Here is a 111,994-nt window from a genome sequence, read left to right on the forward strand (position 1 = left end):
ACTTCGACCGGTATCAGCACCAACGCCAGCAACATCGGTTCGCTGTCGACAGGGCTGAGCACGACCAACAGCAATGTGACCTCGCTGTCAACGTCGACCTCGACGGGCCTGAGCACGACCAATAGCAGCGTTTCATCGCTGTCAACGTCGACTTCGACCGGCATCAGCACCAACGCCAGCAATATTGGTTCGTTGTCGACAGGCTTGAGCACGACCAATAGCAACGTGACATCGTTGTCGACTTCGACCTCAACGGGTCTGAGCACAACCAACAGTAATATGACCTCGCTGTCGACTTCGACATCGGCCGGTCTGAGCACGACCAATAGCAGCGTGTCATCGTTGTCAACGTCGACTTCGACTGGCATCAGCACTAACGCCAGTAACATCGGCTCGTTGTCGACAGGGCTGAGCACGACCAACAGCAATGTGACATCGTTGTCGACCTCAACTTCGACCGGTATCAGCACCAACGCCAGCAACATCGGTTCGCTGTCGACAGGGCTGAGCACGACCAACAGCAATGTGACGTCGCTGTCGACCTCGACTTCGACCGGCATCAGCACCAACGCCAGCAATATTGGTTCGCTGTCGACAGGCCTGAGCACTACCAACAGCAACGTGACGTCGTTGTCGACCTCGACTTCGACCGGCATCAGCACCAACGCCAGCAATATTGGTTCGCTGTCGACCGGCCTGAGCACTACCAACAGCAACGTGACGTCGTTGTCAACCTCGACTTCGGCCGGCATCAGCACCAACGCCAGCAACATCGGCTCGTTGTCGACAGGGCTGAGCACAACCAATAACAATGTGACGTCGTTGTCAACGTCGACCTCGACCGGCATCAGCACCAACGCCAGCAACATCGGCTCGCTGTCGACAGGCCTGAGCACCACCAACAGCAATGTGACGTCGCTGTCGACCTCGACTTCGACCGGCATCAGCACGGTGCAAAGCGGCGTGAATTCGCTGTCCACCGGCCTGAGCACAACAAATAGCAATGTGGGCTCATTGTCGACTGGCTTGAGCACGACCAACAGCAACGTGGCGTCGCTGTCGACCTCCACTTCGACTGGCTTTGCTACGCTGTCGACGGGAGTTGCCAACTCTGTCCAGTATGACAACCCCGGTCATACCAGCGTTACCCTGGGAGGAGTTGGCGCGACAACGCCAGTGACCCTTACCAATGTGGCTGCCGGCGTGAGGCCAACCGATGCGGTGAATTACAGTCAGCTGTCGTCTTTGTCTACATCAGTGTCGACGGACATCAATTTACTGGCAGCCGGCTTGAGCACGGCGACGAGCGGCATCAGTTCGTTGTCAACCGGTGTCGCATCCGTATCGGCAAACCAGGCGGGAGCCGGTACAATGCCGGCCTCGTTGAGGTCGCTCGCAGCTACGTCAAATGCCGCTGCAGCCAACGGCGCGGTGGTTGGCGGCACGACGATGGGCGGCGCCAACAGCGACGGTACGGTGCAGACGCGCGGTACTAACGGCACGGTGATCAACAATGTGGACCCGGCAACCTGCGGCACAGTGAAGGGAGTCGATGCGACCGGTTCCGGCTTGTGCGCGCAGGCGACCAAAGACGGCGCGACGGCATTCGGTTCCAACGCACAGGCAACCGATGCCAATACCACGGCCGTGGGCTTCCGTGCCTTGGCCTCGCAGGCCGGATCGGTGGCGATCGGCAATAACGCCCAGGCGACCGGCGATCCTACCGTCGCGATTGGGCAGAATGCGCTGGCCTCGGGCAATAACTCCGTCGCGACCGGCGCAGGGGCGCAAGCCACCGGGAATAATGCGGTGGCCCTGGGCGCCGGTTCCATCGCGGACCAGGCCAATACGGTATCTGTCGGGGCTCCTGGCAGTGAACGCCGCATCACCAACGTGGCGGCCGGCGTCGATCCAACGGATGCAGTGAATGTTTCGCAATTGTCAGCGGTGAAAAACCAGATTGGAGATGTCCAGCGCATTGCCTTTAGCGGTGTGGCAATGGCAGGGGCTCTGGCCGGTCTTCCGCAAGTCGATAATGGCAAGAACTTCGCATTAAGCGCCGGAATCGGCAGTTATGCCGGCTACACGGCCCTGGCTATCGGCGCCAGCGCTCGTGTCAGCCAGAGCACTGTCATCAAATTCGGTGTCAGTACAACTTCCGGTACGCGTACATTGCTCAATGCTGGAGTTGGCTATTCATGGTAGCGATGAACTAGTTGTTCAATGTGCTTCGAATGAGCGTCCTTGGACGCTCATTTTTTTTACAGGCACGATTTTCATCAATCCGGGCCTCGGAAAAGCAAGCAAGCGCCAGGCTCTTGCCGCACCTGATGCGGAAATCCGCCGCCATTGCTGCGTCGCCCGCCATGGCAGGTGCTGGTTCAATACGAGTCATCAGGCGCCCAGGCCAGCACGTCCAGATGCGGCCCGGGTCTCCCTTGGCCGACGGCGCATGCCAGCGATGCCGGTCGTCCCTGCAGGCTGCCGCCGGACTCCCTAAAAAAATCACGATGCTTGCCGTTAACTACGTTGTGGACGGTGTTGTTAAGCGAATGTCATGAAATTTCGCGGATCCCGGTCGATATCGGCCGGCTGGCGTCCTGCACGGAAACGGGATCGATGGAAAAATTCGCGGCTGAGAAAAGCGATTTTCTTCGGCGTTGATCAATCGCACTCTTGACAGAAGAAATAGAAATGAAAATTGTAAATCTTAAAGTCGGTACGCGGATGGGAATCGGGTTCGCGATTGTTCTTTCACTTTCAGTCGTTTCGATCACCACCGGCATATGGAACCTGCGCCAGGTTGCCATGGAGACGCAGCGCATGATGGAAAGTCCCCTGGCAAAGGAACGGATCGTGTCCGACTGGACCGTCCTCACCAACGCCGCCATCGCCCGCACTTCGTTCATTGTCAAAAGCACGGACGATACTTTAGCCACCACGTTTGCGGAGGACATCGACGCCAGCGCCAAGAAAGGCACCGAAATCCAGAATTCGCTCGAACCGCTGCTGACCTCTGCCTCGGAAAAAGAGAAATATGCACTGATCAAGACTTTACGCGAAAAATATCAGCAGTCCAAAGTCGCGGCAATGAAAGCCAAGCAGGGCGGAAAGGCTGAGGAAGCATCGCGGATATACAACAGCGAATTCATGCCGACGGCGAAAAGTTACCAAGGCGAGCTTTTTGCGTTCCTGGCCTTGCAAAGAAATAATATCGACCAGACCGGGCTCCAGATTGCCCAGCTATATAACCGCAGCCTCAACCTGCTGCTGCTGCTGGGCGTGCTGGTGATCGCATTGGGCGCGGTGTGCGCCTTCCTGATTTCTCGCTCCATCACGCGTCCGCTGGGCGAAGCAATCAAGGTAGCGCAAACCGTCGCTTCCGGTGACCTGGGCAGCCGCATAGAAGTGAAAACCACCGATGAAACCGGCCAGCTGATGCAAGCGTTGAAAGACATGAACGACAGCCTGCTGAAGGTCGTCGGCGAAGTGCGCGTCGGCACTGATACTATCGCCACGGCGTCAAACCAGATCGCCTCAGGCAACCTGGATTTGTCTTCGCGCACGGAACAGCAGGCCAGTTCCCTGGAAGAAACCGCGGCTTCGATGGAACAGCTGACCAGCACCGTGAAACAGAATGCCGACAATGCGCGGCAAGCCAATCAACTGGCGGTGTCCGCATCCGGCGTCGCGGTGAAAGGCGGCGGCGTCGTGTCGCAGGTGGTTGAAACCATGGACCTGATCAACGCGTCGGCCAAGAAGATTGTGGATATCATCGGCGTGATCGACAACATCGCGTTCCAGACCAATATCCTGGCGCTGAACGCGGCAGTGGAGGCGGCCCGGGCCGGCGAGCAGGGGCGCGGCTTCGCGGTGGTGGCCAGCGAGGTGCGCAATTTGGCGCAACGCTCGGCTGTCGCCGCCAAAGAGATCAAGCACCTGATCGACGATTCGGTGGAAAAAGTCGGTGTCGGCGTCAAGCTGGTCGGCCAGGCCGGCGCCACCATGGGCGAGATCGTCGACAGCGTCAAGCGCGTAACCGACATCATGAGCGAAATCACGGCGGCCAGCGAGGAACAGACCGCGGGCATCGAACAGGTTAACCAGGCAATCATGCAGATGGACCAGGTTACGCAGCAGAATGCGGCCCTGGTAGAGGAAGCAGCGGCGGCGGCTGCATCGCTGCAGGACCAGGCCGGCAACCTGGTGCAGGTGGTCAGCGTATTCAGCACCGGCGCGACGCCAGCGTCCGGCGGCGCGTCTTTGAAGACGGCAGGCCGTCAGGCTGCGGTTGCCGCAGCACCGGTACGCATAACGGCCCGTAACGCCAGCCTGCCGTCGGCGAATGTGAAAACCTTCAAGCGCGTGGCGAATGCGCCCGCTGCCGCCGACAGCGACTGGGACCAGTTTTAATTTCGTCCCTGAAAATGCTTCCGCCTTGGACGTATTGCTGCCAGCCGTCAGGGCGCATCCTGCCTGGGGAAAAATAGCGTAAAGCGGGTTGTGCCATCGCTGCTGACCGCATCCCAGCTTCCCTGGTGCAGCAGCATGATGCTGCGCACGATGGACAAGCCCAGGCCGCTGGCGTCGGACGAACCGCGGCGCGACGCGTCGGCGCGGTAGAAGCGGTCAAACAGGCGGGCCAGGTGCTGTTCTCCTATGACCGGGCCCTTGTTCTCCACGCTGATGGAGGTGCCGGCAGCGTCCTGCTGCGACAGTAGGGTGATTTCCGTGCCCGCGTCCGCATAGCGCACTGCATTCGACAGCAAGTTCGCCAGCGCCCGGCGCAGCAGGTTGGGATCGGCCCAGACCGCACCTTCGCCGCGCCACGCCAGCGTGATGTCACGTTCTTCGGCGAGCCCTTCAAAATAATCGGCAATGCGCTCCAGTTCCGCGGGCACCTCAAGCGGCTTGCGTTCTATGGCGTGATCAGCATGTTCCGCACGGGCCAGGAACAGCATGTTGTCGGTCATCTTGGACAGGCGCTGCAATTCCTCGAAGTTCGAGCCCAGCAGTTTTTCGTAATATTCGGTGCTGCGCTTCTGGCCCAGCGCTACCTCGGTCTGGCCCAGCATGTTGCCGATCGGAGTACGCAGGTCGTGCGCCATGTCCGCGGATACCTGGCTCAGCTGCGCGAAGCTGGTTTCCAGGCGGTCCAGCATGGCGTTGAAGCCGTCGATCAGCGGCAGCAGTTCGCGCGGGGCATTCCTGCTGTCGATGCGGGTGGACAGGTTGCGGATGCCGATGGAACCGGTTTGCGCTGCCAGCTGCCGTAGCGGCAACAGGCTGCGGCGCGCAATCCAGTAAGCCAGCATGGCCGCCAGCAGCGCTGCCGCCAGCGCCACGCCGAATATCTGCAGGCGGTATGCCGCCAGCATGCTGGTGCGCTCGGTGAGCAGGCGGCCGGTGGTGATCTGCAATTCGTGTTCTACATGCTGCGGATCGGTGACGCGCGCCGTCGCAGAGACAACAATGAAAGGCGTGCCGTTCTCTATCGAATGATGCACCGCGGACAAGTCCAGCGCGGCGCCGGCAGCCATCGGTTTCATCTCGGGCACGGCAATCCCGCCGGGATTGACTTCGATCAGCGGCGCCTGGCCTGGAAATTTCAGCACCAGCAAGGCTTCGCGGTTGCCCAGCATGTTGGCGAACAGTTCGGGCTTCTGGTGGATCAGGTCAAGCAGGTCGACATCGCGCAGCAGGGTGCGTATCTGCTCCACGCGGGTTACCAGCGCGGCGTCGTCGCGTTTCACCAGTTGCGCCGCCAGCGCGCTGTATAGCGCATAGCCCACTGTCGCCAGCACGGCGAACGAGAGCAGGGCAAACAGCAAGGCCAGGCGTGAAACGAGGGAGTGGCGCGACCGGTTCATGGTTCCACTTCGCAGCGGTAGCCGACGCCATGTACGGTATGGATCAGGCGGATGGCGAACGGATCGTCTATTTTCTTGCGCAGGCGCCGCACCGCGACGTCTACGACATTGGTGTCGCTATCGAAATTCATGTCCCACACGCGGGATGCGATCAGGGAACGGGACAGCACCTGTCCCTGGTTCAGCATGAAGAACTGCAGCAGTGCGAATTCCTTGTTGGTCAGCGTGATGCGGGCGCCGGCGCGGACCACCCGGCGCTTGGGTACGTCGATCTGCAGGTCGGCGATTTCCAGCAGGTCTTCCTGCCGCGCCTGGCTGCCGCGGCGCAGTACGATCTTCACGCGCGCCAGCAGCTCGGCAAAGGAAAACGGCTTCACCAGGTAATCGTCGGCCCCCAGCTCAAGTCCCTTGAGGCGGTCTTCCAGCGTGCCGCGCGCCGTCAGGAACAGCACCGGCGTATCCGTCTGCTTCTTGTCCAGCTGCAGCCGCCGCATCACTTCCCAGCCATCCATGCCGGGCATCATCACGTCCAGCACGATCAGGTCGTAGCGCAGCTCCTGCGCCATGTGCAGGCCGTCGCTGCCGTTGACGGCGACATCCACCACATAGCCGGATTCCGTCAGGCCGTTGCGCAGGTATTCGCCTGCCTTGAGTTCGTCTTCGACGACAAGAATTCTCACGCTGTGTCCCTGTATCCTGAACCCGGCACGCTGCCGAAGCCTGATTTTACCCCGGCAGGTCCGATGCGCCGGTGCCGCGGCAATCAGTTGCCTGCAGATTGTGCGGCTTCTTCTATCATGGCCGCCACTTCCTTGGCCCGCGAGATATAGATGGTATGGGCGCCATCCACTTCCACCGTGTGGCTGTGGGCGCGCGCCGCGTACATGCGTTCCAGGTCCGGGTTGATGGCGCGGTCCTGTTTCGCCACCATATACCAGCTCGGCTTGACGCGCCAGGCAGGATTGGTGATCAGCGTGGTGTTGACGCGCGCTGCCGCCGGTATTTGCGAGCGGGCCATGAACTCGGCCTGGTCGGCCGGCAGGTCGCCGGCAAAATCTTCATGGAAATGGGCCGGGTCGACAAAAACGAAACCGTCCGGCGTGGTCACGGTGCGGATCTGCCCGGGAATCTTGTTTTTGTTGGAGGCAGTCGATTCGCCGGCATCCGGCGCGTGTGCGGCAATGTACACCAGGGCGGCGACATGCGGATCGGTGCCGGCCTGGGTGATGACGGCGCCGCCGTAGCTATGCCCGACCAGGATGCTCGGTCCCTGCTGGCGGGCCAGCACGCGCACCGTGGCGGCGACGTCTTCGTCCAGCGAGGTCAGCGGTTCCTGCACCATGTTGACGTTGTAGCCGTCCTTGGCCAGGATGTTGTACACGGGTTTCCAGCCGGAGGCGTCGGCAAACTGGCCATGCACCAGCACGATATTCTTGACCGGAGCGGCGGATGCCGGCGCCGCAGCGGAAGCCAGCAGCAAAGCGGAAGCAATTGCGCAAGCAACGCGGGTTGGGGTGAGGGAGATGTTCATCATTATTCCTTGGTGGCGGGGGCACGGGGTTGGACTACTGGTACAACGTTCCCGTAGTATGGTTTCCGCGCTCCGTCAGCCTGATGACCAAGTCATGACAAAAAAATGACAATGCCGGACGTTGCGTCGTCCTGTTGTCCTCCAATTGACGCAGCGTAAGGAATTCCCGACAGCGGTTTCTCTCGTGCCCACCCGGAAATCATGATTTCCTGATGCTCCCTGTCCTTCGGATTGATTAACATTTCTGCTGAGAGAGTAGCAAAACAGGATTGCATTTTTGGAAATGCATCTGATTTCATGTCAACAACCGAAGGCAAGCAATGAAGAATGCAGACGACGCGGATAAGTACATCAAGAATGCCAACAAGATGCTGGATGCCGTCATAGCCAAGCTGGAACTGAAAAACGACGCTGCGCTTTCGCGCCGCCTTGAAGTGGCCCCACCTATAATCAGTAAAATCCGCCATGGCCGGCTGCGGGTCGGCGCATCCATCCTGATCAGCCTCCATGAAACCAGCGACCTTTCGATTGCCGAATTGAAGAGTTTTTTTTGATGTGCAGCGGTATGTTCCAGGGCGGTTCTGCATTCCAGTCCTGATTGCCATGGGGATCCTTTGAGCGGCAGGCATCAGCTGGATGCTTGTATAAGGATTTTCACCATATCCTGTCGCATGGGGTATCCTCGGAAAAACCTCGTTTGTGTCCTCAAATGGCGGCAGGAACCTGAATGATGAGCTTGCGCTGGCGTCGTCGACTGATCGTAATGCTGTGGCTGATCTGCCTGCCGACGGCGGCAATCTGCCAGCAGCTGCCATTGCGTTATTACAGCCAGTCCGATGGTTTGGCAAACATGGCCCTTACCACCTTGGCGCAAGAGCCTGGCGGCTACCTATGGATCGGGACTCAAAACGGTTTGTTCCGCTACGACGGCGCGCGCTTCCAGCGCTTTGAGCTGGAGGGCTTGTCCGCTCAGTTTGTAACCGCATTGCATGTCGACGGCAGCGGCCGGCTGTGGGTCGGCACCAGCGAAGGCTTGTACCTGTGGCAGGGACAGCGTTTTGTGCCGATGCAATTTAAAAATGTCCAATTCAGCTTCCATGAAGGGCAGACCTTTGCAACCCTTGGGCCGGATCGCCTGCTGGTGACAAGCCGGGACCGGTTGTGGCTGGTGCAGTCGGCGGACCACGGCCATTCCTGGCAGGCGCAGGAATTTTTCGAGGCAGGGCAGCTGTCGCGCTATCCCGAGATGCGGACCTTGTTCAGCATCCATGTCGGCTCGCACGGGGACCTGTGGATGGGATGCGAGCGCGCGTTGTGCCATTACGACCAGGGCAAGCTGCAGGTTCTGGGCAAGGAAAGCGGTTTGCCAGCCGGGGAAAATTGGCGCGCCATTCTGCATGACCGGCAAGGGCAGCTCTGGGTGCGCGGCGATCACAAGATCTTTATGCTGCCGGCCGACGGAGATCTCTTTCAGGACCGCTCGCCAGACCAGAACGATCAGAAAAAGGCGCACGGAATTCAGTTCCTCGCGGCGGACGCCGCCGGCCGGATTTTCAGCCGGTACGACGAAGGCATCATCCGCTGGAACGGCAAGCGCTGGGAATCCTTTGGCGAATCCAGCGGACTGACCGTCGGCGGCGGGATCAACGCCATCCTGTTTGATCGCGACGGCGGTGTCTGGCTAGGATCGCTGGGACATGGACTGGTGCATTGGATAGGTTATCCGAATTGGGAGAACTGGACCTCCAGGCAAGGCCTGCCCAACAACGTCGTGCTGTCGTTCTTGCGCGACCGGCAAGATTTGCTGCATGTAGGCACCCGTTCCGGCTCCGCCATATTGCAGAAGAACGGGTATTTTTCCGTCACGCCGACAACCTATGGCGGCACATCCCACCAGTGGGGAAACATGGTTGAAGACGCCCAAGGAAATATCTGGACCGGCTCGCTCTCAGGACTCCTGGTGCGCCGCGGGCGCGGCGCCGGAGCGGAGGTCAAGGTGGCTCAGCTGCCAACGATCAACAGCTTGTTTTTCGATCAGTCGGGACAACTGTGGATTGCCACTGAGCAGGGCATTTACAACATCAGGCAGCCGCAATCCATTCCGGTTCCGGTAAAAGTAACGGAGTTTCCGTCCATTGAGGATATCAACGCATACCAGGGGTGCCAGGGCCAGGCCGGGGTGCTGTGGTTTGTCACAGACAAGGGGCTGCTGCGTTTTGACGGCGTGCATTGGCGTAAGCCGCGGACCAAGCCGGCGGCGCAGGTTTTCCAGCCTAGCGCTATCGCTTGCACCCGTAGCGAAATATTGTGGCTGGGCAGTGAAGCAGGGAATGTCTGGCGTGGCGTCGACCAGGGCGAGACGGTGGAGATCAGCGATGTTACGCCGTCGCTGCTGCTGGATCAGTCGGTGACGGCGCTGCTCGAAGACAGGCGCGGCTGGTTGTGGGCATCTACGGATGCCGGAATTGGCGTATGGAATCACAGGCAATGGCGGTTTTTCAACCAGGAAAGCGGGCTGGTGTGGAACGACACTGACCTGAACTCCTTTTATGAAGACGGCGACGGCTCGATGTGGGTGGCAACCAGCGGCGGCGCGTCCCATATCCTGCGGCCGGAATCGCTGTTCGCGCCATTGCAGCTGGATGTGCTGGTGGAAAGCATCGCGCGCGACGGCGAAACCCTTGTCCGCGGCCAGCCTGTCCGCTTGCCGTGGAGCTCCGGCCCGCTCAACTTCAAGCTGGCGGCATTGTCTTACCAGAACCGCGAGACCCTGAATTTTCGTTACCGGATGCAAGGCCTGGAAACTGGCTGGTCCAAGACCAGCATCCCCGAGGTGCGCTATGCGGCTTTGCCTCCCGGCCGCTATCGTTTCCAGGTGGCGGCTGACAATCCTGCCATGCAGGCTTATTCGCCGATGGCGGAAGTCGAGGTCGTGATCCTGCCGCCGTGGTGGGGGACCAAGGTTTTCTACGCCTCCTGCGGGTTGCTGTCGCTGATGCTGCTGTACCTGATGCATCGCTACCGCGTCCGCTGGCTGGTCGGGCGCCAGCGGCTCAAGGAGCGGCAGGCGCGCGAGCGCGCCTATGAGCTGGAAGCGTCGCGCGAAGAAGAACGCAAGCACCTGACACGCGAAATCCACGATGAACTGGGACAGCACCTGTCGGCGTTGCGCATGGGGGTATCGGTGGTGGGGTTGGAGTTCGGAGAGAAAAACCCGTCGCTGCAAGGAAAAATCGAACGCATGGTGACGCTGGTGGACGCTACCATCAAGGTGGTGCGCAATGTGGTCTCGTCGTTGCGGCCATCGGCGCTGGACATGGGGATCGTGTCGGCGCTGGAGTGGCTGGCCGAAGAATTCAGGGACAATAACGGCATCCCATGCAGCCTGGACGTGCATGAAGAAAACATCATCCTGGATGACCAGCGGGCGACCACCATTTTCCGCATCGCGCAGGAATCATTGACCAATATCAGCCGCCACGCGCAAGCGAGCCAGGTGAAAATCAGCCTGGAGAGAAAGGAACAGCATTATCTGCTGGAGGTGCGCGACAACGGCAGGGGATTTGACGCCGGCGTGCAAAAGAAGAAATCGTTCGGCCTGATCGGCATCCGGGAACGGACACTCATGCTCGGCGGCGAGGTTGCCATTGTCAGCGTGCCTGGCGTCGGCACCACGATCAGGGTGTCGATTCCTATCGCCGACGAGGCGCCGAATCAATGAGGGCGGGGATCGATATTATTCAATCAGATTGTAGGTAATCGCGTAGCGCACCAGCTCGGCGTTATTCTGGAAGTTCATTTTTTGCATCAGCCGCGCCTTGTGGGTGCTGACCGTCTTGTTGCTGATCGACAGTTCTTCCGCAACCTGGTTGACGCTTTTGCCGCGCACCAGCAGCCGCAGGATGTGGAATTCCCTATCGGACAAGAGTTCATGGGGCGGCCGCTGGTCGGAGCTGCTGGACTCGAACACCATCTGTTCCGCCAGTTCAGGATCGATGAAACGTCCTCCCGCGACCACTTTGCGGATCGCGTTCATCAATGTTTCCGGTTTGTTATCCTTGGTCAGGTAACCGGCGGCGCCCGCCGCCAGCGCCCGGCGTGCAATCGGCAGTTCATTGTGCATGCTGAGGACCAGGACCGGCGGATAGGATTCATGGGCGCGGATGCGCTGGATGAGGTTGACGCCGCTGACGCCCGGCATGGTCATGTCGAGCAGCACCAGGTCGATCCCGCCCGCATGCAAGGCGTCGAGCACTTGTCCGCCGTTGATGGCTTCTCCGGCCACCGTCACCTCCTTGCCCAAAGCGAACAATTGTTTCAGCCCTTCACGCATGATCGCGTGATCGTCGGCAATCAGTACTCGTATCATGAATCCCTCAATTCACTTCACTTCACCATGGATGGAAATGCCAGCCCTGATCTTTGCGTCTTGATCTGGCATCCGTGGAACAGCCGGTTTTTCCCGCCATTATCGCGCACCTCCCGCCGCCGATGGTTTTCTTTTCTGCAAGGCATTCGTGCCGCCGATTTCGTCCTCGCGCCTTTCCTGTTTGCTGCTTGTACTGCTTGATGTGACGGCAACGCGCAGCTTACCGCAAGCAAGGAAATCCCTACACCAAGTTCAGGATATGACGATATTTCCCTTGTGAAAGAATGGTTATTCTCACCTCTGTCCGGTTTGTTTGTAAAAATCACATCTGAAGAGAAGGTCGGCATGGCCATGGCAAGCAAAGGTTTTACCTTGATCGAATTGATGATCACAGTCGCCATCATTGCGATTTTGTCGGCGATCGCTTATCCAAGCTATGCCGATTACGTGCTGCGCGGTTACCTGGTGGATGCTACCAACGGCATGGCTGCGGGACAGGCGCAGCTGGAACAGTTTTACCAGGACAACCGGAAATACACCGGCGGACCGTGCGCCGGCAACACCAATAATTTCACGTTTACCTGCACCTTGAGCGACCAGGAGTATGCGATTACGGCGACCGGCAGCGGTCCTGTCAGCACCTTTTCTTACACCTATACCTACACAGTCGCCGCGGGCCTGGTCAAGGCCACCACCGCGCTGAAAACCGGCTGGGGCAGCGCCTGCGCCGTTGCCTGGATCGTTAAAAAAGGGCAGCCATGCGCTTGACGCTGTCCTGGTTCCGGTCCCGGTCCGGAGGCCAGGGGTTCAGCCTGATCGAACTGATGGTCACCGTTGCCGTAGTGGCCATCCTGGCGACAGTAGCCGTGCCGGCGTTCTCTACCTGGATCCAGAATACCAAGACCCGCTCCACCGCCGAAGCACTGCAAAACGGCATGCGGCTGGCAAAAACCGAGGCGGTGCGGCGCAGCCGCCTGGTCGATTTCCGGCTGACGGCAGGCACGCCGGCCAAGGACGCCGCCACGTCGAAGACCGGCAGCAACTGGTACGTGCAGCAAAACGGCGCGCTGCTGGCAGCCGACGCCACCGATGCCGCCTACAACCTCTACGTGCAGGGTTCTTCATTGGCCGGCGCGAACGCCAATGTGACTGTGGCCGGCGACGTCGATACGCTGACTTTCACCAGCCTCGGGCGCCTCGGCAACACCGGCGCGGCATCCTATAAATTCGATGTCGCCAATCCAGGCGGCGACCGTGCGCTCAGGATCGTCGTTACGCAAAGCGGGCAGATCCGCATGTGCGATCCGAAAATCGTTTTATCCAATACCACGCCGACGGGATGCTGAATGATGAACCACTCCCTGAAACGGCAAGGCGGCTTCATGCTGATCGAAGTCCTGGCGGCGATCCTGATTTTTTCGTTCGGCATCCTGGGCCTGGTCGGATTGCAAGCGGCAACCATCAATAATTCCATCAGCGCCGAAGACCGCAGCCAGGCGGCGCTGCTGGCCGACAACCTGGTGGCCGCGCTGTGGAGCAAAAGCAAGCTGGTCAGCGGCAGCTGCGACTTGCTGTGCGCCGCCGACGGCGGCAACGCCAAGGACTACACCAACTGGCAAGCCAAGGTAAAGACTGCATTCCACGGCGGCAGCGGTGTCGCCAAGCTTGATGCGAGCAATGCCAGCCTGGTCGTCATCACCATCAGCTGGACCGCGGCCACGAAGAACAATACGGCGGCCGCCAGCCATACTTATACGACAGAGGTAGTGGTGCAATGACACAGCAATCGAAAAGCACGGCGCCGCGGATGCGCCGGCCATTCCAGCACGGCCTGAGCCTGATCGAGCTGATGGTGGCGCTGGCTATCGGCCTGGTGGTGTCGCTGGCGATTTTCAGCGTGATGTCGGTCAGCGAGGCGCGCAAAAGAAACACTACCGGCGCCAACGACATGAACCAGAACGGCGCTTTCGCGCTGTACCAGCTGGACCAGGCCATCAGGAGCGCCGGCACCGGGTTTTCCCAGCAATACACCTTGACCTTCGGCTGCGCGATCAATGCCATGCGCAACGGCAAGGCGGTGATCCCGCCCGCCGCGCTGCCGAGTCCGTTCGACGGGCTGGCGGCAAACATCGGCGGCGTATTCCGCATGGCGCCGGTGATCATCGGACAAGATCCTAAAGGTGTGCTGTCCGATACCTTGATCGTGATGGCGGGTTCCGCCGGCTACGGCGAAATGCCGGTCGAATCGACCAGCATCCCCACTACCAGCCCCAGTCCGCAGCTGCATTTGCTGAATACGCTGTCATTCTCGGCCGGGCAGCAATTGCTGGTGGCTGAACGTCCCGGCGCCGCTGCGCTGTCTCCTTGCCTGATCGAAACCGTGGACGGCTCTTACGCCGGCCCGGCCAGCAGCGGAGTGCTGCCGCTGGGCGGCGCATTTTATACGGCGGGCACCGACAAGGCCCTGACCAGCTATTCCTCCGATTCGGTCGCCCTCAATCTTGGCGGCGCACCTTCGTTCAGGCTATATGGCGTGGGCGCCAACAACACGCTGGTGGGTTTCGACCTGCTGAATGGAACGGTAACGGCTACCGACCAGATCGCTGATGGCGTAGTCGAAATGCAGGCGCTGTATGGCGTCGACAAAGCCAACAACGGCAATATCACATGGACTGCGCCGACGGGCAGTTATGCGGCCAGCGCGCTGCTGGACGGCAGCGTCAACGCCGGCAGCCTGATTGCCTCGATCAAGGCGATCCGCATCGGCATGATTACCCGTTCCGCGGTGGAAGACAAGAACGCGGTTTCGCCGGCGACCTTGCCGGCCATGTTCGACGGCACGGCGTTTTCATATGCCAAGACCTTGACTGCGGCAGAACAGAAATTCCGGTACCGGGTCCTGGATGCCGCCATTCCATTGCGCAATGCGCTTGCACTGAGCAACTGAGGAGCGCCTGCCATGACCATGCTTTCATCTTCCCGATCATCGCCCGGCGCTTTGCATCCTGGCCTGGCATCGAGCCGCAGCGCAAGGCAGCGCGGCTCGGTTTTGATCATGGCCCTGATTTCCCTGCTGGTACTGATGCTGGCCAGCGTGGCGCTGATCAGTTCGACCGACACCTCTTTGCTGACGGCAGGCAACCTGGCCTTCAAGCGCGACCTGGCGAACCAGTCTGAACGCGCCGTGGCGCAGGTCCGGACCCAGTTCGTCAGCGGGGCGCTGGTGTCGGAAACCGTGTTGTACAGCGACCAGGCGGCCCAGAACTATTGGGCGCATGTCTTGCCGTCGACAAAACTGCCGGGCATCCCGGATGTATTGATTGCATCGGCAAAAAAAGACGACATCACCGACGCCGCGACAGGCATCCGGCTGCGTTACGTGATCGACAGGATGTGCATATCAGGCACGGTTCCGGATAAATCGACCTGCACGATGGGTTCGTTCGTCGACGACAAGAAAGGCACGGCCGGCGTCACCAAGGTGAGCGCGGGGCTGGGGCCGGTCTACCGGCTGACGGTCATGGCGCTCGGACCGCGCAATACCCAGACGTTTACCCAGATTACGTTCACCCACTAAGCGCAGACTGCTGGCGGCCGCATGTCTGTCCGGCATACACAGGAGCATCAGTACATGAATCGAATCCCCGAGACGCTGCAGGCGCCGCGTTGGCTGAACCGTTTGCTGCTCAGCGTGCTGATGCTGGGTACTGTTTGCGCAGCGCATGCGCAAACAGCGCTGAACGATACGCCTATGTTCAGCAGCATTATCGTGCCGTCCAATGTGTTGCTGACCCTGTCGGTTGAATACCCTACGGCGACAAGCCGCGCGCATACCGGCGCGTATGCACCGAGTTCAACGTTTATCGGTTATTTTGATCCTGATAAATGCTACGACTACGACAATGCCAATGGTTATTTTGCGGCAAGCAAGGCAGCTGCAAGTCACGTCTGTTCCGGGCAATGGAGCGGCAATTTCCTGAATTGGGCGACTACGTCAACCATTGACCCCTTCCGCTGGGCGCTGACCGGGGGCTACCGTGCAGTAGACACCACGACTGCCACGGTATTGCAAAAAAATTATATGCCGGCAAGTCAAGGGGGAGTGGGGAATTTTCCGGTCCAGGCAATTACCAAGGATGCTACGACGATAAGCGGCGCTACGCCGTTTAGCGGCAAAAACTGGAATAGCATTTATGTGCGTGTGTACGGCTTCGGCACCTCGATGCGGGTATCGAACAATAATAGCAACACCACCATCAGCGTCGACGATACTCCCGGCACTTTCGGGGTTTTTGTCACCACGGCGTATACCTCGGGAGGAAAGAACGTCCCGGCGTCGAGCACGACTGCCGGCGCTACTTTCGACATACCGGTATTGGTCAAGGTCTGCGATCCGAATGCGATATCGCTGGAAGCCAACTGCACCAAATACGGCAGCAATATATACAAGCCGACCGGCTTGATTCAAAACAATGCTGATAAATTGCGCTTTGCAGCAGTCTCTTATCTGAACGATTCGAACCTCTTGCGTGATGGCGGCGTATTGCGCGCCAGGATGAAATCAGTCGGCCCCAAGACGCCGGTGCCGGGATCGAGCAGTCTCGATAACGCGCAAAAGGAATGGGATCCGGCTACCGGCATCTTTGTCGATAATCCCGATAGCAGCGACGCCGCCGCCACTGGAAAAGCCACCGGCAGCACCGTAGCCAACAGTGGCGTCATCAATTATTTGAATAAATTCGGCTTTGCCAGCCAAATCTACAAGGGCAAGGATCCGGTCAGCGAATTGTATTACACGGCGATACGTTATCTCAGGAACGCCGGCAATGTTCCTGAATACACCAGCAATCTGAATGCCGCCATGGCTGACGGTTTCCCGGTAATCACCAGCTGGGATGATCCAATCCAGTATGCCTGCCAAAGGAATTTCATTATCGGCATCGGCGATGAAAACACCCACGCCGACGCCAATCTTCCCGGTAGCACGATCGCCGACCCCAGCAAAGAGCCGACCATGCCGACCAGCGTGGCGTCGGATGTGCCGGTGTCAGGAGTCACAAGCTCTTCGATTGATGTCCGGCTGGCGACCAACAAGGTCGGTGCACTGGAAGGCCTGGGCAATCTCGGAGAGATGCATCCGACATGGTGTTGCGACCAGAGCAGTTATTTCATCGCCGGTCTCGCTTATGCCGCGCATACTGGCGATTTGCGGCCCAACGATTTCGGCAGCAAGAAGAGATCCTTCACAACTACTGCTACAACGTACTGGCTGGACGTGATGGAACGTGGCGTAGAGCAAAAAAACAATCAATACTGGCTCGCTGCAAAATACGGCGGCTTTACCGTCCCTGATGGCTACAGCACCTATGGCAATACCACTGCGTTGGCGCAATCAAGCTGGAACAAAGCCGGTGATACGGACCGCAACGGCAATTTGCGGCCGGACAATTATTATGACGCCGGCAAGGCCGGCTTGATGGTGTCGTCGCTGACCGATGCCTTTAAAAGCATTAATGCGGCATCACAGTTTTCTTCTTCGCTGGCGGTAGCATCGCCGGTAAGCGTCACCGATGGAACAGTCAGCTACAGCACACAATATTTCGCGGCCAACTGGTCGGGCGACGTGATTGCCAGTGCGTTGCAATTCGATGCGACGAGCGGGCAAGTGGTCGCTACGGCATCCGCATGGGATGCGCGTGCGATGCTGGAGACGCAGGCGGCGGCCACCGGCAGCGGCAGCAGCCTGGTCAACGGCTGGGATACGCAGCGCTTCATTGCAACCAGCGACGGCGGCAAGGGGGTGGCGTTCCGTGCCGCCAATATCGGCAACGCGAGTAATGCCGCGGCGCTGTCGGTATCCGGGATGAGTACCGCCGATGTCGTCAATTTCTTGCGCGGCGACCGCAGCAAGGAAGGCAATCCGTTCCGCCAGCGCGCATACCTGCTGGGCGATATCGTTACCTCGAAGGCCGCCCCGGTCGGCGTGCCGGCGGCAACGTATGCGGATGCGAGCAATCCTGGCTACGGCAGCTTCGTCGCCGCCCAGAAAACGCGCGGCACGGTAGTCTACGTCGGCGCCAACGACGGCATGCTGCACGCTTTCGACGGTGCCTTGAGCGGCGGCAAAGAACTGTTCGCCTATGTGCCCAGCTTCCTGTACCAGGGACCAACCGCCACGCCCGCGGTGAACGGCCTGGTTTCGCTGGCCAGCGCCAACTACATCCATCATTTTTTCGTCGATGCGACACCGGTGGTGACCGACGTCGATCTTGGCAGGGCTGGCGCTGCAAACAGTTCTGCCGACTGGCGCTCGCTGCTGATCGGCGGGCTGGGCAAGGGCGGCAAGGGCTACTACGCGCTCGACGTCACCAATCCCGGCACGCTGAGCAATGAAACCAATCTCGCCAAGGCGGTCCTGTGGGAGTTCACCGATGCAACCATGGGCTACAGCTACGGTCCCGCGGTGGTGGTGAAGACCGCCAAGTACGGCTGGGTGGCGATCCTGACTTCGGGCTACAACAACGCCGACGGCAAGGGATATTTTTATATCGTCAATCCGAGCAACGGCGCGCTGCTGGAGCCGCCGATCCCGACCGGCGCCGGCAGCGCAAGCGCGCCGGCCGGCCTGGCCCAGGCATCGGCCTACGTCGGCGACTTTACCGATTACACGGCGGACGCCGTATATGCCGGCGACCTGCTGGGCAATGTATGGCGCCTGGACCTGACCAAGACCACCGGCAGCAGCTACGATGCGCCGACGCAGATCGCCTTGCTGACGGATCCCTCCGGCGCAGCCGCGGTACAGCCTGTCACCACCCGGCCGCTGATCGAGGTGGATAAAAATTCATTGAAGCGTTATGTGCTGGTCGGCACCGGCAAGCTGCTGGCGGACAGCGATATCAAGAGCAGTCAGGTCCAGACTTTCTACGCCATCAACGATGGCACCGGGAGCAGGTTCGATACGGTCGCCACCTTGCCGGCCGCCGTCGGCAAATATCCGATTACCCGCGCCAACCTGAACAACAATACGGATGTGACAACCGGCATAGGCGCCACTCCTGAAAAGCCGTCAGGCTGGTATATCGACCTGGGATTGAGCGACAACAATATCGCGCGGCGCGTTACATCGCAAGCTGCCGCAAACGGCGGCGTCGTGGCATTTGCCGCCAACCTGCCGGATGGCGACGTTTGCACTCCCTCAGGCAGCAACGATGTCTATGCGGTCAGCTACAGCACCGGCAAGTCTCAATACGGCAACCTGGCGCTGGTGACCGCGGCTGGGCTGAACAACGGCATCTATTTTGCCAACATCAACGGCAAAGTGAAGCTGGTAACCACCACCAGCGACGGCAAGAGCGGCACCTACGAGCCTGAGCCGTCGGTGAATAATCCGTTCAACCGCCTGAACTGGCGCCAGGTCCCGGTTGCCAATTGAATGCCTGCGTGGCGCGCCGCCGACGCCACATGCATATGCAAGGGAAACACGCGGCGTGAAGTTCGAGGTACGCCGGCTGCTTGGCGCCGGAGTTTCCCTGGCGCTGCATGTTTGCGTGCTGGTGCCGTGGTGGCTTGCCGCGGATGGCGCAGGATTCGCCGCTATGGATACGGAGCAGGAGGCATACGTCGATGTACAAGTCGTGGCGGCGGCGCCTGGTGTGGCGCGGACTCCGTCAACCGGGCCAAAGCCGGCATACGGGGACAAACAGCCTGCCAAACCGTTCCAGGCCGGCGTCGTAGCCGAACAGACGGCATACCGGTTGCCGGAGCCGACATATTACGGGCCGCTGGAGGTAGACAAGGATGCGTTGCCGTACAGCGCCCCCGATCCTGATTTGCTGGCGGACGTTGCCGTTTCCGGACTGCCGATCCGCGTACGCCTGTATGTCGACGCCAGCGGCGTGGTGGCCGGCGTCGATACATTGCAAGCGCTGGCCGATGACCAGCAAGCGCTGGAACGGATAGAAAGGATGTTGCGGGGTACGCGTTTCATGCCGGCCAGGCTGGGAGGAAAGGATGTGAATTCGTACCAGGACCTGGAGTTCCATATCGGGCCGGAACTGAATAACCCACCTGGATAAGCAGCAAGAACAGGAAAACCGACGGATAAAAAATGGAAAATTCCAAGGCTAACGATATATGGCAATACATACAGTCGCAAAACAGTCACATGAAAACGAGTGATTTGGCGACAGGCAGCGTTCTGGGCGGATTGGCTGGCGCAACGCTGGCGGTTCTTATTGTATTTCGCTTGCACAGGGAGGCGTGGAGTGCGGATCTGCTTTTGCTGAGCATATTATGCTGCGCCGGGATAGGCGCTTTTCTTGTCTATGGCGGCCTGGCTCTGGGCCGGATCCGCGAATCTTCCCGGCGAAAGGCGGGCCGCTGCGATCCGGCATAGGCAGGCGGCCGGGGCCGCGGATTCCTGTCTGACGTCCAGCCCGAAGTTCTTATCCCTGCATCATCATGCCGGCCAAAGACGCTGCAGGGTTACCGATAAAATCGCGGGTTGGGTTGCCTGGATGCGCCGCCCGCAAGGTGTGCGGGCGGCGGCCTGCGGACAAGTCGCCCGGGCGCAATTACATGACCAGCACCTGCTCCGCATCCAGCACTTTGCGGCGGGCCAGCGCCAGGTTGGATTTGCTCTTGTCGAGGACCACATAGATGAACAGGCCGTGGTGCTTGTCTATCGGCCGCAGGATGTGGTACTGCTTGCCAAGGGTAATCAGGATATCTTCGATGGAATCCTGCAGGCCGAGGCTTTTCATGGTCTTCAGCTTGGCGCGCACCACTTCGGTATTGCCGGCCGCCGCCAGTTCCAGGTCGAGGCCCGAACCGCCGGATTCCAGGATCATCCCGCTGTTGCTGTCGACGATTGCCGCCGCCAGCGCGCCATCGATGTCCAGCAGTGTCTCAACGATAACAGTCATGTTGCTCATGTTTTTCCCTTGTGTATGTAGATAGCGGCGTTGAATGGAACAGGCGCATCACCGCCGGCCGGCCAGCAGCGCCGATGCGTGGAATGGAGTCACCGGCCCAGGGTCAGCTGCCGGATGAAATTGCTGACGATCTTGTCGACCGTCCATATCGTGTGTCCCAGGATGGCGTCCCGGTTGACCACGACGCACAGCAGGTAGGGGTATGGATGGCCGACCGGCCGGAAAATGATTTTTCCTGTCGGGGTTTCAAGCATCAGGCGATCGCATCCATCGAATTCCACTTCCTTGCCGACCGAGCGTGCGATGGCGACCAGCGAGCTGGTCATGGCCGACAGGCGCACCGCGCTGAATTTCAGCCCGGGATCGTAGATCGCGATTTCCTGTCCATCGAGCGTGGTCATGACTACGGTGGTGATGCTGTTCTGGAGCAAGCCGATCTGGTTGAATACATGATGGGCTGCGTTTGACGCAGAAGCGAGATTGGCTTTGATTTCCATGTGAATTTATATTGTTATCAGCAGCGATGAAAATACGTCCAGTGCATCCAGCATCTGTGATTTTTCGCGTACGTCTGCGGTGATCATAGGAACCGCCATGCCCAGCGCGCCGGTCAGCGCCGACGCAAACCGGTTGCTGTCCTCGATGCTGACCGGGCGCGCCAGCAGCAGCATGCACGGCATGGTTTCGGAAACGGAATAGACGGTGCGCAGATATTGCTCTGCCGTGTGGATAGCATCTGCGTCGTTGGCGTCGATCATGACGATGACGCCGATTGCCATGGAGAGCAGCCAGCCGCGCATGAAGTCGAAACGGTCCTGTCCCGGGCTGCCGTAGATATGCAGCTGTTCGCCGCCATCCAGGTCTACCACGCCGAAATCGGCGCCTACGGTCGTGCTGGTCTTGGCTGAGGAGGCGGGATCCATGTTGGGAACATCGCAATCGACCATCAGGTCTCCGCACAAAGAGCGGATGGCTGTCGTTTTGCCTATGCCCATCGGCCCCAGAAGGACAATTCTCAGTATGCACACTATCGGGTTGTCTCCAGCTCTTGCGAACGGGTCCGGCCCAGCCACTGGTTGATTTTCTTGACAAATAATCCGACGCCGCTTTCCTTCTGGCCAGGGGGGAACTGTTGTGCCGGTTCTTGGGCGGCCGGCAGCTTGCTTTGTTCGACCAGCACTTCTTTCTTTCTCAGTTCGTCAAGAAACAGATAGGCGTCGCGTTCCGACAAGCCGCCGTATGCGAGGAGCCACTGCCAGTCGACGGATTGCTTGGTCATGACCGCTAGGATTTTCTGGAAATGGACAGCCGAAAAATCGTGCTCCAGGCTGATCCACCTGGAGATGCGATAAGTGCTTTGGGAGAGGGGGGCGGGCGCATCGCCCAGGCCGCTTGTCCCGGTCTTCATGTCGAGTATCCGCAAGGCCGCCCGGTCCAGTACATTGATCAGGTCCGGCAGGCGGAAATCGGCCGGCAAGGTCATGTCGCCTTTGCCGGCAGGATGATCGGGGGATGCCGAAACCCAGATGCAGATGCAGTTGGCCGGCAGCGCCTCCAGGGGATTGAAGGTGGACGGGTCGAGCAGCGCTGCCGAGGCAAACCTGGAGTCGGACGGAAGCCAGCGGAATACGGTCTTTTCATCCGCTATCTGCATCAGGAGTTCATAGCGCAACAGTTCTTTTTCAGCGAGGTGTTTGACAGAAATAAAGACAGTCTTACGCATCGCGGCAACCATATCGATGGATGGCGTTCCGGGCGGATGCCGGAATATTTTCTGCTGGCGGATGCGGCATGGTTTTCCCCTTGAAGATGCGCTAGATCGTTAGCCCCGGTTTTTTGCAGGGACGGCGTCGTGCAAAAGACATGCCCATCGGCCGGTGAACTTGCCGCAAGAATAAGCAATGTGCAGGAGCAGGGCTATCAGGGGATCTTGATATTTGCGCAGGATCCGGGAAGCGCCTTGTCGGGAATTCCTTACGCCGGCCATGAAACCGTAATTGCCGTGGAGATCGATTGGCGCAAGCATTTGCGGCGCACGGCGCCGGTTTTTTTGAGACCTGCCGCTGGCTGGCGATACCGGGATTGGAGGAAATGCTTACCCGAAATTCAGGATTGCCTGATTGAAACATTCTTTCGCATTGTTCATTATCGGCGCCAGGAAATCATCTTGGCGCCGCAGGCGGCCGGAGCCGGAATTTCCAGCTTGTTAACGGATTGTGTAGCGGATTGTAAACCTTGCGAATTATCGCGTTTTGTCGGGATCGATGGAGCAGACCACATGGCACAGAAAATTTCAGACGACGACGCCTTGTTGCTGGCGCAAATACTACGTTCTTTCGACCTGGATGAAACGACCAGCGCCGCGCGATTCGTAGAGAGCCTGATTTTCGATGCGATTTTCCGCGAAGAGTGGGAGCGTATTTGCGGCAGCCAGCATCAATTCCATTTTTATGACAGGCTCGCCGAGGACATTTTCGACGCGCTGGAAAACCATGGGGATCTGGAAAATTCCGTGCGGGAGAGGGCCGGCCAGCTGCTTCGGGAAATTGAAGCGCGGTATGCCAGCCTGCTTGGCGAGATCCAGGCGCACTACGCATGGATTTGCAAGCACATGGTTTCCATGGGAAGCCGCAGGGGCGGGTCAAAGACGGAATTCTTGCCTTTCTGACCAGGGCGGCCACATCCCGATGTAAATGTTGAATCCCTTTTTGCCGGATAGGAAAAGCTGATGTTCCGGTTATCTTGATTTTTTGGAAAATACGATGCCTGGTTTTATGAAGCTGCTGTGTGTATCAATTTTGGCTGGCATGGCTTTGAGCGCGTGCGGCGGCGGCGATAACGCCGGGGAGAATTCCAGTTCAAGCGGTAGCGCAACGGCGACCGGCACTACCTCATCGGGTACCGGCAATACGCCAACCGGAACAAGCGGCACGCCAACCGGAACAGGCGGTACTTCAACCGGATCGAATGGTGTTTCTTCAACGGTAGATGCGGCGCTCCCGCCCGAACCGCAGCTTCCTGGAACCGTGTGCGCCACCCTGGTCGCGGGCCTTACCCAGGCGGGCGGCCTGTTGCCCGCTTCTGTCGACGCCAGCTTGAGCAATTCCAATCCGGATACCGCGCGGATTCAAAAAGAAATCTCCCGCTGCCCCGCCGGGCAAGCGGTCAAGCTGACTACCGGCAGCAGCGGCCAGAACGCATTTCTTTCCGGCCCGTTGACCCTGGCTAGCGGCGTCACCCTCTGGGTGGATCAGGGAGTGACCTTGTTCGCGTCGCGCAGTCCGGCGGATTTCGATACCGGCGCCGGCAATTGCGGTACCGCTGCCGGTGACGGCAAGTCCTGCAATGCCTTGATCACCGCCAGCAAGACACAAAATAGCGGAGTAGTGGGCGACGGCGTCATCGATGGGCGTGGCGGCAGTGTATTAACGTCAGGCGCCAACGCGGGAGCAATGACTTGGTGGGACGTCGCCATGCTGAACAAGTCGACGGGCAAGAACCAGAACAATCCGCGCCTGATCCAGGTTTTTGGCGGCAGCAATTTCACGCTGTACCGCATTACCGTCCAGAATGCGCCGGCATTCCATGTGGTGCCTAATACGGTAAGCGGTTTTACTGCCTGGGGCGTGAAAATCCTGACGCCGACCCTGGCTTACTCCCGGCCGGGTTATGCCTGTCCGGCCGGGAGCAGCCCGGATCCGACAACGCCCGCTACTTCGCCAAGCACCTGCTTTACGCCGGAAACCACGAAAAATACGGACGGGATCGATCCCGGCCAATCCAGCAATGTGCTGATCGCCTATTCTTATTTCAGCGGCGGCGATGACAATATCGCGATCAAGGCGAGCGGACCGGCGCCGGCTCTGTCGCATCGGATTGTCCACAGCCACTTCTATTATGGCCATGGCATGTCGATCGGCAGCGAGACGAATTCGGGTGTAGACGGCATCGAGATGCGTGATCTGTCGATCGATGGCCAGGATTCTCAAAACAGCGTCGGCATACGGATCAAATCGGACGACGGCCGCGGCGGCACGGTGAAGAACATCAGCTATCGGCAGATCTGCATGCGTAACGTCAAGGAGCCGATGATATTCGATCCTTACTACAGCGCCGGCAATCACACCCTGGCGCCGGATTTCCACGACATTGCGGTCAGCGGCTTCCATTACCTCGGCAGCGCAAAATACGGCGGCGGCACGCTCACCTTCAACGGCTATGCTTTCAACGGCACGGTCAATCCGCTGAAGATCATCTTGGATAACGTCATGTTCGATTCCACGCCGAAGATATCGAATAGCCCGCACAACGGCGGCCCGACGCCGCCGTCGAACACACAGTTTACTGTCGGGCCCGGTCCGGTCAACTTTACGATCGCACCTTCCGCTGCGAATAACGTGACGGTGGTCACGGCGCCGAAAGACGGCCAGCAGGCAATCGACTGCAGCCAGGCTTTCGTGCCTTTCCCATCCTCGATGTCACCGTTCTAGATTCTGCCGGCCCGGTTTCCGCGCTATTTCGACGCCATTTCTATGCCGGCGATCTTGCACTCCGATCGCTCGGTGTTTTTCCATACCTCATAGTCTTTTTCATCGTTCGCCCGCAGGAACGAGGTCGATGCCGCGCCTGCCTGGGCGCAGGCGACTTTTGCCAGGCCGTTGCGTTTGGCTTTGTGATATTGGGCGACGGTCTGGAACGCCACATTCCTGTCGATGGCGCGCGTATTCTGCCTTGCCATCACTTCAATGCCGTCGCAGAAGAAATACCAGATGCCGGGGGAGATAGCGACGAAACAGAACAACGTTTGTAATGTACTAAGATCCTTGGTTCTCACTGTACTTGCCTTCCAATATTACGGGTCGCGGCACTACCGCGGCCGGGTGCTTGTTCCGGCTCCTAGGCCATTGATTTGATTAATTTTTCACAATTGTTCATATGCTAATTTAGTTTTCAAAAAAAACAATGGTTTGTTAAAAATTGTTAGGTAAAAATCCTGGGAGTGACGATATTTGTGGGATTTTTCATACAATAAAAACATTCAAAATTAACATCATCCAGGTAACGATTTCGTGCACAATTACGCCGGGCAACCAATCCTGCACGCCGTTTTTTTTGACACTTCATCAAATTGAACGGGACCGCGTTTGAACTGCCGACTTTTGTCTGCGCGCTGTTCGTCGGCGTCATATTGAGCAACGGCCTGGCGCTGCCGATCCACAACTAGGCGGGACAGGCTCGGGCAAGGCCCCGCGTCGCTATAATGAAGAAGGTTCACTTCAGGGAGGCGCTCATGCAGCTCACACCCAGGCTGGCGATCTTCACCATAGTGTCGAGCCTTGCCTACCTTTGGCTCGCCATCCTCGGCGAGGGCGGATTTGACGCCTTTTTCTCGCGGCCGGCCTTGCTTGTCACCGCCGCCGCATTCATGGCGCTGGCCGGCGCGGCGCTCTTCACCAGCGCCAACCTGAGTTCCGGCGAGCGCGAGGACCGCGGCAACCGCTGGATCATTCCCGCCGTCGGGCTGATCGGGCTGCTGCAAGCTTACCTGCCGGCGTATTCCGACCGCATCGGCTTCTGGACCTTCGGCGGCGATGCGCTGCGCTGGACCGGCGTTGTCCTGTTCATCGCCGGCGGCGTGCTGAGGCTGTGGCCGGTTTTCATCCTGGGACGCCGCTTCAGCGGCCTGGTGGCGATCCAGCCGGGGCATGAGCTGGTCACCGGCGGCATATACAGCGTTATCCGCCATCCCAGTTACCTGGGCCTGCTGGTGAACGCGCTGGGCTGGTCCCTGGTTTTCCGTTCCGGGCTCGGCGTACTGCTCACCGCCCTCATGCTGGTGCCGCTGCTGGCCCGCATGCGCGCCGAGGAAGCGCTGCTGCGCAGCCAGTTCGGCGCCGGGTACGATGCCTACCGTGCTCGCACTTCGCGCCTGATTCCCGGGATTTATTAGGATGCCTGGCCTGGTTTCTGCCTCACGGGCATGCTGCGAATCGACCGCCTGCGATAAACTGTGCGTTTGGGTTGATGGGGGAAGCGATGCAGACCGTGACACTGCCTTACGGCTCGGACCAGACCGGCCTGGTATGCGGTTTTTTATTCGACGCCGACGCGCAAGGCCGGCCAATCGAGTCGAAACAGGCGGAGCAGTGGCTGGCTGCACGCGAGCAGCATCCCGGCCAGTTCATCTGGCTGCACCTTAACCTGGCCAACACCGCCAGCGAAAAGTGGCTGAGGAAGCATGCCGCGCTGGGCGACGAATTCTACGCAACCCTGCACGAAGGCCAGCGCTCGACCCGCATCGAACTGGTCGACAATATGCTGATCGCGGTGGTCAACGATGTGCTGCACGATTTTTCATTCGATCCGGCGGACATTTCCACGCTGTTCCTGAATGTCGACCGGCAGGTTGTGATCAGCGCCCGGCTGAAGCCGCTGAAGGCCGTCGACCGCTTGCGCAACGCAGTGAAGAACGGTGAACCGATCCGTTCCTCGATCGAGCTGCTGACCCATCTGCTGCGCGACCAGGCTGAGGTGCTGTCGAAGATCGTGCGCGACGCCATCCAGCGGGTCGACGGCATAGAAGACACCCTGCTGGCCGGCAAGCAGAACCAGAAACGCGCCAACCTGGGTCAGCTGCGGCGCGTGCTGGTGCGCCTGCAGCGCCTGCTGGCGCCGGAACCGGCGGCCTTGTTCCGCCTGCTGCAGCGGCCGCCGAACTGGGTGGCCGACATCGATTCGCAAGAGCTGCGCCACGCCACGGAAGAATTTTCGATGGTGCTGCACGAAATCGCCACGCTGCAGGAACGCATCAAGCTGCTGCAGGAAGAAATCGCGGCGCGCGTCAATGAGGGCAATAACCGCAGCCTGTTCGTGCTGACTATCGTCACGGTGCTGGCGCTGCCGATCAACATCATCGCCGGCCTGCTTGGCATGAATGTAGGCGGCATCCCGCTGGGGCAAGATCCTCAAGGATTCTGGATCATCGCCGGCATTGTCGCTACCTTCACTGCGGTGGCCGGCTGGCTGGCTTTCAGGAAGCGCGGCGACGAGTGACGCCGGCCCGGCTTCGGCAATGTGCGCCGATATGAGCGGGCTGCCCACGGCATTGGAAAATTTTCGGTATCATCGTGCGCGCAGAAACTTGTCAATCCAAACCTGAAGGAAATGCCATGTCGATCCATGTCGCCACCATCGAGTGGGAACGCGCGGATGCCGTATTCACCGATAACCGTTACAGCCGCGCCCACCGCTGGCAATTCGACGGCGGCGCCGTGGTGCCGGCATCGAGTTCGCCGCATGTGGTCAGGGCGCCCTTGTCGAATCCGGCCAATGTCGATCCGGAAGAGGCGTTTGTGGCCTCCTTGTCGAGCTGCCACATGCTGTGGTTCCTGGACATCGCACGCAGCGCCGGCTACCTGGTCGAGCGTTATGTCGACCAGGCCAAGGGACATATGGAGCGGGCGGCGGATGGCAAGAGCTGGATCGCGCTGGTGGAGCTGGCGCCGGCGGTGGCCTTTTCCGGCGCCAAGATCCCGGACGACGCGGTGCTCCGCCATTTGCACCACCAGGCGCACGAAGAATGTTTCCTGGCGCGTTCCGTGAAAAGCGAAATCAGGATCGAGGGCAGCTGGAGCCATGCCGCGTCGTAAGCGCCGATTCGGCAATCCGGCGATCCTTATCCTGGCCGGCGCGGAGGCGGGTAGAATACCGGCGGCGCAGGTTTGCCGCGCAGGCAGGGGCTGGCATGCGGCAGCATTGTCAAACTGCCACGATACGACGTTTACACAGGAAAAATGATGGCAAAGAAGAATGAAGAGCTGGACCCGGAAACATTGGCGCTGATTAACTGGTGCATTGAAGTCGAAGGTTTCCTGGTGGCCGGCGGCGCGACCCTGGAACAGGCGCAAGAGCATATCGAAGAACAGGTGGAATGGTTTACCGACCAGTTTTATGACGGCCTGACGCCGGAACAAGCCGCCAAGGAAGCGCTGGCGTGATGCATGCCGAGGTGCGGTCGGCCCGATGAGCCAACATGAAATAGGGAGCGGCATCGGCCTGTCGGTCGGCGCTTCGATGCTGTTCGCCTTGTTGTCCGGCTACACCAAGCTGCTGGCGCCGCTCGACGGCCTCGACATCTTCGCCTGGCGCGTGGTGTGGACCTTGCCCGGCGCGCTGGCCCTGCTGGTCTTGCGCCAGCGCCTGCCGCAGGCGCGCGCCTTGCTGCAGCGCCTGGCGCGCGAACCCTTGACCTGTGCGGCACTGGCGGTAGTGGCGGCGCTGCTCGGCGTCCAGCTCTGGATTTTCCTGTGGGCGCCGTTGCATGGCCGCGCGCTGGAAGTCTCGCTGGGATACTTCCTGCTGCCCTTGACCATGGTGCTGGTCGGCCGTTTCTACTATCGCGAACGGCTGGATGTTTTCCAATGGCTGGCAGTCGCCTGCGCCGTGACCGGCGTGCTGCACGAGCTGTGGCTGACGCGCAGCTTTGCCTGGCCGACGCTGGTGGTGGCGCTCGGTTATCCGCCTTACTTTGTCCTGCGCCGCAAGATCAATGCCGATCCGGTGGTGGCGTTCGCGCTGGAGATGGCATTGCTGCTGCCGGTGGCGGCCGTCATGCTGTATGCGCGCGATTCCTGGAGCGTGATTGCCCACCGGCCGGACATGTGGCTGTTCCTGCTGCCGGGGCTGGGTTTGCTGAGCACGGTCGCGCTCGGCGCTTACCTGGGCGCCAGCCGGCTGTTGCCGATGGCCTTGTTCGGCATCCTCGGCTACGTCGAGCCGGTATTGCTGGTCGGCGTCGCCATCGTCTTTCTCGGCGAGTCGATGGCGCCGGGACAGCTGGCCACCTATATCCCGATCTGGTGCGCGGTGCTGCTGACGGCGCTGCACAGCGTGCGCCTGTTGCGCAAGGAGCGGGCTGCGCGGCGCGGCGGTTAAGCGCGTTGTCAACCAAGAAACGCACCCGCCAATCTCCGCAAGTCCGCCCAAATATTCCCGTTTTAAAGACTCCAGTAAGTAAGTGGTAAGAGCTTATGGCTGAACATGCTTGTCGGCAGCAGTTCATTCGTTCAATCATCTTGTGGAGTCAACATGCATCATTTCAAGTCTTCCTGCCGGCTAGCGCTGGCAGCGATAATCGGGACGGCTTTCAGCGCCGCGGCAGGTTTGAGTCATGCCGATCCGGTCCTGGCCGAGGAGCCGTATTCCGCCGACGCTTCCCAATGGGGGCTGGGCATCGGCCTCGGTTCTGAAAGCCGGCCCTATCGCGGCGTCAGCAATCATGTCTCGGTCTTGCCGCTGGTGCTGTATGAAAATCGCTGGATCCATTTCTTCGGCAATACGCTTGATTTCAAGCTGGGATCGGTCGACCAGTTCAGTTTTACATTGCGTGCCAAATATGCATTGAACGACGGCTACAAAAGCAGCGATTCGGAGGCATTGCGCGGCATGGACGAACGCAAGGGCAGTGCCTGGGGCGGCGTGGCCGGGACCTGGGATAATCCCTATGCGAAATTGTCGCTGGAGTGGCTGACTGCCGGCAGCACCAAGGGCAACACGGTGAAACTCGGCGCCGAGCATTCGTTTGCCGTGGGCGCTTTCCAGCTGACGCCGCACCTGAGCACGACCTGGATGGACAGCAAGTACGTCAATTATTATTACGGCGTCAAGGCAAGCGAAGCGATCGCAGGCCGCCCGGCTTATACTGGCAAATCGACGGCCAACATCGAGTTTGGCGTGCGCGCGGACTATCCGCTCACACGCAACCAGATGATCATGCTCGACGTCGGCGACCTGCAGCGCGGCACCGGCATCAAGGACAGCCCGCTGGTCGACAAGTCGTCGGCCGTGAGCGTGCGGGTAGGTTACCTTTATAAATTCTAGATACGATACCAACCATGAACCGGATCGGCTTGCTGGAAGACCACGAGCGGATGGCGCAGCTGATTCGCCAGGCGATGGCTGGGGTCGGCATCGAAGTCGATATCTATGGCCGCATCGACCATGCGGCCGACGGCTTTACCCGCATTCCCTATGCGGCGCTGGTGATCGACCGCGGCTTGCCGGACGGCGACGGGCTTGACCTGGTGCGCAAGCTGCGGAGCAAGGGCGTGCTGGCGCCATGCCTGATGCTGACCGCGCTCGATGCCTTGCATGACCGGGTAGTCGGCCTGGAGGCCGGCGCCGACGACTATCTGCCCAAGCCGTTTTCGATGGAGGAACTGGTGGCCAGGGTGCGCGCCCTGATGCGGCGTCCGCCGCAGCTGCAAAGCCTGGTTCCAGCCTATCTCGGCTTGCAGGTGTTGCCGGAAACGAGCTGCATGCGCAACGGCGACGATGCGGTGTCGCTGGCGCCATCGGAATTGCAGCTGATGCTGAGCCTGGTGCGCGCGGGCGGGCAGCCGGTGCGCCGCACCGCCTTGGAAATGGCGGCCTGGGGCGTGGGCGATGCGGTCACCCCTAACGCGCTGGATGTCGCTTTGCACCGGCTGCGGCGAAAACTGCTGGCGATCGATTCCACTGTAGAGATCGCCAACGTCAGGGCTTACGGGTTTGCGTTGCAGGAACTGCCCAATGCGCTATAGCTTGTCGAAAAAACTGATTGTCTCTGCCGCGGCTACGCTGGTGGTCATCACCCTGGTGGTGTCCGCGGGCCTGGCTGCGGTATTCCAGTGGGAGCCCGAGATATTGCTGAAGCAGGAGATGCTCAGGCATGTCGACAAGATCAAGGAAAAGATGCGCTTCGACGCCTCGGGCAAACTGACCGGGGTCGACCTGAATTCCAAAATGCAGCTGCTGTATGAAGCCTTGAAAGACGACTCCATCTACCGCATCCTGGATGACAAGGGCGCCGTGCTGGCCGCCTCCGACGGCGCCGGCATCCCCCTGTTTGCCAAAGGCACGCGTTTCGATCCCAAAACCGCGGCCGATGGCGGCCTGGTCCTGCGGCGTTCGGGATTGACATTGCATGTATTTACCCAAGCCGTTTTCCACGGCGACAAGACCTACTATATCCAGGTGGCGCGGAGCGAACGCATGCACCAGGCCATCATGGGCAGCGACAGCGCCAGTTTCATGATGGCCTCCGGGGTCGCGGTGATTGTCGCCATCCTGGTATTTACCGGTGTCGTGTGGGGCACATTCAACCGCGCGCTGCGCCCGCTGCGTGTGGCGTCGGATGCGGCCAGCAAGATTGAATTCAACCGCCTGGGCTCCCGCTTGTCCACGGTGGACGTGCCGCAAGAGCTGGTGCCGCTGATAGACGCATTCAACAAGGCGCTGGACCGGCTGGAGCGTGGCTATCGGCTGCAGCAGGAATTCCTGGCGACGGTTGCGCATGAGCTGAAGACCCCTTTGGCCCTGATCCGCGGGCAGATCGAACTCGATGGCGTGGCCGACCGCAAGCTGCTCCTGAAAGACGTCGACCGCATGGCGCGCCAGGTGCACCAGCTGCTGCACCTGGCTGAAGTGAGCGACCAGAAGAATTTTGTGTTCGAGCAGCTCGACGCCGGCGAAGTCGCGGTGAGCGCGGTCGAGCACCTGGAACGGCTGGCGGACCGGCTGGGCGTGCGCATCGTCCTGCATTCGCCGGCTCGGCAGGTATTGCTGCTGGCCGATGGCGGCGCGCTGTTTGTACTGGTCAAGAACCTGCTGGAAAACGCCCTCCATCATTCGCCGGCCGGCGCCAGCGCGGTCGTCACGGTCACGCCGGAGCAGATTTCGGTGCGCGACCATGGCGAGGGCATTGCCGCGGACCACGTGCCGTTGCTGTTCAAGCGTTTCTGGCGCGGTCCGAACCGGCGCGACGAAGGCGCCGGCCTGGGGTTGTCGATCTGCAGGGAAATTTCACATGCCCACGGCTGGCGCCTGCTGGTCAAGCACGACCAGCGCCCGGGGGCGGAATTCATCGTCGCATTCCATTGATTCCTGCGGGCGCCGGCAACCGCGCTTCCGTCAAAGTCATCGTCCTGTCATAAGACTGCTATAAGTTGATGCCTTGCAACCGGCGCTCAGAGCGGCCGCCGCCTCGCTGCGATCGCTTTCCTTGACGGATAAACCATGTACAACAATAGCAAACGATTAATCATCCTCGATGCGGATGGCACCACTATCGATGCCTACAGCGCCATCGACAAGACGTTTTCCCGCCACGGCATGGAGATCGGCGATGAGGAAAGGTTCCAGAAGCGCCGCCGCCTGTTCAAATACCTGGGCGGATTGAAAGAGTTTCCCTCCAACCTGAAAAAACAGATCGGCAAGCAGAGCCGCAAGCAGCTGATCGCCACCCTGACCGAGGTATACCGGGAAGAGGCCAAACTGTATCCTGGCATCGCGGACCTGGTGCGCAGCCTGATCGCCGCGCCGGACATCGCCGTCGGCCTGGTGACGCGCAACATGACGAACGAGCCGGAAGAGACGCTGCGGCTGCTGTTCCGGCGCCACGGCATCGATCTCGATGCGCTCGATTTTTTCGCCCACATCCCGCTGCACCTGGAAAAGATGCAGGAATTCCGCGCCATCCGCGAGCGCCTCGACATCAATCCCGCGCGCGCCTATATTGCCGGCGACGAGCATAAGGATTACCTGGCCGCGATCGGCTCCGGCATGCATCCTTTCATGGTTTCCTACGGTTTCGAAAGCTACAAGCGTCTGATCAAGAAATTCCTGGTGCCGGAAGAAATCATCTCGCGCTCGCCCGAAGAGCTGTGCGGACGCGTGCGGCACGCCATGGGCTTGACGGATAGCGCCTGACAAGGCGCTACTGCAAGGCGCCACTCCCTGTTAGAATTTATCTTCCAAAAGATGGATCGGACAGGGCACATGTACACATTGTATGGCTTCAAGGGCTCCGGCTCCGCCGTGGCGGAGCTGGCGCTGGAACTGGCCGGACTGCCTTACCGGCTGGTCGAGGCCGCTTCCTGGGAGCCCGGCTCGGCGCTCGACGAGCTGCAGCAGTTGAACCCCCTCAGGCAGATTCCTACCCTGCAGCTGCCGGACGGCAGCATCCTGACCGAAAGCGCGGCGATCCTGCTCCATCTCGGCCTGGCCCATCCCGCGGCCGGGTTGCTGCCTGCCGCTGAAACCCAGCGCGCGCAGGCCATCAGGGGCCTGGTGTATATCGCCGCCAACTGTTACGCCGCGATCGGCGTGATCGACTTCCCCGAGCGCTGGTGCGTCAATGCCGACGATGCTGTGAAAGAACAGATCCGGGAAGGCGCGCGTGCGCGCCTGCACAGTTATTGGGAAATTTTCGCCGACACGTATCCTGCATCTCCTTTCCTGAACGGCGCTTCGCTCGGCCTGCTCGACCTGATGGCTGCCGTGGTTTCCAAGTGGTCGGGCGCGCGGTCGCACCTGGCGCGGGTACGGCCCGCTTTCTTCGCCTTGGTCGAGAGGGTGCAAGCCGATCCGAAAGTGGCGCCGGTGTGGCGGCGCCACTGGGATAATTGAATTTTCCGGATTTTTACCGATGCTTTCATCGTCATTTGCAAAATGCTAAAACATATGGAGACCCAACGTGCAGTCACAAACCGAGCTGTCTGAAGACCAGTTGATGAAAAAAGTGGCATGGCGCCTGATGCCATTGCTGATCGTGATGTTCCTGGTGTCTTTCATCGACCGTCAGAACGTCGGTTTCGCCAAGCTGGAAATGGTGCATGCGCTGGGCATGAGCGAGGCGGCCTACGGCCTCGGCGCGTCCCTGTTTTTCATCGGCTACCTGCTGTTCGAGATCCCCAGCACCCTGGCCTTGCATAAATACGGCGCGCGGGTCTGGCTGGCGCGCATCATGTTTACCTGGGGCGCGGTGACCATGCTGCTGGGTTTCACCAGTTCGCTGCCGATGTTTTATGTGCTGCGCTTCGTGCTGGGCGTAGCCGAAGCCGGATTTTATCCTGGCGTGATCTATTACCTGACGCTGTGGTTCCCCCAGGTATACCGCACCCGGGTGCTGGGGATATTTACGCTGGGCAGCGCCCTGGCCAACATGCTGGGCGCCCTGGTCGGCGGCTTGCTGCTGAACCTGAACGGCACGCTCGGACTGGCCGGCTGGCAATGGGTCTTTATTGCGACCGGTGCGCCGGCGGTGCTGCTGACGCTGGTGGTGATGGTGTACTTGCCCGGCTCCATCGATGAAGCCAAATTCCTGTCGGCCGCGCAGAAAGCCAAGCTGAACGACATGATGCAGCGCGATACGCCGGCCAACGTCACCCGCGGCAATCCGCTGGCGGCGCTGTGGGACTTGCGCGTGCTGCTGTTTGCCGCCACCTACATGCTGATGTCGACTTCGCTGTATGGCGTCACTTACTGGCTGCCGACCTTGGTGAAGGGCTTCGGCGTCAGCTCCACCATCAACGGCTTGCTCAACATGATGCCGTGGGGGCTGGCGGTGCTGCTGTTGCTGTGGCTGCCGGGCAAGCTGCGCCATGACCGGGTAGTGTTCAAGGCGATCGCCGTCATCGGCTTGCTGGGTTTGCTGTGCTTTACCTCGAGCGCGCTGCTCGATTCCAACACGCTGCGTTTCGGCGCCCTGGTCATAGGCGGCGCCTGCATCACCTTGCTGTATCCCTGTTTCTGGTCCTTGCCGCCGAAATTCTTCCAGGGCGCCCGCGCTGCCGCCAGCATCGCGGCGATCAATTCGATCGGCAACCTGGGCGGGTTTTTCGGGCAGAACCTGATGCCTTACGTGGGCAAGCTCACGCACAGCAATGTCACGCCGATGCTGGTTCCCGCCGCTTGCCTGGCGGTGCTGGGCGTGGGCGGCCTGGCGGCGGTGAACTGGCAGCGCAAGCGCGACCTGGCCGACGACAGCGCGCGCGAGCGCCAGGTGGCGATCCAGGAAGACGGCAGCGAAGATCCGGGCGCCGGCATCGACCAGCTGCTGGACCGGCATCCCGACCACCTGCACATGCCGCATCCAAAACCGGCGCAGCCTGATTGAATTTTAGTGAAAGTCGCGGCTGCTGGTGTACAGCTTGCCCAGCATGGGCGACATGTCGATCAGGTGCTGGGCCACCAGGTGCCTTACGCCCTCCTGGGACTGCCAGGTGCCATTGACGCCCATCAGCTTCGCTCCCCGCAGTTCCTTGCGCTGGCTGTCTGCCAGGTCGGGCCAGACGATGACGTTGACAGTGCCGGTTTCATCTTCCAGCGTGACGAACACCACGCCCTTGGCCGTGCCGGGGCGCTGGCGCACCGTGACGATGCCGCAGGCCCGCGCCAGCTGGCCGCTGCGGAAAGTATTCAGCACCTCGGCCGGCCTGAAGCGCTGGGCATTGAGCTGCGGGCGCAGCAGCGCCAGCGGATGGCGCCCCAGGGTCAGGCCCAGCGCATCGTAATCGTTGAGCAGGTTTTCTCCTTCCGTCGGCGGCGCCAGCAGCAATTCGTCTTCCGCCACCTGGGCCTGCCTGAGCAAGCCTTTGTCCGGTGCGCTGACCAGCGCCTGCCATAACGCCTGGCGGCGGTTGCCGACCAGCGGCGCGAGCGAATTGGCGGCCGCCAGCGCCTGCAGCTGGTCGCGCTGCAGGCCGCTGCGCAAGGCCATGTCCTTGAGGTCGGCGAACGGCCGCACCGCGCGCGCCGCTTCAATTTCGTCGACATCGCGGGAACTCAGTCCGCGCACCAGGTTGAAGCCCAGCCTGACTGCCGGCCTGGCCGCCGAGGTTGATTCCAGGGCGGCCTCCCAGTTGCTGACGTTGATGTCGACCGGCAGCACTTCCACGCCATGCCGGCGCGCGTCCTGCACCAGCTGCGACGGCGAATAGAATCCCATCGGCTGGCTGTTCAGCAGCGCCGCCAGGAACGCTTCCGGTTCGTGGCATTTGAGCCAGGAGCTGGCGTAGGCGAGCAGGGCGAAACTGGCGGCGTGGCTTTCCGGGAAGCCGTATTCGCCGAAGCCCTGGATCTGGCTGTAGATGGCTTCGGCGAAACTCTTGTCGTAGCCCCTGTCTGTCATGCCGTCGATCAGCTTGCGTTCGAATTTTTCGAGGCCGCCTTTGCGCTTCCAGGCCGCCATTGAGCGGCGCAGGCTGTCGGCCTCGCCCTCGGTGAAACCTGCTGCGATCACGGCGATCTGCATGACTTGTTCCTGGAAAATCGGGATGCCGAGGGTTCGTTCTAGCGCCTCTTTCAATTTGTCGCTGGGATAGACGATGTCGTTGGGATCTTTTTTCCTGTTTTGCAGAAAAGGATGAACCATGCCGCCTTGGATCGGCCCCGGCCGGACGATCGCAACCTGGATCACCAGGTCATAGAATTTACGCGGCCGCAGGCGCGGCAGCATGCTCATCTGGGCCCGGCTTTCGATCTGGAACACGCCTATGGTGTCGGCCTGGCAGATCATGTCGTAAGTCGCGGGATCTTCGCGCGGGATGTCTTTCATCTCGAACGTTTCGCCGCGTTGCATCGCCACCATCGCCAGCGCCCGCTGCAGCATCGACAGCATGCCCAGCGCCAGCACGTCGACCTTCAGTATGCGCAGGGCGTCCAGGTCGTCCTTGTCCCATTGCACCACGCTGCGGTCTTTCATCGCCGCGTTTTCGATAGGCACCAGGCGCGACAGCTTGCCGCGCGAAATCACGAAGCCGCCCGGGTGCTGCGACAGGTGGCGCGGAAAGCCCATCAGGGTATGCGACAGCTCGGCCCATTGTTCGGCAATCGCAGTATCGGCAGCCATGCCGAGCTCGCCGAAGTTCTGCTGCAGCTGCTGCTTGTCGTCCCACCAGCGCTGCGATTTGGCGACCTGGTCGACCAGGCCGGGGTCGACGCCCAGCGCCTTGCCGACATCGCGCAGCACGCTGCGCGGCCGGTAGCTGATCACGACCGCGGTCAGCGCCGCCCGCCGCCGGCCGTATTTTTCGTAGATGTACTGGATCACTTCTTCGCGCCGCTGGTGTTCGAAATCGACGTCGATGTCGGGCGGTTCGTTGCGCTCGCGGCTGATGAAGCGGCCGAACAGCAAGGTGCTCTGGGCCGGGTCGACTTCGGTGATGCCGAGGCAGTAGCAGACCGCCGAGTTGGCCGCCGAGCCGCGGCCCTGGCACAAGATGCCCCGGCTGCGGGCGAACTGGACGATATCGTAGACCGTCAGGAAATACGCTTCATATCCAAGCTCCTGGATCAGGTCCAGTTCGTCTTCCAGCTGCCGCTGCACTGCGGCCGGGATCTGGTCGGAGAAGCGGCTGCGTGCGCCGATATAGGTTTGCTGGCGCAGATAGCTGGCCGGAGTATGTCCCGGCGGCACGATTTCATCCGGATATTCATACCGCAGCTCATCCAGCGAGAAGCTGCACATGCCGGCGATCCTTACCGTTTCGGCCAAGGCCGCCGCCGGATACAGGTTGCCCAGCCGCAGCCTGGCGCGCAGGTGCTGTTCGGCATTCGGCGCCAGCGCATAACCGCAGGCAGCGACAGTCTTGCCGAGCCGGATCGCAGCCAGTGTATCCTGCAGCGGCTTGCGCGAGCGGCGATGCATGCAGACATCGCCGGTAGCGGCTACCGGCAAGCCGAGCGCCTGCGCGGCCTGCTCGATCACGGCGCGCTGGCGCTCGTCGCCGGCCTGGTGCAGCATGGTCATGCCGATCCAGGCGCGGCCGGGAAAAGTATTGCGCAGCCATGCCGCCTGGCGGTTCAGCGTTGCGCTGTCGACGCCATGAGCCGGCAGCAGGACCAGCAGGCAATCGGGCAGCTGGCGCAGGTGGGCGTCGGCGCTGTCCGGCGCGTCGAAGTCTTGCGGCCGGAGCAGGTAATGGCCTTTGCCGGCGCGGCTGCGCGCCAGCGTGATCAGTTCCGAAAGATTACCGTAACCTTCGCGGTTTTGCGCTAGCGCGATGAGGGAAAACGCCGGGCTGCCGTCGGCCTCGTGCAGCTGGAACTGGCTGCCGATCAGCAGCGGCAGTCCATGTTTCTTGGCTTCGACATGGGCGCGCACCACGCCGGCCAGCGAGCATTCGTCGGTCATCGCCAGCGCCGCGTAGCCGAGCTGGACGGCGCGCTCCACCAGTTCCTCGGGATGCGAAGCGCCGCGCAGGAAACTGAAATTCGAGACGCACTGCAGCTCGGCGTATTCCGGCAATACGATCGACGGCGGCGCCAGCGAAGGATTTTCGTCCATAGGCAATCAGGCAAACAGGCCGTGCAGGAACCAGCGGATGTCATCGCCGTCGCGCTCGCGGTAGATCCAGTAGCAAGCGGCTTCTTCGCCTTCCGCCACGAAGTAGTCGCGCACGGTCGGCGGGCCGTCCCACCAGCCGCATTCGATCCGCTCCGGCCCTGACAGCAGGCGCAGCGGCGAACCATAAAACGGCCGGTGCTTGCGCAGCATCAGGGCCAGCGGCTGCTGCAGCAGCCAGAATGGCCGCTGTGGCTGGGGCCGAGGCAATGCATCGCCTGGCGTTTGGCGGCACAGGCCGTCGCCGGCCGCCTGCCAGGCGTTGGCGACTTCCGGCCGGTGGTCGGCCAGCGCCGCCGGCTGCAAGACGTTTTCGCTGCCGAGCCGCGCGCTCAGCAGCTCCAGCAGGCGGGCATAGGCGCCGGGCGTGCCGCCTGGCTCGGGAAACAGGGAGGCGGTCGGCGGCAGCATCGGCGCTACCTGGGTTGCCTGCAAGCGCAAGGCGATCACCGGCGCATCGAGTTGCAGCCGGCCCAGCCTTTCTTTCAGCAGGCGCAGCAGGTGTTCTTCATGCCAGGCCGGTTCGCCCAGCGCGATTTCCAGCGGCGTCGGGGCGATTGCCTGGCGCCCGCGTTCGTGTTCCAGCGACAGCAGGAAACGCGATACCGCCAGCTGCTGCGCTACCAGCCAGCCGATCATTTGCAAGACCAGGCGGCGCGCCGCAAACAGTACCGCCTCGGCATGTTCGATGCGGTCCGGCAGCTCCAGCCAGGCGCTGAATGCCTGCGGCGGCTGCACCCATTCGAAAATTTCGGGTGCGCTGCCGTAGGCGCGGTCCAGGGTGTCCAGGATGTGCTTGTCGCTGCGCCGCTGCAGCCCGGCGCGCGGCAGCTTGCGCAAGTCGGCCAGGGTCTGGCAGCCGATGCCGGCCAGCCATTCCTGGTGGGCGCGCGCCGCCGGCAGGATCGCGAACGGCAATCGATCCAGCCGCCGCTGCAGGCTGGCCAGGCGCAGGCTGCGGCGTTGCATGCGGCGGCGATGGCGGGCCAGCAGCCACGCGCCCTGGGCGGTTGGCGCCATGCTGATGTGCGGCGTGAAACCCAGCGCCTGGATGCTGTCGCGGATGCGGCGGCACAGCGCCAGCCGGCCGCCGAAAGCGCTCAGGCTGGCGCTGATGTCGAGCAGCAGCGAATCTTCCTCGGCATGCGCTACTTCCGGCGTGTATTGCAGCAGGGCCAGCGCGATATCGTCGCGCGCGCCTTGTTCGCGCGCCGCATCGCGCTCGCATAACAAAGCCTGCGGCGCCAGCGCCAGCACGCCGCCGCGGCGCATGCCCGGGCGCACGCCGCTGGCCGCCGCGGCGGGCGTCATGGCCAGCACCTGGTCATGTTCCAGCACCGCCAGCATGCAGGGCTCAGACCAGCGCGGGCGCAATGTTTCCAGCGCCAGCAGCGGCAGGTGTATGCCTATCCAGAGTGTCATGGTCGGGTACGGCAAAAGAAGGTGGCGGAACGGCTGGAGCGGTGGCCGGGGCCACGGTTGCCGCCAGCGGCAGGTAAAACGCTTGTTCGTGTTGCGGCCCCTTGCGTTTGAGCAGCTGGATTTCGACCCCGTTGCGCGCCGGCCGCAATGTCAGCCGCAAAGGCGAGGGCGAGGATTCGTGGGCGGCGCTCAGCGGCCGCAGCAGCCACAGCAGGGTGTCGCTGGCCTGGGCCGCCAGGTGCAGGCGGCGCAAAGCCTCGCCCCGGACATGGGATTGCCATAGCAGCAGCGCGCCGCAGCTGCCGTTGCGCAATACCTGTTCCGCCGACCACAGCGCATCGGCGCTGCGCGCCGCCTTGATCCACAGCAGCTGTCCGCTGGCCAGGCCGGCGCCGTCCCAGGCCGCGATCTGCGGCAGATGCGGCGGCTGCAGCAAGACGATCCGGCGCTGGCTGGCGATGCGCATCAGCGCCGGCTGCAGCAGGCGCATTTCGCCGCAGCCGGCCTGTTGCAGCAGCAGCTCTATCAATGCCGAATGCGGCCAGCCGCCGTTCGGCAATTCACGGTCGAGGGATGGATGGCCGGAGGCGGTGACCACGCCCTGGTAGGAACCCATCTGGTCTGCGCGCCACAAGGCATGCGGCAAGGCTGCCACGACCGATTGGGCGGCGGCGGAAATGCTGGATGTACCGGTGGATATGAACATGGCAAGCTTTAAGACAAGACTGAGATTTATATTATACTGTATGTATATACAGTATAAATTCAATCCTGCTTTAGTCAATACGGTTATCTATCTGGCTTGCCAAATCAGTCAATAAGTTGGCAGTTGGATCAGCGCGCCTGATCCAACTGCCAGTTTTGGGCGGAACCGAAATGCGCCGCCACCCGGCCCGCAAGCAAGCCCAGTCCCGAACACAGCACAAAATAGATCAAGCCGATGAACATGAAGATCTCGGCCGGATAAATCATCACCCGGCTGTTGACCTGCGCCGCCACGAACGATAGTTCGCCGACGCCGACGATATAGGCCAGTGAACTGTCCTTGACCAGGGTTACCCATTGGTTGACGAAGGACGGCAGCATCATCTGCAGCGCCTGCGGCAGCACGATGTGGCGCAGCACCGCCATGCGCGTCATGCCCAGCGACAGGCCGGCATCCCATTGCCCGGCCTTGACGCCGCCGATGCCGGCATGCACCGAATGCGCCAGGTAGGCGCCGCCGATCAGCGCCAGGGCGCACATCACCGACAGCACGCCCGGCACGTTGATATGGAAAACAATCGGCAGCAGGAAGTAAGTCCAGAAGATCAGCATCAGCACCGGGATCGCCCGGAAGAAGCCGAGCACCATGGTCAGCAGCAGCTGCGGCCAGCCGCGCGCCAGCGACAAGGCGACGCCCAGCGCCAGCCCCAGCAATGCCGAGACCAGCGCCGAACCGACGCTGAGCAGCACGGTCAAGGCCGCGCCGCCCAGCGGGCCGTCGGGATAAGCGCCCCAGAGCAGGTAAGGCAGGTTGTCCGTCAATACGCTGAGCTGCATGCTCATCGCTGCGTACCGCCGGCAAGTCTTTGCCGGCGCTGGAGCAGCTGGCCGGCGGTTTCGATCAGCGCGATGGCGGCGATGTAAAACAAGGTCGCCACGCCAAAAGCCTGGAAGGTCTTGAAGGTTTGCGCTTCCACCTGGCGCGAAGTGTAAGACAGTTCAGCCAGGCCGATGGCCATGGTCAACGACGTGTTCTTGACGATGTTCATGTACTGGCCAAGTAAGGGCGGCAGCGCGATGCGTATTGCTTGCGGCAGGATCACGTAACGCAATCCCTGCCAGCGGTTCAAGCCAAGGGCGGCGGCCGCCAGCCGCTGTGCTTCGGCAACGCCGCGCATGCCGGCGCGGATTTCCTCGCTGACATAGGCAGCGGAATACAGGCTCAGGCCGAAGATTGCGCACAGCAGTTCGAACGATGGCCATGTCAGTGTCAGGTACGGTCCCAGCGCCACGCTGTGCACCGCATTGAGCCATTCCACCGAACCATCCGGCAGCAGGCTGGAGACGCCGAAATACCAGAAGAACAGCTGCACCAGCAGCGGCGTATTGCGGAAGACGGAAAGGAAGCCGCCGGCAGGCAGCAACAACCAGGGTTGCCGGCTCGAGCGTGCGGCTGCGACGACGACGCCCAGCAAGGTGGAAAGCACGGCAACCACGGCCGACAGCTGCAGCGTCATCCACAGGCCGTCGACCAGCCAGCCGAGATATTTGGGGGCCAGCATTTGCCCCAGGGCAGCTTGGAACTCAGTCATTTTCTACTTTGCGGCTACTCAACAAAAAAACACCGGCAGGCCCGAAGGCTTGCCGGTGCAAGACAGATGCACTCAGAAGTCGGTCAGTTCTGGCTCAGCCTGGTGTCGCCGATCTTGAACAGGCGCGGCAGCGGCGATTTGCTGCCGGGGCCGAACCATTTGTCGTAGATCTTGAGGGCGGTGCCGTTCTTTTCAAATTCGCGCAGGGTGTCGTTGAGCGTATTGACCAGGCGGGTCTCGCCCTTGGGCACGCCGACGCCTTCGTATTCCTCGGAAATGGCAAATGCCGGGATTTCATATTTTTCCTTGTCCGGGATATTCGCCAGCAGCGCGATCAGTTTCGAGCCGTCCTGGGTAATCGCCTGGACATTGCCGTTGCGCAGGGCGGCCAGGGCGAACGGGGTGTCGTCGTACAGGACTACCTTGGCGGCCGGGTATTTTTCGCGCAAGGTGGTTTCCATGGTGGTGCCTTTGTCGGTGCCTATGCGCAGCTCAGGAATCTGCGCAGCGTTCTTCAGCACGCCTTTTTTCGCCAGGAACTGCTGGCCCGAAGCAAAATAAGGAATGCTGAAATCGATCACCTGGGCGCGCTCGGCGTTGATGGTGAAATTGGCGAATACCACGTCGACCTTGCCGGATGTCAGCAAGGGAATCCGGTTGGCCGGATTGGTCGGCACCAGCTCCACTTTGACGCCAAGCCTTGTGGCGACTTCGTTGGCATAGTCGACATCGAGGCCGATGATCTTGTTGGTCTTCTGGTCGACAAAACCGAACGGCGGATTGCCGTCGAACGTTGCGACCCTCAGCACGCCGGCTTTCTTGATGTCGTCGAGCTTGTCTGCGTGGGCCAGGCCCGACAGCAGCGTCAGGCCGGTAAACAGGATGGCAAGTGATTTCATTGTTGTTGTAGTCCCTGGGTTGATGTATCGGTGCGGCGGATCGCAAAAAACGATCGCCATGCCGGGCAGATTAACAAAACAAAATCAAGCGGTGAACGATCAATGTCGCATTTGAATATTACAAGTTTGCAGGCGTTCTCCAGGCGACCCCGGCCGGATGCTGAAACACCGTTAAAATGAAGGAAATCACAGGCAAGGAGCACACGCAATGGCAACAACGAAAAAAGTCGCGCTGGTTACCGGCGCAGGTTCCGGCATCGGCAGGCACATCGCCTTGGCCCTGCTGCGCAACGGTTACAGCGTGGTGCTGGCGGGCCGGCGCGTTGCTGCGCTGGAGCAAACGGTCGCCGCTGCCGGGGCGGGCGCGGATGCCTTGGCGGTGCCGGCCGATGTCAGCGATCCGGCGTCGGTCAAGGCCTTGTTCGAAAAAATCAAGGAGCAATTCGGCCGGCTTGACCTGCTGTTCAACAATGCCGGCATCTTTACCAAACCGGCGTCGCTGGAAGAAGTCGATTTTGCGCAGTGGAAGGCGTCGGTCGATGTCAACCTGAGCGGCGCTTTCCTGTGCACGCAGGAAGCGTTCCGCATCATGAAGGCGCAAACGCCGGGCGGCGGCCGCATCATCAACAACGGTTCGATCGCGGCCCATGTGCCGCGGCCGAATTCGGTGGCGTATACGGCCACCAAGCATGCCATCACCGGCCTCACCAAATCGACTTCGCTGGACGGCCGCAAATACAATATCGCCTGCGGCCAGATCGATATCGGCAACGCCGCCACCGACATGACCGAACGGATGGAGCAGGGCATCCTGCAAGCCAACGGCCAGGTTGCGGTGGAGCCGACCATGTCGGTAGAAAACGTCGCCAACGCGGTGCTGTACATGGCGAGCCTGCCGCTGGATGCGAACGTTCAGTTCATGACGGTGATGGCAACTAATATGCCGTTCATCGGGCGCGGCTGATCCGCTCCGGCCCGGCCGGAAATTGAATCCTCGTTACGGCTTCAGTTCGACGTTGAATGCTTCGCCGGTGGCAAAGAAGGCGCCGCCGGACAGGTAGTGCAGCGAGCGCTGGTCGTCCGCGGGGAAGTGCCAGCGGCCTGCCGAGAAAGCCGCTGAATCGGCCCAGGCGGCGACCACTTCGGCGATGAACAGGTCGTAGCGCTGCTGGTTGTGCAGCTCGGGGATCACCTTGCATTCGAGCCAGGCCAGGCAGCCCGACATCAGCGGCGCGGCAATTTTCTCCGATGGAAATGTGGCGATATCGAGCGCGGCGAATTTGTCGCCTTCGCGTCCCGAGCTGGATCCCACCGCCAGCGTGGTTTCGGCCAGCGCCCGGGTCGGGATGTTCAGGGCGAACTCGCCCGAAGCTTCCACCAGCTCGCGGGTCAGGGTGCTGCTGTCGATCACTAGCAGGACCTTGGGCGGATCGAAATCGAGCGGCATCGCCCAGGCCGCCGCCATCACATTGCTGACGCCGCCATGGGCGCTGGTGACGATGGTGGTGGGGCCGTGGTTGAGCAGGCGGTAGGCTTTGGCCAATTCTACTGCTTGAATATTCTGCATGATGATTCCGGTGATAATAACGCTGCTGGGTTATTCTATCTGGGTTCGCATCCTCAAGCACGGTCGGCCGGATAGGTCACCCCGATTTGCGCGCGTATCGTATCGAGCACGGCCATTTGCGCCAGGGTCTCGTCGTGCGTCATGAACGGGCTTTCAATCAGCCCGGCGCGCAGGCAGCGCATCACCTCGATCGCCTCGTGCGCATAACCGTTGCCGATGAATGGACATTGCTGGCTGCGTGTGCTGCCGTCCGCCAGGGTTATGGTCAGGCTGGCGCCCAGGTGGAAACCGGTATGCAGGCGCAGGTAGCCAAGCTCGCCGGAAATGGTCATTTCTACCGGGCCGGCGATACGGGTGCTGCAGACGCAGGAAGACAGGCCGCCGCCGCGATGGCGCATGGAAAACGCAGTTTGCTCGTCGACGCCGGTGGCGCCGATGTCGGCAACTGACTGCACGGCGTCGACCGGGCCAAGGAAAAAAGTCGAGATCGATAAAGGATAAATGCCGATATCGAGCAGTGCGCCGCCACCGAGTTCCGGGTTGTACAAGCGGTGTTCCGGTCCGAAATCGCCGACGAAGCTGAAATCCGACTGCACCTGGCGCACCTTGCCGATTTCGCCGCTGGTGACGATGCGCCTGGCTTCGGCAATGCCGGGCAAGAAGCGCGACCACATCGCCTCGAGCAGGAAACGACCGTTACGACGTGCCAGCGCGATCACCTGCTCCGCTTCGCGCCGGTTCATGGTGAACGGTTTTTCGCACAGCACATGCTTGCCGGCTTCCAGGCACATGATGGCATTTTCGGCGTGCATGGAATGCGGCGTGGCGATGTAGACTACATCGATTTGCGGATCGTCGGCCAGCGCCTGGTATGAGGCATGGCGCCGCTCTATATCGAATTCGCGGCCGAATGCGTCGACGCTGCCGCTGCTGCGCGACGCTGCCGCCTGCAGGATGGCTCCAGGGGCGTCACGCAGGCCGAGAGCAAAAGCCCGAGCGATTTTTCCGGTACCGAGAATGCCCCAGCGGATAGATTGCTGCATAGATCCTGCTTACTCGGTCTTGGTCACTTTACTCAGATGCCGCGGCTGATCGGGATCCATGCCGCGCGCCACCGCCAGTTGCGCCGCCATCACGTAGAACGCCTGGATCGCCACGATCGGATCGAGGTCCGGCGTTGCCGCTACCGGCAAGGTCAGGTCGCGCGCCGCCACGTCGTCCGGCGCCGCCAGCAATACCTTGGCGCCGCGGCCGCGCATTTCCTCGGCCAGCTTGAGCAGGCCGGCCTGGGTCGGTCCGCGCGTGGCGAAGATCAGCAATGGGTAACCCTCATCGATCAAGGCCATCGGACCATGCTTGATTTCCGCGCCGCTGAAAGCCTCGGCCTGGATCGCCGAGGTTTCCTTGAACTTCAACGCCGATTCCAGCGCCAGCGGCAAGCTGATGCCGCGGCCGACCACCATGATGCGCGAGGAGGGCGCCAGGACCTCGATAGCGGGCGCCCAGTCAAGCTGGGTAGCCGCGGTGAGCGCTTGCGGCAAGGCGTCGATGGCGGCCAGGAAGGCAGCGTCGTCTTGCCAGTGCGCGGCCAGCCTGGCGGCCGCCACCAGGCTGGCGATAAAGCTCTTGGTGGCTGCCACGCTGAGTTCGGCGCCGGCATGCAAGGGCAAGGTCCATTCGGCGCTGCCGGCCAGCGGCGATGCGGCATCGTTCACCAGCGCCACGGTGGTGGCGCCGCTGTCGCGGAAGTAGCGGATCGGTTCGATCACGTCAGGGCTCTGGCCCGACTGCGAAATGGCGATGACGAGCGCATCGCGCGCGATCAGCGGCGCTTTGTTGAGGGTCACCAGCGACAGCGGCAGCGAAGCGACGATGCGGCCCAGGCGCGCCATGATCAGGTAGGCGCAGTAATTGGCGGCGTGGTCGGAACTGCCGCGCGCCACGGTCAGGATGGTCGACGGCGGCGCGGCCCGCAGGCGTTGCCCCAGTTCGGCGTAGCGGTCGCGGTCCTGGCTGAGCTGCAAGGCAACCTGTTCTGCCGCCGAGCGGGCTTCTTTAAGCATCAACGAGGTCAATTCTTTCTCCTTCTACATAAACAGCTTTGAGTTTGAGCTGGCGGTCCAGCACCAGAATGTCGGCGAAGCAGCCTTCCTTGAGGCGGCCGCGCTCCTGCATGCCGAGATAGTCGGCAGGGTAGGTGGAGACGCGCAGCGATGCCTCGGCCAGGTCGAGGCCGAGCGACACCAGGTTGCGCAAGGCCTGGTCCATGGTCAGGGTGCTGCCGGCCAGGGTGCCGTCGCCCAGGCGCACGCCGCCCAGGCACTTATGGACTACCTGGCGGCCCAGCATGTATTCGCCGTCCGGCATGCCGGAAGCCGCGGTGGAATCGGTGACGCAGTACAGGCGCGGAATCGCCCGCAGCGCGGTCTTGATGGCGCCCGGATGGACATGCAGCAGGTCCGGGATCAGTTCGGCGTATTCGGCATGGGCCAGCGCAGCGCCGGCCATGCCCGGCTGCCGGTGATGGAAGGAACTCATGGCGTTGAACAGGTGGGTAAACCCGGCCGCGCCGTTTTTCAGGGCGGCCACGCCGTCTTCATAAGTACCCAGGGTATGGCCGATCTGCACCCGCATGCCGAGCTGGGACAAGGTCTTCACCAGCGCCATGTGGCCGTTGATCTCGGGCGCGATGGTGATCAGCTTCAAGGGGGCGAAGCTGCGCAGCCAGTCGACTTGCTCCAAGGTCGCGGCAATCGCAAAATCAGGCTGCGCGCCGAGCTTGCCGGGATTGATGTAGGGACCTTCCAGGTGCGCTCCCAGCACCCGCGCGCTGCCCGCACGGCGGCCGCGGCAGGCGCGGCCGATTGCGCCCAGCGCCGCTTCCAGCTCTTCCGCCGGCGCGGTCATGGTGGTGGCCAGCATGCTGGTCGTGCCATGCTGGGCGTGCAGGCGCGAGACCACGTGCACGGCGTCGCCGGCTTCCATGATGTCCTTGCCGCCGCCGCCATGGACGTGCAGGTCGATAAAGCCGGGCAAGATGTAATCGCCGCTGGCCGGCGCCTGTCCTTGCGCTTCGCCTTTGATCTCGGTAATCATGTCGCTGAAGCCGATGCTGCCGACCACCCAGCCATCGCTGGTCAGGACATTGCCATGCAGTTGTGTAGCGTTGCCGTTCATATTGTTTCCCCTGCTGACTCTGCTGCGAGCTGCTGGCGCAGCAGCAGCAATGCGCCGGTCGCGGCGCCGGCGCGCGGCGTGGCCGCGCGCGATTTTAACGGTTCCGGCAAATAGGCTTGCAACGGGGCGGCCAGGCCGCCGCACAGGGCAATCGGCAATTGCTGGGATGGATCGAGCGCGTTGGCGATCTGGGCGATTTCCTGGCCTGCCTTGTGCAGGATGGCAAGCGCCGCTTCATCCTGCCCGGCATGCGCCACCACCAGCGGCGCCAGCTGCGCAAAAATGCTTTGGTTGGCGCTGTTGACCCAGGCGATCACGCGTTCCCGGTTCGCGCTGCTGCTGAAATCGGCACCGGCGTCGTCGTCGCCGCCGCAAAAGCGCACGATGGCCCGGGCCAGCGAACCCGGTGCGACACGGCCGTCCAGGGCGCGTTCGACATGGTTGGCGGCGCGCAGGCCGATCCAGCCGCCGCTGGCTTCGTCGCCGGTCTGGAAGCCCCAGCCGCCGACTTCCCGGCGGCTGCCGTCGGCCAGCAAGACTTCGCCGACGCTGCCGGTGCCGATGGCGACCACGACGCCGGCCTGGCCCAGGTGCGCGCCGAGCAAGGTGGTGAAGGCGTCGGTGCCGGTGGCAAGGGCGCCGAAACCGGGGTTCTGGGCGCGGAACTGCGCCGCCCATTGCGGATTGTTGATGCCCGACAAACCGCAGCCGGCGGCGATCGCCTGGTAGGGAGGGCGGACGATGCCGGCGCTCTGGAATGCGCCGTCAAGCGCCGTGACGATGGCGCACCAGGCCTTGCTGGTGCCGTGCATCAGCGCCGACGGTCCGCTGCTGCCGTCGGCGACATGGCTGCCGTCAGGGCGCTCGACCCGGATTTGGGTCTTGGTGCCGCCGCCGTCGACGCCGATCAGATATTCGTACGCTGTTTTCAACTCTACCCCCACGCCTTTTTGAAGGCGCATATTGTATCTATTATTGTTTGGATGAAATCATGTTTCCAGGTTTTAACCTCGCCAGCGCCAGGCCCTTGGCGTCGAATACATGGAAAGCGTTGCTTGGCGCCGACAGGGTGACGGTATCGCCGATATGCACCGGATTGTTGCCGTCGCCGCGCACCAGCAGGTCCTGGCCGTCCTGCAGCGTCACATAAATGAAGTTGGCTTCGCCCAGGTGCTCGACGATGCTGACTTTGCCGCTGAATACTTCACCACTATGCGCGTTTTCCAGGATATGTTCAGGCCGCAGCCCTATCGTCACGGCGTCGCCGGCCTTGGCCGTGCCGGCGGCGACATCGGCGCGGATCTCCTGGCCGCTGCTGAGTCGGATCTTCAGGTGGTCGGTTTCGATTGCCGTAATCGCGCCGTTGAACAGGTTCATCTTGGGCGAGCCGATAAAAGTCGCGACAAACAGGTTTTGCGGCCGCTGGTACAGTTCCAGCGGCGATCCCGCCTGCTGGATGTAGCCGTCGTTCATCACCACGATCTTGTCGCCCAGGGTCATTGCTTCGACCTGGTCGTGGGTGACGTAGACGATGGTCGCTTCCAGCTGCTTGTGCAGCTTGGCGATTTCGAGCCGGGTCTGGACCCGCAGCGCGGCGTCGAGGTTGGACAGCGGCTCGTCGAACAGGAACAGTTTCGGCTTGCGCACGATGGCGCGGCCGATCGCCACGCGCTGGCGCTGGCCGCCGGACAGTTCACGCGGCAGGCGCTCCAGCAGGTGGTCGATTTTGAGGATGCCGGCGGCATGGCGGATGCGCTGGTCGATGGCGGCCTTGTCGGCGCCGGCGATCTTCAGGCCGAACGCCATGTTCTTGTACACGCTCATGTGCGGATACAGGGCGTAGCTCTGGAACACCATGGCGATGCCGCGTTCGGCCGGCGGCAGGTGGTTGACGACCTGGTCGCCGATCGACAATTCGCCGCTGGTGATCGATTCCAGCCCGCACAGCATGCGCAGCAGGGTTGATTTGCCGCAGCCGGAGGGGCCGACCAGGACCACGAATTCGCCGTCCTTGATTTCCAGGTTGAGGTCGGCCAGCACGTTCTGCTTGCCGTCATACGATTTGGTGAGTTGCCTTACGCTTACGTTTGCCATGGAATGTCTCGTTTTCTGTATTACTTGACGGCGCCGGATGTCAGGCCGCGGATCAATTGCCGGGAGAATATGACGTACATGACCAGGATAGGGATCACGGCCAGCGACAGCGCCGCCAATACCGAATTCCAGTCGGTCACATACTGGCCGATGAACTGCTGCACGCCGAGGGTAACGGTCTTGGTTTCATCCGACGGCGCCAGGATCAGCGGGAACCACAGGTCGTTCCAGGCCGGGATCATGGTGAACACCGCTACCGTGGCGATCGCCGGACGGATCAGCGGCAGGATGATCTGGAAGAAGATCTTGAATTCGCCGACGCCGTCGCAGCGCGCCGCGTCTTTCAGCTCCTTGGGGATCTGGCGGATGAATTCGGACAGGATCATCACCGCCAGCGGCAAGCCTTGCGCGGTATACACCAGGATCAGCGCGGTGCGGGTATTGATCAGGTCGAGGCTGACCACCAGCTGCAGGATGGAAACCGTGCCCAGGCGGATCGGGATCATGATGCCCAGCGCCAGGTACAGCGCCATCAGGCGGTTGCCGCGGAACTTGTATTCCGACAGGGCCCAGCCGGCCATCGCGCCGAACAGCACGATCAGCAGCAGGGAACCGAGCGTGACCACCAGGCTGTTGCCGAAGTACAGCATGAAGTTGGTGTTGTGCAGCACCTTTTCAAAGCCGATCAGCGAAAACGTCTCCGGCGTCGGGAACGCCAGCGGGTTGTCGAAGATGGCGTCGCGCGACTTGATCGAATTGATCATGATCAGGGCGATCGGGAACAGCGCGATCACGGCGTAGGCGCACAGCACCACGTGGACCCAGATGCGGCCGAGGTTGGCGAAGCGGCTTTGGCGCAGCATCGGCGCCGAGGCGGCGGCAGCGGTTGGAGAGAGCGAGGAAGTCGGTGTCATGTGCTGTCCTCGTTACAGTTCGTAGCGTGTCAGCTTGCGCTGCACGAAGTAGAAATAGCTGGCGACGCCGAGCAGGATCACCAGGAACATCAGGGTCGCCACCGCCGCGCCCATGGTCGGGCTGCCGATCTGCGCCTGGTAGCCGAAGAAGGTGCGGTAGAAGAAGGTGCCCAGGATGTCGGTGGTGTAGTTCGGGCCGGCCAGCGCGCCCTTGACTGAATAGATCAGGTCGAAGGCATTGAAGTTGGCGACGAAGGTCAGGATGGTCACCAGCCCCAGTGTCGGCAGGATCAGCGGCAGCTTGATCTGCCAGAAGATGCGGAACGAGCTGGCGCCTTCGGCATAGGCCGCCTCCAGCACTTCTTCCGGCACCGCCAGCAGGGCGGCGTAGATCAGCATCATCGGGATGCCGACGTACTGCCAGACCGAGACCAGGCCGAGCGTCAGCAATGCGGTGCTTTCCTGGCCCAGCCACGGCGCGAAATAGTCGCCCAGGCCGACATGCTGCATCAAGCCTTCGCCGACGCCCCACAACGGCGACAGGATCAGCTGCCAGATGAAGCCGATGATCACCACCGACAGCAGGGTCGGCAGGAAAATCAGGGTGCGGTAGGTGCGCGCGCCGCGCAGGCCCTTGAGGCTGAACAGGGTAGCCAGCAGCAGGCCGATCGGATTTTGCAGCAGCATGTGGATCGCGAAGAATTTCACGTTGTTCAGCATGGCGTTCCAGAACGCCTTGGACCAGTCCGAATCGAACAGGATGGTGTGGTAATTGGCGAGGCCGACGAAACTGTGGGCGCCGGCGTCGTTGCTGGTGTAGAAGCCCAGGCGCAGGGTGTCCAGCAAAGGCAGGGCGCTGAACATGGAATAGATGATGACCGCTGGCGCCAGGAATACCACGATGTGCCAAGGGAATTTCTTGTTTTGAAGATTCATTCGGGTTTTCGGTGATGGCAAAAAAATGCGTAGGTCGCCGCGGGCGCGGATGAAACACGGGGGAGATCGCGTTCCATCCGAGCCCGGCTTAATCGACCATGGAATACAGGCGTGAGCGCGGCTTACGGCGGCTTATGTCTTGACTTCCGTGCCGTGGATCACGGGCTTACCCCGGGGGCTTACCCGACGGCAAGCCTTGGCTGCTGCGTGGCTTGCCGGCCGGGGCAGAGTCAATCTTAAACTCTTCCCCGGCCGGCGAACAGCAGTGCTTATTGTTGCGGTTTATACCATTTGGCAAAGCCGGTCTGGATCTGGGCCGCGGCTTCCTTGGGCGCCAGCTTGCCGTTGAGGACCTGGGCATTCACGTTCCATAGCTGGTTTTCCATGCTCGGCTCGCCGCGGTTGAGGATTTGCGCATTGAGGCGGATGGTCGACGAGCAGGATTTGCGCCAGTCGATCATCTGCTTGGCGACCGGATCCTTGACCGAGATCAGGTGGTCCGACAGCGAGAAGAAGCCGGTGACCTTGTTGGTATAGATGTCGGCGAATTCCTGCGAACCAAGCCAGGCCAGGAACTTGTATGCATCTTCCTTGTTCTTGGATTTCTTGTTGACGCCCATGCCGATATCGTTGTGATCGGAGATATAGCATTTGTCGCCGGCTTTAGGCACTGGCGGCGGGAAGGCGCCCATCTCGAATTTGGCGTTGGTGTTGAAGTAGGCGATGTCCCAGGAGCCGGTCGGATAGATAGCCGCCTTGCCGAGCGCGAACAGGTTCTGGCTGTCGCCGTAGGTCTGCGAGCTGGCGCCCTTGGACAGGTATTTGCCCAGCTTGGCTTCGTATTCAAATGCATTGACGAAGTTCGGATCGGTGAATTTTTCCTTGCCGGCGATCAGCGCCTTGCGGCCTTCTTCACCCTTCCAGTAGTTGGGGCCGACGCCGGTGAAGACCACCTGGCTGGATTCCCACTGGTCAGCGGTGCCCAGCGCCAGCGGCGTGTATTTGCCGTTGCTCTTGATGGTGTCGAGCACCTTGAAGAATTCCGCTTCGGTTTTTGGCGGCTGCAGGTTCAGTTCCTTGAAGATTTTCTGGTTGTACAGGAAGCCGTGCATCACCGACGCCACCGGCATGCAGAACGTATCCTTGCCGTCATCTGTCTGCCATGCGGTCTTGGAGGAAGCCGGGAAGTGTTCCATGCCTGGCTTGCCGTCCAGCTTTTCCAGGTTGCCCTTCTTGTACAGGGACAGCGAGACATCGAAAGGACGGCAGGCGATCAGGTCGCCCGCGGTGCCGCCGGCCAGGCGCGCGGTCAGGCTGGAGTCGTACTCGGTAGGAGCGGTCGGCGCGAATTTGACTTCGATGCCAGGGTTCTTTTTCTGGAAAGCCGGGATCAGCACGGTTTCCCACAAAGTCTTGTCGTCGACGCGCCAGCTTTCGATGGTCAAGGTGCCGGCTTGCGCCGTGCCGACTGTCGCCAGGGCGATCAGCACTGCATTGCGGATGGTACGAATTCGGTTGATGGTTTGCATCAAAGTCTCCTCTTGGGTTTTACCGCTTGGATTTATCGCTATCGCTTGGGGTTTTATTAGTGCGGCGCTTTCCAGGGGATGAAGCCCGTGAAACCGCCGCGCACAGACATTAGCACCATAAAAAATGTGTCGCCATCTTAGTTGGAAAGCATCTATGTAAATGACATAAGTTTTTGATTTTATTCAGGAAAATTAAAATCTGCGATTTGTGCGGATTACATATCTTTACAGTGTTGCCAGCGAATTGCGGCTGTTTCATCCGGCAATAACGTCAAATCGCGGTAATGCCCTTCCTAGGCCAGTATAGATAAAATTACGAATACTTACGTTTCTTTACAAAACAAGAAGACTGCTAACGTTGTGAACCCGACTTGCGCTATAGTCACACGCGATGTTGGGGGGAGGCAGGACAGGTTTTTATAAAAAAATCAATAAGGCGCTCGATGATTGACAAGCGATACGCTAATAAAAGGGGAGGCGCGAAAACCTGGTCCGCAGGATCGCGCAAATGGCTCGCATCATGGGCAATCGGCTGCCTGTTCCAGTACTCGGCAGGCATGGCCGATGCCGCCGCGGCGACGCCGGTTGCCGGCGCAAGCCAGCTGGCAGCGTCGCTGCAGGTGGTGCACTGGTGGACTTCGGCCGGGGAGCGCAAGTCGGTTGACGTGCTGGCAGGCCGGCTCGCCGAAGAAAATATCCAATGGCGCGACATGGCCATTCCCGGCGGCGCCGGCCTGGGCGCCAGCAAGGTGCTCAAGAGCATGGTGTTGGCCGGCAAGGCGCCCGAGGCGACCCAGCTCAACGGCATTGTCTTCGGCGAATGGGCCGACCTCGGCCTGCTGCTGGAACTGGACGATGTCGCCACCCCGGGCGGCTGGCAGAAGCTGCTGTTCCCGACGGTATGGTCGCTGGTGCATAACCGCGGCCACGTAGTGGCGGCGCCGCTCGGCATACATCGCATCAATAACCTGTTCTATAACAAGAAGATTTTCGACCGGCTCGGCCTGGCGGCGCCCAGGACCTGGCCTGAATTCGAGCGGGTGGCGGAAAGACTCAAGCAGGCAGGCGTCACGCCGCTGGCGCAAAGCAGCGAAGCCTGGCAGGTCGCCACCCTGTTTGAAACGCTGGTGCTGGCGGAGAGCGGCCCGGCCTATTACCGCTCCCTGTTTGTCGACCTGAGCCCGGCCGCGTTCGGCGAGCCGCGCATGACCCACGCCTTGAAGCGCTTGCGCTCGCTCAAGCAGTGGATGCCGCAGCCGCTGCGGGAACGGCCTTGGCCGGAGGCGACGCGCCAGCTGGCGGACGGCGACGCCGCCATGTTCGTGATGGGCGACTGGGCCAAAGGGGAGCTGCTGGCCTGGGGCTTGAACACCGACCAGGATTTTTCTTGTGCGGCGGTGCCGGGCACGGCAGACTACCATCTATATAGCGTCGACACCCTGGCCATGTTCGCCGGCGACTATTCGCACCAGCCGGCGCAGGAAAAACTGGCGCAGCTGATCATGTCGCAGCCGGTGCAAAGCGCTTACAATCAGGCCAAGGGCGCGATCCCCGTATGGCGTGCGCCGGATTTGTCGAAAATGGATAGCTGCGCGCGCGCCTCGTGGAGCGCGTTCAGCAAGGGCAGCGCATTCCAGGCGCCGAGCCTGGTGCACCGCATGGCCGCCGACGAAACCGCGAAAGACGCCATCGTGGCCGAGGTGCATCGTTATTTTGTGGATGACAAGATGAGCGAAAGCGATATCCAGCGCAGGCTGGCCAGCATTGCCCGCTCTGTGTCGAAAACCGGAAAGCAGGAACAATAGGCCCAAATGCGTAAGATATTGATCGTTGACGATGACCAGAAAACCAGGACGCTGCTGAAAGCCTACCTGGAAAAGAACCAGTACGAAGTGCGCCTGGCGCATAACGGCGAGGCGTTCCTGGCCGAGTTCCAGCGCTACGCGGAGGAACTGTCGCTGGTGATCCTGGACGTGATGCTGCCGGATACCGACGGCTTCGCCTTGTGCAAGACTGTCCGCCGCAAGTCCAACGTTCCCATCATCATGCTCACCGCCAGCTCCGACGAGACCGACCGCGTGGTCGGCCTGGAGCTGGGGGCCGACGACTATATCGCCAAGCCCTACAGCCCGCGCGAACTGCTGGCGCGGATCAAGGCCATCCATCGCCGCACCGGCATAGACAGCGCGGTGGCTCCGCGCTACTACCGCTTTGTCGGCTTCACGCTCGATACGGTGGAACGCACCCTGAGCGATCCTGACGGCCAGCTGGTGGCGCTGACCGGACTCGATTACCAGTTGCTGAAATATTTTGTCGAACACCCGGGCGACGTGCTCGACCGCGGTGTCCTGTGCGAGGAAACCCGCGGCCGCGACGTCGGCCCGCTGGACCGGTCGCTGGATGTGCAGATCAGCAAGCTGCGCCTGCGCCTGAACGACGGCGGCAAAGATCCGCACCTGATCAAGACCGTGCGCGGCGCCGGCTACGTGTTCTCCGCCGATGTGGCCGCTGCGCAGATCTGAGGCGGCGCCCAAGCGTAGCTGGTCGGCCTGGTATAACCAGCTGCTGTCCTGGCTGCTGCCGCATACGCTGCTGGGCCGCCTTTCGGTGGTGATGGTGTTCGGCGTGCTGGTGACGCAGCTGGCGGGCGGCCTGATCTGGTCGGCACAGCTGCGCAGCAAGGCGGAAATCGAAACCAGGACCGCGGCGCAGCACCTGGCGCACACCGCGGCCAGCGCGATCCGTTTCTTCATGAGCCTGCCGGCGAATTACCGGCCGATCCTGATCCAGCAACTGCGCGAAATGGGCGGCACCCGTTTTTTCGTGAACACCAACGACGGCCCGGTGACGATCCACAAGATTGCCGACAACACCCTGGCCAACATGGCGCTGGCCGAGATCGGCGCCACCATGAAAACCGACTTGCCGTTCCTGCCGGGTTTCCGCCTGGCGTTTGCCTGGCCCGACGACCTGGTGGTGTCGCCGCAAGGCTTGCAGGTGGCGGACCTGCCGGACAGCTGGGTCCAGCACACGCTGCTGATCAAGCCGAATCCGGCGCCGGTGCTGGTGATCCAGACCGAACTGGAGCCCGGCAACTGGCTGTACCTGGCTGCGCTTATGCCGAATCCTTATTTCCTCGATAGCGATAACCCGCTGTCGCCGGAGCGTTTGCTGTTGCAGGGTTTGTCGCTGGCCACCGTGCTGCTGCTGTCGATCCTGGTGGTGCGCTGGACCACCAGGCCGCTGGCGGCGCTGTCGGACGCCGCCGAAGCATTCGGCAAAGGCGAGGCCGCGCCTGAATTGCCGGAAACCGGCAGCCGCGAATTCATCAAGACCGCGCGCGCCTTCAGGTCCATGCGCGAGCGCATCAAGCGCTACCTGGACGATCGCGAACGCCTGTTCGTCTCGATCTCGCACGATTTGCGCACCCCGATCACGCGCCTGAAACTGCGCACCGAACTGCTGGACGATGAACATCTGCGCAGCGAATTCCATGAAGACCTGGATGAGCTCGACATGATGGTCAAGGGCGCCTTGCAATCGGTCAAGGATAGCGATATCCATGAAAACCGCACCGAGGTAAAGCTCGATGCGCTGATCTTGCGCATGATACGAGACGCCCGCATGGCGGGGCACGAAGTCGCGTTTGCCGAATCGGGCCTGACGGTGATGGCCAAGCCGCTGGCGCTCAAGCGCGCCATCGGCAACCTGTTCGACAACGCGCTGCACTATGGCGAGAAGGTGGAAATCTCGGTTGCCGGCCTGATCAATGAATCCGGCAACAATATCCAGATCCAGATCCGCGACCATGGTCCCGGCGTGCCGGAAGAAGCCTTGCACAGCCTGTTCGAGCCGTACACCCGGCTGGAGCACGGGCGCGACCAGAATGCCGGCGGCATGGGGCTCGGCCTGGGCATCGCGCGCAATATCGTACAGGCGCATGGCGGCGAGCTGCAGTTGCGCAATCATGCCGACGGCGGCCTGGTGGCTACCATCGTCCTGCCTGCGGATTAGCAATTTTCTGGGGCGTCAGCCGTTTTTCGGCGCAAGCCTGTCGATGGTTTGCCTGTGCCCGGGATTCTTGCCGCGGAATGCCGCCAGGTCTTCCGGCCCGGCAATCTTGAATTTCGCGAACTCGAACGGACCTTTGCATTCGCAGGTGACAAGTCCGTATTCTCCAGCCGGGTAGGCGCCGAACCAGTCGCCGAAGCCGTCGTTCTTTTCTATGACGACATCATTTCCGTACGTGACGTCTTCTTCCGATTTCCAGAGTCCGCGGGCATCTATTTTCGGGATGCGCAAAGCATCTCCCGAGATCAGCTTGAATCTCTCTTTGGTGTCTTGCAGACTGTGCCAGCTGGAAATGGCTTGCTCGGGCAGCAGGTAGAAAATCACGGTGCTGGCGCCGGTGCGGATGAATTCGCGATAGAAGCCGCCCTCGGGGTGGGGCTCCAGCGCGAGTCCCTGTTCAATATGTTTTGCAGTCAGGCGCTGGTGTGCAGGAAGCGTTTCGAGTTTTCCTGCGTATGCCTCTATATTCGATTTTTCTATAAGCAAGCGTTTTTTTTCTGCGGCGGCGGTTCCTGCCGCAACCAGGTCATTCAATTCCTCGATGTAAACGCTTAAATTTTCAATCAGTCTTTCAGGCGAGTACATTCTGGTTCCTCTTATAGGCCGAAGTCATGGTCTTTTGCGATATGGAGAGCAGCTAGGCTAGCACATATTTAGAATTGATTTTTGCAGGGGATTATGGATTTAACGCCTTCAAGCGGCCGGATGCATTCACCATGACGCATTGCCGGCATTCAAAAAAATTCATTGTGCCGATCCGAACGCTCCAGATTGCAGCCTGGACAAGATGAAGCGCAACCTTTCTTCGACTGGCGTTCGCGGCAGCTCGATCAGTTCATAGCCATACTTTGCATAAATGGCGACCATGGAATCATATGTACGCACTGCTTCTTCAAATGTCTGCTTTCGCTCCTTGTCTTGAGAGAAGATTTCAGGCCATGGCGGCGCAATGAATACTTGCGGATGGTAGCGAAAAGCTAATGCTGCTTTTTCCACGTGCGCGGGTATCTCTAGCCCCAGCAGCTGTAAATACCCAGCCACATCCGGCACGCCGCGGTCGAAGAAAACCGGCCCGGCCATATTTGCCGCAAGGTGGTATGAACGCATTTCCCAGCACAGCATTAACTCAGCAAATGACGTTGTATCCTGCCACGGCAACGCATGTCCGCCAATTGCCACCTGGTCTTGTATGACACCTCTGCCTGCTTCGATCGAGCGCGCATAGCCGGCCCGTGCCAGGCTATCAATCAACGTGCTTTTCCCCGATCCGGGGCCTCCGGTTATAACGATCAATTGTTTAGGATCTACGGTCATGGTGACTCCGGCTGGTGTTATAGATCGCCGGCGCTGCTGCCAGGCCGCCGGCCTCATCAAGTTGGGTTGGGTGTGTAAAGCAAGTTTGGCATGTCCGCTTCCAGCCGAATAGGGTGGAAGCGGGCGCCCAAGCGGAAAGAGGGCGCTACCGTGTAGGGAAAAAACTGCCCCCGCGATGTCGATTATGCGGATGGCAATGCGGCTTTCTGCTACAGGCCGAAGTTATAGTTTTTCGCGACATGGACAGCGGCTTCGCGCAGGTCGTGGGCGAGTTCCGAACGGATGCCGCCGCTCGGGTAGGCGAGCACGTATTTGTAGTTGATGTCAGCCTTGAACGGCCGCGTGACGACGCCATGGGGGAGCCAGATCTTCGCTGCGAACGGTTCCACGATGGCCACGCCGAAGCCGTTGGCGACCATGGCGTAGCGGGTGTGCGAGGTATGCGTCTGGATGGTGTAATTGGGGCGGATCGCGGCCGATTTCAGCGTCGACAATTCACGGTCGTAGGATTGCGCGCTGTTGGGCATCCAGCCGATCACGTTTTCGCCGTCCAGGTCTTCCGGCAGGATGACTTCCTTTTGCGCCAGGGGGTGGCTGGCCAGCATCGCACACAGCACGCTGGCTTCCATGAGCGGTTCGACCTCGATGCCGGCAAACGGCGGAAACGCCAGGCTCAGCGCCATGTCGACCTTGAGGTCCTGCAGGCCGACCAGGATCTCGGGCACGGTGCAGCTGTCGATCTTGACCGAGACATCGGGATGCTGCTTGAAGAAACGCTGCAGCACTTCCGGCAGCAGGGTGGTGGACAGCACCGGCAGGCAGGCGATGGTCAGGCCTTCCGGCGCTTCATGGCGGATATTGCCCGCCACCTGCATCAGCCGCTCCAGTCCCAGGAAATTTTCTTCCACCGCTTTGTAAAAGCGCACGCCGGCATTGGTTGGCTCCAGGCGACCCTTGGCTCGGTTGAACAGGCGAAAACCGAGGTCGGCCTCTAGATCGGCAATCAGGCGGCTGATCGCCGGCTGGGTGACGTGCAGGCGGCGTGCAGCAGAGACGCTGGTGCCGGAAATCATCAGTGAGCGGAAAGCCTCGATTTGTCTGAAACGGATCATGATCTTATGCCAATGCAGAATGTGATTGTAACGCTCTATAACAAACTGCTATGGCGCATACAAATTTGTGAGTGGACATGATATTCCATTCTTGTGACACTGTCTGCATTGGAGATGTTGTTATTGGCATGGTCGGCAATAAGCAATAATCCACACCGGATTCTACATTGAACGACATTCAATGAACGCGCGGGCAGACCTGTTCTGCCGGTTGCCTGAAACGATTTCTGGTTATGTTCCAGATCTGCCCACAAGGCGCCCTGTTTTAAGAGATTTCGAGGCCCTCACGAGGTGGCTTTCGGATCCTGGGGCCAAGCGAGTCCGCCAAGACCGCGGTTCTGCCGATCAGCTTCCTGCTTCCTTCCGTTCCCATCCCCGCACTGTCTTTCCCTTGCTGCCGTCAGCGGATGAAATAGCCCGAGACTTTCCAGCTGCCGTCTTTTTCGCGCATGGGCGTAACGGTTTCGGTCGCCGATTTTTTGTTTTCGAACTGCGTCTCGTACTGGATCACGACATATTCGCCGTCGGGTGCGCCGGGCAGGGTGGTTGCATATTCCGTGCTTTTCAGCTCGCGCGCCTTTACCGGGCCAAGCGGCGCCCGCAATGAGCGGACTCCGGTTTCCCAGGTGTTTTTTGCGATGCCGGTCTTGAAGAATGTGCCTGCGCGCTCCCAGCTTTCACCGTACTTGCCGGCATCGGTCAGCGCCATCCAGGCTTTGGCCGCGGTTTCGGCTTGCTGGATGAGTTCGGCTTGCGGGTCTGCAGCAAAGGAGGGCGTAGCAGCGCTCAGCAGCGCAACGGTGACCAGCGTCAGTATGGTTTTCATTTTCCTAGTCTCAAGATGAATTGCTGCCATATTGGAAAGTACGTTCAAATCATAGGGGTTGGAGCAGGCATGCGCAATGCCCGTGACACTATAGAATTGGGGCAACACTATCAGGATGCCTCCATGTATCGTTTGCCGACCACCGCCACCGCCCCATTTTGTCCTTCCGAAGTTGCCGGCACCGTTGCCGTCCCGAGCAGCGGCCCGTTCTGGAAAAAAATCCTCAGGTTCGTAGGGCCCGGCTTGCTGGTCTCGGTCGGCTACATGGATCCCGGCAACTGGGCCACTTCGATCCAGGCCGGATCGCAGTTCGGCTACCAGCTGCTGTTCGTGGTGCTGCTGTCCAGCCTGGCGGCAATTGTCCTGCAATGCCTCAGCATGCGCCTCGGTATCGCTACCGGCAAGGACCTGGCAGTGCATTCGCGCGAGAACTACAGTCCGCGCGTCAGCAAGGGCATGTGGTTTTTCGCGGAGATTTCCATCGTTGCCTGCGACCTGGCGGAGGTGCTGGGATGCGCGCTGGCGTTCAAGCTGCTGCTCGGCGTCTCGCTGCCGGTCGGCGTGTTGCTGACCGCGTTCGATACGCTGCTGGTGCTGGGATTGAAAGGTAAAGGGTTCCGCCAGATCGAGGCGATCATCCTCGGCCTGGTGTTGACCATCGCGGCCTGCCTGTTTGTCGAACTGGTGTTCCTCAAGCCGGACTGGCATGCGGTAGCCGCCGGCATGCTGCCATCCTTGAGCGCGCTGTCGAGCCGGGAGCCGCTGTACCTGGCGATCGGCATCCTCGGCGCTACCGTGATGCCGCACAACCTCTACCTGCATTCATCGATAGTGCAAACGCGGGTGGTGGAAAGGAATGACCGCAGCCGCGGGCAGGCGATACAGCTGTCGCGGCTCGATACCATCGTCTCGCTGCTGCTGGCGCTGCTGGTCAACGGCGCCATCCTGGTGCTGGCGGCGAGCGCATTCCATGCCACCGGAAATACGGCGGTGATCGATATCGACCAGGCGTACCGCCTGCTCGACCCGATCACCGGCAGCGCCGCGGCCGGCATCCTGTTCGGCCTGGCGCTGCTGGCCTCGGGACAGAGTTCGACATTTACCGGGACGATCGCCGGCCAGGTCATCATGGAGGGTTTCCTCAACCTCAAGATCCCGTGCTGGCAGCGGCGCCTGCTGACGCGCGGCCTGGCGCTGGCGCCAGCCCTGGTCGGCGTGCTGGCCTGGGGCGAGCACTCGGTGGGGCGCTTGCTGGTGCTCAGCCAGGTGGTGCTGAGCCTGCAGCTGCCGTTCGCCATGTATCCGCTGATCCGCCTCACCAGCCGGCGCGACGTGATGGGCGTGTTCGCCAATTCGTGGCTGACGGCCAGCGTGTCGTGGCTGCTGTTCGTGCTGATTTCAGGCGCGAATATCTGGCTGGTGCTGCAGGTATTCGGCCTCGGCTAGTTGGCGAATGCCGGGATGCCGGTCTGCGCCCGCCCCAGGATCAGCGCGTGCACGTCATGCGTTCCTTCGTAGGTATTCACCACTTCCAGGTTGACCAGGTGGCGGATCACGCCGAATTCGTCGGAAATGCCGTTGCCGCCCAACATGTCGCGCGCAACGCGAGCGATGTCCAGCGCCTTGCCGCAGGAGTTGCGCTTCATGATGGAGGTGATTTCCACCGAGGCGCTGCCTTCGTCTTTCATGCGGCCCAGCCGCAGGCAACCCTGCAGCGCCATGGTGATCTCGGTTTGCATGTTCACCAGCTTCACCTGCACCAGCTGGTTGGCGGCCAGCGGCCGGCCGAACTGCTTGCGGTCCATGGTGTACTGGCGCGCCGCATGCCAGCAGAATTCGGCGGCGCCGAGCGCGCCCCAGGCGATGCCGAAGCGAGCCGAGTTGAGGCAGGTAAACGGGCCTTTCAAGCCGCGCACTCCGGGGAAGGCGTTTTCTTCGGGGCAGAATACCTGGTCCATCACGATCTCGCCGGTGACCGAGGTGCGCAAGCCGACCTTGCCATGGATCACCGGCGTCGATAATCCCTTCCAGCCTTTTTCAAGGACGAAACCGCGGATCGCGCCTTCGTCGTCCTTGGCCCAGACCACAAATACGTCGGCGATCGGGCTGTTGGTGATCCACATCTTGTTGCCGGTAAGCTGGTAGCCGCCGTCGACCTTGCGTGCGCGCGTGGCCATGCTGCCGGGATCGGAGCCGTGGTCCGGTTCGGTCAGGCCGAAGCAGCCGATCAGTTCGCCGCTGGCTAGCCGCGGCAGGTATTTTTGCCTGGTGGCTTCGCTGCCGAATTCGAAAATCGGCAGCATCACGAGGGAGCTTTGCACGCTCATCATGGAGCGGTAGCCGGAGTCGACGCGTTCGATTTCGCGGGCGATCAGGCCGTAGCTGACGTAGTTCAGGCCGGCGCCGCCGTATTCTTCGGGAAGGGTTGCGCCGAGCAGGCCGAGCGCGCCCATTTCGCGGAAAATGCCGGCGTCGGTCTGCTCGTTGCGGAATGACATCAGCACGCGCGGCGCCAGCTTGTCGCGGGCGTAGGCGGCTGCGCTGTCGCGCACCAGGCGTTCTTCGCCGCTGAGCTGCTGCTCTAGCAGGAGCGGGTCGTCCCAATGGAAGCTGGCGTGTGGTGAGGGCATGTGTATTCTCCAAGGATCCGTTGTGTGCGACCTGCCTGTCTGGCGGGTATCGGCTTTGCAATTTGCATTGCCGCTATCGTACTAAAGTTCCTGCCATATTACTTGATGCCTTCCACAGCAACGGTTCAAGTTCCGGTTGCGCAGTTAAATGGGGTCAGAGTTTTTTTTTCGCGTCTTTTGCGAAAATTACTCTGACCCCATTTAACGGACCACGGAGTACGTGCGCTGGCATTCGTTTGTAGTTACCAAAAACGTTTACTGCCCAGCGGCCGCAAGCCGAATAATTCGACTCTGACCCTAATTAATTGGTGTGATTTCAGGACGAAAAAAATCCCGCTCGCCAGAATTTTCCAGTGCGCAAGCGGGATTGGAGAAGACGTTGCTTTGCTTATGCTTCGGTCAGCGCCGGGTAGTCGGTGTAGCCGTGTTCGCCTACGCCGCCGTACAGCGGTGCGTCTTCGAACGGTACGTTCAGCGGCAGGTTGTGCTGCAGGCGATGCACCAGGTCTGGGTTGGTGATGAAGGCGCGGCCGAAGGCAACCAGGTCGGCGTGGCCGCTGGCGATGGCTTGGCGCGCCATCATGCGGTCGTAGCCGTTGTTCACCAGCCAGGCGCCGTCGAAGCGCTGGTGCAGTGCTTCGTAGTCGAATGGTGCGTTGTCGCGCGGACCGCCGGTGTGGCCTTCGACTACATGCAGGTAGGCCAGGCCGAACTGGTTGAGCTGTTCGACCAGGTAATTGAACAGCGGCTGCGGCTGGCTTTCGCTGGAATCGTTGACCGGCGATACCGGCGAGAGGCGCACGCCGACCCGGCCGCCGCCGATTTCGGCAGTGGTTGCTGCCACCACTTCCAGCAGCAGGCGGCTGCGGTTTTCGATGCTGCCGCCGTAGATGTCGGTGCGGTGGTTGGCGCCGTCGCGCAGGAAGCTGTCGAGCAGGTAGCCGTGCGCGCCGTGGATTTCAATGCCGTCGAAACCGGCATCCATCGCGCGCCTTGCGGTCTGGCGGAAGTCGTCCACCACGCCTGGGATCTCTTCCAGCGTCAGTTCGCGCGGCACCGAAGTATCGACAAAACCTTCGCCGACCACAAAGGTCTTGGCCTCGGCGCGGATCGCCGACGGCGCTACCGGCGCCTTGCGGCCGGGCTGGAAGGAGACATGCGACATGCGGCCGGTATGCCAGATCTGCACCACGATGCGGCCGCCTTTCTCATGCACGGCGTCGGTGATTTTTTTCCAGGCGGCGACCTGTTCCGGCGTATGCAAGCCAGGCGTGTTGGCGTAACCCTGGGCCTGGGCCGACACCTGGGTCGCTTCGGTGACGATCAGGCCGGCGCCTGCGCGCTGGGCGTAGTATTTCAGGTTCAGCTCGTTCGGCACATTGCCTTCGCCGGCGCGGTTGCGGGTCAGCGGCGCCATCACGATGCGGTTGGATACTTCGATGTCGCCGATGCGGGCTGGCTGGAACAGGCTGTCTTCGGTACGGGTTTCCGGGGTGCGGCTCATGTACATTCCTTCGTGAATAAATCGCTGTCAGGCGATTGGTGGTTTGACTTGCTGCTGAAAAAAACAAACTGCAATACAGGTTGATAAATGACCGGTCGTCTTGGATTCGCTTAAAAAAATCGCTGCAATTCCTTCTGTGGCGTTACGGCAGGAAAAAATGATCGAACATCAGGTTCACGCAGGCGCGCACCGGCGCCGTCGAACGTTCGATTTTCATGCGCAGCATGGCGCCTTCCCAGGCGTTCCAGAAAAAATCGGTGAGTTGTTCCGCGCTCAGGTCGGTGCGCACCGAACCATCGGCCTGGGCCTTGCGCAGATAGCTGGCGAAGCGCTTGCGCCAGCCGGCCACCACTTCCTGCAGGGTAAGGCGGCAGAGTTCGCTGGACTCCGACATTTCGGCGGCAAAATTACCCAGCAGGCAGCCGGCTTTCACGGCGCACTGCTCGTGGTAGCCGATGATGCGTTCGTAGGTATAGCGCAGCGCCGCCAGCGGCTGTTCCGGCCCCTCGGCAAAATAGCCGGACCATTTGTCGGCGAAGCCGTCGGCGTAGAAAGAGATGACCTCGGCGCCGAAGTCTTCCTTGCTCTTGAAATAGTTGTAGAACGAACCTTTGGGTACGCCGGCGGCATCGACGATTTCCTTGATGCCGGTGCCGTTGTAGCCTTGTTCCGCGAACAGGCCGAGCCCGGTTTCGAGCAGGGTGGCGCGGGTGTCGTTGAGGGTGTGGACTTTATTCATTCCGCTATTATATGACCAGTCGTCTCAAATTGCTTGGCTTTGAAAATAAATGCATTGTTGATAATTTTTGACATGATCGAAAGCAGCGGTAAAAGAACAGGAAAATAATCCCGCACAGCATCCGTTTCGCCTATGAACGGACGGCATATTTAATTTCCGCATAAGGATAAAAGCGGACGGCATTACTGCTATCATTTGTTCAATGTTCCCATCAGGAACAATATGCACCGCGCTTACTTACCCAGTGTTGCCGCTTTTAAAGAGTTGCCATCATTTTTACAGCATTCCGTCTATTTTTCATGCGCAAGCTGTCGGCCGACCCGATGCTGCGCCACCACGACTTCCGCCGCTTCTGGCTGACCACGGTCCTGGCCAGCTTCGGCGAACAGATCAGCAGCCTGGCGATTCCGCTCACCGCGGTGCTGCTGCTGCAAGCCACCCCGGCCCAGATGGGCACGCTGATCGCATTGCAGACCTTGCCGTTCGCGCTGTTCTCGCTGCCGGTCGGGGTCTGGCTGGACCGGCGCAGCAAATATCCGGTGCTGCTGTGGTCGGAATTCCTGTTCGGCGTCGTGCTGGCGGTGATCCCGCTGAGCTACTGGCTGGGTTTGCTGAACATGCATGTGCTGTACGCGGTAGGTTTCCTGATGGGGATCGGCTTTGTCATCGGCGGCAGCGCTTCCCAGGTGTTTCTGGCGCAGCTGGTGGGGCGCGAGCAGCTGTTGGATGCGCAAAGCAAATTCGCTGCAACCGATTCGATGGCGCGGCTGGTCGGTCCCGGCATCGCCGGCATGCTGGTGCAGTTGCTGACGGCGCCGGTGGCGGTGCTGGTCGATGCCCTCGGTTTCGTTGGCTCCTGGTGGAACCTGCGTTACCTGCGCAAGCGCGACAGCTATCCGGCGCCGTCGGATCGCCATCCCTTCCGCGAGATGGTGGACGGCATCAAGATGGTCTGGAACCACGAGGTGTTGTGGGCGCTGGCCTGGGGCACCGCCTTGTGGCAAGTGCTGTTCAATGGCTACCTGGCCTTGCAGATCCTGTTCGCCACCCATCAGCTCGGCATGTCGCCAGGCGTGCTGGGCGCGGCGCAAACCTTGGGCGGGCTGGGAGTGCTGGTCAGCTCCATGCTGCTCAAGCCCTTGTCGCGCAGGTTCGGCAGCGGCCGCACCATCCTGATCGGCCTCGGCGGCACCGGCGCGGCATGGCTGCTGCTGGCGATGATTCCGGCCAACCTGTTTGGTTCGCCGCTGCTGAGTGCGCTGGCGTATGGCGTGGTGGTGTTCATCTTCGATTGCAGCGCCATGCTGTATTTCATGCCTTACCTGGCGTTGCGGCTGAAGCTGACGCCGGATGCCTACCACGGCCGCATGGTGTCGACCATGCGTTTCATGACGGTGGCGGCGGCGCCGCTGGGCGCTTTGTCGGCCGGCTGGATTGCCGAACACCTGGGCGTGCGCAGCGGACTGATTGCCATCGCGGCGGGCGGCAGCTTGCTGACTTTCGGCTTGCTGAAGACTTCGCCCTTGCGCGATATCCGCGACTGACGCCGGATCCGCGCCTGAACGGTGAGGCCCCCCCCCAAAAAAAAAAACCTGCCTCAGCGCATCGATTTCGACTTTGGCTGAGGCAGGCTGGAGAGAAGCGTCATGTGCCTGCATGGCGGGCAGCCAGGCAAACAGTATCTTTGGAGATGGCGGTGCGGCCCGGGCAGCACCGCCATTTTTCTTGGCTACCTGGCCGACGCCAAGGCGCTGTTGCCGGCCGCGGTCGGCTCCCAGCCGCCGCCCAGCGCCCGGATCAGGCCGACCGAAGCGACTGCCCGCTGGCCGACGCTCTGGCTTTTCGCACGCTGTGCGGAGAGGCTCGAACGTTGCGCATCGATCACTTCAAAGTAGCTGGTAGAACCGTTCCGATAGCGTGAATCTGCGAGGCGGGCGGCGAGCTGCGCCGACTTCACCGCATCTTCCTGGAAGCGGATCTGGTTATCCAGGGTGCGCAGGGCGCTCAGGTTGTCTTCCACATCCTGGAAGCCGACCAGCACCTGCTGCCGGTAGTTGGCCACCACCGATTCGTAGCTGGCGTCGGCGCGCGCCAGGTTGGCCTTGTTGCGGCCGCCGTCCAGCAAAGGCAGGTTGAGCATGGTGCCGACCAGCGGCCCCAGCAGCCAGCTGCGGCTCGACCACTGGAACAGGTTGTGCAGCGCATCCGAACCGTAGCCGCCGGATGCGGTCAGCACCAGGCTCGGAAAGAACGCTGCCTTGGCGACGCCGATGCGGGCGCTGGCGGCAGCCAGCTGGCGCTGCGCCTGGGCGATGTCGGGCCGGCGCTGCAGCAGGTCGGAAGGCAGGCCCGGCGGCACCGCGACCGTCACCGGCTGCAGCGGTTCAGGCGCCAGCGTGAACTGCGCCGGCGCCTTGCCGAGCAGGATCGCCAGCGCATGGTCGCGCTGGGCGCGGCTGCGGCTGACGCCTTCCTGTTCGGCCTGGGTCACCGACAGTTCGGTATTGGCTTGCGCTACATCGAGCTCGCTGGTGTCGCCGGCATCGTAGCGATGCTGCACCAGGCGCAGGTTTTCCTGGCGCAGTTTGACGGTTTGCTGCAGCACGTCGAGTTCCGAATCGAGCGAACGGATCGCAAAATACTGCTGGGCGACGTCGGCCTGCAAAGCCAGCAACACCGAGCGATACGCCGCTTCCTGTCCTTCCGCATCGAGGCGGGCGGCGCGGCTGCTGTCCGACAGGCGGCCGAACAGGTCGACTTCATAAGATGCATTCAGCTGCGCGCGCCACTGCGTCGAAGCACCGGTGGCGTCGCCCTGGCGGGTCGGGCCGAAACCGGCGCCGAGCTGGAATGCGCGATCGGCGTCGGCCAGGCCGGCAGTGGCGCGTGCATCCTTGACGCGCGCCATGGCCATCACCAGGGTCGGGCTGGATGCGGTGGCGTCGGTAATCAGCTTGCTGAGTTCGGCATCGCCGAACACCGACCACCAGGCGCCGCGGTCAGCGCCGTCGGCCGGCTGGGCGACTTGCCATTTGCCGTCCAGCGTCGCCGCTTCGCGGTACTGGCCGGGCAGGTCGACCGCGACCTGTTCCGGCGGCTTGGTGGTGGAGCAGCCGGCCAGCACCAGTGCGGCCGCCAGCGTGCTGAGTTTGAGATTGAAAGTTTTCATGTTCAGATTCCTTCGATGTGCGCCACAGTGGCAAGCGCTGGCGCTGCCGGGCCTGTTGGCGCGGGGCCTGCATGCTGTTCTGCTTCCGGCTTGGCGCTGGTAAAGCGCGATGCCAGGGTGCGCAGCAGTACATAAAAGATCGGCGTCAGGAACAGCCCGAATGCGGTCACGCCGATCATGCCGGAGAACACCGCAACCCCCATTGCATGGCGCATTTCAGCGCCCGCGCCGGTCGACAGGATCAGCGGGATGACACCGGCGATGAAGGCGATCGAGGTCATCAGGATAGGGCGCAGGCGCAGGTGGGCGGCTTCGATCGCAGCGGCGTAGATGGAACGCCCCTGCAATTCCAGCTCATGCGCAAACTCCACGATCAGGATCGCGTTCTTGCACGCCAGTCCCACCAGCACGATCAGGCTGATCTGGGTAAAGATGTTGTCGTCGCCGCGGGTCAGCCAGACGCCGAAGATCGCCGACAGGATACCCATGGGCACGATCAGCAGCACCGCCAGCGGCAAGGTCAGGCTCTCGTATTGCGCCGCCAGCACGAAGAACACCAGCAGGATCGACAGCGGCAGGATGATGAACAGCGTATCGCCGGCGATCTTGTCCTGGTAAGTGATTTCGGTCCATTCGTAGCTGATGCCGCGCGGCAGGGTTTCGGCTGCGATGCGTTCGACCGCGGCCTGGGCCTGGCCGGTGCTATAGCCGGGCGCCGGCCCGCCGTTGACGTCGGCCGACGGGAAGGCGTTATAGCGTATCGCCTGGTCGGGGCCGTAGCTTTGCGTCATCTTCAGCAGGGACGACAGCGGCACCATCTCGCCGCGGTCGTTGCGCGCTTTCAGCATGCCGATGTCTTCAGCATGGGCACGGAACGGCGCATCCGCCTGGACCCGTACCTGGAAGGTGCGGCCGAACTTGTTGAAATCGTTCACGTAGAGCGAGCCGAGGTAGATCTGCAAGGTGTCGAACACCGCCGGGATCGATACGCCCAGCTGCTGGGCGCGGACGCGGTCGACGTCGGCGTACAGCTGCGGCACGTTGATCTGGAAGCTGGAGAACATGCCCGCCAGTTCCGGCGCCTTCTGCGCTTTCGCCATGAAAGCTTGCAAGCCGTCGTTCAAAGCCTGGTTGCCCAGCGCGGCACGGTCTTCGATCTGCAGCTTGAAGCCGCCGATGGTGCCCAGCCCTTGCACAGGCGGCGGCGGGAACACGGCGATGAACGCGCCCTGGATCGCGGCGAATTTCTGGTTCAGCTGCTGCGCGATCGCAATGCCGCTCTGGTCGGCGCCGCGCCGCTCGCTAAACGGCTTGAGCGTGGTGAACACGATGCCGGAGTTAGGGCTGTTGACGAAGCCGTTGATCGACAGGCCAGGGAAGGCCACGGCCGATTCCACGCCAGGCTGTTTCAGCGCGATTTCCGACATCTTGCGCATCACGTCCTCGGTGCGGTCCAGCGACGAAGCGTCAGGCAGCTGCGCAAAACCTACCAGGTATTGCTTGTCCTGGGCCGGGATAAAGCCGTTCGGCACGGTATGGAACAGCAGCACGGTGATGCCGATCAGCACCGCATACACGGCCAGCGCCGCGCTCTTGCGTTTCAGGATGCCGGTCACGCCGCCGCTGTAGGAATCGGAGGCGCGGTGGAAGACGCGGTTGAACACAGTAAAAAAGCCGCCGAAGAAACGGTCGATCAGGCGCTGGAAAGCGTCTTTCTTGGCGCCGTGGCCCTTCAGCAGCAAAGCTGCCAGCGCTGGCGACAAGGTCAGCGAATTGAATGCCGAGATCACGGTAGAAATCGCGATGGTCAGGGCGAACTGCTTGAAGAACTGGCCGGTCAGGCCGCTGACGAACGCCAGCGGGATGAACACTGCGCACAGGGTCAGGGCGATCGCAATGATTGGCCCGGACACTTCGCGCATGGCCTTGTAGGTGGCTTCCTTGGCCGACAGGCCGTTCTCGATGTTGCGTTCGACGTTCTCCACCACCACGATGGCGTCATCGACCACGATCCCGATCGCCAGCACCAGCCCGAACAGGCTCAAGGCGTTGATCGAAAAGCCGAGGCCGATCATCACCGCAAAGGTGCCGATCACCGATACCGGCACCGCCAGCAAGGGAATGATCGAAGCGCGCCAGGTTTGCAGGAAGATGATCACCACGATCACCACCAGCAGGATCGCTTCCAGCAGGGTATGGACCACGGCTTCGATGGAGGAGCGGACGAACTGGGTCGGGTCATAGACGATCTTGTAGTCGACGCCTTCCGGCATGTCCTGCTTCAGTTCGGCCATGGTGCGGCGGACGTTGTCGGAAATTTCCAGCGCGTTGGAGCCGGGCGCCTGGAAGATCGGGATCGCTACCGCCTGTTTGTTGTCGAGCAGCGAGCGCAGCGCGTATTCGCTGGCGCCGAGTTCGATCCGGGCCACGTCTTTCAGGTAAGTGACGACGCCATCGGGCGAGGTGCGGATCACGATGTTGCCGAATTCTTCTTCATTGGCCAGGCGGCCGCGGGCATTCACCGAGATCTGGTAGTTGACGCCTGGGACCGACGGCGACGCGCCGATCACGCCGGCGGCGACGTTGACGTTTTGCTGGCGGATGGCGTTGACCACATCGGAAGCAGCCAGGCCGCGTTCGGCCACCTTGCGCGGATCGAGCCAGACCCGCATCGAATAGTCGCCGGAACCGAACAGCTGCACCGAACCGATGCCGGGCAGGCGCGCCAGGCGGTCCTTGACGTTCAGCACGGCGTAGTTGCGCAGGTAGGCCATGTCGTAGCGGTCGTTAGGCGACAGCAAGTGCACCACCATGGTCAGGTTGGGCGAACTCTTGACCGTGGTCACGCCCAGCCGCTGGACTACGTCCGGCAAGCGCGGCAAGGCCTGGTTGACGCGGTTCTGCACCAGCTGCTGGGCCTGGTCCGGCGATGTGCCCAGCTTGAAGGTGATGGTCAGGGTCATCAAGCCGTCCGAAGTGGCTTGCGATGACATGTACAGCATGTCTTCGACGCCGTTGATCTGTTCCTCGATCGGCGTCGCCACGGTTTCGGCGATGGTTTGCGGATTGGCGCCCGGATACTGCGCCTTGACGATGACCGACGGCGGAATCACTTCCGGATATTCGGAAATCGGCAGGCTGAGCATGGAAATCAGGCCGCCGATCAGGATGATCGCAGATAACACGCCCGCAAAGATCGGGCGGTCGATAAAGAATTTTGAAATATTCATGGTGTTGGGCTCTGCTGGGTATTTGGCGTTGATGCTGGTGTTGATGCAACCGTGAGGATCGTCATCGCCTTTGTTATTTAGCGCTGGCCACCGTCACCGCAGCCTTGGCGGGAGAACTGTTTTCCCCATCCATGGTTACCGTGACCGGCGTGACCAGGTCATTCGGGCGTATCCGTTGCAAGCCGTTGACGACGATCCGTTCACCTTTCTTGAGGCCGGAACGGACCACGCGCAAGCCATCGACGATAGGGCCGAGCTTGACCGCGCGATAGGTGACCTTGTTGTCGGCGCCCAGCACCATGACGAATTTCTTGTCCTGGTCGTTGCCGACAGCCCTGTCGTCGATCAGCACCGCGGTTTCCGCCGCCGAGCCGCCGGTGCGCACCCTGGCGTACATGCCGGGGGTGAGGGCGCCGTTCTGGTTGTCGAACACGGCGCGCACGCGCATGGTGCCGGAGGCGGTGTCAAGCCGGTTGTCAAAAGCCTTGATCTGGCCTTGGTGCGGATAACCTTCTTCGCTCGCCAGCCCGATGGAGACCGGCAAGCGGCTTACGCCCGAATTGCCGACCGCGCCGTTGGCGGCGTAGCGGATATAGGTTTGCTCATCCACCTCGAAGCTGACGTACACCGGCGACACCGATACCACGGTAGTCAATGCCGGCGAAGCAACGCCGGCGCCGACCAGGTTGCCCACCGTGATCTCGGCGCGCGACACGCGGCCGCTGACCGGCGCTGCAATCGATGTGTATTGCAGGTTCAGGCGCGCGGTCTGCACCGCTGCGTCCGCCGCCTTGAGGCTGGCGTCGGCTTCCAGCAAGGCATTGTTGCGCTGGTCCAGCTCGCGCTGGGCCACGGCATGTTCTTCGATCAGGCGGCTGGTGCGCGCCAGCTCGGTTTTTGCCAGCGCCAGCCCGGCCTGGGCGCCGGCCTGGGTTGCCACTGCGCGCGCCAGTTCAGCTTGATACGGGCGGGGATCGATGGTGAACAGCAGGTCGCCTTTCTTGACCAGCTGGCCTTCCTGGAAATGCACGGCGTCGATGGTGCCCGATACGCGCGGGCGGATTTCAACCCGTTCGATGGCTTCCACGCGGCCCGAAAAATCATCCCATTCGGTAACCGATTTTTCCAGGGCGGCGGCGACCGAGACCGATGCTGCAGGAGGCGGTGCGGCGACCGCCTTGGCCTGGCGGCTGGTCAGGGTGAAGGTGCCGGCGGCGGCGAGGACGAGGATGCCAACCGCAATCGCAATGGCTTTGCGAGAAAATAATGGTGTCGAAGTTTGCATGTGAGACCCCTGGATATATATGTGGAAACGGAAATGGATAACTGCGTAATCGGAAACAATCGCTTGAGCGCAAGGCCGTCCGGGTGAGATTTCAGCTTGGTCTGGCGACCGACGATGGCGTTCTTGAGTGGCTCGGATTGCTTCAAATCATGATTAGCAATATATGACTGACTGCCTGCCAGCCGATAGCCGCTTACTGGACGCTTCTTGTCTGATCCTCCAGATGTGCTGGTTTTTCCCTTATCTGAAAGCAAAAAAACACGCTCGGAAAACATCAAATTTAATTCTGTGAGACACTGAAGTTTCCATTTGGCCACATCCGGCGTCTCCAGGATTTCTATTTAATAGCGATCACTACGATTTAGGGTTCGACTCTAGCGGGGTTGTTTTACGCTGTCAAGTAGTTTAATATCGATCACTATGGAAATGACACAAGACAAGCCGCGCAAGAAGGCCGGCCGTCCTTTATCGTTCGATAGGGAACTTGCGCTGGAGCGCGCGATGCTGGTTTTCTGGCGTTACGGCTATGAGGCGACTTCGCTCAATGACCTGACCAGCGCCATGGGAATCACGCCGCCCAGCCTGTACACGGCATTCGGCGACAAGGAACGCCTGTTCCTGGAAGCGGTGGAATATTACCTGGCGAAAAAACCATGTTTTTTCGAGTCGATCGTGGCCGAGCCGCTGACGGCGAAAGAAAGCATCCGCAGTTATCTCGAGGTCATCGCCATCTCGCAGACCGACCCCAACCAGCCGCCCGGCTGCATGGTCGTCACTTCAGCCACCAATTGCACCGCCGCCTCTTCGCATGTGCAGGAAGTGCTGGCGGACTACCGCGGACAGATGGAGGCCGGCATCAAGGACCGCCTGGACCGCGGCGTGCGCGAGGGTGAACTGGCCGCCGATACCGATACGGCGGCGATGGCGAGTTTTTTCGTGACTGTCATCCATGGCATGTCGACCCAGGCGCGCGACAACGCCGGCCGCGAGAAACTGCTGGCGATAGGCGCACAAGCGATGCGCGCCTGGCCGGATCCGCTTTAAGGCGGCTTGTGGGCCGGATATGGCCTTTCAATTTCAGACATTTCTTATATTTTCTGACGAACCCCGTGGCTAGAATGTCAAGCCAGTACCTCGGTTCATTGCCATGAGCAACTGAAGCGGGTAGTGCAACGACATTCTTTCTGGAGGCCGTCACGATGAGTCAAGTGCAGAAGCAGGAAATTAAGCTTCGGGATGAACAATGGCAAAAGCTGGAGCCGCTCCTGACCGGCAAGCAGAGCGATCCCGGCGCCAACGCAAAAAACAACCGCCTGTTCATTGAGGGCGTGCTGTGGATAGTCCTGAACAACAGCTTGTGGCGCCACCTGCCCCAGCGGTTCGGCAGTTCAAGCACGGCGTACATGCGTTTCCGGCGCTGGACCGAATGCGATTTCTGGCGCCAGCTGGCGCAAAGCCAGGCCGCGGACGCTGAGTTGGCGCAGATGCTGGAACGCATAGTCGAGCACGCCGACGTGTATACCAGGCGCATCGAGCAGCGCCTGCTGAGAAAAGCCCAGAAGGCCGTTTACCTGTCGGCCAAGGGCGCCGTCAAGGCCGCGCCGCTGTCCAGGCAGCCCGCGGTTGCGGCGGACGAATCAACCTTGCATTGGGTCGGTCTGGTCACGGCGTGACGATCCGCCGGCGCCTGCGGGAGGGCAGAAACAACGGCCCATATGCAAACTGATAGAAAATCTTACGAAGAACTAGCAAAAATAATAAACAGCCGCTATAATTCGTCCCCTGTTGGGGCGTTAGCTCAGCTGGTAGAGCAGCGGACTCTTAATCCGTAGGTCGTGTGTTCGAATCACACACGCCCCACCAACAGATTCAAAGCCTCCCGAGCAATCGGGAGGCTTTTTTATTTCCGTCAGATATTTCCGTCAAATAAGCGCTTTATTCGACACGTCCGATATCCAGTGGTCCATGCAGCGCCATTTCATTCGGCATTACAACCCATTTGCGGTGAGTTCTACATCGCAGTTCTGCGATTTTCTTTATCCGGTGCGCCGGCAGCAAGCCGACTTGGTACGCAAACGCACAGACCCCATGCCTTTTCCTGAATATTCTGGGTTGCAATCGCAGCGCACCGGCAGCATGCAGGTCTTCGGACCAAGTTCGCAATTCGGCCGGTGCTGCGATCGTGCAGTAGCGATGGCCTGATCTGCCGGCGCTCATCATTGTCGCCAGAGACTGATCAAATCTGGGTGGCTGCTCGCAATCTTGTGGGTAGTTCTGGTTAGTCAAACAAAGGAAATCATCATGAAGTACTTGATACAGTTTGCTGCAGCGTTGGCGACGCTCACACTGGCTGGTTGCTTTACCTTGCCTACGGGCCCTGCCGGGCCGCAAGGCGCGACCGGGTACACCGGCGCGACCGGCAGCACCGGCTACACAGGTGCGCCTGGCCGTGCCGGAGCCACTGGCGGCACCGGTGCAACCGGGGATACCGGCGCAACCGGAGGCACCGGAGCGACAGGGGATACCGGAGCAACCGGCTATACCGGAGCAACCGGCAGCACAGGTGCGCGAGGAAGTACCGGCGCCAAGGGAAGCACCGAGGCTGGAACTGTTGTCGTTATCCCGGCCCGTTAAAACGGCTGGCGGCGGACCCTTGCTGATGCTTGGGGTTCGCCAAAAAATGCATGGATGTGTCTGCGGGCAAAAAGAATTCATACGTCCGCGATGTACATGACGAGGCTGTGCGGAAGATGCGGGTCAAGAGATCCTGATGCGCTTGCCGTTGCAGCTGGCCCTGATCGCCTTGCTGCACCAGTACAGCGATCTTTCCTGCTGCGGCTCGCAGCCGGTCAGCAAGCACATGGCCGTGACGCCCAGGATGTAGAACCTGAACCACCAGGCCATCTTGAATTCGATCATGCCGGCGGACATGGCGCTTTCCCGATAGTGATGGCGACGGGATCGCTGGCAGGAAAACTTTCGTCCAGTGCTTCATCGAGCGCACTTTCAACGCTGCTTTCCTTGTTTTCGATAGCGTCGCCTTCTTTGTGCGGCGGACCGGCGTCAGGATGGATATCTTGTCTGGGTTGCATTTTGTTCCTCTCGGCGTCTACGTGAATTTCCTGACGCTGATGCGGTTGATTACCTTGCCGACCCCGGCTACCCGCTTTACCATGGCTATGCTGCGGTCGATCTGGACTTGATCGTCGGCGAATCCGCGTAGCACGACTTCACCGTTTCTTATCTGGATTCTTATATCAAGATTTTCTAGGTCGCTACTTGCCAATAAAGCTGTCTTGATTTTGGCGGTGAGCATGGAGCCGTCGGTTGTGGCCTTGGCCATGGCGGACGGCGCAACAGCGGGCATGCTCTGCGCGTCGTTACAGCCAACCAGGAATGCGGGCAGCGCACATATCGCAATGGCGGCCAGGAATGTAAAAGGATTTGCGAACGCAACCATGGTTTGCCAATGCAAAAAAGGGGAGTTCCAATGTATGTACTGGACTCTGCTCCTTTAAGCGCTGCCTTTCTGTTCGCTAGCGTACGTTGATAGCATTGTTGTTCCAATCCGGATGGTGCCGAAAATATCGCTTGCCTGCGGACAGCATTGCGGAAATTTTGTGCAATGTGGGATAGCGAACGGATCTGGCGATAAATAAGCTCTATAAGATCTTTCATTGAGTAAGCAATACAGAGCTCCCTCTCGTTGTATCCGTTGTTCCGCACTTATTCGATACGCGCAAGAAAAAGGAGAACCGCGATGGATAAATATATTCTGGGATGGATTCTTGGCGCGCCGATGATCATGTTGATAGCGCTTTATTTTTTTGTGCATTAGCCGATTGCACAGTTGGCGGTAAATTATCTCCTGACAAAAAAGGAAGCGACATGGGAATGGAATGGATGAGCGGCTGGGCGAAAAAATACGCTGCGACGCCGGAAAAACTGGCGGAAGGCGAATTGCGCGACGCGCGCCTCTCGCTGTTTCAGGCGGAACGGCAGTTGCTCGAGTCGGAAATGCGCGTCGACTACTATCGCAGCGTCCTGGTTTTCCTTGAAGCGATTGCCAGTGACGGCGTGGAAAGCGTCGCCGACAGGCAAAGGCCGCGACAGCTGGCCTTGCCGCAACGTCCCATGGTGCTGCGTCAGATATTGCAAGAAGAACCGGCAGACACCAGAAGAGTTGTGTGAGCTTGAAAGAGGACTGGGAAAATCATGGTCGCGCTTCTGAAGCGTTTCGTCCGTCCGGGTGTCGTCGCTGCGTGCATCCTGCTGGTCTCGCTGCCAGGCTGCAACAAGACAAAAGACATGACTGGCAATCCGCCGCCTGTTGCCGTCGATACTGCAGTTGACGATGCCGTCATCACTGCCAAGGTCAAAGCCGCGTTATTGACGAGCGGCGATCTCAAAAGCCTGGGCCTGCAAGTCCAGGTCCAGAACCACGAAGTGACATTGAGCGGCCTCGCCGACAGCAAGGCCCAGGTCGAGACCAGCATTGTGGCCGCCATGGGAGTCGATAGGGTAACCAACGTGGTCAACCATATCAATATCAAGAAATGAATGACCGGTTTGCGGGGCGATGCGAACGTGAAGGGTTCTGCCATGGAATGCAACGTTGATTGGAGCCAGGCGCCGCAGGGCGCAAGGTGGTGGGTGATGGACGGCGACGGCCGGGCGCACTGGTTTGGCGAGCCCGAGGTCATCCTGCAGACCAGTTTCTGGTTCACGGATCCCGTGCCGGCTCCCGCTTTCGATTATGTGGGCGACTGGCGCGCAAGCCTGGTAGAACGGCCGGCCCACGGCTGGGATGGCGTCTTGCCGCGCCAAGGCAATGCGGTAGAAAATTTTCTGGGAGCGTGAAAAAGCCGCCCGGATCAAAATCCGCGGTTTCACGTGCAGTGGACTGTCACTGCGTTTTCTGTTGTTCAGTTACCTGTATGTCCAGTTTCAGGCACGCCGGCTGCGCCGGCATGAACCTCGGGTTCACGGCCACTGCCTGCACCGGCTTGCCGGCCAGCGCGTTGAGCGCCTGCTGCAGCTGCCAATCCTTGGCGGCGCCGAATTCCTTTTGCGGCAACGCTGCGCTGTTGGCCGGGTCCAGCTTGGCAAGTGCGCGCCGGTCGCGCAGGCGCTGGCGCTCCTTGCGCACGTCGGCGAAGGGATCGGGCGCGGTTTTGCTGGCGTAGGCGGCGCGCGGAATGTCGACTTCGCGATAGCCGAGCAGGACGCCGTCCATGTCGGCGTCTTTGCGCGGCGGCACGATCCAGTCCGGCACCACGCCGTAACCTTCCATCGGGCAGCCGTTCGGCCGCAAGTTGCGCGCATTGCTCCAGGAAACCTGGGTGCCGTCGCGGATGTCGACCCCGGTTTGCGCCATGCCCTTGCCATAGGTCGGCGTGCCTAGCAGCCGGGCGCGCCCGAGGTCTTTCAGCGCCGCGGCGGTGGCTTCGGCGGCAGAGGCGCTTTGGCCGTCGACCAGCACGATGAGGGGTACGTTGCGCCACCAGTCGTCGCCTTGCAAGGGGGCGAGCGGATCCTGGCCTTGCATTACCGGCAGGTCGTAATCCGGCCAATTGGTGCTGATGCGGTGCTGGATTTTATCGTCGCGCTGCAGCGTCACCATCGCCGTCTTGTTGCGGCCGGTGAACAGCGCCGTAATGCCGATCGCCGCGTTGAGCGCGCCGCCGCCGTTGATGCGCAGGTCGAGGATCACTGCCGCGGCCGGCGGCCCTTTCTTGCGTTCGGCTTGCACCACGTCTATGTAGTCGCCGATGGCAGGCTCGGGAAAACTGGCCAGCCGGGTATACAGCACATTGCCGTCGAGCCGCTTGACGCTGGCGGGCTGCGGCTTGATGATGGCGCGCAGCGGGGCCAATTCCAGCCGCTGCTGCGATGGGCCGCGCAACAGTGTGAGCCTGAGCGGCGCACCGGCTTCGCCGTTGGCGTATTTGGCAATCTCGGCATTGTCGATGCCGACCATGCTGTTGCCGTCCATCGCCACCACCAGGTCACCGGTGCGCACGCCGGCCTGCGCGGCGGGTGCGTCAGGCACCACATCAATGATATGCAAGCCGTCAGGCAAGGTCTCGAAAATGATGCCGATGCCAGGCGCGCCGTTGCGCGTGCGCTGGTCTTTTTTCATTTGTTCCTGCCGTTCCTGGGCATTGAAGAACCTGGCGTAGGGCAGCGTCTTGACGCCGAGGCGGATGGTTTCATCGAGGAAGGCCGGGACGTCGATCTCGGTCAGGTGCTCTTTCTTGAGCACGTCCACCACCGCCTTCAGTTCGCAGATCTGGACTTCCCAGTCCGGCGGGCAGGGCGACGCCTCGGCTGCGCCGGCTGCCGGGCAGAAGCTGGATGCCAGCAGCAAGAGCGGCGCAAATAGTGCCGTGCGCACAGGGCGACGCACAGTAACGGGTTGGGGGCGAACGCCGTCGAGCATTGTCCGGGTTGCAGAATTCGATTCAGCTCTGGTCGCGCTATGCATTTTTCTTCCATCGGATAGGTGGGAAGCAGGGAGATTGAAGTCTACCAGCCATCGTCTGGAAAGCGATTCGCGCCTGGATGGAAAAGCGTTAAAAAAAACTTGCGTCGAAGAAATCCGTGTTGCATACTTGGCCGCACGTACAGACTATCGTGCGCATCCAGAATTTGTCCGATGGCGGATACTTGAGTAGATTCATTCGCGGCGTAGTCACTTTGCAGATAGCACTGGATTACGCGAATCTCCTCAAGTATCGGTCATTACCAAAGCTCGCTTCGGCGGGCTTTTTTCATATGGTTTGCGTAGCGGTGGCTGGCGCGGGCCAAGTCTCGTAACAGGACAGGCCATTTCCAGCAGACTCCGATCAACCTTGCCGCTGCCTCCGATGCTGCCATTCATCCGCCCCTCTACCAATACGCCGCATCGCAACAACGGCCTGGACACGCTGCGCGCTGCAGCGATCGCGCTCGTGTTCATGTACCACTACATGGTCTTCGTCAGCGGCACACCGACATTCGGCTGGGCCAGCAGGGTGGGCTGGACCGGCGTCGACCTGTTCTTCGTGCTGAGCGGATACCTCATCAGCAACCAGATCTTTGCCGGCGTCGTCCGCGGACGGCAGCTGTCGCTCAAGCATTTCTACGCCAGGAGATTCCTGCGGACGCTGCCCAATTTCTACGTCGTGCTGGCGCTTTATTTTCTTTTTCCCCTGGTCATGGGCGGCAACGGGCTGCCGCCGCTGTGGCGTTTCCTCACCTTCACGCAAAACCTGTGGCTGCAGCCGGGAACCGCTTTTTCCCATGCCTGGTCGCTGTGCATAGAGGAACAGTTTTATCTCCTGCTGCCGGCCGTCGTCATCGCCGCCGCCCGGTATGGCAAGTCGATCCGGCTGGCATGGAGCGCCTTGGGCCTGCTGATGCTGGCCGGGATCGCGCTGCGCAGCGTATTGTGGCTGCAGTATGGACGGGAAGCGGGAGGTGCGGTCGGCGGTTATTACCCGAATATCTATTACTCAAGCTTTTGCCGCTTCGATGAATTCCTGCCTGGCATCGCCGTCGCCCTCCTGAAGAATTTTCACCGGGACCTATGGCAAAAGATCCTGCGCTGGGGCCATCTGTCGCTGCTTGCCGGCGGCCTGGCGGTGGCGCTGCTTTTCTACCTGATCGTCAATTATTACTATATCGAAGACTACGGCTACGGATTCTTCATGAGCGGGTTCGGCTATTCGCTGGTTGCCGTCGCCTTCGCGCTGCTGGTGGCGGCCGCGCTCAGTCCGTGCAGCTGGCTTTTTCGCTGGCGGATACCGGGTGCAGCCCAGCTGGCGGCATGGTCGTATGCGATCTACCTGGTGCACAAGCCGCTCGCCGTGATCGCGCACCGGATCCTGAAAAGCGCTGGCGTCAATCCTGCGGTTGAAGCGGGTGTGATTGCCATTGTCTGCATCGGCGGCGGTTACCTGCTGTACAGGCTGGTCGAAACGCCCTTCATGAAGTTGCGGGATGCGCGTTTTCCCAGCAACTTTGCAGCGGCCGGCGCCGAGCCGCCGCAAACGGAGTCCCCGGTCTATGCCAAGTAACCGGCGCAGGTAACCGGCTTAAGCCGCTGCGCCGTTTCCGATCCGCTTGTAGAAGACGGTGGTGGCGCACAAGCGGCCATCCGGCCATAGCGCGTAGTCGGGAATCACTCCGGATACCTGCCATCCCAGCCGCTTGTATAGCTGTTCCGCCGGACTGCCGGTGACCGTATCCAATACCAGCAAGCGCTTGCCGGCGAGCGCCGCGGCATGTTCCGCCGCCGTCACCAGCGCCGCACCCAGGCCGGTGCGGCGCGCTTTGCGGTGGACCAGCAGTTTAGCCACATCGGCCCGATGCGGCTGGTTTTCGGGCTGCTTCAAGATTACCTGCACCGTGCCGACAATTTCACCATGGGGGGCCAAGGCTACCAGCAGCAGGCGTTCGCCGGCGGCGACGCCGGGCGCGACGTCATTCCAGAAATTGTCCGCCCGCGTGCGGGTCAGGGGATGCATGAAGCTGACCGAAGCGCCGCCGTCGACGCAATCGATCAGGATCTCGCTCAGGGCGGCGATCGCGGCCGGTTCGAGCGAGTCCAGGCGACGGATTTGTATGTGCTCTTGCATGTGCCGGCTCCTTATGGGCGCGCGCTGTCCGTGCTGCTGATCACGGCATAGCGCGCTGGTTTGCGATGGGGGTTGTGATAGGCGACCGGGCTGTCCAGCTGGAACGCCAGGCAGTCGCCGGCTTCGATCGAATATTGCGCATCGCCGACGGTGATATCCATCCTGCCTTCCAGGATCCATATCTGCTGGTATACAAGCGCGTCGCGCGCCGAGGTTTCGTAAGTGACCCGGGCGCCGGCCGGAAACAGCACTTCCACAATCCGCAGCGGCGATTGCGGATGCGGCGGCGAAACATTGCGGCGCAGGTAGCCCGATTGCGGATCGCGCCATTGCGGCTGGTCGGCGTGGCGGATGAGGGGCGCGGCCTGCGGCTGCGGATCGTCGAACAAGGCCGGCAGCATCACGCCGAGCCCGGTCGCCAGTTTTTCCAGGACTACCGCGGTGGCGTTGCTCTGGCCTCGCTCGATCAGGGAAATCATGGAGCGGCTGACGCTGCATTTGGTGGCCAGCGCATCCAGCGACAGGCCGCGCTCCTGGCGCAGGAAACTGACGCGAGCGGCAATGCGGGCATTGATATCCATGATGGCAGGGTTCTCGGTATCTATAATAATGGAAATATTATCCATTATACTGGACAAGGAAGTCAATGCTGGAATCAAGGTGCATCGGCCCTGCTGCATCATCGGCACTGTTCCAGGGAGGATCGGCAGGGCCGTGATTCAATGTATTATTCTCGTGGTACAGGAATGGACAGGCTATAAAAAGCACTGCCAGAGACCACCTCGTTACGATGCCTACACGATGCCAATAAGCGCCACGATAGAAGATGTATACCGCAGCGAATCGCGACGCGTGTTCGCTACCCTGATTCGCCTGCTGGGCGATTTCGACCTGGCCGAAGAAGCCTTGCAGGATGCGTTCAAGGCCGCGATGGAGCAATGGCCGCGCGACGGCGTCCCCGACAAGCCGGTGCCTTGGCTGGTGTCCGCCGGGCGCTTCAAGGCGATCGACGGCATACGGCGCCGCGCCAGGTTCACCGCCTATGACGAGGTGGCGGAATCGATCGAAACGATTGCCGACGGCAGTCCTGGTCCGGACGACGACCGCGAACACGTCGAGGACGATCGCCTGCGGCTGGTCTTTACCTGCTGCCATCCCTCGCTGGCGCCGGACGCGCAGATCGCGCTGACCTTGCGCGAAGTGTGCGGCCTGAGCACGGAAGAGATCGCCCATGCTTTCCTGACCCCGGCGCCGACGCTGGCGCAACGCATCGTGCGCGCCAAGGCGAAGATCCGCGACGCCCGCATCCCTTACCAGGTTCCAGGCCGCGACGAATTGCCGGCGCGCCTGCACACGGTGCTGCGCGTCATCTACCTGGTGTTCAACGAAGGTTATTCCGCCTCCTCGGGCGCGACGCTGACGCGCCATGACCTGTCGCAAGAAGCGATCCGCCTGGCCCGGCTCCTGCTGGAACTGCTGCCGGAACCGGAGGTGATGAGCTTGCTGGCGCTGATGCTGCTGCATGAATCGCGCCGCATCGCGCGCAGCACCGCGGATGGCGACCTGGTCCCGCTGGACGAGCAAGACCGCAGCTTGTGGAACGCAGAACATATTGCCGAAGGATCGGCGCTGGTGGAGCGCGCCTTGTCGGCCGGGAGTTTCGGCGCCTATGCGCTGCAGGCCGCGATTTCCGCGGTCCACGCCCACGCCCGCCATGCCGATGCTACCGACTGGGGACAGATCGTAGGCTTGTATGACGCCTTGCTGCGCCTGGAGCCGACGCCGGTGGTCGAGCTGAACCGCGCGGTGGCGGTCGCCATGCACCAAGGGCCGGATGCGGGCCTGGTCCTGGTCAACAACCTGATTGCCGGCGGCCAGTTGCAAAATTATCATCTGGCGCACGCGGCGCAAGCCGACCTGCACCGCCGCCTTGGCCACGTTGCAGAAGCGCGCGCCGCCTACGGGCGGGCGCTGGCCCTGACCCAGCAAGAGCCGGAGCGGCGCTTCCTGCACCGGCGGCTGGCCGGCCTGGCAGAGCAATAAAAATATCTGGAGTACTGTCGATTCCGCTGCCCGCGGTTCGACTATCTTGTGCAGGTGTACATAAACCGACGCCGGGGGGCTCTGCGCCGCCAGCTGTCGCCGACCATTCCATGCCATTTACTGGAGACCATCATGAACTATCTGTGCCTTGTCTACCTTGCCCAGGACAAGCTGCATGCCTGTCCGGACAGCACCTGCTTCGCTTTTGCCGAGGAATTGCGCGGCAGCGGCCATTTTGTCGCCGGACAAGCGCTGCAGCCGATCGACACCGCCACTACCGTCCGGGTGCGCAACGGCCAGATGTCCTTGACCGACGGCCCGTTCGCCGAAACCAAGGAGCAGCTGGCGGGTTTCTACATGATCGAAGCCAAGGACCTCAACGAGGCGATCCATTGGGCCTCGAAAATCCCGCCTGCACGTTACGGCAGCATTGAAGTGCGCCCGGTGCGCGAACTCGACATCAGCGATATCGCTGCAGCGCAGGCAACCGCCTGAATTATCTGAAAGGAAAGGTCATGCACAAGCAAATCTTCATCAACCTGCCAGTCAAGGATTTGCCGAAATCGAAGGATTTCTTCAAGAGCCTCGGTTATGGCTTCAACCCGAAATTCACCAACGACCAAGGGGCTTGCATGATCCTTGGCGAGAACCTGTACGCCATGCTGCTGGTAGAGGATTTTTTCCAGGGTTTTGCTAAACAGCCGGTGTGCGACGCCACCAAGCAGACCGAGGTGCTGGTCTGTGTTTCATGCGACAGCCGCGCCCAGGTCGACCAGCTGGTTGCCGCCGGCCGCGCTGCAGGGGGGCGCACCACGGAAGAACCGCAAGACTACGGCTTCATGTACAGCCACGGTTTCCGCGACCTGGACGGCCACGCTTGGGAATTCGCGTATATGGAGCCGGCAGCTGGCGAGTAGCTTGAGGACAGGGGCCGCTATCTTTGAGCAGAGGCGGTTTTCCACGTTTCCTTTCGTATTTCCTTCCGCATTTTCTTCACCGAGGAGCAGCAAAAATGCAGAAAATTTCTCCATTCCTGTGGTTCGATGGCAAGGCCGAAGAGGCGATGAATTTCTATACGTCGGTTTTCAAGGATGCAAAAATCGGCAACGTGTCGCGCTACGGCGATGCCGGGCCTGGTCCCAAGGGGGCGGTGATGTCGGCCACGTTCCAGCTGCATGGCCAGGATTTCATCGCCCTGAACGGCGGCCCCCAGTTCAGCTTCACGCCGGCGATTTCGTTTTTCGTCAATTGCGAAAACCAGGAAGAGGTCGATGAACTCTGGGCCAGGTTTTCCGAAGGCGGCGAGCCGCAAGGCTGCGGCTGGATCAAGGACAAGTTCGGCCTGTCGTGGCAAATCATCCCGAAGGTCCTGGGCGAGCTGCTGCAAGACAAGGATGCGCAGAAAGCGCAACGGGTCATGCAGGCGATGATGAAGATGGTCAAGATCGACGCCAAGCTCTTGCAGCAGGCTTACGAACAGCAATAGGTACGCGGCGTGCCGCCGGCCTGCGTCAGCGAGGCGGCGCGACGATCGAAGCCTGCTTGGCATTGCCCGCCGGCGCAACGGTTTTCAGCTGCGCCTGCCATGTCTTCAGGTACTGGTCGATCGCGGCGGTGTGATATATCTGCGGTTCTGAATGCATTACGCCGCCGCCTTTGCCTGCGCTCTTGATGTCGTCGTTTTCCCAGGTGGCGACCAGGGCTTTGGCTTTGTCGAAGGCCGCGCTGAAGGACGCGCTGCCGGGCAGGGATTTCTGGAAGAACGCCCGGCCGAAGTAGGTAAAGTCATTGTCGTCGGCGCAGCCGAAAGAAGTGCGGTCAGGGCGGGCGGCGGCAATCACCATCGTGCGCTCGTCTTTTAATGGGGGGATGAAACCGCCCGCATAGCAGGCCGACACTACCACCACCTTCCAGCGTATGCCGGACTCCGCCAGCATTTTCCCCAGTTCCGCCGCCTTGAGATAACGCAGCTCCAGGCCGTTCTGGGTCAGCATCAGTTCATGGTCGCGCGAACCGTGGCTGGTCAGGTACAGGAACAGGATGTCGTTCTGCTTGTCCATTTTGCCGGCGATGGCGTTCAGGCTTTCGCGGATGCTGGTGACTGTCGCCATCGGCTCCTGGGTAATCGTGTTGCGGCTGTTGACCAGCACCACCGAGCGTCCCTGGGTGCCGAAATCGCGGTCGAACTGCTTGCGCACAAAATCCGTTTCGCGGTGAAATACTTCCTGCGAACCGTCGCCGGCGACAGCCAGCAGGTACATGTTGACCTTGCCCGGCTCACGCGGCGCGACCGCCGCCAGGGTCTTGTCGAGCAGGGCGCGCTGCTGGTACAGCGCGGTTTCCAGGTTCAGCTTGGCTTGCGCTTCAGCAGTGGCATCTTCCAGGACGCCTTCGCTCCAGATGCCGCTGTCCTTGGTGCGGCCGTCTTTTTGCGGAGAAGCATAAGTCAGCGTGCCTTCGCCTTCATAGAAACCATACGAGAAATTTCCTGTGTAGCGGTCGCCTTTGGCATTCCGGAAAATCCCTTGCCCGTGGTATTTCCAGTTCTTGAATCCGCCCTGGTAGCTGCTGCCGTCCTTGCCGGCATAACGTCCTTGCCCGACCAGGCGGCCATCGGCAAACATGCCTTCGTAGACGTTGCCGCGGATATCGGTAAGCCGGCCGCCGCCGTGCGGCAGCCATTTCTTGAAGGCGCCTGCATAACGCGAGCCGTCCTGTCTCTGGTAGATCCCATATCCGGTGAATTCTCCCTTGTCGAATTCGCCCTCGTAGAATTCTTCACCCTTTACCTCATACCGTCCCTTGCCCTGGAATTGGCCGTCGGCGAATTCACCTTTGTAGGTGCGGCCGTTGGCGTACTTCATTTCCCCTTTGCCGGCATATGTCCCATGCTTGAACTGCCCGGTATACTCGCCGTCCTTGGCCGTCAGCTTGCCGAAGCCGTCGAATTCGTTATTGGCGAAGTGTCCGACGTACACCGACCCGCTGGGGTCGACCGCGCGGCCCTGGCCAGACCGCATGCCATCCTTGAACTCGCCTTCGTACAGGTAGCCGGGATCTATCCGATATTTTCCTTTTCCTGAAAACAGTCCTTTTTCAAAGCCACCCTCGTAAACAGCGCCATTCGCCCATTCCATTTTCCCCTGGCCCTGCAGCTTGCCGTCCGTCAGGCGGCCGTAATATTTGCCGCCGTCGGGGGTAATGGCGTCCGGGGCGGATGGCGCGGCTGCGACACCGGCGGACAGGAAGCCTGAAAAAAACACGCATATCGCAGCCGTGCTTGCTGCAGTCAGCATTCGGTTGCGGTTGCCCATGACGGCCTTGTTTTTATGCATATATTTCCCTGTTCCCGATGATTTTCAGACGCTGCAAGTTGTGGCATGGAAATTTACCACGAGATATTGTCTTTTTGCATAAAAATCCCGGCAACAGCGTTTCCGGCCGCCGGGCTGCCGCAGCTGCGCGCCAGGATGGCGCGTCAACGCAATCTCCGTTATGTGCGCTAGCAGACGGTCAGCCGCAGCTGCCTGCTGCACACTGCCAGTACTACCCCGACATCGTATTTGCCAATAACACGATCTTCATCTCGGCTCGTCAAGCTGACGGGCCGGCAATATACCGGAGAACCAGTTTGGGCACCGTCGAGAACCATCTGATCGAGCTGCTTCCGCGCAAGGATCGCCTGCATCTGCTGGGCGTCAGCGAACCGGTGGAGCTGGAGCTGGGCGAAGTGTTGTGCGAACCCGGCCATGCTATCCGCCATGTGTATTTTCCTGTCGAAGCGTCGATTTCCCTGATTGCGCAAATTGCGGGCAGTCCCGGGGTCGAGGTTGGCATGGTGGGGCGGGAAGGCATGCTGGGAGCGCAGATGGCGCTGGGCGTGGCGACCGCGCCGGTGCACGCCGTGGTGCAAAGCCCGGGGGCTGCGCGGCGCATCGGCGCCAATGATTTCCGCAGCGAGCTGGCGCACAGTCCGGCTTTGCTGAAAGGCATGCACCAATACCTGTATGTCCGCATGGCGCAGATGGCCACTTCGGCCGCCTGCCTGCGTTTTCATCTGATCGGCCCGCGCCTGGCACGCTGGCTCCTGATGAGCCAGGACCGAGCCCATTCCGACAGTTTCCGTGTCACCCACGAATTCCTGGCCGCCATGCTCGGGGTGCGCCGCGAGGGCATCACCGCTGCGGCCAGCGCCTTGCAGCGCAGCGGGCTGATCGAATACCGGCGCGGCAACCTCAAGGTGATCGACAGGCTTGGACTGGAGGCGGCGGCATGCAGCTGTTATGCCGTTGAGCGGCAGGTTTATGCAGCGTTGCTATGTTGAGGGCCTGAGGGCCAATGGTTATGGCCCAGGCCGCGGCATGCCATTTCCATGGCAGGACGCAGGCAAGCCTGCCGCCAGCAAGCGCGCCGGGCCTGGCCGGTTATTTCCCGATTTCGTGACCGATCACACCGCCGACTGCGGCGCCGCCAACCGTACCAAGGGCGCTGCCGTTGGTTAATACCGCACCGCCCACAGCGCCTACGCCTGCGCCGATCGCCGTGTTCTGTCCGCGACGCGACATGCCGTCGCATGCGCCCAGGCCAAGCAACATGACAACAGTGATTGCCGCGGCAGTAAGTTTTTGCATGGTTTTCATAGGATTACCTCTTTATCGATACGGGGTCGCAGGGAAATGCCCTGGCCTTGGAGTCAACAGTAGCGCTAAAACCGGCCATGGTCGGTGCGCTGGCGCACGTAAGCCGGGATTCAGGCTTCCAGCCTTGCATCCAGGGTAATCTTGGCGTTCAGCAGTTTTGAAACCGGGCAACCCGCCTTGGCCTTGTTCGCCGCTGCCTTGAAGCTTGCCTGGGTCGCTCCGGAACCTGGCGCCGGCGGTTGCCTTGCCGCTGCATTCGTGGCAGCATGGTTTCGACGACTTTTTGCAGTCCGCAGTCATCACTGGGAGTAACCAGCAATGAATATCGACGAGCTGAAGTCGGTGGCTAGCGCCATCGTGACAGGGCAGAAGGGCATCTTGGCGGCGGACGAAAGCGGGCCGACCATCAAGAAACGGTTCGATGCCATCAAACTGGAATGCAGCGAGGAAAGCCGCCGCCGCTATCGTGAAATCCTGTTTACCACCGAGGGTGTCGAGCCCTATCTCGGCGGGGTCATCCTGTACGATGAAACGCTGCGCCAGGGCAGCGCCGACGGCACCCCGTTTGCCGAATTGCTGGCGCGCCGCGGCATCCTTCCCGGCATCAAGGTCGATAGCGGCGCCAAGCTGCTGGCCCTGCATGCCGGCGAGAAAATCACCGAAGGACTGGACGGCTTGCGGGAGCGCCTGCAGGAATACCGGCAGCTGGGAGCAAAGTTCGCCAAGTGGCGCGGCGTGATCGAGATCAGCGAGCAGGGCATTCCGACGACGTCCGCGATACAGGCAAACGCCCACGCCCTGGCGCGTTATGCCGCGCTGTGCCAGGAGGCCGGGATCGTGCCGATCGTCGAACCGGAAGTGCTGATGGACGGCTCGCACGATATAGCACGCTGCGAGGCAGTGACTTCACAGGTGCTGGAAATCGTGTTTGCCGAACTGGATAACCAGCGCGTTGTGTTCGAGGGCATGCTGCTCAAGCCGAACATGGTGATCGCCGGCATGAAATGCCCGCAGCAAGCCGGTGTGCAGCAGGTTGCAGAAGCCACCATGCGCTGCCTTGAGCGCCATGTGCCGCCGGCGGTGTCAGGCATCGTATTCCTGTCGGGCGGCCAGAGCGCGCAAGACGCGACTGCGCACTTGAACGCCATGAACCAGCTTGGCGCGCATCCGTGGCCGGTCAGTTTCTCTTACGGGCGAGCGCTGCAGGCGCCGGTGCTGACAACCTGGAAGGGCCAGGAACAGAACGTGGCCGAAGCGCAAAAAACCTTCTTGCGCCGCTGCCGGCTGAACGGCCTGGCGCACCTCGGCCAGTACGACAGTGCGATGGAGAATGCACCCGCATGAGGTGCCGCATCCCGCGCCTTGGCAGGGCGCGGGTCAGCTAGTCCTATTCCGTATTTTTGCGACGGCCGGCGCACGCAGGCGGAAGCCGTCCGGCATGCCTGATCCCAGCAGCGGCTGCAGGTACAGCCGGAAGGCGTCGGTGACGTCGGTGCCGCTGGCGGCAATCAATTCATCTTCCATCACGCGCGTCTTGCCTGCCACCACGTCCAGGTCCAGCAATTCATAGTTGACCGCATAGGCGCCGCTGCGCTTGATGGCGACGGTGCCGTTGCGGTTTTCATGAAGCGCGAACTGCAGCGCCTTTTCACCGACCTCGCGCGCTTCGCGCTGGTCCACATCCGAGACGCAACCCATGAACGAGCGCTGCAGGTAGCCGAAGGTATCGCCGCGCACGCGCTTGATGTTCAGTTTCGACTTGATCTCTTCGCACAGCAGGTCAGCCAGCGCGCCGTTGCCGGACAGCTGCACATTGCCATGGGCGTCGCGCTCCACCGTCTTGGCCAGCAGGCTGGCGATAGGCGTGCCGGATGCGTCGTGTATGCCTTCGGAAACGGCAATCACGCAGCGGCCGAAGCGCTGGTAGGCTTGCTTGACGTCGGCCAGGAAATTCTCCAGCACAAACACCCGTTCCGGCAGGTAAATCAGATGCGGCCCGTCATCGGCAAACTTCCTGCCCAGCGCCGCCGCCGCCGTCAGGAAGCCGGCGTGCCGGCCCATCACCACGCCGACATAGACGCCGGGCAAGGCGGCATTATCCAGGTTGGCGCCGGCAAACGCCTGCGCCACGAAGCGCGCGGCCGATGGAAACCCTGGCGTGTGATCGTTGCTGACCAGGTCGTTGTCTATGGTTTTCGGAATGTGGATGCAGCGCAAGGGAAAGGCCAGTTTTTCCGCTTCCAGGCTAAGGATGCGCAGGGTGTCGGATGAATCGTTGCCGCCGATGTAGAAGAAGTGGTTGATCTGGTGCGCCTGCAGCACCTGGATGATTTCCTGGCAATACTTGAGGTCGGGTTTGTCGCGCGTCGAACCTAGCGCGGAAGAGGGGGTGTTGGCCACCAGCTCCAGGTTGCTGCTGGTTTCCTGGCCCAGGTCCAGGAAGTCTTCGTCGACGATGCCGCGCACGCCGTTGCGGGCGCCGTACACCAGGTCGACATTGGACACTCCGTGTGCCGCCAGCACTACTCCCACCAAAGACTGGTTGATGACGGCGGTCGGGCCGCCGCCTTGCGCGATAAGGATTCTTCTCGAATGCATCTGATTTCTCCTTGGACCATGGTTGAACCGAGCTGTCGTCCGTCGATTCTACCTCCATCGCGCAAGCGCCGGCCAACCGCGTTATTTCCCCCAGATTTTCTTGTACTCGCTGCGGTAGCCGTTATTCGGTTCGAAGGTGTTTTGCTGGCCGCCGTGGAAGGCGATGTTCTGCTCCGTCACCAGGTAAGCCGGGGTGGCGTAGGAACTGGCTTTTTCGCCGGAAAACGAGCGGTTCAGTTCATCGACGATTTGCCAGCCTTGCTGGCTGAACGGTTCCGGCACCGTGGCCAGCTGCACCCTCTTGCTGCGGATGCGCTGGTAGGCCGATTCGGAACCTTCGCCGGCGGACAGCGCCTCGATCTTGTTGCCGGCGATGACCGCGGCCGCCGCCGGCGTCGCCAGCAGGTCAAGGTAATTGTCGTTGACGCCGATGATGTGCGTCCACTTCTTGCCGAAGCGCTGCGCCAGCGCCGTCAGGATGGCTGGCATCTTGTCGGCGCTGGTGGTGGCCGGCAATGCCTCCACGCTGAGCAGGCTGCAGCTGCGGCACTGCTTGATAACCGACGCCAATTCGTTCGACTTCGACTGTGCATACAGGCTGTTCGGATCGGTGAAGACGACCACCCCGGCCTTGCCGTTGGAGTTGACCACGCCCAGCAAGGCCGCAATCGTCGCTTCCTCTTTCGGATCGGCGGTGACATTGGTAAATAAGCCGTCGCTCGGGCCTATCCTGGTGGATGCATGCCAGCCGACTACCGGCACGCTCTGGGTGTGGGCGGCATTCATTTCCTTGGGCTGTTCGTTGGCGTCGATGCCGGCCAGGACGATGCCGTTCGGCTTCAGCGCCAGCGCTCGGCTGAAGGCTTCCGCGTGCTTGCTGTTGACGCCCCAGCAATCGATCACGAACACGTCCCAGCCGGCTACCGCCGCCGCTTCCTTGACGCCGTTGGCGACGCGCAGGACGCTGTTGTTCTTCAGGTTTGATGCGATCAGCACAATCGATTTTTTCTGGGCTGCGATTTTCGGTCCGCTGGTGGGGCCGTCCCAGCTGGTTTTGAAGGCCATCGCCTTGGCGATCCTGGCATTGGCGCGGTTCAGGAACAAGGTCGGATCTTCCTGTGCGAACGCGGAACTGACGAGGCCGAAGACAAGTGCTACCGTTACGAAATTAAAGTGTGTCAATTTCATTATTTTTATCCGGATTTGACTGCGTATGGTCGGAGCGGATTTCCCGCCTGTCTTTTTTATTGCAAACTAATCGTTGCAGACTACTCCCTGTATTGCAAAATGCACACATCTCCCTGAGCCAGTGCTGACGCCGCTTTCAAGCAAAATGACAAGCTCGGAAGACGGTGCCGGCAATAGCGTGCCTTAGCTTACGCAAAGGTTAAATCATTGTCTATTGGAAATCAGTTCCAGGATCGGCAATAGCGTTTTTTTCTGTCCGGATATTTATTATTTTAATAATTTTTTGTGCCGCCGCAGGCCGGACTTGTGCCAAGGAAAGGTAAACGGACAAAGGGCTGCCCGTCATCCAGACGGGCAGCCCTTTATGGTTCACAGCGATGCAGGCAAGTTGCCGCTTCAGGTCAGCGCCGAGGTGACTTTCAAGACTTCTTCCACCGTGGTGACGCCTTCCAGCACCTTCAGCGCGCCAGCCAGGCGCAGGGGTTTCATGCCATCGCTGATGCTCTGCCGCTTCAGCGCATGGATGTCGGTTTCGGTCTGGATCAGTTTGGAGAACGGCTGGGTCACGGTCAGCAGCTCGTACAGGCCGGTGCGTCCGCGGTAGCCGGTCTGGCGGCATTCCGGGCAGCCGACCGGATGGTAGACATTGGCCGGCTTGGGTACGTTCCAGTTTTCCGCCAGCGTGGCCCAGACATCGTCGGCAACCTGGCCGTCGGGGCTCTTGCAATGGGTGCAGAGCGTGCGCACCAGGCGCTGCGCCATGATGCCGATCAAGGTGGTTTCCAGCAGGTAGTAGGGCACGCCCAGTTCCAGCAGGCGCATCACGGCCGACGGCGCGTCGTTGGTATGCAGGGTCGACAGCACCAGGTGGCCGGTGAGGGCGGCCTGGATCGCCATTTCAGCGGTTTCCAGGTCACGGATTTCGCCCACCATGATGATGTCCGGATCCTGCCGCATCAGGGCTCGCACGCCGTCGGCGAAAGTCAGGTCGATGCCATGGTTGACCTGCATCTGGTTGAACGAAGCTTCCACCATTTCGATCGGGTCTTCCACCGAACAGACATTCACCTCGGAAGTGGCGAGCGCCTTGAGCGTGGTGTACAGCGTCGTGGTCTTGCCCGAGCCGGTGGGGCCGGTCACCAGGATGATGCCGTGCGGGCGCTTGGTCAGCGCATCCCAGCGCAAGGCGTCGTCGACCGGAAAACCGAGTTCCGGCAAGGTCTTGACCACTACCTCAGGATCGAAAATCCGCATCACCAGCTTCTCGCCGAAGGCAGTCGGCAGGGTAGACAAACGCAGCTCGATTTCCTGGCCGCCGGCAGTGCGGGTCTTGATGCGACCGTCCTGCGGCCGGCGCTTTTCGATCACGTCCATCCGTCCCAGCAGCTTGATGCGCGCGGTCATGGCGATCATGACTACCGCCGGCACCTGGTACACCTGGTGCAGGACGCCGTCGATGCGGAAGCGGATGGCGCTGAAGTCGCGCTTGGGTTCCATGTGGATGTCGGAAGCGCGCTGTTCAAACGCATACTGCCACAGCCAGTCGACGATGTTGACGATGTGCTGGTCGTTGGCGTCGACCTGCTTGTTCGACTTGCCCAGTTCCACCAGCTGCTCGAAGTTGTTGCGCAGCGCCAGTTCCTGGCCGCCCGATTTATGGGCGCTCTTGATCGATTTCGCCAGCGTGAAGAACTGCGTGATGTATTGCGTGATATCGAGCGGATTGGCGATCACCAGGCGGATATTGCGGCGCGTGATCTTGGCGATTTCCGCCTGCCACTCGGTGCGGAACGGCTCGGCGGTGGCGATCACCAAGTCGGTCAGGCTCAGCTCGACCGGCAGGATGTTGAAGCGGGTGGCGTAGCTGGCGGACATGACATCGGCCACCTTGGCGAAATCGATCTTGAGCGGATCGATCCGGTAGAACGGCATCTGCACCTGGCGCGCCAGCCATTCGGTCAGCCATTCGAGGGTGATGGCGCGATGCGGCGGCAGCGCCGACTGGCGCTTGCACTGGGCCACCGCATTGAGCGGATGGATCGCGATCGGAGCGTTGCGGAAAATGCCTTGCGCCTGGGTATAAAACGCTTTGACATCGTTCTTGTCGACCGTGCCATCGTTCAGCAGCCAGGTGAAGATCTGCTGCAGGTCTAGTATTTTGGGCGGTGCAGTGTTCATTGCGATGGAAGTATCGATTGGTTGAGCAGCATGGGTTGGTCCAGCCTAGCCTGTTACTGCGGCGAATGCCAGGCTTTCAAGCCGTTGACCCAGGATTTGGCAGGCAGCTTGGTGGCTGCGGTAATGTCGGCGGCGCGTTCATACAAGGCGCTGAAATCTACCGGCGGGGTTTTCTTGAAGGCGATGGCGATGACATTGCCTTCATGGACTTCAGGCAGGCACCAGACATCGTCGAAAGCGAACATCATGGCTTTCAGGTTCTTGGCATAGCTGGGGTGGTCGCCGAACAGGTTGACGGTCATGATGCCGTCGTCCTTCAGGCAAGCCGCGCAAGCGCTGTAGAACTCGGGCGTGTCGAGCACCGGGCCGCGCGCGGTGGCGTCGTACAGGTCGACCTGCAGGGCGTCGATGCTGCCGTGGTTGAGCGGGTCCATGACGAAATCCATGGCGTCCATTTCGAGCACCGACAGCCGTTCGTCGTCGGGTGGCAGCTTGAACATGGAGGCGCAGATCGCCAGTACCGATGGGTTCAGTTCAATCGCGGTGACACGCGCGGCCGGGAACTGGCGGTAGCTGAACTTGGTCAGCGCCGCGGTGCCCAGGCCCAGTTGCACGATGTGCTGCGGCTCCGGGTTGAACAGCATCCAGGCCATCATTTGCTGGGCGTACTCGAGTTCCGGCCAGTCCGGCTTGCGCAGCCGCATCGCGCCTTGCACCCACTCGGTGCCGAAATGCAGGAAGCGCACGCCGTCCTGCTCGGACAGCGTGACTGGCGCAAATTTGGGTTTGCGCGGTGGTTTGGCTGTGTCTTTTTTTGCAACTTCTGAGCGTTTGCGCGGGCCATCCATGCGGTTGGCGTCGGCTTCTATGGATTTGCGTTTGATCAGCATTAGCGGAATAAATAGCGTCAGGTAAAAATGTAGGGCAATGATACCGTGCCCCGGCGGCAACTTGCGCTAAATATTGTCTGGCCAGTCCGGCCGCTACGTCCTTGAGGATTTTTCATGCTGGATACTGGTCAAGCGCGGCGGGCATACATGGAATTGAGGCGTATATCGTCGCCGCGATACACGGCGCGGTAACGCAGGTAACCTTGCCCTTCAACGTGCTTGCGCCAACCCTCGCCACCCAGTTTTTCGAGAAATCCGGCATAAGAATCATGCACCATGTCGTCGTAAAAGCCCCCAACCGTGGGAGATACTTTTATCTTCTGGATCGAGCGATAGATTTCTACGACATTCTCGCTGTAACGATCCCGCCCAAACCGATCGCCTGAATCCCTGCGCCATAGCCGCTTCATCATATCGATCTGGTCGGCGAATACCACTTGTCCCTTCCGGTAATAATCCAGGCTATCTTGCTCCTTCAGGTTGCCGGCATTGTCGCGCACCTGAATTTTCCCCACGGCCTGCGCAAATTTGACGCTATACAGGCGCTCGAAACCGTCCGCCATGGTGACCATATGGCGGAAGGCCAGGTACATCAAACCATGGGCCTGCAATTGCTTGCCAATGGGGAGATCCTCGGAGATGTCGCAGTTGGCAAAATACTTCTCCACTGAGGAACGGACACTCGGATCCAAGGCAAATTGTTCTTCCACTTTTGGATTCCGCGAGTGTCGCGAAGGAGGCGCGATGAAATGCTTCCGAACTTCGTTGGGCGGCGGAGTCACTTCTATCCATGGCTGCCCGGAATGATATTCACAGGTTTTTCTGGCGGCCTGATACATGTCGTTGAGCGCCAGTTGCGACAACTTCATGCTGTCGTCCGCAACCGGTACGCCATCAACGATGCGCACCGCCTTGCCTTGCGCGCCGGGTGCATAACCGCCGCCGACATCGGCATGCGCGCCGGGATAATAGTGTTCGTAACAATTTTTTGGTAAAACGTCGCCCTGACATAGGCTATCGACGGGGAATACGGTGCGAAACTCATGCAGCGCGACATAGTGGACGCAGTTCATGACCCACGGATGTATATGCAGATTTTCCGGCTTGGCCCAATCCCAGTGGCCTTCGCCATCGTTGGCGTTGGTGGCGCCGACCGAGGCGACCGTATCCATCAGGCCCAGTATACGGACATAGGCGGGGATGCCGAACAATTGACAGTCAATCAGAAAGTATTGGTGTAGCCAGTTGGTGAACACGCGCGCCTGGGCCGCGCCGCGGGAAAAGCCGAATACATCGAGATAAATGCCGGCAAGGCATGGCAGCGTTGTCGATTTCCTGAGGTGCACGCTGAGTTTAAGGGCGCATTGTTTCAAGAAATTTTCTCGCGTTTTTTCGTGATCGACCAAACCGGATTTCAAGCCGAGCTCTTTGAGTATCTTGTCTTCTTCGGACGGGACGGGCGCTGGCCACTCACGTGGATTGTCTTGCTTTACCCAGTGGTCGCTGCAGAGTGCTTTCATTTGCTTATCCTTGAACATCGGTTTGTTATCGCTTACAAAACGATGCACGGAATTTAAGACCTGCAGCAATCCCCAGATAATGCGCGGCTCACCGCCCTTGCCGGCGGCAGCCTCCCGTATGTCTTCCCCATCGGTGCCAAGTTCCTCAAACGGTGTCGCGACACCAGGAATGTAGTGCGAAAAAAAGCCTTCCATAGGATTGTGTTGGTAGGCGCGAAATAAACGAGCAATATTGCTTTGTGAAAGAGATGGGGTGTCGCGTTTCATATTGTTGTCGGTACCATCAAAAAAGATACCGATGTTCAAATTGAAGTCGCAATGTTTTCCGCAATCCGTCGGCAACGCACGTGGACAGACTACTTGGGCCGGTTCGAGACAGGATTTTGCATTCGTCATGTTTATTTCTCCTTGGCCGGTTCAGGTTTTTCATCAGGAAGCGGAACATAATCTGGAGCAGGAGGGCGTGGATATGGAGGACCTGGATAATCAGGGCTGCCGGTACCCTCACCGGCATACCAGATTTCAACGCGATGTCCTGGTAGAAAATGGACTACCAAACCATAGCCATCTCCTGGAGGAACGGCAAAATGCACTGGTACAGTAGCTTCATGCCGACGCTCTTCTGCGACTCCCGTACGATAGGTCTCCCATTTCACGGTCACCATGGTAGGAGTGCTGGTCGTGCGCGGCAGGCTGACACAACATACCGTCGCACCTCCGCCACCCCAACCATCATATAAAACTCCGCCCCATTGGCCGTTGATATAGAAGTCTCCAATTCCAATACCCTTGCCATAGTGGGACACCGCCGAAACGGTGGTGCCAATCTTTCCTTCTGCTATCAGTCGGTTTGATCCAGCGCAGGCGCTTAATAGCAATGCCAGGAGTGACGGCAGCAACCAACGCAATAAAGCAGATTTAAAGAAGCGATTCTTCATCTAATTTCCCTTAAAAAAATACCGATATTCAAATTGAAGTCGCAATGTGTTCCGCAGTCCGTCAGCAACGCATGTAGACAGGCTACCTGGGCTGGTTCCAGGCAGGACTTTGCATTCGTCATGTTTATTTCCCCTTGGCCGGTACAGGTTTTTCGTCGGGGAGAGGAACATAATCCGGAGCAGGAGGGCGTGGATATGGAGGACCTGGATATTCTGGATCCCAAAGTCCAATTCGTGCGCTCCAAACTTCAACACGATGTCCAGGTAAGAAATGAATTTTCAGGCCATCGCTCTTCCCTAATGGGACATCAAAGTGCACTGGCACAGTCACCTCATGCCAGCGCTCTTCCGTGACTCCCGTACGATATGTCTTCCATTTCACTGTCACCATGGTGGGCGCGTTGGTCGCACGGGGCAGGGTCACGCAACACACCGTCGCGCCTCCTCCACCCCAACCATCATATAAAACTCCGCCCCATTGACCGTTGATATAGAAGTCTCCAATTCCGATACCCTTGCCATAGTGCGATATTGCCGAAACAGGAGTGGAAGTCTTTCCTTCCGCGATCAATCGGTTTGATCCAGCGCCAGCGCAGGCGCTTAACAGCAATACCAGGAGTGACGGCAGCAACCATCGCAATAATGCAGATTTAAAGAAGCGACTCTTCATCTAATTTCCCTTAAAAAAATACCGATATTCAAATTGAAGTCGCAATGTGTTCCGCAGTCCGTCAGCAACGCATGTAGACAGGCTACCTGGGCCGGTTCCAGGCAGGACTTTGCATTCGTCATGTTTATTTCCCCTTGGCTGCTTCAAGTTCTTCATCGGCAAGCAGAGCATGGTCGGGAAAGGAAGGGATACGGAGCAGGCAGACCCAGGATAATCAGGATTGCCTATCTTGCATGAAATAATGTTGTCGGTCAAATAACAATCAAATGTCGATTGTGGGTGGTCAATCTGCAGAATCAGGTGTTTGGGTGAATGGAGATCGTCAATTCTTGATGTTGAGATTTGCCCATTGTGCTAATTTTTTTTCATAAGCCATCGTATGCGCCGGACTGCTCGAAGGGAGCAGCACGATCCGGTATTTTTCGGCGTGTTCCTTCAATGCCTTCAATCCCAGGCGCGCCGCCGTCCCGCCGTTGAATCCGATGGTCGTCAACCTGGGCAGGCTGTCTATCAGGCCGATCAGGTCGTTGTTGGCGTGGTCGACGATGTTGCTGTCGAGGCTGCCTTGGCGTTGCGCTTCGGCCACCACGTCCCACAATCCCACGCCATGTCCGAGCAAGGCCTGCAGGCGCTGCGCATAATCCATCGCGCGCAGGTCTTCGCCGACGACTTCCGAGATCAATCTCCAGAAGGCGTTTTGCGGATGCGCATAATACTGGCTGTGCGCAAGCGAGACGTTGCCCGGCAGGCTGCCGAGTATCAAAAGGCGGACCTGCTCATCCACTACCGGGGGAAAGCTGCGTTTGCGGGTCATCGCTGCGGCTGCGGCCGGTCAGGAATGGAACTGGCGCAAGCCGTCCAGGTCGAGGATGGTGATGCTGCCGTAATCGACCTTCAGCAACCCGGCTTTCTCCAGCACCTGCAGCGCCTGGTTGGCGCGCTGGCGCGAGGCGCCCGAAAGATTGCCGACTTCCTCCTGGGAAATCTGCAGCTCGCGGCCTATGCCGGGATTCAGGTAGGGATTGAACAGCGCCGCCAGGCAGCGCGCGACGCGCGCATCGGGCTCCAGCATGCGGTCGTATTCCACCAGCGAGATGAACAGCGCCAGCCGTTCGTTCAACTGCGTGACCAGGAAACGGTTGAACTGGATGCTGTTGTCGAGCAGCCATAGATAGGTGGTTTTCGGCATGTACAGCAGTTCGCTGTCGCGCAGCGCTACTACATCGTATTTGCGCGGCTCGCTCTTGAGCAGGGAGCCTTCGCCCAGCCAGCCGCCGTTCGCCATGCCGGCAAAGGAAACCGTTTTCCCTTCGGGGGAGACGCTGCTCATCTTCAGCAATCCCTCGTGCACGCCGATCCAGTGCGTGACCGGATCGCCTTTGCGGCAGACGAACGCGCCGCCGGCAATCTTGCGGCTGAACATCTCGGCTTCCACCCGCGCCAGTTGCGCATCGGTAAGCGAACGCGCCCACATGGTCTTGGCCAGCATGTCTTGGATGGAAGTCTCTTTGATCATCATGATGCGTTGCAATATCGAAAATTTGGCAATTGTCTGCGAGATGACAACCCCATCTCCCGACTCACACTACTATCATCGCATAAAAGCAGCGCATAACCGGCTATTGCAGTCCGCTAGAGTAAGTGCGGCGTAAGCATGCCGGTCCAGACTGACTTGACACTGACAGGCACACGGCTTCGATCTCGATGCCGTGAGACCATATAAAAAAGGTGGGACGATGGTGGAGACAACACGACGTCCAGGAGTGCAGACATTTCCGGATCTGCTCCTGAAACATGCACAGGAACGCCCGCAGCAGCCGGCGTTCCGGGAAAAAGACCTTGGCATCTGGCAGGCGACCAGCTGGGCCGAGGTGGCCGCCGAAGTACGGGCTTTTGCCTGCGGCCTGGCGGCGCTCGGTTTCCGGCGCGGCATGAGCCTGGCGATTGTCGGCAATAACTGCCCGCGGCTGTATTGGGCGATGTCGGCCGCGCAGTGCCTGGGCGGGATGCCGGTGCCGCTGTATCAGGACGCCCCGGCGGCCGACATGGCTTACGTGCTGGACGATGCCGAAATCGATTTTGTGGTGGTGGAAGACCAGGAGCAGGTCGACAAGGTGTTCGAGATCAAGCAGACGCTGCTGCGCATCAGCCGCATCATCGTCGACGATGAACGCGGCCTGCGCAATTACCGCCAGGCCGAATTGTCTTCCTTTGCCAAAGTGGCGGAGATAGGGCGCGCCTACGACCTGGCGCATCCCGGCTTCTTCATGAACGAAGTCGATGCCGGGCGGGCCGACGACATCGCCATCATCCTGTATACCTCCGGCACCACCGGCAAACCGAAAGGCGTCTGCCATTCGCATGCGGCGATGATCACCACCGCGCGGACGCTGGTCGAGTTCGACCAGCTGGACCAGGACGACGACCTGCTGTGCTACCTGCCGCTGGCCTGGGTCGGCGATTTCCTGTATTCGTTTGCGCAGGCGCATGTCGCCGGCTTCTGCCTGAACTGCCCGGAATCGCCGAATACCGTGATGACCGACCTGCGCGAGATCGGCCCGACCTATTATTTTGCGCCGCCGCGCATCTACGAAAATATCCTGACGCAGGTAATGATCAGGATCGAAGACGCCGGCTGGATCAAGCGCAAGCTGTTCCATGGGTTCATGGGGATCGCACGGCGCGTCGGCATACGCATACTCGACAAGAAGCCGGATGTGTCGCTGGCCGACCGCCTGCTGTACGGGCTCGGCAACTTGCTGATCTACGGTCCGCTGAAGAATGTGCTGGGCATGTCGCGGATTCGCGTCGCCTATACCGGCGGCGAAGCGATCGGACCCGACCTGTTCGATTTTTATCGTTCGCTGGGGATCAACCTGAAGCAGCTGTATGGGATGACGGAAACCTGCGTCACCGTGTGCATGCAGCCTTCCGGCGACGTCAAGCTGGACACGGTAGGACGGCCGATGAAAGGGGTGGAAGTGCATATCGACAGCAAGGGCGAGGTGCTGGTGCGCTCGCCCGGCTTGATGAAATCCTATTTCAAGCGGCCGGAGGCCACGGCCGAAGCGATCGATGCCGACGGTTATTTCCACACGGGCGACGCCGGCTTTTTCGACGGCGACGGCCACTTGAAAATCATCGACCGCGCCAAGGATGTGGGCAAGATGGCCGGCGGCACCCTGTTTGCGCCGAAGTATATAGAAAACAAGCTGAAATTCTTCCCCTTCATCAAGGAAGCGGTGGTGTTCGGCAACCGGCGCCAGCAATGCACGGCGTTCATCAACATCGACATGGATGCGGTCGGCAACTGGGCCGAGCGCCGCAACCTGGCTTACAGCAGCTATGCCGACCTGGCTGCGCAGCAGGCGGTGTATGCGCTGGTCGCCGGCTGCGTCGAAAAGGTCAACGCCGACCTGGCGCAGGATCCTTTGCTGGCGGCGTCGCAGATCCACCGTTTCCTGATCCTGCACAAGGAACTGGATGCCGATGACGACGAGCTGACGCGCACCCGCAAGGTGCGGCGCGACTTCATCGCCGGCAAGTACGCCGTGCTGATCGACGCCTTGTACGGCGGCAAGCAGTCGCAATACATAGAAACCCTGGTCAAGTTCGAAGACGGCCGGCAAGGCATGATCGCTGCCGACTTGCGGATTGCCGACGCCAAGATTTTCGCCACCATCGATAAAGCAGCCTGAGCCCTATGAGCGCGATCATGAAAAGAGATGCCACGGCAGAAATCCTGCCGGCAGAACCGGCGCCGCCGGCAGCTGCCCTGCACAAGCCGGAACAGCAGGTCATGGGCCGCGAGCGCAACATCGGCGAAGTGGTGCTGGACCTGCAGAACATTTCGTTGTCCTTCGGCGGCGTCAAGGCGCTTACCGATATTTCCTTCAATGTGAAAGAGCATGAAATCCGCGCCATCATCGGCCCCAACGGCGCTGGAAAAAGTTCGATGATCAATGTCATCAACGGCGTCTACCATCCGCAAAAAGGCAGCATCGTATTCCATGGCGTGCCGCGGCACAGCATGCATCCCAGCAAAGTGGCGCGGCAGGGGATTGCGCGCACCTTCCAGAACATCGCCCTGTTCAAGGGCATGACCGTGCTCGACAACATCATGACCGGCCGCAATACCAAGATGCACTCCGGCCTGCTGGCGAACGCCATCTGGTGGGGGCGGGCGCGCAACGAGGAAATGCAGCACCGGCGCAAGGTCGAGGAGGTGATCGATTTCCTGGAGATCCAGCACATCCGCAAGACGCCGGTCGGGCGCCTGCCTTACGGCTTGCAAAAACGCGTCGAGCTGGCGCGCGCCCTGGCGGCAGAACCCAGCATGCTGCTGCTGGACGAGCCGATGGCCGGCATGAACGTGGAAGAAAAGCAGGACATGTGCCGCTTCATCCTGGATGTCAACGATCAGTTCGGCAGCACCATCGTGCTGATCGAGCACGACATGGGCGTGGTGATGGATATCTCGGACCGCGTGGTGGTGCTCGACTACGGCAAGAAAATCGGCGACGGCACGCCGGAGGAAGTCATGAACAATCCCGAAGTCATCAAAGCCTACCTCGGCAGCTCGCACTGAACGGAGACGACCAATGCAATTTTTCTTTGAAGTGACGCTGAGCGGCTTGCTCTCGGGCCTGATGTATTCCCTGGTGGCGCTGGGTTTCGTGCTGATCTACAAGGCATCGGGCGTGTTCAACTTCGCCCAGGGCGCCATGGTCTATTTCGCGGCGCTGGCGGTGGTGGGCCTGATGGACAAGGGCTGGCCGATGTGGGCGGCGATCATCGGCGCTTTCGCGGTAATGGTCATCGTGGCGGTAGCGACCGAGCGCCTGGTGCTGCGCAAGCTGGTCAACCAGCCGCCGATCACCCTGTTCATGGCCACCATCGGCCTGGCCTTTTTCCTGGAAGGGCTGGGGCCGATGCTGTTCGGCAGCGAAGTGCGGGCGATCAACCTTGGCATCGTCGACGAGCCTATCGCCTCGGTCATGGACAGCTTCGGCATTGGCATCTCCAAATTCGACCTGTTTGCTTCCGGCATGGTGATCGGGCTGGTGCTGCTGCTGGCGCTGTTCTTCCAGAAAACCAAGGTCGGCCGCGCCTTAAGGGCAGTGGCCGACGATCACCAGGCGGCGCTGTCGCTGGGCATCCCGTTGCGCCATATCTGGGTGATTGTCTGGGGCGTGGCCGGTTTCGTCGCGCTGGTTGCCGGTTTGCTGTGGGGCTCGCGCAACGGCGTCCAGTTCGCGTTGACGATGACTGCCTTGAAGGCCTTGCCGGTATTGATACTGGGCGGCTTTACCTCGATCCCGGGAGCGATTGCCGGCGGCCTGATCATCGGCGTCTCCGAAAAACTGGCCGAAATCTATATCCCGCCGGTCATGCAAGACCTGTTCGGCGGTAATTTCGGCGGCATAGAAGGATGGTTCCCCTATGTGTTTGCGCTGCTGTTCCTGCTGGTGCGGCCGGAGGGGCTGTTCGGCGAGCGGCATATCGATCGTGTGTGACGGCCTGCCAACCTGCAAGATGATGCGAACGGAGAAATGCCATGTTTTATCGTGAGGCCGGACAGTTTAAAACCTCGTACATCGCGGATAGCCAGATATTCCCGATCCGCCAGGACCGCATCGGCATGGCCGTGCTGCTGGCGGTCGCCTTTGTCGGCATTCCCCTGGCCGGCAGCGAATACTGGTTTTCCGCGATCCTGATTCCGTTCCTGGTGTTTGCGCTGGCGGCGCTGGGCCTGAACATACTCACCGGCTATGCCGGCCAGCTATCGCTCGGTTCGGCCGCGTTCATGGCGGTGGGAGCCTATGCCGCCTATAACTTCCAGCTGAGGATAGAGGGCATTCCGATCCTGCTGTCCTTCATCCTGGCCGGCTGCTGCGCGGCGGCGGTCGGCGTCCTGTTCGGCCTGCCTTCGCTGCGGATCAAAGGGTTTTACCTGGCGGTGGCGACGCTGGCTGCGCAGTTTTTCGTGATCTGGGCGCTGACCAAGTTTCCCTGGTTTTCCAACGACAGTTCTTCCGGCGTGATCAGCGCGCAAAAGATCGACCTGTTCGGCATCGCCATCAACAGCCCGGTCAGGAAATACCTGTTCGTGCTGGCGATTGTCTGCGTGATGGCGCTGCTGGCGAAAAACCTGGTGCGTTCCTCCACCGGCCGCGCATGGATGGCGGTGCGCGACATGGACGTGGCGGCGGAAGTGATCGGCATCCGACTGATGCAGACCAAGCTGCTGGCGTTTGCCGTCAGCTCGTTTTTCTGCGGCGTGGCCGGCGCCTTGTATGCTTTCTGTTACCTCGGTTCGGTGGAGCCGGACGGCTTTTCGCTGGACCTGTCGTTCCGCATCCTGTTCATGATCATCGTCGGCGGCGTCGGCAGCATCCTCGGCGCTTTCCTCGGTTCCGCCTTCATCCTGCTGCTGCCGATTTTCCTGGATAACGTCCTGCCTCCGCTGGCGGCCTGGCTGCACCTGCCGTTCACCAACGCCACTGTGTCGCATATCCAGATGATGCTGTTCGGCGCCCTGATCATTTTCTTCCTGATCGTAGAGCCGCACGGGCTGGCGCGCCTGTGGCAGATCACCAAGGAAAAGCTGCGCTTGTGGCCGTTCCCGCATTGACCGATGCGGCAGTTTTTTGCAGTCCCGATAACTAGCACGACAAAAGGAGACAAGATAATGAAAAACCTCAAACGGATCATGCTCGCCGTCGCGGCCGCAGCCAGCCTGCTGGCGCCGGCCTTGCCGGCGATGGCGCAGGCGAGCGACCAGTTCATCGCGATTCCCAGCTATCGGGTCGGTCCTTACGGCACCAACGGCCAATCGTATTACGGCGGCTATATCGACTACCTGAGCTACGTCAACCTGAAAGAGGGCGGCATCAACGGCGTCAAGCTGTCCTGGGAAGAATGCGAAACCGAGTACAACAACGCCAAGGGCGTCGAGTGCTACGAACGGCTCAAGGGCAAGAACCCGGTCACCAAGGGCACCGCCATCAACGCCATGGCGACCGGCATCGCCTATGCGCTGATCGACAAGACGGCGGAAGACAAGGTGCCGTTGCTGATGGTCGGCTACGGCCGTACCGATGCGGTCGACGGCTCGGTGTTCCCGTACGCCTTCCCGCTGGTGACGACCTACCAGATGCAGGTGTCGGCAATCGTCAAATACCTGGCGAGCAAGAACAACGGCTCGCTGGCCGGCAAGAAAATCGTGTTCCTGTACCACGATTCGGCCTACGGCAAGGAGCCGATCGTGGCGCTGGAAGCCGAGGCGACGCTGGGCAAGTTCAAGCTGGTGCAGATTCCGGTGGCCCATCCCGGCAACGAACAGGGCGCGCAATGGCTGAAGATCCGCCAGGAGAACCCGGACTACGTGATCTTCTGGGGCTGGGGCGTGATGAACCAGACTGCCTTGAAGGCGGCGCAGAAAGTCGGTTTCGCCCGCGACAAGATCATCGGTTCCTGGTGGGCGGGATCCGAGGAAGACACGGTGCCGGCCGGCGACGCCGCCAAGGGCTACCTGAGCGCGACCTGGAATGTATCCGGCAAGAGCGTGCCGCTGATCGCCGATATCGAAAAGGTGGTGTACGGCGCCGGCAAGGGCAACATGCAGGACAAGGCCAAGATCGGTTCGATCCTGTACAACCGCGGCGTATCGGCGGCACTGGCGACGGTGGAAGCGATACGCACCGCACAGGCCAAGTACGGCAAGGGCAAGGTAATGAGCGGCGAGGATGTGCGCTGGGGGCTGGAGAACCTCAACATCACCAACGCGCGGCTGCAGCAGCTGGGCGCTTCCGGCCTGCTGCCTGAAATCAAGACGTCCTGCGATAACCATGAGGGATCGGGCAAGATCAAGATCCAGCAATGGGATGGCGGCAAGTGGGTGCTGGTGTCGGACTGGATCGAAGGCAACAAGAACCTGATCCATCCGCTGTTCAAGGCTTCCGCCGCCAAGTATGCAAAAGAAAAAGGCATCACGCCCGCCTGCATGAAGTAGTCCCGGCGCCGGCGCCCGCCCGGGCTGCCGGCGCTTTTTTACCGCATAGCCGAGGAACGCATGGGTACAGCACTCAACATCAATAATATCGAAGTGATCTACGACCATGTCATCCTGGTGCTGAAAGGGGTGTCGCTGGCGGTGCCGGAAGGGAAGATCGTCGCTTTGCTGGGCGCCAACGGCGCCGGCAAAAGCACGACGCTGAAAGCGATCTCCAACCTGCTGTCGGCCGAGCGCGGCGATGTCACCAAGGGCAGCATCGAATACCGGGGAGAGCGGGTCGACCGCCTGACGCCGAACGACCTGGTCAGGCGCGGCGTGATCCAGGTGATGGAAGGACGCCATTGTTTCGGCCACCTGACGGTGGAAGAAAATCTCCTGACCGGCGCCTATACGCGCCAGGCCAGCAATGTCCAGGTCAAGCGCGACCTGGAAAAGATCTACGATTATTTCCCGCGCCTGAAAGAAAGGCGCAAATCGCAGTCCGGCTACACCTCCGGCGGCGAGCAGCAGATGACGGCGATCGGCCGGGCGATGATGGCCAAGCCGTCGATGATCCTGCTGGACGAGCCGTCGATGGGGCTGGCGCCGCAGGTGGTCGAGGAGATTTTCGAGATCGTCAAGGATTTGAACCGGCGGGAGAGCGTGTCTTTCCTGCTGGCTGAACAGAACACCATGGTGGCGCTGCGCTACGCCGATTTCGGCTACATCCTGGAAAACGGCCGGGTAGTGATGGAAGGCGCCGCCAGCGAACTGGCCAGCAACGAAGACGTGAAGGAGTTCTACCTGGGCCTCTCCGGCGCGGGACGCAAGAATTTCCGCGACATGAAATTCTACCGGCGCCGCAAACGCTGGCTGGCTTGACATTATCCCTACGCTGCTTCTCCGTCCACGCATACAGGCCCGCCCATGTCTGACACTCTCGACTTCCTTGAACAACGCCATCCGCTGCAGCGCGAGGCGGACCTGATGAGCGCCTTGCCGCAATTGATCGCACGGGCGCAAGGCGCGCAGGGCTGGGCGCGCATCCTGCACGGCGTTGCCGCCGGCGAGATCCGCGACCGCGCCGCGCTGGCGCAATTGCCGCTCACGCGCAAATCGGACCTGCATGAACTGCAGGCGCAGCAACCGCCGTTCGGCGCCCTGAACACCACCCCGCACCGCCAGCTGCGCCGCCTGTACGTGTCGCCCGGGCCGATCTTCGATCCTGAGGGATGCAGCCAGGACTGGTGGCGTTTTGCGCGGCCGATGCGCGCCCTGGGGCTGCGCGCCGGCGACCTGATACAGAATTGTTTCGCCTACCATTTCACGCCGGCCGCCTTCATGGTCGAAGGAGCGGCCAGCAAGCTGGGCTGCGCGGTGATCCCGGCCGGCATAGGCCAGACTGAACTGCAGGTGCAGGCGATGTCGGCCCTGCGGCCGGATGCCTACGTCGGCACGCCGTCGTTCCTCAAGATCATCATCGAAAAGGCGCGCGAGATGGGCGCCGACATCGGCACCGTGCAACGGGCGCTGCTCAGCGCCGAAGCCTTGCCGCCGTCGCTGCGCCAGTGGTTCCACGACAACGGCGTGCCGCACGTGCTGCAATTGTATGCATCGGCCGACGTCGGCAATATCGCCTACGAGTCGCTCAGCAACGGCCGCCTCAATCCGGGTATGATCCTGGATGAGGATTTGATCCTGGAAATCGTGCGGCCCGGCAGCGGCGATCCGGTCGCCGCCGGCGAGGTGGGCGAAGTGGTGCTGACTTCCTTCAATCCGGATTATCCTCTGATACGTTTCGCCACCGGGGACTTGTCTGCGGTGCTGGAGGGCGTCTCGCCATGCGGCCGCACCAATACCCGCATCAAGGGCTGGATGGGGCGCGCCGACCAGGTAACCAAGGTGCGCGGCATGTTCGTCCATCCGTCGCAGCTGGCCGAAGTGCTGAAGCGTCATCCGCAGATACTGAAAGCGCGGCTGGTGGTCAGCGGCGCCATGGCGAGCGACGTGATGACGCTGCACTGCGAAACGCGAGACGCGCCGGCGTCCGTCGCCGAGCAGGTTGCGGACAGCCTGCGCGATGTGACCAAACTGCGCGGCGAGGTTTTGCTTGTCGCACCGGGCAGCTTGCCGAATGACGGTAAAGTCATCGAGGATGCCCGCAAATACGAATGAGGGCAGCATGTCGAAACAAGTGATCGTGATTACCGGCGCCAGCCGCGGCATCGGCGCCGCCACCGCGCACCTGGCGGCCGCCCGCGGCTACGCCGTATGTGTCAATTACGTGCATAACCGCAGCGCCGCCGAACAGGTGGTCGATGCTATCCGCCAGGCCGGCGGCGAAGCCTTGGCGGTCGCCGGGGATGTCGCGGTAGAAGCCGATGTGCTGAACCTGTTCCAGACCGTGGACGCGCAGCTCGGCAGGCTGACCGCCCTGGTCAACAACGCCGGCATCCTGGAGCGGCAGATGCGGGTAGAGGAGATGGACGTGGCCCGTCTGCAGCGCGTATTCGCCACCAATATCGTCGGCAGTTTCCTGTGCGCCCGCGAAGCCGTGCGGCGCATGTCGAACCGCCTCGGCGGCGAGGGCGGCGCCATCGTCAACCTGTCGTCGATGGCGGCCAAGCTCGGCGGTCCGGGCGAATATGTCGATTACGCCGCCTCCAAGGGCGCGATCGACGCCATGACGGTCGGCCTGGCGAAGGAAGTCGCCGACCAGGGCATCCGCGTCAATGCGGTCCGGCCCGGCGTCATTTATACCGATATCCATGCCAGCGGCGGCGAACCGGGGCGGGTCGACCGCGTCAAGGATACGGTGCCGATGCGGCGCGGCGGCAGCGCCGAGGAAGTCGCGCGCGCAATCATGTGGCTGGTGTCCGACGAGGCGTCGTATTCGACCGGCACATTCATCGATGTCGCCGGCGGCCGCTGATGCCGGCGCGCGGGCGAAAAGCCATGCGTTTTTTGCAAAATTTCAGTTGCTTGTAAAAAATTGATAAAATGAGCAGAATTGGCCAAAACCTGATCCACTGTTTCACTGTCCAATGCTGCAAGCAACGGCGCCGTGCGCGGGCAACCCTTCTGTCGGTGCGCTTCGCGGGTTATGCGGCAATTTTTGTGTAAGAGCAATTTATGATGGAGTTATCAAGAATGAAGAACCTGATCGTAGTCGCAGCCATGGTGGCCTTGAGCGGTTGCGCCGTGACGCCGAATTCGGCAAACGTATATACCAGCCACCAGGCCCAGGGTGAACAATCGGTGCGCATGGCGGTGGTTGATTCGGTGCGTCCGGTCACTATCGACAAGAACACCGGCGGCGGCGCCGGCACCTTGGCTGGCGGCGCGCTTGGCGCGGTGGGCGCCGGTTCGCTGATCGGCAAAGGCAACGGCTCGATTGCAGCCGGCGTGGTCGGCGCGGTGCTCGGCGGGATTGCCGGCAACCAGGTCGAAAACAACCTGAACCAGCGTCCAGGCCTGGAAATCACCGTACGCCTGAGCAACGGCGAATTGCGCGCCATTACCCAGGATGCAGACGAGCGTTTCAATGTCGGCGACCGCGTGCGTTTGCTGTCGTCGGGCGGCGTTACCCGGGTAACCCACTAAGCGCCGAAGCAAGCGCCTATAAAGTCAAAAAGGCTGGAAGACATGATTGTCTTCCAGCCTTTTTTCTTGATGCCGGGCGTTGTTACTGGCCGTTATGGATCACCACCAGCAGGGCGGTAGCGGCATTCTTGCCGACATTCTTGATGTAGTGGGGGCGGTCTGCCGCATAACGCGCCGTTTCCCCTACCTTGATCTTGGTGATGTTGCTGCCGCTCTGGACTTCCAGCATGCCGGACAAGACCGTCAGGTGTTCGCGCGAAGCCGGTTCGTGCGCCTCCGAGTCGAGGCAGCCGCCGGGTTCCACCGACAGTTCATACCATTCGAACTGGCCGGCCAGTTCGATCGGCCCCAGGATGCGCAGCACGCAATGGCCGTCGCGCGAGCGCAGCGATGGCGTGGCGTGGCTGGGCAGGGTTTCGATCGAGGCTGGGACCGGCTGGTTGCCGTCGACCAGCAGCGAAATCGGCACGCCGAGGGCGTTGGCCAGCCGCCACACCACGGCCACCGTGGGATTAGCCTGGTTGCGCTCGATTTGCGATAGCATGGACTTGGAGACGCCGGCGCGCTTCGACAAGGCATCCAGCGAAAGCCCGTCGGCCTGGCGCAGCTTGACCAATGTATCGCCGACCTTGGGCGGTGCATCCTCCAAATTTTTTCCTGGATTGCTGCTCATCTGGTTGACAACCTCGTTTTTGTGCATTATCGTGGAATTCTTGTTCGATATATCGAATTGAAGCAATATATTATATAAGATCGAGGCAGACAATGACACAAGACATCAGCACCCAAGCCGGGACGCCTGGCTTCTATGGCCACCTGCGCGACGAGCTGGCCGGGATCGAGGCCGCCGGCCTGTTGAAAAGCGAGCGCCTGATCCTCGGCCCGCAAGGCGGCAAGATCAATACCGCCAGCGGCGAATTGATCAATCTGTGCGCCAACAATTACCTCGGACTGTCGTCCCATCCGGCCTTGATCAAGGCTGCGCACGCCGCCCTGGACAGCCATGGTTTCGGCCTCAGTTCGGTGCGTTTCATCTGCGGCACGCAAGATATCCATCGCGAACTGGAGCAGCGCCTGGCGGCGTTCCTGGGCACCGAGGACTGTATCCTGTACGCTGCGGCGTTCGACGCCAACGGCGGCCTGTTCGAACCTTTGCTGGGCGAGCAGGATGCCATCATCAGCGATGCGCTCAACCATGCCTCGATCATCGACGGCGTCCGTTTGTGCAAGGCGAAACGCTACCGTTACGCCCACAACGACATGGCAGACCTGGAGCGTTGCCTGAAACAGGCCAAGGCCGATAACGCCCGCTTTTCCATGGTGTTTACCGATGGCGTGTTTTCGATGGATGGCACCGTGGCGCAGCTCGATGTGATCCGCCAGCTGTGCGACCAATACGGCGCCTTGCTCGGCGTCGACGACTGCCACGCTACCGGCTTCATGGGCGCGCGCGGACGCGGCACGCATGAAGCGCGCGGCATCTTCGGCAAGGTCGACGTGATTACCGGCACCCTCGGCAAAGCCC

At 60.8% G+C, this 111,994-nt stretch carries 109 protein-coding genes, 1 tRNA gene and 1 pseudogene (1 of these 111 cut by a window edge); 54 read left to right on the forward strand and 57 right to left on the reverse strand.

What is annotated here, in order from left to right:
• A partial coding sequence (locus AC07RZ_RS04825; protein ID WP_494667103.1) for a YadA family autotransporter adhesin occupies positions 1-2,205 on the forward strand: 2,205 nt, incomplete at its 5' end.
• Between the two features lie 7 nt (positions 2,206-2,212).
• Here the strand turns inward: AC07RZ_RS04825 and AC07RZ_RS04830 are convergent.
• Positions 2,213-2,395, reverse strand: a complete 183-nt coding sequence (locus AC07RZ_RS04830) for a hypothetical protein (RefSeq protein ID WP_494667104.1) — start codon at positions 2,393-2,395, stop codon at positions 2,213-2,215.
• 160 nt (positions 2,396-2,555) lie between these two features.
• On the reverse strand, positions 2,556-2,825 hold the full coding sequence (locus AC07RZ_RS04835; RefSeq protein WP_494667277.1) for a hypothetical protein: 270 nt from the start codon (positions 2,823-2,825) through the stop codon (positions 2,556-2,558).
• Between AC07RZ_RS04835 and AC07RZ_RS04840 the strand changes: the two genes are divergently transcribed.
• The gene (locus tag AC07RZ_RS04840) at positions 2,728-4,413 is read left to right on the forward strand and encodes a methyl-accepting chemotaxis protein (protein WP_494667270.1); all 1,686 of its coding nucleotides are present in this window, start codon (positions 2,728-2,730) and stop codon (positions 4,411-4,413) included. The two genes, AC07RZ_RS04835 and AC07RZ_RS04840, sit on opposite strands and share 98 nt — an antisense overlap.
• 47 nt (positions 4,414-4,460) lie before the next feature.
• Here AC07RZ_RS04840 and AC07RZ_RS04845 read toward each other — a convergent pair whose 3' ends face one another.
• The 4 genes from AC07RZ_RS04845 to AC07RZ_RS04860 form a co-directional block, all read right to left on the reverse strand.
• The gene (locus tag AC07RZ_RS04845) at positions 4,461-5,870 is read right to left on the reverse strand and encodes a heavy metal sensor histidine kinase (protein ID WP_494667105.1); all 1,410 of its coding nucleotides are present in this window, start codon (positions 5,868-5,870) and stop codon (positions 4,461-4,463) included.
• Positions 5,867-6,550 carry a heavy metal response regulator transcription factor gene (locus AC07RZ_RS04850; protein ID WP_494667106.1) on the reverse strand — a complete coding sequence of 228 codons (684 nt, stop codon included), beginning with the start codon at positions 6,548-6,550 and terminating at the stop codon, positions 5,867-5,869. Before AC07RZ_RS04850 ends, AC07RZ_RS04845 begins: the two co-directional genes overlap by 4 nt.
• Before the next feature lie 83 nt (positions 6,551-6,633).
• Entirely contained in the window at positions 6,634-7,401 is a 768-nt protein-coding gene (locus AC07RZ_RS04855) for an alpha/beta hydrolase (RefSeq protein ID WP_494667107.1), read from the reverse strand.
• A gap of 92 nt (positions 7,402-7,493) precedes the next feature.
• Positions 7,494-8,006, reverse strand: coding sequence for a hypothetical protein (locus tag AC07RZ_RS04860; protein WP_494667108.1), 513 nt, complete (start codon positions 8,004-8,006; stop codon positions 7,494-7,496).
• A gap of 122 nt (positions 8,007-8,128) precedes the next feature.
• Between AC07RZ_RS04860 and AC07RZ_RS04865 the strand changes: the two genes are divergently transcribed.
• On the forward strand, positions 8,129-11,122 hold the full coding sequence (locus AC07RZ_RS04865; RefSeq protein ID WP_494667109.1) for a sensor histidine kinase: 2,994 nt from the start codon (positions 8,129-8,131) through the stop codon (positions 11,120-11,122).
• 15 nt (positions 11,123-11,137) lie between these two features.
• Here AC07RZ_RS04865 and AC07RZ_RS04870 read toward each other — a convergent pair whose 3' ends face one another.
• Together AC07RZ_RS04870 and AC07RZ_RS04875 are read right to left on the reverse strand one after the other, a co-directional pair.
• Positions 11,138-11,770: a response regulator gene (locus tag AC07RZ_RS04870; protein ID WP_144737133.1), complete on the reverse strand. Its 633-nt coding sequence runs from the start codon at positions 11,768-11,770 to the stop codon at positions 11,138-11,140.
• 17 nt (positions 11,771-11,787) lie between these two features.
• Positions 11,788-12,132 carry a hypothetical protein gene (locus tag AC07RZ_RS04875; RefSeq protein WP_494667110.1) on the reverse strand — a complete coding sequence of 115 codons (345 nt, stop codon included), beginning with the start codon at positions 12,130-12,132 and terminating at the stop codon, positions 11,788-11,790.
• On the opposite strand from AC07RZ_RS04875, the gene AC07RZ_RS04880 reads away from it, so the two are divergent.
• The 8 genes from AC07RZ_RS04880 to AC07RZ_RS04915 are packed head-to-tail and all read left to right on the forward strand — an operon-like array spanning position 12,122 to position 20,168.
• A complete protein-coding gene (locus tag AC07RZ_RS04880) occupies positions 12,122-12,538 on the forward strand; it encodes a prepilin-type N-terminal cleavage/methylation domain-containing protein (RefSeq protein ID WP_186450450.1) in 417 nt (138 codons plus the stop codon). The genes AC07RZ_RS04875 and AC07RZ_RS04880 overlap by 11 nt on opposite strands.
• Positions 12,529-13,116 carry a GspH/FimT family pseudopilin gene (locus AC07RZ_RS04885; RefSeq protein WP_494667111.1) on the forward strand — a complete coding sequence of 196 codons (588 nt, stop codon included), beginning with the start codon at positions 12,529-12,531 and terminating at the stop codon, positions 13,114-13,116. Before AC07RZ_RS04880 ends, AC07RZ_RS04885 begins: the two co-directional genes overlap by 10 nt.
• Positions 13,117-13,548, forward strand: a complete 432-nt coding sequence (locus AC07RZ_RS04890; protein ID WP_144737127.1) for a hypothetical protein — start codon at positions 13,117-13,119, stop codon at positions 13,546-13,548. It abuts the gene before it with no gap.
• Positions 13,545-14,717 (forward strand): PilW family protein, encoded by a 1,173-nt coding sequence (locus AC07RZ_RS04895; RefSeq protein WP_494667112.1) that lies wholly within the window; start codon positions 13,545-13,547, stop codon positions 14,715-14,717. Before AC07RZ_RS04890 ends, AC07RZ_RS04895 begins: the two co-directional genes overlap by 4 nt.
• 12 nt (positions 14,718-14,729) lie before the next feature.
• A complete protein-coding gene (locus AC07RZ_RS04900) occupies positions 14,730-15,347 on the forward strand; it encodes a pilus assembly PilX family protein (protein WP_494667113.1) in 618 nt (205 codons plus the stop codon).
• A gap of 54 nt (positions 15,348-15,401) precedes the next feature.
• Positions 15,402-19,205 carry a pilus assembly protein gene (locus AC07RZ_RS04905; RefSeq protein WP_494667114.1) on the forward strand — a complete coding sequence of 1,268 codons (3,804 nt, stop codon included), beginning with the start codon at positions 15,402-15,404 and terminating at the stop codon, positions 19,203-19,205.
• A gap of 55 nt (positions 19,206-19,260) precedes the next feature.
• Positions 19,261-19,848, forward strand: coding sequence for a hypothetical protein (locus tag AC07RZ_RS04910; protein ID WP_494667115.1), 588 nt, complete (start codon positions 19,261-19,263; stop codon positions 19,846-19,848).
• A gap of 32 nt (positions 19,849-19,880) precedes the next feature.
• Entirely contained in the window at positions 19,881-20,168 is a 288-nt protein-coding gene (locus AC07RZ_RS04915) for a hypothetical protein (protein ID WP_494667116.1), read from the forward strand.
• Between the two features lie 178 nt (positions 20,169-20,346).
• On the opposite strand, the gene AC07RZ_RS04920 is transcribed toward AC07RZ_RS04915, so the two are convergent.
• The 4 genes from AC07RZ_RS04920 to AC07RZ_RS04935 all read right to left on the reverse strand — a co-directional run bounded on the left by AC07RZ_RS04920 (position 20,347) and on the right by AC07RZ_RS04935 (position 22,378).
• Positions 20,347-20,706, reverse strand: a complete 360-nt coding sequence (locus tag AC07RZ_RS04920; RefSeq protein WP_494667117.1) for a hypothetical protein — start codon at positions 20,704-20,706, stop codon at positions 20,347-20,349.
• Between the two features lie 89 nt (positions 20,707-20,795).
• Complete coding sequence (locus AC07RZ_RS04925; RefSeq protein ID WP_494667118.1) at positions 20,796-21,203, reverse strand: roadblock/LC7 domain-containing protein; 408 nt, start codon at positions 21,201-21,203, stop codon at positions 20,796-20,798.
• A gap of 6 nt (positions 21,204-21,209) precedes the next feature.
• Entirely contained in the window at positions 21,210-21,779 is a 570-nt protein-coding gene (locus AC07RZ_RS04930; protein ID WP_494667119.1) for a GTP-binding protein, read from the reverse strand.
• Positions 21,734-22,378 carry a hypothetical protein gene (locus AC07RZ_RS04935; protein ID WP_494667120.1) on the reverse strand — a complete coding sequence of 215 codons (645 nt, stop codon included), beginning with the start codon at positions 22,376-22,378 and terminating at the stop codon, positions 21,734-21,736. Before AC07RZ_RS04935 ends, AC07RZ_RS04930 begins: the two co-directional genes overlap by 46 nt.
• Before the next feature lie 180 nt (positions 22,379-22,558).
• On the opposite strand from AC07RZ_RS04935, the gene AC07RZ_RS04940 reads away from it, so the two are divergent.
• Both AC07RZ_RS04940 and AC07RZ_RS04945 read left to right on the forward strand, forming a co-directional pair.
• Positions 22,559-23,374 (forward strand): hypothetical protein, encoded by an 816-nt coding sequence (locus tag AC07RZ_RS04940; RefSeq protein ID WP_494667121.1) that lies wholly within the window; start codon positions 22,559-22,561, stop codon positions 23,372-23,374.
• A 139-nt stretch (positions 23,375-23,513) separates the two neighbouring features.
• Positions 23,514-25,196, forward strand: a complete 1,683-nt coding sequence (locus tag AC07RZ_RS04945; protein ID WP_494667122.1) for a glycoside hydrolase family 28 protein — start codon at positions 23,514-23,516, stop codon at positions 25,194-25,196.
• Positions 25,197-25,219: 23 nt separating this feature from the next.
• On the opposite strand, the gene AC07RZ_RS04950 is transcribed toward AC07RZ_RS04945, so the two are convergent.
• Positions 25,220-25,540, reverse strand: coding sequence for a hypothetical protein (locus AC07RZ_RS04950; RefSeq protein WP_494667123.1), 321 nt, complete (start codon positions 25,538-25,540; stop codon positions 25,220-25,222).
• Between the two features lie 456 nt (positions 25,541-25,996).
• On the opposite strand from AC07RZ_RS04950, the gene AC07RZ_RS04955 reads away from it, so the two are divergent.
• The 11 genes from AC07RZ_RS04955 to AC07RZ_RS05005 all read left to right on the forward strand — a co-directional run bounded on the left by AC07RZ_RS04955 (position 25,997) and on the right by AC07RZ_RS05005 (position 35,641).
• Complete coding sequence (locus AC07RZ_RS04955) at positions 25,997-26,656, forward strand: methyltransferase family protein (RefSeq protein ID WP_494667124.1); 660 nt, start codon at positions 25,997-25,999, stop codon at positions 26,654-26,656.
• Between the two features lie 86 nt (positions 26,657-26,742).
• A complete protein-coding gene (locus tag AC07RZ_RS04960) occupies positions 26,743-27,759 on the forward strand; it encodes a transporter (RefSeq protein ID WP_494667125.1) in 1,017 nt (338 codons plus the stop codon).
• A gap of 116 nt (positions 27,760-27,875) precedes the next feature.
• Positions 27,876-28,355: an OsmC family protein gene (locus AC07RZ_RS04965; RefSeq protein ID WP_494667126.1), complete on the forward strand. Its 480-nt coding sequence runs from the start codon at positions 27,876-27,878 to the stop codon at positions 28,353-28,355.
• Positions 28,356-28,502: 147 nt separating this feature from the next.
• Complete coding sequence (locus AC07RZ_RS04970) at positions 28,503-28,703, forward strand: hypothetical protein (protein ID WP_041742042.1); 201 nt, start codon at positions 28,503-28,505, stop codon at positions 28,701-28,703.
• Between the two features lie 25 nt (positions 28,704-28,728).
• Positions 28,729-29,640 carry an EamA family transporter RarD gene (gene rarD / locus AC07RZ_RS04975; RefSeq protein ID WP_494667127.1) on the forward strand — a complete coding sequence of 304 codons (912 nt, stop codon included), beginning with the start codon at positions 28,729-28,731 and terminating at the stop codon, positions 29,638-29,640.
• 153 nt (positions 29,641-29,793) lie between these two features.
• A complete protein-coding gene (locus AC07RZ_RS04980) occupies positions 29,794-30,585 on the forward strand; it encodes a MipA/OmpV family protein (RefSeq protein WP_494667128.1) in 792 nt (263 codons plus the stop codon).
• Between the two features lie 14 nt (positions 30,586-30,599).
• Entirely contained in the window at positions 30,600-31,286 is a 687-nt protein-coding gene (locus tag AC07RZ_RS04985) for a response regulator transcription factor (RefSeq protein ID WP_494667129.1), read from the forward strand.
• Positions 31,276-32,625, forward strand: coding sequence for a sensor histidine kinase (locus AC07RZ_RS04990; RefSeq protein WP_494667130.1), 1,350 nt, complete (start codon positions 31,276-31,278; stop codon positions 32,623-32,625). The genes AC07RZ_RS04985 and AC07RZ_RS04990 overlap by 11 nt, the downstream gene beginning before the upstream one ends.
• Positions 32,626-32,760: 135 nt before the next feature.
• A complete protein-coding gene (locus AC07RZ_RS04995; RefSeq protein WP_144737088.1) occupies positions 32,761-33,453 on the forward strand; it encodes an HAD family hydrolase in 693 nt (230 codons plus the stop codon).
• A gap of 69 nt (positions 33,454-33,522) precedes the next feature.
• On the forward strand, positions 33,523-34,152 hold the full coding sequence (locus AC07RZ_RS05000) for a glutathione S-transferase family protein (RefSeq protein WP_494667131.1): 630 nt from the start codon (positions 33,523-33,525) through the stop codon (positions 34,150-34,152).
• Between the two features lie 103 nt (positions 34,153-34,255).
• Positions 34,256-35,641 carry an MFS transporter gene (locus AC07RZ_RS05005; RefSeq protein WP_494667271.1) on the forward strand — a complete coding sequence of 462 codons (1,386 nt, stop codon included), beginning with the start codon at positions 34,256-34,258 and terminating at the stop codon, positions 35,639-35,641.
• 3 nt (positions 35,642-35,644) lie between these two features.
• Here AC07RZ_RS05005 and AC07RZ_RS05010 read toward each other — a convergent pair whose 3' ends face one another.
• The 6 genes from AC07RZ_RS05010 to AC07RZ_RS05035 form a co-directional block, all read right to left on the reverse strand.
• On the reverse strand, positions 35,645-38,812 hold the full coding sequence (locus AC07RZ_RS05010) for an error-prone DNA polymerase (protein ID WP_494667132.1): 3,168 nt from the start codon (positions 38,810-38,812) through the stop codon (positions 35,645-35,647).
• A gap of 6 nt (positions 38,813-38,818) precedes the next feature.
• Positions 38,819-40,291 carry a Y-family DNA polymerase gene (locus tag AC07RZ_RS05015; protein ID WP_494667133.1) on the reverse strand — a complete coding sequence of 491 codons (1,473 nt, stop codon included), beginning with the start codon at positions 40,289-40,291 and terminating at the stop codon, positions 38,819-38,821.
• Positions 40,224-40,997 (reverse strand): translesion DNA synthesis-associated protein ImuA, encoded by a 774-nt coding sequence (imuA, locus tag AC07RZ_RS05020; protein ID WP_494667134.1) that lies wholly within the window; start codon positions 40,995-40,997, stop codon positions 40,224-40,226. The genes AC07RZ_RS05015 and imuA overlap by 68 nt, the downstream gene beginning before the upstream one ends.
• Before the next feature lie 128 nt (positions 40,998-41,125).
• A complete protein-coding gene (locus AC07RZ_RS05025; RefSeq protein ID WP_494667272.1) occupies positions 41,126-41,833 on the reverse strand; it encodes an amino acid ABC transporter permease in 708 nt (235 codons plus the stop codon).
• A gap of 2 nt (positions 41,834-41,835) precedes the next feature.
• Positions 41,836-42,588: an amino acid ABC transporter permease gene (locus AC07RZ_RS05030; RefSeq protein ID WP_494667135.1), complete on the reverse strand. Its 753-nt coding sequence runs from the start codon at positions 42,586-42,588 to the stop codon at positions 41,836-41,838.
• An 83-nt stretch (positions 42,589-42,671) separates the two neighbouring features.
• Positions 42,672-43,487 (reverse strand): ABC transporter substrate-binding protein, encoded by an 816-nt coding sequence (locus AC07RZ_RS05035; RefSeq protein WP_494667136.1) that lies wholly within the window; start codon positions 43,485-43,487, stop codon positions 42,672-42,674.
• A 208-nt stretch (positions 43,488-43,695) separates the two neighbouring features.
• Between AC07RZ_RS05035 and AC07RZ_RS05040 the strand changes: the two genes are divergently transcribed.
• Positions 43,696-44,451 carry an SDR family oxidoreductase gene (locus AC07RZ_RS05040; protein ID WP_494667137.1) on the forward strand — a complete coding sequence of 252 codons (756 nt, stop codon included), beginning with the start codon at positions 43,696-43,698 and terminating at the stop codon, positions 44,449-44,451.
• A 33-nt stretch (positions 44,452-44,484) separates the two neighbouring features.
• Here the strand turns inward: AC07RZ_RS05040 and AC07RZ_RS05045 are convergent, their stop codons facing one another.
• From AC07RZ_RS05045 to AC07RZ_RS05085, 9 genes are all read right to left on the reverse strand, one after another.
• Positions 44,485-45,054, reverse strand: coding sequence for a flavin reductase family protein (locus AC07RZ_RS05045; RefSeq protein WP_144737069.1), 570 nt, complete (start codon positions 45,052-45,054; stop codon positions 44,485-44,487).
• A 53-nt stretch (positions 45,055-45,107) separates the two neighbouring features.
• Entirely contained in the window at positions 45,108-46,097 is a 990-nt protein-coding gene (locus tag AC07RZ_RS05050; RefSeq protein ID WP_494667138.1) for a Gfo/Idh/MocA family protein, read from the reverse strand.
• Between the two features lie 9 nt (positions 46,098-46,106).
• On the reverse strand, positions 46,107-47,117 hold the full coding sequence (locus AC07RZ_RS05055; protein ID WP_494667273.1) for an SIS domain-containing protein: 1,011 nt from the start codon (positions 47,115-47,117) through the stop codon (positions 46,107-46,109).
• Positions 47,110-48,231, reverse strand: a complete 1,122-nt coding sequence (gene nagA, locus AC07RZ_RS05060; RefSeq protein ID WP_494667139.1) for an N-acetylglucosamine-6-phosphate deacetylase — start codon at positions 48,229-48,231, stop codon at positions 47,110-47,112. Before nagA ends, AC07RZ_RS05055 begins: the two co-directional genes overlap by 8 nt.
• Positions 48,228-49,193, reverse strand: a complete 966-nt coding sequence (locus AC07RZ_RS05065) for a glucosamine kinase nucleotide-binding domain-containing protein (RefSeq protein ID WP_494667140.1) — start codon at positions 49,191-49,193, stop codon at positions 48,228-48,230. Before AC07RZ_RS05065 ends, nagA begins: the two co-directional genes overlap by 4 nt.
• Before the next feature lie 10 nt (positions 49,194-49,203).
• Positions 49,204-50,325, reverse strand: a complete 1,122-nt coding sequence (locus AC07RZ_RS05070; RefSeq protein WP_494667141.1) for an ABC transporter ATP-binding protein — start codon at positions 50,323-50,325, stop codon at positions 49,204-49,206.
• A gap of 20 nt (positions 50,326-50,345) precedes the next feature.
• Positions 50,346-51,239: a carbohydrate ABC transporter permease gene (locus AC07RZ_RS05075; RefSeq protein WP_494667142.1), complete on the reverse strand. Its 894-nt coding sequence runs from the start codon at positions 51,237-51,239 to the stop codon at positions 50,346-50,348.
• Positions 51,240-51,251: 12 nt separating this feature from the next.
• Positions 51,252-52,175: a carbohydrate ABC transporter permease gene (locus AC07RZ_RS05080; protein ID WP_494667143.1), complete on the reverse strand. Its 924-nt coding sequence runs from the start codon at positions 52,173-52,175 to the stop codon at positions 51,252-51,254.
• Between the two features lie 269 nt (positions 52,176-52,444).
• Positions 52,445-53,704 (reverse strand): ABC transporter substrate-binding protein, encoded by a 1,260-nt coding sequence (locus tag AC07RZ_RS05085; protein ID WP_144737057.1) that lies wholly within the window; start codon positions 53,702-53,704, stop codon positions 52,445-52,447.
• A 557-nt stretch (positions 53,705-54,261) separates the two neighbouring features.
• Between AC07RZ_RS05085 and AC07RZ_RS05090 the strand changes: the two genes are divergently transcribed.
• From AC07RZ_RS05090 to AC07RZ_RS05100, 3 genes are read left to right on the forward strand one after another with little or no spacing between them, the layout of a single operon-like run.
• Positions 54,262-55,509 carry an ABC transporter substrate-binding protein gene (locus AC07RZ_RS05090; protein WP_494667144.1) on the forward strand — a complete coding sequence of 416 codons (1,248 nt, stop codon included), beginning with the start codon at positions 54,262-54,264 and terminating at the stop codon, positions 55,507-55,509.
• A 6-nt stretch (positions 55,510-55,515) separates the two neighbouring features.
• Complete coding sequence (locus AC07RZ_RS05095) at positions 55,516-56,226, forward strand: response regulator (RefSeq protein ID WP_092401325.1); 711 nt, start codon at positions 55,516-55,518, stop codon at positions 56,224-56,226.
• Entirely contained in the window at positions 56,204-57,718 is a 1,515-nt protein-coding gene (locus AC07RZ_RS05100; RefSeq protein ID WP_494667145.1) for an ATP-binding protein, read from the forward strand. The genes AC07RZ_RS05095 and AC07RZ_RS05100 overlap by 23 nt, the downstream gene beginning before the upstream one ends.
• Positions 57,719-57,733: 15 nt before the next feature.
• Here the strand turns inward: AC07RZ_RS05100 and AC07RZ_RS05105 are convergent, their stop codons facing one another.
• The 4 genes from AC07RZ_RS05105 to AC07RZ_RS05120 all read right to left on the reverse strand — a co-directional run bounded on the left by AC07RZ_RS05105 (position 57,734) and on the right by AC07RZ_RS05120 (position 61,027).
• On the reverse strand, positions 57,734-58,360 hold the full coding sequence (locus AC07RZ_RS05105) for a cupin domain-containing protein (protein WP_494667146.1): 627 nt from the start codon (positions 58,358-58,360) through the stop codon (positions 57,734-57,736).
• A 159-nt stretch (positions 58,361-58,519) separates the two neighbouring features.
• The gene (locus tag AC07RZ_RS05110; protein ID WP_494667147.1) at positions 58,520-59,089 is read right to left on the reverse strand and encodes an AAA family ATPase; all 570 of its coding nucleotides are present in this window, start codon (positions 59,087-59,089) and stop codon (positions 58,520-58,522) included.
• Between the two features lie 209 nt (positions 59,090-59,298).
• Positions 59,299-60,201 (reverse strand): LysR substrate-binding domain-containing protein, encoded by a 903-nt coding sequence (locus AC07RZ_RS05115; protein ID WP_092401313.1) that lies wholly within the window; start codon positions 60,199-60,201, stop codon positions 59,299-59,301.
• Between the two features lie 400 nt (positions 60,202-60,601).
• Positions 60,602-61,027: a DUF4019 domain-containing protein gene (locus tag AC07RZ_RS05120; RefSeq protein WP_494667148.1), complete on the reverse strand. Its 426-nt coding sequence runs from the start codon at positions 61,025-61,027 to the stop codon at positions 60,602-60,604.
• Between the two features lie 123 nt (positions 61,028-61,150).
• Here AC07RZ_RS05120 and AC07RZ_RS05125 point away from each other — a divergent pair, with 123 nt between their 5' ends.
• The gene (locus AC07RZ_RS05125; protein WP_494667149.1) at positions 61,151-62,473 is read left to right on the forward strand and encodes an Nramp family divalent metal transporter; all 1,323 of its coding nucleotides are present in this window, start codon (positions 61,151-61,153) and stop codon (positions 62,471-62,473) included.
• Here AC07RZ_RS05125 and AC07RZ_RS05130 read toward each other — a convergent pair.
• The 3 genes from AC07RZ_RS05130 to AC07RZ_RS05140 all read right to left on the reverse strand — a co-directional run bounded on the left by AC07RZ_RS05130 (position 62,470) and on the right by AC07RZ_RS05140 (position 65,900).
• Complete coding sequence (locus tag AC07RZ_RS05130) at positions 62,470-63,657, reverse strand: acyl-CoA dehydrogenase (protein WP_494667150.1); 1,188 nt, start codon at positions 63,655-63,657, stop codon at positions 62,470-62,472. The genes AC07RZ_RS05125 and AC07RZ_RS05130 overlap by 4 nt on opposite strands.
• A gap of 388 nt (positions 63,658-64,045) precedes the next feature.
• Positions 64,046-65,161: an alkene reductase gene (locus tag AC07RZ_RS05135; RefSeq protein WP_494667151.1), complete on the reverse strand. Its 1,116-nt coding sequence runs from the start codon at positions 65,159-65,161 to the stop codon at positions 64,046-64,048.
• A gap of 142 nt (positions 65,162-65,303) precedes the next feature.
• Complete coding sequence (locus AC07RZ_RS05140; RefSeq protein WP_494667152.1) at positions 65,304-65,900, reverse strand: TetR/AcrR family transcriptional regulator; 597 nt, start codon at positions 65,898-65,900, stop codon at positions 65,304-65,306.
• A gap of 299 nt (positions 65,901-66,199) precedes the next feature.
• Here AC07RZ_RS05140 and AC07RZ_RS05145 point away from each other — a divergent pair, with 299 nt between their 5' ends.
• Positions 66,200-67,444, forward strand: a complete 1,245-nt coding sequence (locus tag AC07RZ_RS05145; RefSeq protein ID WP_342828569.1) for an MFS transporter — start codon at positions 66,200-66,202, stop codon at positions 67,442-67,444.
• 185 nt (positions 67,445-67,629) lie between these two features.
• Here the strand turns inward: AC07RZ_RS05145 and AC07RZ_RS05150 are convergent, their stop codons facing one another.
• The 3 genes from AC07RZ_RS05150 to AC07RZ_RS05160 all read right to left on the reverse strand — a co-directional run bounded on the left by AC07RZ_RS05150 (position 67,630) and on the right by AC07RZ_RS05160 (position 73,584).
• The gene (locus AC07RZ_RS05150; protein WP_494667153.1) at positions 67,630-69,069 is read right to left on the reverse strand and encodes an efflux transporter outer membrane subunit; all 1,440 of its coding nucleotides are present in this window, start codon (positions 69,067-69,069) and stop codon (positions 67,630-67,632) included.
• 2 nt (positions 69,070-69,071) lie between these two features.
• Complete coding sequence (locus tag AC07RZ_RS05155) at positions 69,072-72,299, reverse strand: efflux RND transporter permease subunit (RefSeq protein WP_494667154.1); 3,228 nt, start codon at positions 72,297-72,299, stop codon at positions 69,072-69,074.
• 73 nt (positions 72,300-72,372) lie between these two features.
• Entirely contained in the window at positions 72,373-73,584 is a 1,212-nt protein-coding gene (locus AC07RZ_RS05160) for an efflux RND transporter periplasmic adaptor subunit (protein ID WP_494667155.1), read from the reverse strand.
• Between the two features lie 420 nt (positions 73,585-74,004).
• On the opposite strand from AC07RZ_RS05160, the gene AC07RZ_RS05165 reads away from it, so the two are divergent.
• The 4 genes from AC07RZ_RS05165 (at position 74,005) to AC07RZ_RS05180 (ending at position 76,218) form a co-directional block, all read left to right on the forward strand.
• Positions 74,005-74,628, forward strand: coding sequence for a TetR/AcrR family transcriptional regulator (locus AC07RZ_RS05165; protein ID WP_144737031.1), 624 nt, complete (start codon positions 74,005-74,007; stop codon positions 74,626-74,628).
• Between the two features lie 155 nt (positions 74,629-74,783).
• The gene (locus AC07RZ_RS05170) at positions 74,784-75,257 is read left to right on the forward strand and encodes a transposase (protein WP_494667156.1); all 474 of its coding nucleotides are present in this window, start codon (positions 74,784-74,786) and stop codon (positions 75,255-75,257) included.
• Positions 75,258-75,371: 114 nt separating this feature from the next.
• Positions 75,372-75,447 (forward strand) — tRNA-Lys (locus tag AC07RZ_RS05175).
• Between the two features lie 438 nt (positions 75,448-75,885).
• On the forward strand, positions 75,886-76,218 hold the full coding sequence (locus tag AC07RZ_RS05180) for a hypothetical protein (RefSeq protein WP_092401664.1): 333 nt from the start codon (positions 75,886-75,888) through the stop codon (positions 76,216-76,218).
• Between the two features lie 123 nt (positions 76,219-76,341).
• Here the strand turns inward: AC07RZ_RS05180 and AC07RZ_RS05185 are convergent, their stop codons facing one another.
• From AC07RZ_RS05185 to AC07RZ_RS05195, 3 genes are read right to left on the reverse strand one after another with little or no spacing between them, the layout of a single operon-like run.
• A complete protein-coding gene (locus AC07RZ_RS05185; RefSeq protein ID WP_342828563.1) occupies positions 76,342-76,515 on the reverse strand; it encodes a hypothetical protein in 174 nt (57 codons plus the stop codon).
• Positions 76,500-76,676, reverse strand: coding sequence for a hypothetical protein (locus AC07RZ_RS05190; protein WP_494667157.1), 177 nt, complete (start codon positions 76,674-76,676; stop codon positions 76,500-76,502). The genes AC07RZ_RS05185 and AC07RZ_RS05190 overlap by 16 nt, the downstream gene beginning before the upstream one ends.
• Positions 76,677-76,693: 17 nt before the next feature.
• Positions 76,694-77,044: a BON domain-containing protein gene (locus AC07RZ_RS05195; protein WP_494667158.1), complete on the reverse strand. Its 351-nt coding sequence runs from the start codon at positions 77,042-77,044 to the stop codon at positions 76,694-76,696.
• Positions 77,045-77,364: 320 nt separating this feature from the next.
• Here AC07RZ_RS05195 and AC07RZ_RS05200 point away from each other — a divergent pair, with 320 nt between their 5' ends.
• From AC07RZ_RS05200 to AC07RZ_RS05210, 3 genes are read left to right on the forward strand one after another with little or no spacing between them, the layout of a single operon-like run.
• Positions 77,365-77,775 carry a hypothetical protein gene (locus AC07RZ_RS05200; RefSeq protein WP_494667159.1) on the forward strand — a complete coding sequence of 137 codons (411 nt, stop codon included), beginning with the start codon at positions 77,365-77,367 and terminating at the stop codon, positions 77,773-77,775.
• Positions 77,776-77,799: 24 nt separating this feature from the next.
• Positions 77,800-78,144, forward strand: coding sequence for a BON domain-containing protein (locus AC07RZ_RS05205; protein WP_494667160.1), 345 nt, complete (start codon positions 77,800-77,802; stop codon positions 78,142-78,144).
• A gap of 42 nt (positions 78,145-78,186) precedes the next feature.
• Positions 78,187-78,444 (forward strand): hypothetical protein, encoded by a 258-nt coding sequence (locus tag AC07RZ_RS05210; RefSeq protein ID WP_494667161.1) that lies wholly within the window; start codon positions 78,187-78,189, stop codon positions 78,442-78,444.
• Between the two features lie 46 nt (positions 78,445-78,490).
• Here the strand turns inward: AC07RZ_RS05210 and AC07RZ_RS05215 are convergent, their stop codons facing one another.
• Positions 78,491-80,026, reverse strand: a complete 1,536-nt coding sequence (locus AC07RZ_RS05215; protein ID WP_494667162.1) for a S41 family peptidase — start codon at positions 80,024-80,026, stop codon at positions 78,491-78,493.
• A gap of 427 nt (positions 80,027-80,453) precedes the next feature.
• On the opposite strand from AC07RZ_RS05215, the gene AC07RZ_RS05220 reads away from it, so the two are divergent.
• Positions 80,454-81,644, forward strand: a complete 1,191-nt coding sequence (locus tag AC07RZ_RS05220) for an acyltransferase family protein (protein ID WP_494667163.1) — start codon at positions 80,454-80,456, stop codon at positions 81,642-81,644.
• Positions 81,645-81,662: 18 nt separating this feature from the next.
• On the opposite strand, the gene AC07RZ_RS05225 is transcribed toward AC07RZ_RS05220, so the two are convergent.
• Entirely contained in the window at positions 81,663-82,205 is a 543-nt protein-coding gene (locus AC07RZ_RS05225) for a GNAT family N-acetyltransferase (protein ID WP_494667164.1), read from the reverse strand.
• An 11-nt stretch (positions 82,206-82,216) separates the two neighbouring features.
• The gene (locus tag AC07RZ_RS05230; protein ID WP_494667165.1) at positions 82,217-82,786 is read right to left on the reverse strand and encodes a helix-turn-helix domain-containing protein; all 570 of its coding nucleotides are present in this window, start codon (positions 82,784-82,786) and stop codon (positions 82,217-82,219) included.
• A gap of 220 nt (positions 82,787-83,006) precedes the next feature.
• Between AC07RZ_RS05230 and AC07RZ_RS05235 the strand changes: the two genes are divergently transcribed.
• The 4 genes from AC07RZ_RS05235 (at position 83,007) to AC07RZ_RS05250 (ending at position 85,734) form a co-directional block, all read left to right on the forward strand.
• Positions 83,007-84,248, forward strand: coding sequence for an RNA polymerase sigma factor (locus tag AC07RZ_RS05235; protein WP_494667166.1), 1,242 nt, complete (start codon positions 83,007-83,009; stop codon positions 84,246-84,248).
• Between the two features lie 132 nt (positions 84,249-84,380).
• Positions 84,381-84,743, forward strand: a complete 363-nt coding sequence (locus AC07RZ_RS05240; protein ID WP_144736974.1) for a YciI family protein — start codon at positions 84,381-84,383, stop codon at positions 84,741-84,743.
• 20 nt (positions 84,744-84,763) lie between these two features.
• The gene (locus AC07RZ_RS05245) at positions 84,764-85,165 is read left to right on the forward strand and encodes a VOC family protein (protein ID WP_494667167.1); all 402 of its coding nucleotides are present in this window, start codon (positions 84,764-84,766) and stop codon (positions 85,163-85,165) included.
• Between the two features lie 95 nt (positions 85,166-85,260).
• Positions 85,261-85,734, forward strand: coding sequence for a VOC family protein (locus AC07RZ_RS05250; protein ID WP_494667168.1), 474 nt, complete (start codon positions 85,261-85,263; stop codon positions 85,732-85,734).
• A 25-nt stretch (positions 85,735-85,759) separates the two neighbouring features.
• Here AC07RZ_RS05250 and AC07RZ_RS05255 read toward each other — a convergent pair whose 3' ends face one another.
• Positions 85,760-87,583: a C13 family peptidase gene (locus AC07RZ_RS05255; RefSeq protein WP_494667169.1), complete on the reverse strand. Its 1,824-nt coding sequence runs from the start codon at positions 87,581-87,583 to the stop codon at positions 85,760-85,762.
• 296 nt (positions 87,584-87,879) lie between these two features.
• Here AC07RZ_RS05255 and AC07RZ_RS05260 point away from each other — a divergent pair, with 296 nt between their 5' ends.
• Positions 87,880-88,572: a Crp/Fnr family transcriptional regulator gene (locus AC07RZ_RS05260; RefSeq protein WP_494667170.1), complete on the forward strand. Its 693-nt coding sequence runs from the start codon at positions 87,880-87,882 to the stop codon at positions 88,570-88,572.
• Positions 88,573-88,672: 100 nt separating this feature from the next.
• Here AC07RZ_RS05260 and AC07RZ_RS05265 read toward each other — a convergent pair whose 3' ends face one another.
• Positions 88,673-88,888, reverse strand: coding sequence for a YMGG-like glycine zipper-containing protein (locus tag AC07RZ_RS05265; RefSeq protein ID WP_144736965.1), 216 nt, complete (start codon positions 88,886-88,888; stop codon positions 88,673-88,675).
• Positions 88,889-88,998: 110 nt separating this feature from the next.
• Positions 88,999-89,109: pseudogene (locus AC07RZ_RS05270) on the reverse strand (OsmC family peroxiredoxin); the annotation flags it as partial.
• A 97-nt stretch (positions 89,110-89,206) separates the two neighbouring features.
• Here AC07RZ_RS05270 and AC07RZ_RS05275 point away from each other — a divergent pair.
• On the forward strand, positions 89,207-90,232 hold the full coding sequence (locus AC07RZ_RS05275) for a class I fructose-bisphosphate aldolase (RefSeq protein WP_494667171.1): 1,026 nt from the start codon (positions 89,207-89,209) through the stop codon (positions 90,230-90,232).
• A 33-nt stretch (positions 90,233-90,265) separates the two neighbouring features.
• Here the strand turns inward: AC07RZ_RS05275 and AC07RZ_RS05280 are convergent, their stop codons facing one another.
• From AC07RZ_RS05280 to AC07RZ_RS05320, 9 genes are all read right to left on the reverse strand, one after another.
• Positions 90,266-91,486, reverse strand: coding sequence for a 6-phosphofructokinase (locus AC07RZ_RS05280; RefSeq protein WP_494667172.1), 1,221 nt, complete (start codon positions 91,484-91,486; stop codon positions 90,266-90,268).
• 81 nt (positions 91,487-91,567) lie between these two features.
• Positions 91,568-92,674, reverse strand: a complete 1,107-nt coding sequence (locus AC07RZ_RS05285) for a substrate-binding domain-containing protein (protein WP_494667173.1) — start codon at positions 92,672-92,674, stop codon at positions 91,568-91,570.
• Between the two features lie 396 nt (positions 92,675-93,070).
• Positions 93,071-94,852, reverse strand: a complete 1,782-nt coding sequence (gene tfpB, locus AC07RZ_RS05290; RefSeq protein ID WP_494667174.1) for a type IV pilus assembly ATPase TfpB — start codon at positions 94,850-94,852, stop codon at positions 93,071-93,073.
• Positions 94,853-94,905: 53 nt separating this feature from the next.
• Positions 94,906-95,742, reverse strand: coding sequence for a spermine/spermidine synthase domain-containing protein (locus tag AC07RZ_RS05295; RefSeq protein WP_494667175.1), 837 nt, complete (start codon positions 95,740-95,742; stop codon positions 94,906-94,908).
• Between the two features lie 128 nt (positions 95,743-95,870).
• On the reverse strand, positions 95,871-97,658 hold the full coding sequence (locus tag AC07RZ_RS05300; RefSeq protein WP_494667176.1) for a T6SS phospholipase effector Tle1-like catalytic domain-containing protein: 1,788 nt from the start codon (positions 97,656-97,658) through the stop codon (positions 95,871-95,873).
• A 2-nt stretch (positions 97,659-97,660) separates the two neighbouring features.
• Complete coding sequence (locus tag AC07RZ_RS05305) at positions 97,661-98,200, reverse strand: DUF3304 domain-containing protein (RefSeq protein ID WP_494667177.1); 540 nt, start codon at positions 98,198-98,200, stop codon at positions 97,661-97,663.
• Positions 98,201-98,324: 124 nt separating this feature from the next.
• The gene (locus AC07RZ_RS05310) at positions 98,325-98,870 is read right to left on the reverse strand and encodes a DUF3304 domain-containing protein (protein ID WP_494667178.1); all 546 of its coding nucleotides are present in this window, start codon (positions 98,868-98,870) and stop codon (positions 98,325-98,327) included.
• Positions 98,871-99,192: 322 nt separating this feature from the next.
• Positions 99,193-99,684, reverse strand: coding sequence for a DNA-deoxyinosine glycosylase (locus tag AC07RZ_RS05315; RefSeq protein ID WP_494667179.1), 492 nt, complete (start codon positions 99,682-99,684; stop codon positions 99,193-99,195).
• Positions 99,685-99,702: 18 nt separating this feature from the next.
• Positions 99,703-100,359, reverse strand: coding sequence for a Crp/Fnr family transcriptional regulator (locus AC07RZ_RS05320; protein WP_494667274.1), 657 nt, complete (start codon positions 100,357-100,359; stop codon positions 99,703-99,705).
• 247 nt (positions 100,360-100,606) lie between these two features.
• Here AC07RZ_RS05320 and AC07RZ_RS05325 point away from each other — a divergent pair, with 247 nt between their 5' ends.
• From AC07RZ_RS05325 to AC07RZ_RS05365, 9 genes are all read left to right on the forward strand, one after another.
• Complete coding sequence (locus tag AC07RZ_RS05325; protein WP_494667180.1) at positions 100,607-102,568, forward strand: AMP-dependent synthetase/ligase; 1,962 nt, start codon at positions 100,607-100,609, stop codon at positions 102,566-102,568.
• A 5-nt stretch (positions 102,569-102,573) separates the two neighbouring features.
• Positions 102,574-103,458: an ABC transporter ATP-binding protein gene (locus AC07RZ_RS05330; RefSeq protein ID WP_494667181.1), complete on the forward strand. Its 885-nt coding sequence runs from the start codon at positions 102,574-102,576 to the stop codon at positions 103,456-103,458.
• Between the two features lie 13 nt (positions 103,459-103,471).
• Complete coding sequence (locus AC07RZ_RS05335) at positions 103,472-104,386, forward strand: branched-chain amino acid ABC transporter permease (protein ID WP_494667182.1); 915 nt, start codon at positions 103,472-103,474, stop codon at positions 104,384-104,386.
• 41 nt (positions 104,387-104,427) lie between these two features.
• Entirely contained in the window at positions 104,428-105,504 is a 1,077-nt protein-coding gene (locus AC07RZ_RS05340) for a branched-chain amino acid ABC transporter permease (protein WP_494667183.1), read from the forward strand.
• Positions 105,505-105,561: 57 nt separating this feature from the next.
• Positions 105,562-106,884 (forward strand): ABC transporter substrate-binding protein, encoded by a 1,323-nt coding sequence (locus tag AC07RZ_RS05345; protein ID WP_494667184.1) that lies wholly within the window; start codon positions 105,562-105,564, stop codon positions 106,882-106,884.
• Positions 106,885-106,944: 60 nt separating this feature from the next.
• A complete protein-coding gene (locus AC07RZ_RS05350; protein ID WP_494667185.1) occupies positions 106,945-107,748 on the forward strand; it encodes an ABC transporter ATP-binding protein in 804 nt (267 codons plus the stop codon).
• A 45-nt stretch (positions 107,749-107,793) separates the two neighbouring features.
• On the forward strand, positions 107,794-109,041 hold the full coding sequence (locus AC07RZ_RS05355; RefSeq protein WP_494667186.1) for a phenylacetate--CoA ligase family protein: 1,248 nt from the start codon (positions 107,794-107,796) through the stop codon (positions 109,039-109,041).
• Positions 109,042-109,048: 7 nt separating this feature from the next.
• Positions 109,049-109,798, forward strand: a complete 750-nt coding sequence (locus AC07RZ_RS05360; protein ID WP_494667187.1) for an SDR family oxidoreductase — start codon at positions 109,049-109,051, stop codon at positions 109,796-109,798.
• A 218-nt stretch (positions 109,799-110,016) separates the two neighbouring features.
• Positions 110,017-110,469: a glycine zipper 2TM domain-containing protein gene (locus AC07RZ_RS05365; protein ID WP_144736932.1), complete on the forward strand. Its 453-nt coding sequence runs from the start codon at positions 110,017-110,019 to the stop codon at positions 110,467-110,469.
• A gap of 82 nt (positions 110,470-110,551) precedes the next feature.
• Here the strand turns inward: AC07RZ_RS05365 and AC07RZ_RS05370 are convergent, their stop codons facing one another.
• Positions 110,552-111,142 carry a helix-turn-helix domain-containing protein gene (locus tag AC07RZ_RS05370; RefSeq protein WP_494667188.1) on the reverse strand — a complete coding sequence of 197 codons (591 nt, stop codon included), beginning with the start codon at positions 111,140-111,142 and terminating at the stop codon, positions 110,552-110,554.
• Between the two features lie 92 nt (positions 111,143-111,234).
• Between AC07RZ_RS05370 and kbl the strand changes: the two genes are divergently transcribed.
• Positions 111,235-111,994 carry the 5' portion of a glycine C-acetyltransferase gene (gene kbl, locus AC07RZ_RS05375; protein WP_494667189.1) on the forward strand. Its footprint extends 464 nt past the window's final position, so the window shows 760 of its 1,224 coding nt (coding positions 1-760); the start codon lies at positions 111,235-111,237; the stop codon falls past the right edge of the window.

It is taken from the genome of Collimonas sp. GW821-FHT07E08 (assembly GCF_059418905.1).

Excerpts from the sequence above, each read along its gene's own strand:
- AC07RZ_RS04830 (WP_494667104.1), bottom strand. The coding sequence starts at position 2,395 with ATGACTCGTATTGAACCAGCACCTGCCATGGCGGGCGACGCAGCAATG.
- AC07RZ_RS04840 (WP_494667270.1), top strand. The coding sequence starts at position 2,728 with ATGGGAATCGGGTTCGCGATTGTTCTTTCACTTTCAGTCGTTTCGATC.
- AC07RZ_RS04835 (WP_494667277.1), bottom strand. The coding sequence starts at position 2,825 with ATGCGCTGCGTCTCCATGGCAACCTGGCGCAGGTTCCATATGCCGGTG.
- AC07RZ_RS04845 (WP_494667105.1), bottom strand. The coding sequence starts at position 5,870 with ATGAACCGGTCGCGCCACTCCCTCGTTTCACGCCTGGCCTTGCTGTTT.
- AC07RZ_RS04855 (WP_494667107.1), bottom strand. The coding sequence starts at position 7,401 with ATGAACATCTCCCTCACCCCAACCCGCGTTGCTTGCGCAATTGCTTCC.
- AC07RZ_RS04860 (WP_494667108.1), bottom strand. The coding sequence starts at position 8,006 with ATGGCAATCAGGACTGGAATGCAGAACCGCCCTGGAACATACCGCTGC.
- AC07RZ_RS04865 (WP_494667109.1), top strand. The coding sequence starts at position 8,129 with ATGATGAGCTTGCGCTGGCGTCGTCGACTGATCGTAATGCTGTGGCTG.
- AC07RZ_RS04870 (WP_144737133.1), bottom strand. The coding sequence starts at position 11,770 with ATGATACGAGTACTGATTGCCGACGATCACGCGATCATGCGTGAAGGG.
- AC07RZ_RS04880 (WP_186450450.1), top strand. The coding sequence starts at position 12,122 with ATGGCAAGCAAAGGTTTTACCTTGATCGAATTGATGATCACAGTCGCC.
- AC07RZ_RS04885 (WP_494667111.1), top strand. The coding sequence starts at position 12,529 with ATGCGCTTGACGCTGTCCTGGTTCCGGTCCCGGTCCGGAGGCCAGGGG.
- AC07RZ_RS04890 (WP_144737127.1), top strand. The coding sequence starts at position 13,117 with ATGATGAACCACTCCCTGAAACGGCAAGGCGGCTTCATGCTGATCGAA.
- AC07RZ_RS04895 (WP_494667112.1), top strand. The coding sequence starts at position 13,545 with ATGACACAGCAATCGAAAAGCACGGCGCCGCGGATGCGCCGGCCATTC.
- AC07RZ_RS04900 (WP_494667113.1), top strand. The coding sequence starts at position 14,730 with ATGACCATGCTTTCATCTTCCCGATCATCGCCCGGCGCTTTGCATCCT.
- AC07RZ_RS04905 (WP_494667114.1), top strand. The coding sequence starts at position 15,402 with ATGAATCGAATCCCCGAGACGCTGCAGGCGCCGCGTTGGCTGAACCGT.
- AC07RZ_RS04915 (WP_494667116.1), top strand. The coding sequence starts at position 19,881 with ATGGAAAATTCCAAGGCTAACGATATATGGCAATACATACAGTCGCAA.
- AC07RZ_RS04920 (WP_494667117.1), bottom strand. The coding sequence starts at position 20,706 with ATGAGCAACATGACTGTTATCGTTGAGACACTGCTGGACATCGATGGC.
- AC07RZ_RS04925 (WP_494667118.1), bottom strand. The coding sequence starts at position 21,203 with ATGGAAATCAAAGCCAATCTCGCTTCTGCGTCAAACGCAGCCCATCAT.
- AC07RZ_RS04945 (WP_494667122.1), top strand. The coding sequence starts at position 23,514 with ATGGCTTTGAGCGCGTGCGGCGGCGGCGATAACGCCGGGGAGAATTCC.
- AC07RZ_RS04955 (WP_494667124.1), top strand. The coding sequence starts at position 25,997 with ATGCAGCTCACACCCAGGCTGGCGATCTTCACCATAGTGTCGAGCCTT.
- AC07RZ_RS04960 (WP_494667125.1), top strand. The coding sequence starts at position 26,743 with ATGCAGACCGTGACACTGCCTTACGGCTCGGACCAGACCGGCCTGGTA.
- AC07RZ_RS04965 (WP_494667126.1), top strand. The coding sequence starts at position 27,876 with ATGTCGATCCATGTCGCCACCATCGAGTGGGAACGCGCGGATGCCGTA.
- AC07RZ_RS04970 (WP_041742042.1), top strand. The coding sequence starts at position 28,503 with ATGGCAAAGAAGAATGAAGAGCTGGACCCGGAAACATTGGCGCTGATT.
- rarD (WP_494667127.1), top strand. The coding sequence starts at position 28,729 with ATGAGCCAACATGAAATAGGGAGCGGCATCGGCCTGTCGGTCGGCGCT.
- AC07RZ_RS04980 (WP_494667128.1), top strand. The coding sequence starts at position 29,794 with ATGCATCATTTCAAGTCTTCCTGCCGGCTAGCGCTGGCAGCGATAATC.
- AC07RZ_RS04985 (WP_494667129.1), top strand. The coding sequence starts at position 30,600 with ATGAACCGGATCGGCTTGCTGGAAGACCACGAGCGGATGGCGCAGCTG.
- AC07RZ_RS04990 (WP_494667130.1), top strand. The coding sequence starts at position 31,276 with ATGCGCTATAGCTTGTCGAAAAAACTGATTGTCTCTGCCGCGGCTACG.
- AC07RZ_RS04995 (WP_144737088.1), top strand. The coding sequence starts at position 32,761 with ATGTACAACAATAGCAAACGATTAATCATCCTCGATGCGGATGGCACC.
- AC07RZ_RS05000 (WP_494667131.1), top strand. The coding sequence starts at position 33,523 with ATGTACACATTGTATGGCTTCAAGGGCTCCGGCTCCGCCGTGGCGGAG.
- AC07RZ_RS05005 (WP_494667271.1), top strand. The coding sequence starts at position 34,256 with ATGAAAAAAGTGGCATGGCGCCTGATGCCATTGCTGATCGTGATGTTC.
- AC07RZ_RS05010 (WP_494667132.1), bottom strand. The coding sequence starts at position 38,812 with ATGGACGAAAATCCTTCGCTGGCGCCGCCGTCGATCGTATTGCCGGAA.
- AC07RZ_RS05015 (WP_494667133.1), bottom strand. The coding sequence starts at position 40,291 with ATGACACTCTGGATAGGCATACACCTGCCGCTGCTGGCGCTGGAAACA.
- imuA (WP_494667134.1), bottom strand. The coding sequence starts at position 40,997 with ATGTTCATATCCACCGGTACATCCAGCATTTCCGCCGCCGCCCAATCG.
- AC07RZ_RS05025 (WP_494667272.1), bottom strand. The coding sequence starts at position 41,833 with ATGCAGCTCAGCGTATTGACGGACAACCTGCCTTACCTGCTCTGGGGC.
- AC07RZ_RS05030 (WP_494667135.1), bottom strand. The coding sequence starts at position 42,588 with ATGACTGAGTTCCAAGCTGCCCTGGGGCAAATGCTGGCCCCCAAATAT.
- AC07RZ_RS05035 (WP_494667136.1), bottom strand. The coding sequence starts at position 43,487 with ATGAAATCACTTGCCATCCTGTTTACCGGCCTGACGCTGCTGTCGGGC.
- AC07RZ_RS05040 (WP_494667137.1), top strand. The coding sequence starts at position 43,696 with ATGGCAACAACGAAAAAAGTCGCGCTGGTTACCGGCGCAGGTTCCGGC.
- AC07RZ_RS05045 (WP_144737069.1), bottom strand. The coding sequence starts at position 45,054 with ATGCAGAATATTCAAGCAGTAGAATTGGCCAAAGCCTACCGCCTGCTC.
- AC07RZ_RS05050 (WP_494667138.1), bottom strand. The coding sequence starts at position 46,097 with ATGCAGCAATCTATCCGCTGGGGCATTCTCGGTACCGGAAAAATCGCT.
- AC07RZ_RS05055 (WP_494667273.1), bottom strand. The coding sequence starts at position 47,117 with ATGCTTAAAGAAGCCCGCTCGGCGGCAGAACAGGTTGCCTTGCAGCTC.
- nagA (WP_494667139.1), bottom strand. The coding sequence starts at position 48,231 with ATGAACGGCAACGCTACACAACTGCATGGCAATGTCCTGACCAGCGAT.
- AC07RZ_RS05065 (WP_494667140.1), bottom strand. The coding sequence starts at position 49,193 with ATGCGCCTTCAAAAAGGCGTGGGGGTAGAGTTGAAAACAGCGTACGAA.
- AC07RZ_RS05070 (WP_494667141.1), bottom strand. The coding sequence starts at position 50,325 with ATGGCAAACGTAAGCGTAAGGCAACTCACCAAATCGTATGACGGCAAG.
- AC07RZ_RS05075 (WP_494667142.1), bottom strand. The coding sequence starts at position 51,239 with ATGACACCGACTTCCTCGCTCTCTCCAACCGCTGCCGCCGCCTCGGCG.
- AC07RZ_RS05080 (WP_494667143.1), bottom strand. The coding sequence starts at position 52,175 with ATGAATCTTCAAAACAAGAAATTCCCTTGGCACATCGTGGTATTCCTG.
- AC07RZ_RS05085 (WP_144737057.1), bottom strand. The coding sequence starts at position 53,704 with ATGCAAACCATCAACCGAATTCGTACCATCCGCAATGCAGTGCTGATC.
- AC07RZ_RS05090 (WP_494667144.1), top strand. The coding sequence starts at position 54,262 with ATGGCCGATGCCGCCGCGGCGACGCCGGTTGCCGGCGCAAGCCAGCTG.
- AC07RZ_RS05095 (WP_092401325.1), top strand. The coding sequence starts at position 55,516 with ATGCGTAAGATATTGATCGTTGACGATGACCAGAAAACCAGGACGCTG.
- AC07RZ_RS05100 (WP_494667145.1), top strand. The coding sequence starts at position 56,204 with ATGTGGCCGCTGCGCAGATCTGAGGCGGCGCCCAAGCGTAGCTGGTCG.
- AC07RZ_RS05105 (WP_494667146.1), bottom strand. The coding sequence starts at position 58,360 with ATGTACTCGCCTGAAAGACTGATTGAAAATTTAAGCGTTTACATCGAG.
- AC07RZ_RS05110 (WP_494667147.1), bottom strand. The coding sequence starts at position 59,089 with ATGACCGTAGATCCTAAACAATTGATCGTTATAACCGGAGGCCCCGGA.
- AC07RZ_RS05115 (WP_092401313.1), bottom strand. The coding sequence starts at position 60,201 with ATGATCCGTTTCAGACAAATCGAGGCTTTCCGCTCACTGATGATTTCC.
- AC07RZ_RS05120 (WP_494667148.1), bottom strand. The coding sequence starts at position 61,027 with ATGAAAACCATACTGACGCTGGTCACCGTTGCGCTGCTGAGCGCTGCT.
- AC07RZ_RS05125 (WP_494667149.1), top strand. The coding sequence starts at position 61,151 with ATGTATCGTTTGCCGACCACCGCCACCGCCCCATTTTGTCCTTCCGAA.
- AC07RZ_RS05130 (WP_494667150.1), bottom strand. The coding sequence starts at position 63,657 with ATGCCCTCACCACACGCCAGCTTCCATTGGGACGACCCGCTCCTGCTA.
- AC07RZ_RS05135 (WP_494667151.1), bottom strand. The coding sequence starts at position 65,161 with ATGAGCCGCACCCCGGAAACCCGTACCGAAGACAGCCTGTTCCAGCCA.
- AC07RZ_RS05140 (WP_494667152.1), bottom strand. The coding sequence starts at position 65,900 with ATGAATAAAGTCCACACCCTCAACGACACCCGCGCCACCCTGCTCGAA.
- AC07RZ_RS05145 (WP_342828569.1), top strand. The coding sequence starts at position 66,200 with ATGCGCAAGCTGTCGGCCGACCCGATGCTGCGCCACCACGACTTCCGC.
- AC07RZ_RS05150 (WP_494667153.1), bottom strand. The coding sequence starts at position 69,069 with ATGAAAACTTTCAATCTCAAACTCAGCACGCTGGCGGCCGCACTGGTG.
- AC07RZ_RS05155 (WP_494667154.1), bottom strand. The coding sequence starts at position 72,299 with ATGAATATTTCAAAATTCTTTATCGACCGCCCGATCTTTGCGGGCGTG.
- AC07RZ_RS05160 (WP_494667155.1), bottom strand. The coding sequence starts at position 73,584 with ATGCAAACTTCGACACCATTATTTTCTCGCAAAGCCATTGCGATTGCG.
- AC07RZ_RS05165 (WP_144737031.1), top strand. The coding sequence starts at position 74,005 with ATGGAAATGACACAAGACAAGCCGCGCAAGAAGGCCGGCCGTCCTTTA.
- AC07RZ_RS05170 (WP_494667156.1), top strand. The coding sequence starts at position 74,784 with ATGAGTCAAGTGCAGAAGCAGGAAATTAAGCTTCGGGATGAACAATGG.
- AC07RZ_RS05180 (WP_092401664.1), top strand. The coding sequence starts at position 75,886 with ATGAAGTACTTGATACAGTTTGCTGCAGCGTTGGCGACGCTCACACTG.
- AC07RZ_RS05185 (WP_342828563.1), bottom strand. The coding sequence starts at position 76,515 with ATGTCCGCCGGCATGATCGAATTCAAGATGGCCTGGTGGTTCAGGTTC.
- AC07RZ_RS05190 (WP_494667157.1), bottom strand. The coding sequence starts at position 76,676 with ATGCAACCCAGACAAGATATCCATCCTGACGCCGGTCCGCCGCACAAA.
- AC07RZ_RS05195 (WP_494667158.1), bottom strand. The coding sequence starts at position 77,044 with ATGGTTGCGTTCGCAAATCCTTTTACATTCCTGGCCGCCATTGCGATA.
- AC07RZ_RS05200 (WP_494667159.1), top strand. The coding sequence starts at position 77,365 with ATGGATTCTTGGCGCGCCGATGATCATGTTGATAGCGCTTTATTTTTT.
- AC07RZ_RS05205 (WP_494667160.1), top strand. The coding sequence starts at position 77,800 with ATGGTCGCGCTTCTGAAGCGTTTCGTCCGTCCGGGTGTCGTCGCTGCG.
- AC07RZ_RS05210 (WP_494667161.1), top strand. The coding sequence starts at position 78,187 with ATGGAATGCAACGTTGATTGGAGCCAGGCGCCGCAGGGCGCAAGGTGG.
- AC07RZ_RS05215 (WP_494667162.1), bottom strand. The coding sequence starts at position 80,026 with ATGCTCGACGGCGTTCGCCCCCAACCCGTTACTGTGCGTCGCCCTGTG.
- AC07RZ_RS05220 (WP_494667163.1), top strand. The coding sequence starts at position 80,454 with ATGCTGCCATTCATCCGCCCCTCTACCAATACGCCGCATCGCAACAAC.
- AC07RZ_RS05225 (WP_494667164.1), bottom strand. The coding sequence starts at position 82,205 with ATGCAAGAGCACATACAAATCCGTCGCCTGGACTCGCTCGAACCGGCC.
- AC07RZ_RS05230 (WP_494667165.1), bottom strand. The coding sequence starts at position 82,786 with ATGGATATCAATGCCCGCATTGCCGCTCGCGTCAGTTTCCTGCGCCAG.
- AC07RZ_RS05235 (WP_494667166.1), top strand. The coding sequence starts at position 83,007 with ATGCCAATAAGCGCCACGATAGAAGATGTATACCGCAGCGAATCGCGA.
- AC07RZ_RS05240 (WP_144736974.1), top strand. The coding sequence starts at position 84,381 with ATGAACTATCTGTGCCTTGTCTACCTTGCCCAGGACAAGCTGCATGCC.
- AC07RZ_RS05245 (WP_494667167.1), top strand. The coding sequence starts at position 84,764 with ATGCACAAGCAAATCTTCATCAACCTGCCAGTCAAGGATTTGCCGAAA.
- AC07RZ_RS05250 (WP_494667168.1), top strand. The coding sequence starts at position 85,261 with ATGCAGAAAATTTCTCCATTCCTGTGGTTCGATGGCAAGGCCGAAGAG.
- AC07RZ_RS05255 (WP_494667169.1), bottom strand. The coding sequence starts at position 87,583 with ATGCATAAAAACAAGGCCGTCATGGGCAACCGCAACCGAATGCTGACT.
- AC07RZ_RS05265 (WP_144736965.1), bottom strand. The coding sequence starts at position 88,888 with ATGAAAACCATGCAAAAACTTACTGCCGCGGCAATCACTGTTGTCATG.
- AC07RZ_RS05275 (WP_494667171.1), top strand. The coding sequence starts at position 89,207 with ATGAATATCGACGAGCTGAAGTCGGTGGCTAGCGCCATCGTGACAGGG.
- AC07RZ_RS05280 (WP_494667172.1), bottom strand. The coding sequence starts at position 91,486 with ATGCATTCGAGAAGAATCCTTATCGCGCAAGGCGGCGGCCCGACCGCC.
- AC07RZ_RS05285 (WP_494667173.1), bottom strand. The coding sequence starts at position 92,674 with ATGAAATTGACACACTTTAATTTCGTAACGGTAGCACTTGTCTTCGGC.
- tfpB (WP_494667174.1), bottom strand. The coding sequence starts at position 94,852 with ATGAACACTGCACCGCCCAAAATACTAGACCTGCAGCAGATCTTCACC.
- AC07RZ_RS05295 (WP_494667175.1), bottom strand. The coding sequence starts at position 95,742 with ATGCTGATCAAACGCAAATCCATAGAAGCCGACGCCAACCGCATGGAT.
- AC07RZ_RS05300 (WP_494667176.1), bottom strand. The coding sequence starts at position 97,658 with ATGACGAATGCAAAATCCTGTCTCGAACCGGCCCAAGTAGTCTGTCCA.
- AC07RZ_RS05305 (WP_494667177.1), bottom strand. The coding sequence starts at position 98,200 with ATGAAGAATCGCTTCTTTAAATCTGCTTTATTGCGTTGGTTGCTGCCG.
- AC07RZ_RS05310 (WP_494667178.1), bottom strand. The coding sequence starts at position 98,870 with ATGAAGAGTCGCTTCTTTAAATCTGCATTATTGCGATGGTTGCTGCCG.
- AC07RZ_RS05315 (WP_494667179.1), bottom strand. The coding sequence starts at position 99,684 with ATGACCCGCAAACGCAGCTTTCCCCCGGTAGTGGATGAGCAGGTCCGC.
- AC07RZ_RS05320 (WP_494667274.1), bottom strand. The coding sequence starts at position 100,359 with ATGCTGGCCAAGACCATGTGGGCGCGTTCGCTTACCGATGCGCAACTG.
- AC07RZ_RS05325 (WP_494667180.1), top strand. The coding sequence starts at position 100,607 with ATGGTGGAGACAACACGACGTCCAGGAGTGCAGACATTTCCGGATCTG.
- AC07RZ_RS05330 (WP_494667181.1), top strand. The coding sequence starts at position 102,574 with ATGAGCGCGATCATGAAAAGAGATGCCACGGCAGAAATCCTGCCGGCA.
- AC07RZ_RS05335 (WP_494667182.1), top strand. The coding sequence starts at position 103,472 with ATGCAATTTTTCTTTGAAGTGACGCTGAGCGGCTTGCTCTCGGGCCTG.
- AC07RZ_RS05340 (WP_494667183.1), top strand. The coding sequence starts at position 104,428 with ATGTTTTATCGTGAGGCCGGACAGTTTAAAACCTCGTACATCGCGGAT.
- AC07RZ_RS05345 (WP_494667184.1), top strand. The coding sequence starts at position 105,562 with ATGAAAAACCTCAAACGGATCATGCTCGCCGTCGCGGCCGCAGCCAGC.
- AC07RZ_RS05350 (WP_494667185.1), top strand. The coding sequence starts at position 106,945 with ATGGGTACAGCACTCAACATCAATAATATCGAAGTGATCTACGACCAT.
- AC07RZ_RS05355 (WP_494667186.1), top strand. The coding sequence starts at position 107,794 with ATGTCTGACACTCTCGACTTCCTTGAACAACGCCATCCGCTGCAGCGC.
- AC07RZ_RS05360 (WP_494667187.1), top strand. The coding sequence starts at position 109,049 with ATGTCGAAACAAGTGATCGTGATTACCGGCGCCAGCCGCGGCATCGGC.
- AC07RZ_RS05365 (WP_144736932.1), top strand. The coding sequence starts at position 110,017 with ATGAAGAACCTGATCGTAGTCGCAGCCATGGTGGCCTTGAGCGGTTGC.
- AC07RZ_RS05370 (WP_494667188.1), bottom strand. The coding sequence starts at position 111,142 with ATGAGCAGCAATCCAGGAAAAAATTTGGAGGATGCACCGCCCAAGGTC.